This is a genomic window from Klebsiella sp. HMSC16C06, from assembly GCF_001808325.1.
Lineage (GTDB): Bacteria > Pseudomonadota > Gammaproteobacteria > Enterobacterales > Enterobacteriaceae > Klebsiella > Klebsiella variicola.
Map to the genome: position 1 here is coordinate 249,348 of NZ_KV792988.1, position 80,908 is coordinate 330,255.

Sequence of the window (80,908 nt, forward strand, 5' to 3'; positions counted from 1 at the left end):
CGGGCGCCGAACAACGTCGGCGCCCGTTTCATGTGACGGGGTTACTCTTTCGGTTTAAAGCGCAGCAGGCGGTTGGCGTTACTCACCACGGTGATCGACGACAGCGCCATCGCCGCACCGGCGACCACCGGGTTGAGCAGGGTGCCGGTCAGCGGCCAGAGGATCCCGGCGGCAATCGGGATACCCAGCGAGTTGTAGACAAACGCGCCCAGCAGGTTCTGCTTCATATTGCGTAAGGTCGCCTTCGAAATCGCCAGCGCATCGGCCACGCCATGAAGACTATGGCGCATCAGGGTGATCGCCGCGGTTTCAATAGCGACATCGCTGCCTCCGCCCATGGCGATCCCGACATCCGCCTGGGCCAGCGCCGGAGCGTCGTTAATGCCGTCTCCAACCATCGCCACTTTGTGCCCCTGGCTCTGCAGCCGTTTAATGGCATCGGCTTTACCGTCCGGCAGCACGCCGGCGATCACTTCATCAATGCCGGCTTCTTTGGCGATGGCCTTCGCGGTGGTGGGGTTATCCCCGGTAAGCATCACCAGCCGGTAGCCCTGCCGATGCAGGCGGGCCAGGGCGTCGACGCTGTCTTCGCGCAGCGGGTCACGGATGGCGAACAGCGCGGCCGCCTGACCATCCACCGCCAGCAGCACCGGCGTGGCGCCGCGCGAGGCCTGCGCCGTCATCTCGCTTTCTATGTCGGCGGTATTGATATGCTGCTCGTTGAGCAGCGCCTGGTTGCCGAGCAGCAGGCGATGACCTTCCGCTTCGCCGCTGACGCCAAGGCCGCGCAGGGTGCGGAAGCCGCTCACTTCCGGCAACGAACTGTCGGCGGCTTTATCGAGGATCGCTCGCGCCAGCGGATGACTTGAGCCCTGCTCCAGCGCGGCGGCAAGACGCAGCGCGGTATGCTCATCAACGCCAGCGAAAGTTTTCACCGCCACCACCTGCGGCTTGCCTTCGGTCAGGGTGCCGGTTTTATCGAACACCAGGGTATCGAGTTCACTGGCGCGCTGCAGCGCATCGGCATCGCGCACCAGCACACCGTACTCCGCCGCCCGGCCAACGCCGGAGATAATCGACATCGGCGTCGCCAGGCCTAACGCGCACGGACAGGCGATAATCAGTACCGTGGTGGCAATGACCAGGGTATAGACGATCTGCGGCGCCGGGCCGAAGACGTACCAGATCGCGGCGCTGATCAGCGCAATGGCGACTACCGCCGGAACAAATACGGCGGAGATTTTATCCGCCAGCTGGCCGATCTCCGGCTTGCTGCTCTGCGCCTGGCGCACCATACGGATAATTCTTGCCAGCGTGGTCTGGCTGCCGACGGCGCTGGCGGTGAACAGCACGCTGCCGTCCTGCACCACGGTGCCGGCGTGAATGGCATCGCCATCGCCTTTTTGCTGTGGCACCGGTTCGCCGGTGAGCATCGCTTCATCAAACCAGGCTTCGCCCTGGCTTATCACGCCGTCGACCGGGACGCGGTCGCCGGTGGTCAGGCGCAGCGTCATACCCGTCTGAACTTCCGCGAGCGGCAGATCCTTTTCCCCCTCAGGGGTCACCACGCGGGCTGAAGGTGGCGTCAGATCGAGCAGTTTCTCCAGCGCTTTCGAGGAGCGCTGGCGGGCGCGGGCCTCCAGCATATGGCCGAGGTTAATCAGGCCGATAATCATCGCGCTGGCTTCGTAATACAGATGCCGGGCTTCCATCGGAAACCACTGCGGCCACAGGTTGACGCTCATCGAGTACAGCCAGGCGACGCCGGTGCCGAGCGCCACGAGCGTATCCATGGTGGCGGTGCCATTTTTCAGGCTTTTCCACGCGCTGCGGTAGAAGTGGCCGCCGGCAAAGACCATGACAGCGAGGGTGACAAGGCCGATAACCAGCCACAGCGAACGGTTGTCATCGCTGACCATCATGTTATCGCCGATCATCCCCCAGAGCATCACCGGCACGCCGACCAGCAGGGCGACAATCGCCTGCCAGCGAAAACGCTTCATCGTAGCAATAGCGGTTTCCTGCTGGCGTTCGCGGCGTTGCAGATCGTCTTCGATCGCCTCCGCGCCATAGCCGGCTTTCTCCACCGCCTGCACTAATTCTGCGGCGGACGCACTGCCCATCACCAGCGCCGTGCGTTCCGCCAGGTTAACCCGCGCCTGTGAGACGCCCGGCACCGCGGCAAGCGCGTTTTGTACCCGGGAGACGCAGCTGGCGCAGCTCATGCCGTTGATCAGCAGCTGTTGACTGTCATCTTCGTCATGGGCTGCCGGAAGCTCAGGAGTGGCCGCTGTCAGTGCTTCCGACGGGATTGATGATTCTGCCAGCGGTTTAGCCTTTGGGTGGCTGAGCTCCGCGCCGTATCCGGCTTGTTTCACGGTATCAATCAGCGCTTGCGCGCTGGCGCTGCCCGTGACATGGGCTTCAGTGAGGGTCACCTCGGCTTGCTCAACGTCAGGACGCTGCTCCAGACTCTCTTTCACGCGTTTGACGCAGTGGCCGCAGGAGAGGCCATCCAGCGTCAGGTCGATAGTGTTAGACATAAATAACTCCTGAATAATTTTCCGGTCAACGATTGACCAGACCCACTCTTTCATCGAGTATTAAGAAGGTTAAACCTTCCAGCAAGGGGAAGGTCAAGGAGAAAAAATGAATATCAGCGATGTGGCGAAAAAAACCGGTTTAACCAGCAAAGCGATTCGTTTTTACGAAGAGAAGGGGCTGGTGACGCCGCCGTTGCGGAGCGAAAACGGCTACCGCACTTACAGTCAGCAGCATCTCGATGAGCTGACGCTGCTGCGCCAGGCGCGGCAGGTGGGGTTTAACCTGGAAGAGTGCCGCGAGCTGGTGGCCTTGTTCAACGACCCGTCGCGGCACAGCGCCGATGTGAAAAAACGCACGCTGGAGAAAGTGGCGGATATCGAGAACCATATCCGCGAGCTGCAAAATATGCGCGCGCACCTGCTGGCGCTGGCCGAATCCTGCCCCGGCGACGACAGCGCGGAGTGCCCGATTATCGATAATCTTTCCGGCTGCTGCCATCGCAAGGCGCAGGCTTAACGGACGGCGGGTCTGATTCGTAGCGTAATCCCTTCTACGGCAATCACTACAACCTTGCTGCCCGCCGCGAGGTCTTCATCGGCAATCACTGGCCAGGAGCTGTCGCCCACGCGTACGTGGCCGCGGCCGTTTACCAGCGGGGCATCCAGCGTCAGGCGGCGGCCCACCAGTTGCTGACCGCGCTGGTTGAGCTGAGCATCGGCCGGGCGCTGCGTTTTGACCCGCTTGCGCAGCCATTTCGACCACAGCCACGCCGCCAGCAGGGTGAGAACGGCAAACAGCGTCCCTTGCCATTCCCAGTTCAGCGGCAGGAGCCAGGTCAGGGCGCCGGTCACCACGCCAGCGACGCCGCTCCACAGCAGATAGCCGCTGCCGCCAAGCATCTCGGCCGCCAGCAGCAGCCCGCCCAGGCTTAACCAGAACAGATGCGGATGGGCGAAGATCATGTCGATCATGATTTTTTCCGATCGCCAGCGCCTTCTTTGATCAGCTCGCTGATCCCGGCGATCGATCCCATCAGGCTGCTGGCATCCAGCGGCATCAGCACCACTTTGCTGTTGTTAGCGGCGCCAATCTGCTGCAGCGCATCGGTGTACTTCTGCGCCACGAAGTAGTTGATCGCCTGAATATCGCCCGAGGCGATTGCCGAGGAGACCATCTGAGTGGCGCGGGCTTCCGCTTCGGCGGAACGTTCGCGAGCTTCGGCCTGCAGGAAAGCGGACTGCCGTTCCCCCTCGGCTTTGAGGATCTGCGACTGCTTTTCCCCTTCCGCTTTCAGAATTTCCGCCTGTCGCACCCCTTCGGCCTCAAGGATATAGGCGCGTTTGGTACGTTCGGCTTTCATCTGGGCGTTCATTGAGGCAATAAGCTCCGCCGGCGGGCGAACGTCGCGAATTTCGACGCGGGTGATTTTTACTCCCCACGGATTAGTGGCGTCGTCAACGATATGCAGCAGACGGGTGTTAATGCTGTCGCGTTGGGAGAGCATTTCGTCCAGCTCCATCGAGCCGAGCACGGTACGGATATTGGTCATCGTCAGGTTGACGATCGCTTGCTCAAGATTGCTGACCTCGTAGGCGGCCTTTGGCGCGTCAATCACCTGAATAAAGCAGACCGCGTCGATGGTGACATTGGCGTTATCCCGGGAGATAACCTCCTGCGAGGGGATGTCGAGCACCTGCTCCATCATGTTCACTTTGCGGCCGATTCGGTCCATAAACGGCACGACTAAGCTTAATCCCGGCTGCAGCGTCTGGGTAAAGCGCCCAAAACGTTCTACCGTCCACTGATAGCCTTGCGGGACAATTTTCACCGCCGCGGCCACAATGACCAGCGCGACGAAAATAAGGATAGGAATAAAAATCAGCATCAAAAACCTCCTGTCTTGTTGCCTGGTGGGGCGCTACAAGGAAATAGCGCATGTTTAAACTGAGTATATCTTTCTCCTCATCCTGGAGAAAGGAAAGTGGGGTAAACTAGCGGTGTTTCAGAAAATAATCAGGAAGACTCATGAAGGAAAATAACGCGCTTTTGCGTCTCGAGGGTGTGGGGTTTAAGACCGACGACGCAGTTATTTTACACAATATCACTCTTCAGCTCAGACCCGGAGAATTTAAGCTGATTACCGGGCCTTCCGGCTGCGGGAAAAGCACCTTGCTGAAGATTATCGCCTCGCTGCTCAGCCCAACCTCCGGACGCCTTTTTTTTGACGATGTGGATATCGCGACGCTGTCGCCGGAAACCTATCGTCAGCAGGTGTCTTACTGCGCGCAGACGCCGGCGCTGTTCGGTGATTCAGTCTACGATAACCTGATTTTTCCGTGGCAGATCCGCAACAAACAACCCGATCCGCAGGCGCTGGTGGCTGACCTGCAGCGCTTTGGCCTTGGCGAAAATATGCTGGAAAAGTCTATTAACGAACTGTCCGGCGGGGAAAAGCAGCGCGTATCGCTGATCCGCAATTTACAATTTCTACCGCGCGTGCTGCTGCTGGACGAAATTACCAGCGCGCTGGATGAAAGTAATAAACAGAATGTGAATGACATTATTCATGGCTACGCGACGGAAAAACAGGTCGCTGTTCTGTGGGTCACCCACGATCGCAACGAAATTTCGCATGCCGATGAAGTGATTACGCTGCAACCTGCCGGCGGAAACCTGCAGGAGGTACAGCATGAACGGGCATAACATTACGAACGAATCGCTGGCGCTGTCGATGGTGCTGGTGCTGATCGCTATTCTGGTCAGTTATCGGGAAAAACTGGCACTGGAAAAAGATATTATCTGGAGTATTTGCCGGGCGATCGTGCAGCTGATTATCGTCGGCTATGTGCTGAAATATATCTTTAACGTCAATCATGCGGTTCTGACGCTGTTGATGGTGCTGTTTATCTGCTTTAACGCGGCGTGGAATGCGAAGAAGCGCAGTAAATATATCGATAAAGCTTTTGTCTCGTCGTTTATCGCTATTACCACTGGCGCCGGACTAACGTTGGCGGTACTGGTCTTTTCGGGGTCGATCGCCTTCGTGCCGATGCAGGTGATCCCGATTGCCGGGATGGTGGCCGGGAACGCCATGGTGGCGGTGGGGCTGTGCTACAACAATATGGGCCAGCGCTTCAGCAGCGAGCAGCAGCAGATTCAGGAGAAGCTGAGCCTCGGCGCGACGCCGAAGATGGCTGCGGCGCGGCTGATTCGCGAGAGCATTCGCGCGTCATTGATTCCCACCGTCGATTCAGCGAAAACGGTCGGGCTGGTGAGCTTGCCTGGGATGATGTCGGGGCTAATTTTTGCCGGTATTGACCCGGTGAAGGCGATTAAGTACCAGATCATGGTGACCTTTATGCTGCTGTCGACCGCCAGCCTGTCGACGATTATCGCCGGCTATCTGACCTACCGGAAGTTCTTCAATGCCCGTCATCAGCTGGTGGTAACGCAGCTGAAAAAGCACCCATGAACGATCCCGGGTTGCGGCGTTCACGCCTTACCCGGGCTACCACGGCGTAATCTGTAGCCCGGATAAGCGTAGCGCTATCCGGGTCAGCGCCTCTGATTAGTACAGCAGCGAATACAGCTGGCGGCGGTATTTGGCGGCCAGCGCATCGCCGGTACCGAGGGCGGCGAGGATCTCCTGCAGCATCTTGCGCGCCTGGCCATCGCCGGCGCCTAAATCCTTCTGCAGATGGCTGAACAGCAGCGCCAGCGCTTCTTCATTACGCCCGACCTGATGCAGCTGCAGCGCCAGCTGGGAGGCCAGCTGCGCATCGTCCGGATTCTGTTCCACCTGCTGCTGCAGTTGCTGGATTTCCGGGGTGTCGGCGGCCTGTTTGAGCAGCTCAATCTGCGCCACCAGACCCTGATAGTGGGTGTCCTGATCCTGCAGCGGGATGGTTTTCAGCACGCTTTCCGCTTCATCGGAACGGTGCAGGGCAATCAGCGTTTCCGCCAGCAGCAGACCAATCTGGCTGTCCTGATTCGACAGCTGCCAGGCTTCCTTCAGCAGCGGTAATGCCTCGGCGTATTTTTCTTCCTGCATCAGGGCCAGCGCCTGCTGGGCTTTCAGCTCCTCTTCACGCGGCAGGACTTTATCCAGCAGGGCGCGAATCGCTTCCTCCGGCTGCGGGCCTTCAAAACCGTCCACCGGCTGGCCGTTCTGGAACAGATAAACTGTAGGGATGGCGCGCAGACCAAACTGTGAAGCGAGCATTTGCTCGGCGTCGCAATCAACCTTCGCCAGCGTGAACTGGCCGTTATACTGGGCGGCCAGGCGCTCGAGGACTGGGGTCAGTTGTTCGCAGTGCTGGCTGCGGGCAGACCAGAAATAAAACAGCACCGGGACGTTCATGGACTGCTGTAGCGTCTGCTGCAGGTTCGCTTCGCTAATATTGACAATATTCTGTTCGGACATGGGCGTTTCTCGTTAGTCGATTTCTGTTTTACATGGGGGCGGCATGCCGCGCTTCAACTCAGCCGTGGATAATTTTGTCCATCGCGCGGGCAGGCAGCAGGCGTTTGAGCAGCGCCACCGCGTGAGTCACCAGAGTGACCGGGTAGCGCAGCTTTGGCTTATCGCTGGTAAAAGCGTGGCGCACTTTTTCCACCACCGCCTCCGGCCCGAGGGTAAAGCGAGCGGCGATGCCCGGATTTTCTACGGGTTTATCGCTTTGCGTCTGGTTGACGTTATCGGTAAAGCGGGTGCGGATCGGGCCCGGTTCAATCAGGCTGACCTGAATACCACTGTGGCGCAATTCCATGCGTAGCGCATCGGACCACGCCTCGAGGGCGTATTTACTGGCGGCATAGGCCCCGCGACCGGGACTGGCGATGAGCCCCATCACCGAGGAGGTCATCACGATGCGCCCTTCGCCGTGCGGCGTCATCGCCGGCAGCAGCAGCATGGTCAGCTGATGCGCGCCGAAAAAGTTGGCGGAAAACTGCTGTTCCATCTGCTGGCGGCTGATGGTGTTCAGCGGGCCATAGACGCCATAACCGGCGTTATTGAACAGGCCATAGAGACGATTATCGGTCAGCGCAATCACCTCCGCCGCCGCGCGCTCCACGCTCTGTGGGTCATCCAGATCGAGCAAAATACCGGTTAGCCCCAGCTCCTGCATCCGCGCGACGTCCTCCGCTTTGCGGCAGGCCGCCAGCACGCGAAAGCCCTGGCGGGTTAAATCCAGCGCGCTTTCCAGACCAATTCCGCTGGAACAGCCTGTCACTAAAACCGTTTTTTGCATAACTTTACCTGTCAGCGACCCCTGGCGTTCAGGAGTCATGATTAACTAAGGGAGCCAGCCGGTTCGCCATCCAGTCGGCGATAAACGGCTGCGCGTCGCGATTTGGGTGAATGCCGTCGTCCTGCATCCATTGCGGTTTGAGATAGACCTCCTCCATAAAAAAAGGCAGGAGAGGAATATCGAACTCTTTGGCCAGGGCCGGGTAAATCGCGCCGAAGGCTTCATTATAGCGGCGGCCATAGTTCGCCGGCAGGTGAATTTGCATCAGCAGCGGCTCGGCGTTGGCCGCTTTGATATCTTTAATAATGGTGCGCAGTGTTTGCTCGGTCTGCTGTGGCGGAAAACCGCGCAGCCCGTCATTGCCGCCGAGCTCAACCAGCACCCAGCGCGGCTGATGCTGCTTAAGCAGCGCTGGCAGGCGGGCCAGCCCCTGCTGCGAGGTATCGCCGCTGATGCTGGCGTTCACCACCGGTGTTTTCGCCTGCCACTTCTCATTGAGCAGCGCAGGCCAGGCGGCGTTGGCCGCCATTCGATAGCCAGCGCTCAGGCTGTCGCCGAGGATCAGCAGCGTGTCCGCCGCCATTGCGCGGCAGGTAAACAGGAACAAAAACAGGAAAGGCACATGCCAGCGGAAAACATACTTGAAGTTCATCATCTTAAGAAGTCCGTCGGTCAGGGAGAGCATCAGCTCTCCATCCTTACCGGAGTTGAGCTGGTTGTCAAACCGCGGCAGACCATCGCCCTGATCGGCGAGTCAGGTTCCGGTAAATCGACCCTGCTGGCGATCCTCGCTGGCCTGGACGATGGCAGCAGCGGAGAAGTCTCGATGCTGGGCAAGCCGCTGCATCGGATGGATGAGGAGGCGCGGGCGGCGCTACGGGCGCAGCACGTTGGCTTTGTTTTTCAGTCGTTTATGCTGATCCCGACGCTCAACGCCCTGGAGAACGTCGAGCTGCCGGCGCTGCTGCGCGGCGCCAGCGACAGTGAGAGCCAGGGCGATGCCCGCGCGCTGCTTGAGCAGTTGGGGCTTGGCAAACGCCTGCACCACCTGCCGGCGCAGCTCTCCGGCGGCGAACAGCAGCGGGTGGCGCTGGCCCGGGCCTTCAACGGGCGCCCGGCCCTCCTGTTCGCCGATGAGCCCACCGGCAACCTCGATCGCCAGACCGGGGACAAAATTGCCGATCTGCTGTTCTCGCTTAATCGCGAACACGGCACCACCCTGATCCTCGTCACTCACGATCCGCTGCTGGCGGCGCGCTGCGACCGCCGTCTGCGCCTGGTGGATGGCCAACTGCGGGAGGAAGCATGATCGCCCGCTGGTTCTGGCGCGAATGGCGCTCGCCGTCGCTGCTGATCGTTTGGCTGGCGTTAAGCCTCGCCGTGGCCTGCGTGCTGGCCCTGGGGTCGATAAGCGATCGGATGGAGAAAGGCCTTAGCCAGCAAAGCCGTGAGTTTATGGCCGGCGACCGTACGCTGCGCAGTTCGCGCGAGGTACCCGCCGAGTGGATCGCGCAAGCGCGGAAGTCAGGGCTGACCGTCGGCGAGCAGCTGAGCTTCGCCACCATGACGTTCGCCGGTGATACGCCGCAGCTGGCGGACGTTAAGGCGGTGGATGACCGCTATCCGCTGTATGGCACCCTCGAGACGCAGCCGCCGGGGCTGAAGCCGCAGGCGGGGAGCGTGCTGCTGGCGCCAAGGCTGATGGCGCTCCTGAACCTGAAAACCGGCGATACGATTGACGTTGGCGATGCCACGCTGCGCATTGCCGGGGAAGTGATTCAGGAGCCGGATGCAGGGTTTAACCCCTTCCAGATGGCGCCGCGACTGATGATGAATATGGCTGACGTGGCAAAAACCGGGGCCGTGCAGCCCGGCAGTCGCGTCGCATGGCGCTATAAGTTCGCCGGTAACGTGCAACAGCTGGCGGATTATGAACAATGGCTGCTGCCGAAGCTCGGCGCGGAACATCGCTGGACTGGCCTTGAACAGGACGACAGCGCGCTGGGCAAATCCCTTGAGCGCTCGCAGCAATTCCTGCTGTTATCCGCGCTGTTGACGCTGCTGCTGGCCGTTGCCGCGATCGCCGTGGCGATGAGCCACTACTGCCGCAGTCGCTACGATCTGGTCGCAATTTTGAAGACGCTGGGCGCGGGGCGGGCGCAGCTGCGCAAGCTCATCGTCGGCCAGTGGCTGCTGCTGCTGACGCTGTCGGTGATAAGCGGCGGGGTTGTGGGCCTGGCGCTGGAGCGCCTGCTGTTGTTGATGCTCAAACCGGTGCTGCCCGCCGCACTACCCGCTGCCAGCGGTTGGCCGTGGCTGTGGGCTATCGGGGCGACAGGCGTCATTTCCCTGCTGGTGGGCCTGCGGCCGTATCGACTGCTGCTGGCGACCCTGCCGCTGCGAGTGCTGCGTCAGGATGTGGTGGCTAACGTCTGGCCGCTGAAACACTATATTCCTGTGGTCTGCGCGGTGGTGGTCGGCGGGCTGGCCTGGCTGATGGGTGGCAGCCCGCTGCTGTGGTCGGTGCTGGCCGGGGCGGTGGTGCTGGCGCTGCTGTGCGGCCTGGTGGGCTGGGGATTGCTGTGGCTGCTCAAACGCCTGACGCTCAAAGCCTTGCCGCTGCGTCTGGCGGTGAACCGCCTGCTGCGCCAGCCGTGGTCGACCCTCAGCCAGCTGGCGGCGTTTTCCCTGTCGTTTATGCTGTTGGCGTTGCTGCTGGTGCTGCGCGGCGATCTGCTTGACCGCTGGCAGCAGCAGTTGCCCCCGCAGAGCCCGAACTACTTTCTGATCAATATTGCCCCTGAGCAGATAATGCCGGTGAAGACTTTCCTCGCCGAACACCAGACCCGGGCGGCGGAATTTTATCCGATCGTCCGGGCTCGTCTGACGCAGATCAACGGTCACTCCACGGACGGGAACAAAGACGAAGCGCTGAATCGCGAGCTTAATCTCACCTGGAGCGAACAGCGTCCGGATCATAATCCGCTGGTGGCCGGTAGCTGGCCGCCGAAGCCGGGCGAGGTATCGATTGAAGAGGGACTGGCGCAGCGGCTGGGGGTGAAGATCGGCGATACGGTGACCTTTACCGGCGATACTCAGGACTTCAGCGCGAAGGTCAGCAGCGTGCGCAAAGTTGACTGGGAGAGCCTGCGGCCCAACTTCTTCTTTATTTTCCCCTCCGGGGCGCTGGACGGGCAGCCGCAGAGCTGGCTCACCAGCTTCCGCTGGGATAACGGTCCCGCGATGTTGACCCAGTTGAACCGCGAGTTTCCCACCGTTAGCTTGTTGGATATCGGCGCCATCCTGCGTCAGGTCGGCCAGGTGCTCTCCCAGGTCAGCCGGGCGCTGGAGGTGATGGTGGGCCTGGTCACGGCCTGCGGCGTGCTGCTGTTGCTGGCGCAGGTCCAGGTCGGTATGCGCCAGCGGCATCAGGAGCTGGTGGTCTGGCGCACGCTGGGGGCCGGGAAATCGCTGCTGCGCGCCACGCTGTGGGCGGAGTTTGCCCTGCTGGGGCTGGTTTCCGGACTGGTGGCGGCGATAGGCGCGGAAGTGGCGCTGGCGATGCTGCAGACGAAAGTATTTGATTTCCCCTGGACGCCGGACTGGCGCTTGTGGGTGATGCTGCCGCTGACGGGAGCGGTGTTGTTATCTCTGTGCGGCGGCGGGCTGGGGCTGCGTTTGTTAAAAGGGAAAGCGTTGTTCCGCCAGTTTAGCCAGTAAGATTATTGCATTTTGATGATGCGCCGCCGTTTTTGGCGGCGCTTTTATTTTAAGCGCACAAATTGATAACTCGTTGATTTTTAAGCGCACAAAACATTAAAAAACCGACAACACGCTGTACTGATTCGCGGTTAATATTCAGCTGGTAAATATAAGGTTGCTTATTAATCAAGGAAAAACTATGGCACATAAAATAAAAGCGCTGGCGGTCTCGATCGGCGCAACACTGGTGTTCGCTTCATTTGCTTCCCACGCGGAGATCACGCTGCTGAAACAAGATCCGCAGGCGGGCGATCCGTTAAGCCGGCTTAACTTTACCGTCGGCGGGAGTATTCGTCCGCAGTTCAACATGATGAGCGGTGATGGCGATAAAGGATCCTATAAGCGTAACGGTTTCGACGGTGGCACCCGTTTCCGCTTCGCGGCGGATTACTACCTGTTCGATGATATTAGCTGGATCAGCTACTACGAACTGGGGGTGAACATTCCGGCGCTGTTTGACTGGGATAACCACTACGCGGAAGGCGCAAACAATACCACCCGCCGCATGCTGTATACCGGCCTGAAAAGCGATACCTGGGGCACATTAACCTACGGGCAGCAGAACAGCATTTACTATGATGTGGTGGGGGTGAAAACCGATATCTGGGACTACGACATGATCGGCCAGGCCCCGGGAAACGGTATTAACGGCGATTACGATGGCTCCTATCGTTCACGTAATATGCTGAAATATAAGAAAACCGTGGGTGATGTCGATCTATACGGCTCTTATCTGTTCGAAGATAGTGAGTATCTGCCTGGCAACGGCCTGCGCTACAAGCGTAAAGGCGGCGGTTCTGTTGGTGCGGACTACCACATCATGAAGGACCTGACCTGGGGTACCGCGTGGAACTATACCCGCGCCGAAATGCGCGACCCGTCAAGCGCCGACAGCAAAACCTATGACCAGAACATCGTCGGTACCGCGCTGAGCTGGACCCCGGATAACTGGACCTTCTCCTTCGGCGGCGGCTGGTATCAGAACTTCCTCACCACCAAAAAAACCGATGTGCATAACTACTTCGCCGGCGACGCCTGGGGGATTGAATATTTTGCGGGCTATAAATTCCCGATCAATCAATACGCTGTTAAATCTATTCAGCCGTACTTTATGGGCGACCGCCTGCAGTACGTGAATGGCCGCAACTACCAGCGTATCGATAACGGTCTGGGGATCAGCTTCCAGCTGGATTACGGTTTCCGCGTTGACTACGAACACGTGTTTACCTCCAGCACCGACAACCTGGGGGATATGAACCTGGTGCGTCTGCGCTACGACTTCTAAGCGGTCACAACCCCCGGTCGCGCTGCGCTACCGGGGCTACAAATCGCGCCGAGCGGTAGCCCGGCTAAGGCGTTTACGCCGCAAGCCGGGACAATAGCGCATGCGATTACTTCGCCAGCCAGGCGGCGACCTCCTGCCAGTTGCCGCGAAACAGGATCTTCCCGGCTTTTTTCCCCAACTGATAGCGATACATCGGGTCGTAGTATTCTTCCAGCAGCGGCACCAGCCAGGCGAAGTGCGCCTCGGTGCTGGCGGTGCGCTGCTGCTGCGCCAGCGCCGCGTCGAGCCGTTCAGTCAGCTGAGCAAAACGCTGCAGCCCCAGGCGACGGCGGATGGCAAACAGACCATGATGGAGGTACTCGCCGTATGCCAGCCAGCCTTTCTCTTCGCCATACGCGGCGATGAAGTCGCGATACATGCGATCGAAGTACTCTTCGCGCAGCCGTTCGAGGCGAACGTCAAATGGATCTTCCACCACCGCCAGCGGCGATTGCGCCATGCGGAGGCGCAGGCACTCCGGCAGATGGTTGGCACCGATCATATGGCCTTCATCTTCCAGCACCCAGCGGGTCTGCTGTTCGGCTTTTTTAAGCAGGCTGACCGCCAGATGGTTTTCAAAGGTGGCCTGCGGGTGCTGATCCTGCAGGGTTCGACCGAATGAAGAACCGCGGTGATGGGCAAGCCCTTCCAGATCGATACCGTCCGGTCGCGAGCAGACCAGCTGAGTTTTGCCATTGCCGGTGCAGCCGCCAATCAGCACAATCGGGCGCTGCACCAGTTCGTCGGTGGCCTGGATCGCCGCCTGGCGTAGCGCTTTATAGCCGCCGACGATCAGGGGGTACTCCACGCCAGCGTCTTTCAGCCACTGCTGGACGATATGCGATCGCTGGCCGCCGCGGGCGCAGCACAGGTAACCGTGCGGGTAACGGGCGCACGCTTCCAGCCACGCCTGGATCCGGCTGGCGCGCAGGTCGCCATCAACCAGCTTATGGCCGAGCGCCAGCGCCGCCTCTGGTCCCTGACGCTTGTAGCAGGTGCCGACCGCGGCGCGTTCTTCATCATTCATCAGCGGCAGGTTGATCGCCGCCGGCATCGCGCTTTGGCTAAACTCCACCGGGGCGCGTACGTCAATCAGTGGCGTATCGCTGGCGAGAATGGCGCGATAATCCGTCCCATTGGTCATGGGGTATCCTCTGAAGTCAAAACAGAAATGGGCTTTACAGCAAGGGGGGGATTGTACGCGCCTCAAGGTGTGCCGGGGAAGGGGATAGATCAAATCCCCGGCACGCAGGGCTTAGCTGAGCTGCGATTGCGCCCAGAACAGGCCGCTGGTGTACTCCGGCGGCAGCAGCGGCTTGATCGCTTCCAGCGTCGCGCTCAGGCGATCGGTATCGCTGTCGGTGAGGTTCAGGTGCCCGACTTTGCGACCCGGACGCACCTCTTTATCGTACCAGTGCAGGTGCACCAGCGGCAGCTTCAGCCAGTCGTAGTTGAGATCGGTGCCGATCAGGTTGATCATTACCGACGGGCTGTTGACCACCGGCGGCGGCAGCGGCAGGTCGGTAATCGCTCGCAGATGCAGTTCAAACTGGCTGATGGAGGCGCCATTTTGCGTCCAGTGGCCGCTGTTGTGCACGCGCGGCGCCAGCTCGTTGATCAGCAGCCCCTCGGCGGTGACGAAGCACTCCATCGCCATCACGCCGACGTAGTTCAGCTCGTTCATGATCGCCGTCAGCATGCTTTCCGCTTGTTCCTGCTGGCGGGCATTGGCCTGCGGGAAGGCCACGCTGGCGCGCAGAATACCGTCCTGATGCAGGTTGCGGGTCAGCGGGTAGAAGACGGTGCTACCGTCATGAGCGCGGGCGCCCACCAGCGACACTTCGCCGGAGAAGTTAATCCCCTGCTCGACGATGCACTCGCCGTAGTTATCCTCCGGGAGTTGCGCGGTTTCGTCAGCGCGCAGGCGCCACTGGCCGCGGCCGTCGTAGCCGCCGACGCGACGCTTAACGATCGCCAGCTCGCCGAGACGAGCAAACACCGTCGGCCATTCGCTTTTATCCGCCAGCAGCTGCCACGGGGCAGTGGCGAGGCCAAGCTTGTCGAATAGCTGCTTTTGCGTCAGGCGGTCGGCGATAATCGGGAAGACATCGCGGTTGACGAACGCCGGATGGCGGGCCAGCTCGCGGGTGAGGGCGGTTTCCGGCCAGCGTTCAATTTCTGCCGTGATGACGCTCTGCTGGAACGGCACCGCTTCCGGGTCGGCTTCCAGCCCCACCGGCCAGACGGCGATGCCCAGCGGCTCACCGGCCTGGCGCAGCATGCGACCTAACTGACCGTTACCGAGCACGCATACCTGTTTCATGCCGCACCCCGCGGATCCGGGTTATCCAGCACTTCATCGGTTTGTGCCTGACGCCAGGCGCTCAGGCGCTGGTGCAGTTCGGCATCATGCTGGGCAAGGATCTGCGCGGCGAGCAGGCCAGCATTCACTGCGCCAGCTTTGCCGATAGCCAGCGTACCGACCGGAATGCCGCGCGGCATTTGCACAATGGAGTAGAGGCTGTCGACACCGCTTAAGGCCGCGCTCTGAACCGGTACGCCGAGCACCGGCACCAGGGTTTTCGCCGCAATCATGCCCGGCAGATGCGCCGCGCCGCCTGCCCCTGCAATAATCACCTGATAACCGTGGCTCTCGGCGCTTTCAGCAAAGCTGAACAGCTTATCGGGCGTGCGGTGGGCGGAGACCACTTCGACATGGTACGGAACGTTCAGGGCATCAAGGATTTCTGCGGTAAATTGCATGGTAGCCCAGTCGCTTTTGGACCCCATCACGATGGCGATACGCGCCGAATTATTGCGGGAAGACATGCGTCTTAAAACTCCTGTGGGTGTGTTTCACACTGCTTTAGAGGCCACAGAGAATAGCATGAACTGCCAGCAAGGAAAACGGTTGCGTGCGCATGGTTAGCCGTCTTTTGTCTCGTTCAGTGATGACGTCGATCGCGGCTTAGTGGCCTTTATCTCATTCATGATACAGGTGATGAGCAGCACTAACCCCCAAGGGAGCATCAGGGTGCCCATCACCAGTAAATAGATTTGTACCAGCCGACTATCGTGAGGGCGGGTACAGAGCAAATAAATGGCATAGAAATAGATGGCCCACGCCAGCATTGCACACCAGACAAACGTCAGCGTGTTGCCAATAGCGACGCCGACTAAGGCGATATAACTTACCCCTAACGGATTGAGGATCGCGATGATCGTTCCCCACATCAGCGGCTGACTCCACTTTTTTCTGTTCATGCTTGTTCCTTGAGAGTGATGTCGTGGGAGACTAGCATGCAGGACGCGGGGAAGCGCGCACCTTTACCCGGGCAAAAGGCGCTTTCGGAATTGTGCTCGCGCAGGAACTAGAACGGAAAGTGGATCAGTTCGACGTCGTCCGGTGTCACCTTGACCATCGAACCTTCGCTGTGCCAGGCGCCAAGTACCACGCGCCATGCAGGTTGGCCGTTGGCCTGCAGTTCATGGACCGCCGGGCGATGGGTATGGCCGTGGATCAGCCACTGCACATGTTGTCTTTCCATGACGTCAACTACCGCCTGTGGATTCACATCCATAATGTCCATTGATTTACTGCTGTTGGCGGCTTTGCTGTCGGCGCGCATGCGGGCGGCGATGCGGCGGCGGATAAACAGCGGCAGGGCCAGGAACAGACGCTGGATCCACGGGGTGTGGACTTTGGCGCGAAACGCCAGATAGCCTGGGTCATCGGTGCACAGCGTGTCGCCATGCATAATCAATACTTCACGGCCATAGAGGTCCAGTCGCTCTTCTTCGGCGAGCAGGAGCATCCCGCTCTGGCGGGCAAAGCGCTGGCCGACGAGAAAATCGCGGTTGCCGTGGATGAAGTAGCAGGGCACGCCGGCGTCGACGACGGCTTTGATTGCCGTAGCAATTTGCTGATGCAACGGGTTCGGATCGTCATCGCCGATCCACGCCTCAAACAGATCGCCAAGGATATACAGAGCGTCCGCATGGCGGGCTTCGCCCTGTAAAAAACGCAGAAAACCGGCGGTGATCGCCGGTTCTTCTGTTTGCAGGTGCAAATCTGCAATAAAAAGTGTCGCCACGAATTACTCGCTGACGGTGACGCTTTTGATGATCACATCATCTTTCGGCACATCCTGGTGCATGCCGCTGCGGCCGGTGGCAACCGCTTTGATTTTGTCTACCACGTCCATGCCTTCAACCACTTCGGCGAAAACGCAGTAGCCCCAACCCTGCAGGCTTTCGCCAGAGAAGTTCAGGAAGTCGTTATCGGCCACGTTGATGAAGAACTGGGCGGTGGCAGAGTGCGGCGCCTGAGTACGGGCCATTGCCAGCGTACCACGGGTGTTTTTCAGGCCGTTGTTCGCTTCGTTCTGAATCGGAGATTTGGTCTCTTTTTGTTTCATGCCCGGTTCGAAACCGCCGCCCTGAATCATAAAGCCGTTGATAACACGGTGGAAAATGGTGTTGTCGTAGAAACCTTCGCGGCAGTAGTCCAGGAAGTTTTTAACTGTTTCCGGCGCTTTGTCGTCAAACGTTTTGATTACGATATCGCCATGATTGGTGTGGAAAGTAACCATTTTTGCATCCTGTTCCGATGAGTGTGGTGCCAGCACCCGATGTCGGGTGAGATATAGGGGGGTGTTATAGCATAACCGCGGGGGTCGATGCACCTTGCAATGTGTGCTGCGTCCGGTCTGAATTATGGGTATTATAGAGACTTCATTACCCACACACGTCTACACGGAATCTTCGATGTTAAAAATTTTTAATACACTGACGCGCCAGAAAGAGGAATTTAAACCTATCCATGCCGGGGAAGTCGGCATGTACGTGTGTGGTATTACCGTTTACGATCTCTGTCATATCGGCCATGGCCGTACCTTCGTCTCCTTTGACGTCGTGGCGCGCTATCTGCGTTTTCTTGGCTATAAGCTGAAGTACGTGCGCAATATCACCGATATCGACGACAAAATCATTAAGCGCGCTAATGAAAACGGCGAAAGCTTTGTCGCGCTGGTCGATCGCATGATTGCCGAAATGCACAAAGATTTTGACGCGCTGAATATTCTGCGTCCCGACAGCGAACCGCGCGCAACGCACCATATCGCGGAGATCATTGAGATCACCGAGCAGCTGATCGCTAAAGGCCATGCTTACGTCGCTGATAACGGCGACGTGATGTTTGACGTGCCGACGGACCCGAATTACGGTCTGCTGTCGCGTCAGGATCTCGATCAGCTGCAGGCGGGGGCGCGCGTCGACGTGGTTGACGTCAAGCGGAATCCGATGGACTTCGTCCTGTGGAAGATGTCGAAAGAGGGCGAGCCAAGCTGGCCGTCGCCGTGGGGCGCGGGTCGTCCGGGCTGGCATATCGAGTGCTCGGCGATGAACTGCAAGCAGCTCGGCAACCACTTCGATATTCACGGCGGCGGTTCGGATCTGATGTTCCCGCATCATGAAAACGAAATCGCCCAGTCCACCTGCGCCCATGACGGCGAGTACGTTAACTACTGGATGCACTCCGGCATGGTGATGGTTGACCGCGAGAAGATGTCGAAATCGCTGGGTAACTTCTTTACCGTCCGCGACGTGCTGAAGTATTACGATGCGGAGACGATTCGCTACTTCCTGATGTCCGGCCACTATCGCAGCCAGCTGAACTACAGCGAAGAGAACCTCAAGCAGGCGCGTTCGGCGCTGGAGCGTCTGTACACCGCGCTGCGCGGGACGGACAAATCCGTCGACGCGGCGGGTGGCGAAGCCTTCGAAGCACGCTTTATCGAGGCGATGGACGACGACTTCAACACCCCGGAAGCCTATTCGGTGCTGTTCGATATGGCGCGTGAAGTAAACCGCCTGAAAACCGAGGACGCGGCCGCGGCGAACGCCATGGCGGCCCACCTGCGTAAGCTTGCTGCGGTGCTGGGTCTGCTGGAGCAGGAGCCGGAGGCGTTCCTGCAGAGCGGCGCGCAGGTTGACGACGCGGAAGTGGCGGAGATCGAATCGCTGATCCAGCAGCGTCTGGACGCGCGTAAAGCGAAAGACTGGGCGGCGGCGGATGCGGCGCGCGACCGTCTTAACGAGATGGGCATTGTGCTGGAAGATGGCCCGCAGGGCACCACCTGGCGCCGGAAGTAAGCCATAAAAAAACGCCCGCAAAAGCGGGCGTTTTTCTTTTCGTTGTCAGGCCGTGACGGTGACGCTCTGGCCTTCAAAGCTCACCGTCTGACCGGCGACGATCTTGCAGCGTTTGCGGGTTTCCACCGCGCCGTCAACTTTCACCAGCCCGTCAGCGATAGCGATTTTCGCCTGGGCGCCGCTTTCGCTCCAGCCTTCCAGCTTCAGCAGATCGCACAGCTCAACGTGCGGGTGCTTACCTAAGGAAAATGTCGCCATCTCAGGCCTCCTCAACGTCGTGATACTCTTCGCACGCCTGCAGCGTGTTCTGAATCAGGGTGGCGACGGTCATCGGGCCAACGCCGCCGGGAACCGGGGTGATGTAGGACGCGCGTTCGGCGGCATCTTCATACACCACGTCGCCGACCACTTTGCCGCTTTCCAGACGGTTAATGCCGACATCGACCACAATCGCCCCTTCTTTAATCCACTCGCCAGGAATAAAGCCCGGTTTACCTACTGCAACGATCAGCAGGTCGGCGTTTTCGACGTGATGGCGCAGGTTTTTGGTAAAGCGGTGGGTCACGGTGGTGGTGCAGCCGGCCAGCAGCAGCTCCATGCTCATCGGGCGACCGACGATATTGGACGCGCCAATGACCACCGCATTGAGGCCGTAGGTGTCGATATTGTAGCGTTCCAGCAAGGTCACGATACCGCGCGGAGTGCACGGACGCAGGCGCGGCGCGCGCTGGCACAGGCGGCCAACGTTATAGGGATGGAAGCCGTCGACGTCTTTATCCGGCGCGATGCGCTCGAGCACTTTGACGTTGTCGATCCCTGCCGGCAGGGGCAGCTGAACCAGAATACCGTCGATGGTCTTATCGGCATTCAGGGTGTCGATAAGCTCCAGCAGCTCGGCTTCGCTGGTGGTTTCCGGGAGATCGTAAGAGCGGGAGACGAAGCCCACTTCTTCACATGCTTTGCGCTTGCTGCCGACATAAATCTGCGAGGCCGGGTTGCTACCGACCAGCACGACGGCCAGCCCAGGGGCGCGTTTTCCGGCCGCAACGCGAGCCTTCACTTTTTCCGCAACCTCAGAGCGTACCTGCTGCGCAATCGTTTTACCGTCAATAATTTTTGCTGCCATCAGAGAGAGGATTCCATCTGTATCTTTACGAAAGGGGGATGAGGATATTTTGTCAGAAGCGGGCCTCGCTGTCAGTCCTCGTTTGCTGTTTTATCCTGTCTGCGGTGAATTTAGCCTTTTTTGACCCTGTTAAGCCCAGGGTCATTGGTGTGTTGCGCCTGGCCACTAAGTGAATTTTCGCGCGCATGAGCCCCGGTGGTATGCTTCTTGTACAGTTGCTGAGGGATATTTCGCCAGCATCGTATAAGCCCCGCAGTTTCCTGGCAAAATGGATTGACTCAACGGACGTGGACCGTATAATTCCAGGCGTTTCACTCCGCGAAGCACTCGCTTCTCAGGGCGCCCTTAGCTCAGCTGGATAGAGCAACGGCCTTCTAAGCCGTAGGTCACAGGTTCGAATCCTGTAGGGCGTGCCATTAAGAAACAATAACTTACGCCAGTTTTAAGCCAGCCTGATTTCCCCCTTGTGTCGTATTTGTGTCGCTAGCGCCAAAAATGGCGTCAATTTTCCGTGCGTGTTCGGTCAGGTGGTTCGGTGCCAGGTGAGCATAACGACGTACCATCTCGATGCTCTCCCATCCTCCCATTTCCTGCAAAACAGAAAGCGGTACGCCGGACTGAATAAGCCAGCTCGCCCAGGTGTGCCGGAGGTCGTGAAAACGGAAATCCTCGATCCCCGCTTTTTTCAACCCGGCGCGCCATGCGTTATTGTCATCTACCCGCATTTTTCTAACCGCGGGCGTCAGCGTTCCATCAGGGCGATGTTTTGCCGTGGTGTGAACGAACACCCACCGGGAATGCTTCCCTATCTGATCCCTTAATACCCTGCATGCGGTATCATTCAGAGCCACGCCAATCGCCTTGCCCGCTTTTGCGTTCTCCGGATTTACCCATGCAACCTTTCTCTGCATATCGACCTGCTGCCACTCAAGCCCGATGATGTTTGAGCGGCGCAGGCCGGTTGCCAGTGCAAATATCACCACTGGTTTAATGCTCTCCGGCATGCACTCGATCAGCCGCTCAGCTTCTTCTCTGGTCAGCCACCGTATCCGCTTACTGATCGGCTTGCGGGTTTTGATAACAGGGGCTGTTTTTATCCAGCCCCAGTCATTCGCCGCGGCCCTGAGAAGGGAACGAATGAAGGAAAGGTGTTGCGCCTTCGTCGCCTGCGAAACCTGCCGTGGTTTGTACTCCGGAAACGGCTTTCCCTTCCTCATCGCGGCATCACGCTTACTCTCCCACACCTGCAGGTGCTTACGGTTGATCATCCCGTTAACGGCTTCGTGAACTTCCTCCGCCGTTATCTTCGAGACATCACGGCCGGAAAAATGCTGCAGCCAAAACTCAATTTTGGTTTTGTCATCATCCAGCGATCGCTTATGGTCTTTTTCCCGCAGCCACCGGATGCAGCACTCTTCGAAGGTTCTGACGGGCAGATCACCGATCTGGTCAACCCGCCACGCTTCCGCCTTCAGCTTGTCGTGGAGCTCCTGAGCCTGCTTTTTGTCCCCCGTGCCAAGAGATCGCCTAACTCTTTTTCCTGACGGCGTAAAGAAATGACAGTGCCACACGCCGCCCCTGAGGGTGATTGACATAAAACTTCTCCTTTATGTTCACCCGCGTTCGCGATGACAGGATCGCGCGGGGTTTTCAAATATGCAATACACGCAGCCTCGGTCGTTCTGTACTTGTTGCCGACCTTGCGGCCGGCGAGTTCTCCAGAATCAATTAGGCGGTAGATCACCCGCGCAGACACGATGAGCAAATCGGCGGCCTGCTGTGCTGTTATCGGTTTGTCAGACGTCATATCACCTCCGATGCTTACCGCGTAATTCCTCTTCTTCCTGACAATCAGCGCATCGCTGACAGCCCGCCACCAGTTCCCGGCGCCGCTCGGGTATCTCTTCCCCGCAGTCGCGGCAGTGAATAGCTGAAACCGCGTTGTGATTGATGCGCATGTTTTGGATGGTCATTTCAAGCCGGCGCTCTGCCAGCTCGTTGGCCTGATCGATGAGTTCTGCGCTCATGCTGCACGCTCCTGTTTCTGCTGTGCCGCCGGGTTAAGCCATAAGCACTCTGTACGAACTTTTGTACCTCGCCCTGCGCTGATGCGTGAGGTTTTCTCAGTCTTGGCCCAGCCTGATAGCATGTCGTTGTAGACTTCAGTGTCGTAACCGCTAATCATCACCATGCCTGTCATCGTTCTGGCCACGGCGAGCAATTGCTCATGCCCTTCAACGGTCATTTCATGCGCGTAGTAACGATTTCCCTGAACGCGGGTTTCCGGCACATACGGCGGATCGATGTAATGCAGGGTCGTTTCTGCGTCGTGGGCGCGCATAACTGACAAGGCGTCTTTGTTCTCAATGATGACGCCCTGAAGGCGCTGACATAAAGCTGCGAGATTCTCCGGGTAACGCTCCCAAAGGTGCGCCGCAGTGGCATATTTGCGCTTGCTGTCGCTGCGAAAGCCTGAGTTACCACCGATGCCTGCTGCCGAGCCGAACCCCATGCAGGCGCGAACTACCATGCGGCGGGCGCGTTCGATAGAACCTGTCGCTGGTTCCTGAGCGTGGCAGAACTCATCTCGTGAATACGGGGTCAGGAAACATGCATCCTGCAGGCGTTGGTTTGATTCAGGGTCGCGCAGTACACGAAACAGGTTCACGACCTCGCCGTCGAGGTCGTTGTACACTTCTGAATAGCTTCGCGGCTTCTGGAGTAATACACCAGCAGCGCCGCCGAACGGCTCCACATAGCAGACGTGTTCCGGCATCTGTTCGATAATCCACGGCGCAAGGCGGAATTTTCCGCCGTGGTAGCGGATCGCCGGATGCTTAATTTTTACGTCAATATTCATGCTGCACCGCCTTCAACGCGCTTAAACGAAAGGACCCAAACCCAGGGGTTATGCTTGAAACTCTGCTCTGGATAGATGCCATCCCACAACTGACGGAACCAGAGCCATTTATCCATGTGACCGCCATACGGCGACGGAACGGCTGGGTATCCCTCTCTACCCGCATCCTCTTCGCTAATGCTGTTCAGCCGCTCAACCCGCACGTCGGTGATTTCCAGCAGAATGCGGCTGGCCCAGCGCGGCATATGGATAGATGGTCGCCAGCAGCAATGCAGTTCATCATCTGCATCGTAAAACTCTGGCGCAGGCACTCCATCAGCCTTGTAAACGCAAAATTCGGGCTTCTCAAACGGAGTGGGGTCTTTGCAATAGCTATCCATTAAGTCGTAGTCGAAAAGTGGACCCTGAAACGTCTCGCGCACCCAGATGCGGTCGCCGACGGCGCCGAACGGGCATGAATACCCTTCATTTTCATTGGAGACGCCAAAAACCTTTTTACTGGCTGGCTGCAAATAACCGTCCTTATCGACAACGCCTGGTGTGTACCAGCGCGCTTTATAATCGGTTTCAAGCGCCATATTCATGGGCGTGAAGTCTTCGGATGGCTGCACCTTCATAATCCGCCGCGTTTGTGTCTTCCGGCCGTCGAGAATTGCTCGCGTCATTTCCCCGTTAAAAATCATTCCTCGCTCAGTCATTCCAGGCCTCCAGCTCGTTCTCTATTTCGTCGTCTATTTCGTCGTTGGTAGCGTCTTCGTCCAGGTAGTCACGCGCTTCTTTCAGGTACTGTTCATGGCGCTCCCGATACCATGCCGAAAATTCTGGCGTCCATCCGTTCGGCTCACCGTCATAGTCAACTTTGGCGTTACGTTCAGCCATACTCTCGACTATGCTGTAGGCGGTGGTAAGAGCCGCTTCGCGGATATACCCGCGCAGGTCACGCTTGCGCCAGTAAGGGTTAACTTTTGAATCGCAGAAAGGCTTGAATTCCACTTCCCAGCGACGAATGCAACGCGCGTTTAATGACTTGCTCATGATTCCACTCCATAGCGGCCGCTGAGCCGCCCAATAACACTGACAAATTTCACCAGGCTGACACCCATCGGCTTTACCTTCTCGTAGTGCTTGCGAAGGATGGGGGGCATACAGCGTTCCACTTCGGTTTAGGCTTTACGCTCATCGCTTTGGTTATCTCTTCTGCGCAGCGACGAGCCTGGGCGCGGAGAGCGTTTTCTTTTTCTTCTGGCGTCATGCTGCCTCCCGCTTGGCTATCAAACGGGCACCGAAATTCATCAGCGCATCACGCTCTACCGTCGAGAAATGGCAGTGCGTACGAGGGTAGGGATGCCAGATAATCAGCATTGATCCTTTGTTATTGCCGCTGACAGGCTTGCCGGTTACCGGATTGATAAATGCCAGTCGCCCCGCGGTAATAAAGCGAACCTCGCTAGCGGTCTGGATTGCCTCCTTGAACCAGCCAACTGAAGTGTCAGCAGGTACCAGCATCACCGTGCCGATCTGATTGGCGCTCTCGGTGGCGGCCTTCTTCACGAATGGCGTGATGTCGCTGTATGGCGGGTTCAGCCAGACGTAGCCCGGAATGCTCAGGTAATCAGCCCACGACGTCTCCAGCGTATTCTGCTCGGCTGTGATGAACTTCTTGCACAGCGCGTTATGCTGCGCTGCGGCTGCATCAAGCTGGAAGCAGAACTCAGCATTCAGGCATGCGAAGAGGGCGGGCGGAGTGCGCCAGAGGTCTCTCTGATCCGCAGGAGTTTTGCTTCCGCCATAATCACTCGCAGATTTTTTAGCTGGCAACGCGGCCGCAATACGCTCGCCGATCCAGCGCATAACCGGCACTGCCATGCTGTTGCCGATAGCGCGATAGCGAGGGCCGTCCGGGCATTCGGTCGCTTCTTTCCCGCGCCATGAAATCAGTGTGTGGTTATCAGGAAATCCCTGCAGTCGCTCGCACTCGACTGGCATAAGGCGGCGAACTTGATAGCCAAACTGAACGACATCTGCAGACGAGCGAGAATCCATTGTAAAGGCAACATCTTCCTGCCAGCCTTTTCCTTGTGGACCAGCGTTATCGTGTCGACCTATGCTCGCATGTTGAATGCATATGGCTGGTATACCTTGTCCTGGCTTCCCGCCCCCAGTAGACAGTGCCCCAGTAATGCTCCCGTCACCATTTTGATATCTGATCTCGCCACGACTGTTTTCGGCAAACGAAACAGCAAAAGTCTCTACGTCGAAATCAATGCGTTGTCCTTTCGCTGTCAGGCAGGCGGCAACGTCAATGTTTCCTCTTGTGTTTCCACCACCGAAAGCAAGGAGGTGTCCTGCTTGGGCCTGATTGTCATCTGCGCCACACGTTCCAACGCCTCTCGCAGTAAGGGCGGCAACTGCCGTTTGCGGTTCTCTGCTCGGCGGAGTATCCCGACGCACGCCTTCGGACTCAAAAAGTACTTGGCCGGGATCGAATCCTTTTCGAGCACTTGCGACAACGAACACACGCTTGCGTCGTTGGGCCACTCCGAAATATTGGGCGTCTTTGACGATCCAAGCGATTGTCCTTTGGGGTCCATACACACAACCAGAGTGCGTCCATTTTCCCCCTGCTGGCTCAAGTTCACAGCTTTCTCCGGCAAGTCCTGCCAGAAAACAACCAAAGGCGTTGTCGTGGCTTGTGAGGACGCCGGGGTCGTTTTCCCATACGAAGATTGATTCTTCTTCTCCGCGCTCGATGCGCTTGTCGTCGATTGCATTGGCTAATTCCACATATGAAAGGGTTAACTGACCGCGGGCATCTGCAAGCCCATAACGCAGACCTGCAATGCTGAACGCCTGGCAAGGTGTGCCGCCGACCATCACATCCGGAGCCTGCACCTTTCCAGCGCGAACCGCAGCAGCGATTTTTGTCATGTCGCCGAGGTTGACGACTTCGGGCCAGCGTTCAGCCAGTACCGCAGACGGGAACGCTTCAATTTCAGAGAACCATGCCGCCTTCCATCCGAGAGGCTCCCAGGCGACGGTCGCGGCTTCAATGCCGCTGCAAATAGATCCGTAAATTAGGGGGGTATTTCCGCTCATGCCACCACCTTCTTACTGTTCATCAGCTCGGCCAGCCGCTGAGCCTTTAATGGGTTTTTGATAACGTCGCCGCTTGGGGCGATCCATCCCCGACGATTGATGGAATAGGGAAGAGTGATACTTCCTACGGTGATTCCGTCGTGGTGATGTTTCATTTTTCCTCCCGAGGGATTCGATAAATTTCCCCACCAATTAGCCCGTCACCCCATTTCTCTACAGAGAGGTAGGGGATTACCTGCTCAAGTTCAGGCGCTGAAATGAATACCTCGCGCATTTCAAGAGCTGGAGCCCATCCTTTGTAATAAGGATCGTGATAGTTGAGAGTTATTCCGGCTGTATGACCAAGAGCACCCTTTGCTGTCTGCCAGCGGTGAAACGCTGTGATGTTGTTACGCGCGTCCTTGCGCAGGATGGACAGTATTGACTCAGCTGTTACTTTCATGGCTGCCACCTGCACTTTCAGAGCTTCCTAACGCCTGTTTTATCTCCCTGCGCCGGATGCCAGTTACCTCATGGCATTTGCTTTGATGTTCGGAAAATCCGTCCAGAGCGAACCATGCTTCGCTGTATTTTTGAGTTATGACTTCTGGATTGTTTTCACTCTCAATTTCCCGGCAGAACTCCGTGAGAATATCGTCAGCTTCCTCCATGGTTATCGACGGCTTTACTGGCTGAAACTGTTCGCTGTTTGTTTCTGCCGCTGGCTTACACTGGTCATTGCTTGAAACCGCCGATGGAAGAGCCCATGCAGGCAGGGCAGGCGGCTTCCAGTAAAAAGCGCCTAACTCTTTAGTGCGTGCGTAAGTAAAACCTTCTGCTTTTTCGCCTGATATAGTTGCGAAGCCTACGTCCAGATCGTAGAGATACCGGCCTATTCCCCACTGAACAGCAGCGCGCTTCATAGCGCTTGAGCGTCCGCCTTTTACAGCTTCAACCTGCGTGTTTTCGGATGCGTCCCACTTGGTGATCCACTCCCCATCGACCTTTATGGAAATTCCGCATTCGACGCCGCCATTGTTTGGGATATCTCGGTACTCATTACGCCAGCCGGCCTTTCCGCAAACCTCATCAAGGCGCTTCATGATTGCCCGGTTTGTGACATAGGCCAAGACCTTTGCCCAAATTGACGATCCGCTTTTCCCTGCCTGCTGAATACGCCACTCGATATCCTTATGGGGAAATGGGGCGTCAAGTAGCTCAAGATTCATTGGAAATTCCCCGCGAATTCATCCCAGCTGATCGCCGGGTTCTGCCGTTCCGCAGAAAGGTTTACTGGTTCGTCATCGTCGAAATCACGTTCACCGATCGCATCGCTCATCAGCTGAATGAATTCGTCGTCATTCCATTTTTCCGCCGCGCTCATGCTGCCTTCTCCCGGTGAGAAATGACGTAGCCATGCTCCGCCAGACATTCGATCACCACGTCCCAATCCAGTTGCATGAGGACTTCACGACTGTTAACCGTCCCCGACAACACCACGTCTTCCAGCTCGACGGTTAACGTGTTATGCGGGCCTACAGATGTGCGCATGTCTGTGCATTCACATTTGATGTTCATAAGCACCTCAGTAACTGATACCGGTATGAGGAATGCGGCCGTCTTTAACCGCGGTGAGCACCTCGATAGCCTGATCCCGGGTAAGGCTGGTATTGGCCACCAGGGCTTTGACGATGTCAGTGCCGACAGTTTTGCGATGCTTCACGTCGGCTTCGCGGCTCGCCTGCTCATCGGCTTTGCGCTTCTCCTCAGCCAGGCGGGCCTGTTCGCGCTGCTCTGCCTCACGGCGGATGCGATCGGCTTCTTCCTGTGCCTTGCGGCGCTCCGCTTCTACAGCAGCCTGCTTTTCGCGCTCTGCGCGTTGAATGCCTTCAATACGCTCCCGTTCAGCACGCTCCTTTGCTGCTCTTTCCTCGGCCTCACGTCGGGCTGCTGCTTCCAGTTCAGCGCGGTGTCTTTCTTCCGCTTCACGCTTCGCTTTCTCTTCCGCCAGGCGCTTAATCTCTTCTTCGCGGGCAATGAGCTGGCGTTCGGCTTCTGCCTTCTTCTCGGCCTGAACACGGTCGAAAGCGTCATTCATCAGAAGGGCGATTTCGTGGTCAGACTCAATCCGAGCAGCCAGTTGCCGATCGAACTCTTCATTCATGGCCAGTGCTTCGGCATGCAGTGCGTTCATGGCTTCTTCGGCCTTAATGCGTTCCTGCTCTTCCTCCCACTCAGTCAGCGGGCGACGCACTTCATCTTTCAGCGCATCGAGACGCTCACGGACAACACGGCGGCTTTCGTCGATCTGCTTTGGCAAAGCCTTCAGCTCAGCGACCAGGTCTTTACCTGCGTTGTCGATGTAGGTTTTAGAGCGCGCGACCTTGTGGGCCATGGATGCGATGGCATCGCGGCCTTTTTTGGTGGTCACGTCAGGTACCAGGCTGCGAGCCTCTTTTTCGATCGCTTCAATAAGTGGGTCGAGCTGGTCGTTATTGGTGAAAACCGCCATCGCGTTCTTTTTCTCGATGACGACTAAATCCATTATTTCGCTCATGGTTTCCCCTGAAATTTGGTTGTAAGAATCCCCGGCGCGATAAAAGCCGCCTGATAGCTCAGTTAAATTCGTGCGCTGATATGCGCGGTTAATGTGTCCCGGCTGGTACCAGGTTCGGCAGCAGGTCGCGTGCCTCAAATGCTTTGCGAATGTGGCGCAGGTTGCCCTGCGGCTCGAACCAGAAGGTTTCTTTCAGGTAGTCACGAGAAACCTTCCAGGTGGCGCCAGTTTTAGCGTTGCGCATCATCACGGCGCGTCCGCTGTTAGGAATTGAGTTAGCCATTGAACACCCCCGCAGCGTGCAGAATTTTGATAGTTACAGCCGACCAGATAACGCCGCAGATCAGCAGGCAGTAAATCAGTGAACGAATGCCTTGTTTGCTCATTTTCCACCCCAGCATGCGAAGCTAAAAAAAAGGACAGCAACCAAAAACGGAACGACCTTTAACCAAAAATTACGCCATGCAGGCTTGTCTTCTTCGCGGATCATCTCTTCACCCCTTTTTTAAAAGCCAAATTCATTAAGCGCATCAGGATGCATGGGCTTTCTGGGGACATCGGAATACTGAAATTTTTTTAACCAATGCTGATATAACCTGACAGCTATGCTTGCCCTTTCAGGGCTATAGAACGTGCCAATGTTCTGCGTCATTCCATTAGCTCTGGCTGTAGCCCTATATCCAAAGTGAGTTTTTACAACGTACTTCATGAGATGGCCTCCACAATCTTTAAGGGAAAATTGGTCATACTTCCGCATTCAGCTCGTCGCGAATATCACCTGCAGCCATCATCAAATCCCAGTCGTTATCGCTTAATGAATCCTGCGCGATGCGGTAGGAAACTTGATAACGGCTCATCAGGTACTGAATCATTTCTGCTTTAGTCATAGTGACCACCTCGTTTAGTTGACCCTTATCGCCGGGTAGCGGAGCGTTGTTGCTAATGACCGGCGTTGCCGGTGTTGTTTGGATGAGATGATAATGTACTAATGGTTCATCATTGTAAAGTACCAAAAGTACATTTTTGATTTATAGATAGTTCAGATTAAGGTAACTTAATGAACTTTAAGTATATTTATTTTATGGTCTGTTTGGTTAAGAGAATGGAAATGGAGCTGGCACTTGACGTGCTGATGCTGCGGGAAGAGTAGGGGTAATAAAAAACCCGGCGCGGTGCCGGGGTGTAAAGGTGGTCAATGTGGCTTAGGAAGTTCTGGTTTCTTAACTGCCTCAACAATTCTTAATGCATCCACTGCTGAAATCGCTCCATCGGCGGACTTCTTAGATAAATAATCTCCAAGACGATTAGGAATGTATTCATTTTGCATCCACCGTCTAAACAACCCTAATGCGTCATCCGGGTAGATCCAGGCGTCAACAGGTCCTGCACGATGTTGAGGAAACCAGTCTGGATAAACATGTGGCGACTTTGTGCGCTGGCCATACTTTTCTTCACAACCATTCGCGACCCAGTATTTTGACCACATGGTGCCAACACTTATATCTGGAATTGCCGAGGGACCAAAGTCAAAATTACCTTTAACCATTTTTAATGAAAGATCTGCCATTTCTCTAAATACAGAAAAATATCCAAATGGAACCTGATCATTCATTAATAGTCTTTCATGGAAGCACTCAAGAGCGCCCCTCTGCGGGTTCTCTGGGTCAATCCCTACACTTAAGTATATGAATCTACGCAGTTGAGAACCCGCTAACTTACGAAAGTTAGATAAAGCTACTTCACGACTACCCTGAGTAGCTTCAAATGCGTAATACTCAAGAAAGGCCATGCAGACAACATCAGGGAATGCGTTTGTCTCTGTGCCTTGAATTACTGTCTTATGAAATAATCGGTTGAGATTTAATCCTTGCTCTCTAAGCTTTTGGTCTATGAATTGGCCTCTGGGTTTCGTCCTTTCATCGTCCCAGTTTGAGGCGAGCCGAAGGAGAGCTGCATGGTCCACGCCACATAATCTAGCCAAACCTCGCTGAGTTAAAAATGGAGACCCATCATTCATAACGCCCATTTGAATGCCATCAACATCGGCTTCTTTTATCGGGTATAGTTCCATTTGTAGCTGGTGACCAGATAATGCCAAAGGTAAGTTATCCATTTGAATTCCTTAATTATTGTGATGATGACCACTTTGTTGTGTCAAATCGCCAAGGAACCTAATCAGGCCACTTGCTTGCTACCCATGCTTCCTGTACGTCTGCGGCATGCTGCCGATCACCTTGCCGAACACGAACACCCGGTTCATCTCGTCTTTCTCGATCGGGTCCCAGGCTGCATAGCTCTTGTTATCTGAGATAACCAGCAGCTTGTCCTTCATCTTCTGCAGGCGCTTGACGTGAGCAGTGTCGTCGTACAGGAAGGCGTATATCCCGTCGCCGTCGAAGCTCTTAACGCTGATGTCGACGAACAGCAGATCACCCGGCTCAATCGTCCCAGACATGCTGTCGCCCCGGACGTTGATGATCCGGATGTTCTCCGCTTTACGCCCATCGAACATGTGATTCGCATCGGCTGGCGCATACTCAACAGAGCGGAGGATTTCAACGAACTCCTGGTTTACCACTCCAGGTCCTGCGCTGACGGCGATATCCAAGAGGTCAACCCTAAAGACGTCTTTCCGATTAGTTGCCGCCCCAGGCTCAATACCGTCCTCATCCGCATCGCCAAGTAGGTACGATGCAGACGTGCCTATGTGGGAAGCTAAAGCCTGGAGTGTCCCCCGCCTTGGTATTGACTCCCCGTTAAACCATTTGCTCACGGCCTTCGGTGTCAACTTCATCCTCTTGGCGATCTCAGCCTGGCGACCATGTGGCATCAATCCAGCTTTATCGCAGGCCAGCGCTAGCCTCAGAGAAAATTCTTTTCGCGCTCTTTCTTCGTGAACCATGTGTTCAATCATAATATCACTTGCGTGAACTATCAGTTCCGACTTAATATGTACTTACAGTTCATTATTGAGGGTTAAACATGGCACCTAACAGTCTTGGCGAAATCATCAAAAAGATTCGCGTTCCTGTTGTAGCTAAAGCCTGTGGTTGCTCTCCGCGCGCAATTTACAAGTGGATTGCCAACGGAAGTCTGCCGAGAACGGACTACACCGACGAGACCAATTACGCAGAAAAAATCGCTCTCGCTTCTGGCGGCCAGTTTACTGCTGCGCAGATCCGGGAAGTCAGCAAGCCTAAAGCCGCCTGACTGGCGGCCTTTCAATCAACACCAGAGGAAGTATCACAAATGGAGAACGCAATTAAACGCAATAAGGACAACGCACGTCGCATCGAGACATGGCTGCTGAATCGCATCTCTCTCATGGGAGGGAAAAAAGTGGCCATGGCTGTAGGCGTCAATGAGTCGCAGATTACGCGCTGGAAATCATCATGGGTACCGAAAATGGCGATGTTACTGGCTGTTCTTGAGTGGGGCGTTGTCGATGATGACATGGCCCGCCTTGCAAAGGAGGTCGCTTTAATTTTGCAGAGCGACAAGGGAAAAGAAACGTATCAGCTGGAGGCGTAATGACCCGGGTAAGTTCAGAAAAGGCGAAAGCCGCGGTGCGGTAACACCAACGGCTTTCAGGTGCAAAAACGAAGAGGTAATTGCGAGGTAATTATGCCTGGTAAATCTGTAAGAGTAAACAATACGGAGGTAGCACGTGAGCATGTCACTTATGGCGAAAGCAATGGGGGTCAAAGTGGGAAACTCACTGCGTAAGCTCGTTCTTATCAAGCTGGCCGACAACGCCAATGACAAGGGCGAATGCTGGCCTTCGTATCAACACATTGCCGATCAGTGCGAATGCAGCAAATCCGCTGTTCGCAACCATATTGATGCGCTTGAGGATATGGGGCTGCTCAAGCGTGAAAATCGCGTTGGGGTCAACAACGGGAAGGGTAATACATCCAACGTGTATTATCTGAACCTTGATGCCACCCCTATGCCACCAAAAAGCACAGGGGTATGCCATGAAATAGCACCCCCTATGCCATCTGATGGCACACCCCCTATGCCACCAGATGGCACCAGAACCAGTCACTCTTTTGAACCAGTCACTGAACCAGACTCTCTCTCTGCGCGAGGGCAGTTTATCAGCGAGGCTGCAAAGCGACGGATCGGGATTTCACCCAACGGGGAGATACCTTTCCCTCCTGCCTTCAAGCCATCGGCAGATCACATTGCGATTGCCTCGGAGAAAGGGATCAACATTGAAACCGAGTTGCTGAACTTTCGTGATTATCACCAGGCCCGCGGCACAAAGCTGATCGACTGGAACTCGGCATTCCGGGTGTGGCTAAGGAACGCGAGAGTTAATCCGCTTTCCGGGCGCCAGAGAAGCGAACCTGATTCCCCACACTGGAACAGCCCTGAAGGCTGGAAGGACTTCATATGACCGCTCAGCTTATGACCGCGATCAGCAATCGCGATGGTGATGCGCTGGCCAGAATGGCTGCAGGGAGTACGGAGCCGCAGAGGCTTCTCGATTTCGAAGCTGAAAGGCTGGTTGATTCTCTGTTCCGACAGCTGAAGCAGATCTTCCCGGCGTCTACCCAGACTAACCTGCGGACCGACGCCGAAGAGAAGACAGCGAAGCGCCAGTGGATTGCCGCTTTTGCCGAAAACGGCATCCGCACCCGCGAACAGCTATCCGCCGGTGTGCGCCACGCGAGAGCCAGTGAATCGCCGTTCTGGCCATCGCCTGGCCAGTTCATCAAGTGGTGCAAGGACAGCGGCACTGTGCTCGGCGTGACTCTTGTCGACGTGATGAACGAGTTCCACCGCTACAGCCGTGAGAAGGGGCTGCATACCGGCGGTGCTGAGCGCTTCCCGTGGTCTCACCCTGTTATGTACTGGGTTGTTACCGATACCCGGCGAGCAATGTATCAGCGCCAGCTCAGCGAGGCAGAAACCGAGAAATATGCTGCTAAAAAGCTGGAAGACTGGGCGCTGAAAGTCGCTGCAGGAGAACAAATACCGTCGCCGGTACTGGCTCTGGAGAACAACCAGGAAGCCATTCCGACAAACCATGCCAGCCGTCAGCAGGGGTTTCACCCTGAAGGGAAAAGCTTCGGATGCATGCCAAACGCGGCATCGCTCGGTGCGTTAACTCCGGCTCAGTGGCTGCGGGATGAATACCTGCGCGGGAAAGAGAGAGGGCTTATCTGATGAAAAAGAACTCTGGCAAACAAGCCGTTATTAACTTCATCGGCCAGCATCCTGGCTGCAGCTTTCAGGATATCCGCCGCGGTACCGGGTTTGACTCTTCAGTGGTCAATTCCTCCCTGTGGCAGATGCACCGTGACGGCCAGGTTAAGCGTGAAGGTGAGTGCAGGAGCTACCGGTACACACTGATCGACACGACAGCCGTAACCGAAAGCGATCCGTCTGTTCAGTATCGCCAGCGTCCTGGCGGCGTAAACCCAATGACTAACCTGTTTAACCAGTGCCTGGCGGGAGTAAGAAAATGACTATCACATTACAGGCAGTAAACGAGCTCATTCAGTCGCTGGAGTCGGCGGGCGAGCTGTCGATCAGAGAGCAGAAGTTCCTGAAGCTGGCGAAAGAGTTTCGCATTTGCAGCGCTTCACTGGATGCCGCCATAAAAACCGGGAATGTGCTGGCAGACCAAAATTCTCAGCTGGCTGCGGAGAATGTGGCGCTGAAGAATGTTTTTATCCAGAAGGAAATCCCATCCGAAGCAGTCGATGCATTCATGGAAACCGCAGTAATGGATCATGACTGGAATGAAACCTCCGAGTGGTCATGGGTTGAAAACGAAACAGAGGTTATCCACGCCGTTCTTGACGCACTTAAGCCTGAAACCCCCGCCACCGATCGCATCGTAGCCGGGATTAAGGCTGATGGCCGCGCAGAGGGTATCAACTTTGCAGCGAGCCGCCTTGCTGCTGCCTTCAATCACGGATTCGTAGATAAGCCAATGGCTGAGGTTGGCGACGTGGTACGCATGATTCTTGACGCTAAAGCAGATTTAGCCAATAGCCAAATACCAGCAGAAGATGGCCTGTCAGGGGAGTACGCAGAAAAATCACTGGCTGAATGGGAAGCCGCGCTGCGCGAGGGGGCCGACAAATGAGCAAGCTAAACACGAAACAACTCGAGATTCTTTCAGTAATAGCTTCCGGTGAGCGTCCTTACGCAACCTGGCGGCAATCACTCAAGGCGCTACAGAGAAGGGGGCTGATTACCCTAACTAGCTGTGGATACTCAATTACGACAGCAGGTTTGTCAGCGCTAAAGCAGGAGCATGCAGCATGACTGATATCACCGAACTGGCGCAGAGAGAAAAATTCGAAGCATGGGTTATGACTCAAATCTGCATTTCCAAGTCAACGCTGGAAGGTCTGCGCACTTCTGATGGATACCGTAACAGCACGTTATCTGGCAGTGATTACAACCTCATGTGGAATTTATGGAAAGCGGCTGGCGCTGAGCTGGTAGAGGCACTGGAATCAGAGAAACGTATTTGCGCAACGTGGAGAAAAACAGCTAAGTCGACCGGTGAAAAGCTGGAGAAGGCGCAGCAGCGCATTATTGAACTTGTTGCTCGGAAGGAGAAACGACTGCCCGTGCCTTACGCCTATTTGCGAGAGAGCGACGGACAAATCCAAATCTCTATAGGTGCTGAGCGCCCTAGCGACCGCTCAGGGGGCTATGCCACCCCATGGTTTCCCATCTATACCGCCGCTGGCATCAAGGTGGAGGCTGAGTGATGGCTGACATTAGCAATGGTCCTGTATCAACTCTGCGTGGTCATTTTTGTAGTTTACCGACTGATTCTAAATGCGATGAGCACCCGGAACGTGTAGCCGTTCGCCGCGTGCAAGGGGAAACAGATTCGTTTGGGTGTGAATATCATGATATGTGCCAGGAATGCCTTGATGAATATGTTAAGTCATCTCAGGAAGCTGACCATTCAGGGGAATGCGACTGGTGCGGTAAGTGCGTTGACCGTTTAATCCCTCATCGAGATATCGAAGAAGGAAGCTGCGGAAGGGTCTATGAGGTGTGTAAGCCCTGTATCGATGCAGAGCGGAAGCGCTGGGAGGAAGAAAATGAATATCGTTGGTAAAACCATGACCAAATCAACCATAACCAGAGAACGCATCGAACAGTACGCTAACGATCCGCGCATGTGCAATATCAACGACGAGATTCGCGAACTGGCCCGCATGGCGCTGGCCGCAATGGACAGCGAGCCGGTGGCGTGGACTTGGCAACATCTCAAGCAATGGCACGTCACTAATGACGAGGAACGCGCAAGGGATTTGGCGTGGGATGGCGTCAAGGTTGAGCCGCTCTATCGCCACGCGCAGCCAGCGCCGGCAGTGCCGGATGATGTGCTGGACGCATTGCAGAAGGTTGCTCGTATACGCCTCGACCTGAATGAATTCGACGGCGACCGTCGCGGCATCGCTGATTGCCTGGGTGATGCCGAAGAGGCGCTCATCGAGGTGGTAAATCGCCGCGCCGCCATGCTCGCAGCCGCCCCGCAGGAGGTGAAGTGATGGGTCGTTCAAGTTTTGATGCTCGACTTGATAAGCGCGTTAATATCGAGAGGCTTGAGGAGCAAGGTCTTATCGCTGACAGCATGGATGTGCGTAAGAACCTTGTTGAGCGCGTTTTGAGGGGTGAAATAACACCTGAGCAGTCCAGGGAAGAGTTGAGGCGCATTCAGCGTAATGCTAAGCGGAATGGACTGAAAACACGCAATCAGGCATGGAGGGAGGGTTGATGCCTAAATCCCCCGCAGAACGCAAAGCCTCCAGTTGAAATCAAACCCCTTTCCGGAGGGGTTTTCTCGTATATGCTCATTTTGCTTTTATCCCCGGGAAGGGCGATAATTACCTCGTCAGCCTGAGCAACTGACACTAATGACCGGCGCCAAGTGGGGACACATGGCGCACAAGACCTTAAAGCAATCCCTGTCACCGATGGCGAAAGCCACCGGCGATTTCCTGCATTCAGCGTTTAGCCTCTCCGGAGGTGAAGCGTGAAGCAACAATTCTGCCTTATCAACGAACACGTTAAGCATAACGTCGTCAGATTCATCCAGTCTCTGCCCGTCGACCACCGATCGCCGCTGATTATCGAGGCGCGCGAAGAAAGCCGCACCGACAAACAGAATCGTCTCATGTGGCCACTTTTGAAAGACCTGAGCGATCAGGTGATCTGGCACGGTGAAAAGCTGGAGCCAGCGGAGTGGAAAGACCTCATCACCGTACTGGTCAGCCAGATGCAAAACCCGGAGCGTGAGCAGAAATCCGCCCCGGGCATCAACGGCGGCCGCGTCTACTTCGGCGTTCGTACCTCTCAATCCAGCAAACGCTACATGGTCGAGGTAATCGAGGCGATCTACTGGTTCGGCACCGAGCACAATGTGAAGTTCAGCGAGAAGTCCAGCAGTCGGATTGCATGGGCCCAGGAATGGAGGGCTTCGCATGCACAGTCTGCTCGCTAAGGTCATGGAGCGCGGTATTTTCCGCGTGCCGGCGCGCCGCAAGCGCAAGGTCGAAGTTAAGCCTTCCGATATCCCCACCTTTCACTATACGGCTCACCTGGCAGATGTCCGCTGGCTGCGCCGCGCTGCCAGAAGGAAAATTGCATGAGCCTCTATCGAAGCATTAATGGTGCTATCTGGCGCAACATCTGGGTTGTTGGTGATCTGCATGGTTGCCATACGCTGCTAATGAACGAGCTGGAAAGGGTCCGTTTCGACCCGTTGTGTGACCTACTGATCTCTGTAGGTGACCTTATCGATCGCGGTGCGGAAAACGTCGAATGCCTTGAGCTAATCGCAATGCCCTGGTTTATGGCTGTAAGAGGGAACCATGAGCAGATGATGCTCGACGGACTATCCTCTTCCGGGAACGTGAATCACTGGCTCGCTAACGGTGGCGGATGGTTCTTTAACCTTGACTACGACAAAGCACGCCGGACTATCGCGTTGGCCCATTTGGTTGCAGGTTTGCCACTCATCATCGAGGTAATGACCGAGGGTAAGAGGGTGGTGGTCTGCCATGCTGACTACCCTCATAACGAATATGCGTATGACAAGCCCGTCGATGCAGAACAGGTGATCTGGAATCGTGAGCGAGTGAGCGCGGCTCAGGATGGGATTGTGAATGAAATATCCGGTGCAGACCTGTTTATTTTTGGTCACACCCCGGCACATCAGCCAAGCCAGTACGCCAATCAGATGTATATCGATACCGGGGCTGTATTCTGCGGACGCCTGACCTTGGTGCAGATCCAGGGTGGTGAGCATGCGTAAACCTTCACGTCGTAAATGCGCCCACTGCCGCGAATGGTTCCATCCCGCCCGGGAAGGGCAGGTGGTATGCAGTTTTGAATGCGCCAGCGCGATCGGCAAAAAACAGACAGCAAAAGCCCGGGAAGATGCTAAGCAGAAGGAAGCACAGCGTCAGCGTACCGAAGAGAAGGCGGGGCGCCAGCGCCGTAAAGCAAGATTGGCTGAGCTCAGACCTAACAGTTACTACAAATCCCAGGCTCAGCAGGCATTCAACGCCTACATCCGCGCGCGTGATGCTGGTTTGCCATGCATCAGTTGCGGCGAGACCAACCCGCCTGATCTGCATGGCGGACAGTGGGACTGCGGCCACTTCAAAACGGTTGGCGCTTACCCTGAGTTGCGTTTTGAAGAGCGCAACGCTCATAAGCAGTGCAAATCGTGCAATGCCGGGGCCGGTAAGTACACCGCCAAAGAGTCGACGGTTGCTCAGCAATACGAAGCTGGCCTGATCGCTCGTTACGGACAGGAGTATGTCGACTGGCTTAACGGACCCCACGAAATGACCAACTACCGCCGGGAAGACTTTATTCGTATTCGCGATGAGTACCGCGCCAAGCTCAAAGCACTGAAACAACGGGAGGCAGCATGAGCCGTGACGTTATCGAACGCATCCGCGACCGTTGGCAAAAGCTACGCCTCTGCCGGCACCGCGGCACCGTACTGGTTGACTACCGCATACTGAGAAATTTCGTTCGCATCTATCAGACCCTGGGAGAGACAGCATGACAGCTCAATACTTGGAATTTGTTCGCCAGGAGCTGATAGTGGCCACCGCCGATCTGAGCGGTGCGACGAAAGGGCAACTGGTAGCTTTTGCAGAGAACGCACAATTCACCGCTACGGCGCGCAGCCGGGGAAGGAAGAAGGTATATAGCGAGGTAAAGCAAAAAATGGTTAACCCGGACGGGCCGCCGATGAGCGGCAGCCAGTCCCGCGCTAAGGGTTCATCAATCGCTCTCGTGCTGCCTGTTGAGTATTCGACGGCAAGCTGGCGCCGGGCTCTGCTTTCGCTGGAAGAGCATCAGAAAGCGTGGCTGCTGTGGAACTACAGCGACAATATCCGCTGGGAGCACCAAGAGACGATAACCCGGTGGGCATGGGAGCAATTCAGCGAGAAGTTGGCTGGCGTACGCATTGCGAAGAAGACTGTCGATCGCCTTCGTCAACTTATCTGGCTGGCCGCTCAGGATGTCAAAGCCGAGCTGGCAGGGAGGGAGACGTATGAATATCAGGCGCTGGCGGAGCTGGTTGGTGTAGCAAAGTCCACATGGACAGAAACCTACCTCCCTCATTGGCTGGCGCTGCGCAGCAGTTTTGTGAAGCTTGATAGCGACGCTCTCATATCGGTAACGCGATCACGTTCACAACAAAAGGCGACAAATTTAGATGTAAGTCTTGCAAAACCGAACTGAAAGGCATATATTTCATGTAAATCTGATATCGTCGCCATAGCTTCGATTGTCGACACACAAAGAATTCAAGCCCGAGGTTAACGCCTTGGGCTTTTTCATTTCAGGGTCAGAAGCACAGCGGTTGTGCGTTCGGCTGTTAACCGAATGGTCGAAGGTTCGAATCCTTCCTGTCCCGCCAAATTAGCGCCATTAGCTCAACCGGAGAGAGCAATAGCCTTCTAAGCTATCGGTTTCAGGTTCGATTCCTGAATGGTGCACCAGATAATGGCCTGACCTGATGACGGGCTCATAACCCAACTTATCAGGGGCGCTGCTGCAACAGCGTCGCAGGCCGCCAGATATGGAGCACGGGCATTATCGCCTAAAATAAGTCCTCCCCCGGTGCCAGATTGATCGCCTGGCCGTTGCTCCACGAAACGGAGCCCATAACAGGTAAGAGCATGTCAGGTACCATGCTGACTTATAGCAGGCGTCTAAGATATGCTCTTACCGTTGTGGTGAATGCGCAGGCTGATGCGCTGGCCAGCCGGGTAGTGCCCGGACAGCACCAGAAGGTGCCGAAGATATGATGTAACCCCCTTCGAGTCGATGCCAGATGTAATCTGTTCATCAAAGCTGGATATCAGCACCAGCCATCACAGCCATATCCCCTGCCTTGGGACCATTACGGCTACCGCGCCGTCGCTTTTACCCTTGGTATTTCTTCCCGCCTTGAGCGGGTTTTTTATTTTCAGGGTCGCGGGAATCACCCTCGACGCTTTGTTGGTAAATCAGCCCGACGGCCCTGAACCTTTTACTGACTACAGATAGCACCCCGAACATTATCGGAGGTGAGAGATGCAACGTATGAACCCAGCCGATGGTCACAATCTGCCTTACTGGTGGTCAGCCTTGCTTGGTATCTTTTCAGTCCTGAGTCTGCAGGATTATGTCTTCATCATTGGCGCCCTGATCTCTGCCTTCTTCACAATCAAGACGTATTACGCAAAGCGTAAAGAAGAGCGAGAGCGACTGGATGAAGAGAAAAAACGCACGCAGCTGTTGGCCAGTTATCTGGCTGATGTCTCCGCTAAGCCAGGAAGTGACCGCCCGGCTTCAGCCGAAGTGGTAACCGAGGCCTTGAAGCGGATCGCAAGTGATACACAGGGGTGAGCATGACGCCATCAATGAGGAATAAACTGATTGGCGTGATCGCCGGCGGCGGTGGTGCCATAGCCATTGCATCTGCGCTCATCACTGGCCCAACCGGGAACGATGGTCTTGAAGGTGTGCGATACAACCCTTATCAGGATGTGGTAGGCGTCTGGACTGTCTGCTATGGCCACACTGGCAAAGACATCATGCTCGGCAAGAAGTACACCGAGGCTGAGTGCCGTGCGCTGCTCAGCAAAGACCTGAACACCGTTGCTCGCCAGACTGACCCATACATCCAAAAGCCGATCCCCGAGACAATGCGCGGGGCTCTGTACTCGTTCGCCTATAACGTCGGCGCTGGCAATTTCCAGACCTCCACACTGCTGCGCAAAATCAACCAGGGCGACCAGAAAGGTGCATGTGATCAGTTGCGCCGCTGGACTTACGCCAAGGGTAAGCAGTGGAAAGGCCTGGTAACTCGCCGCGAGATTGAGCGCGAAGTTTGTTTGTGGGGGCAGAAATGAGATACGTACCGTCGGCGATATGCATGGCTGCGGCAGGATTCATTGCCGCTAGTGGGCATGATGGGTGGGGGTGGTTTCTTTTCGTTGGGGTAATTCTGCTATGAGCCGATTAACCGCCATTATCAGCGCCATTGTGATCTGCCTGATAGTCAGCCTCGGCTGGCTGGTCAGTCACTACTACGACAACGCGACCGAGTTCAAAAGGCAGCGTGACAAAGCAACTGAGCAACTCAGCCTGGCAAATGACACGATCGCGGACATGCAGACCCGCCAGCGTGATGTAGCAGCACTCGATGCCAAATACACGAAGGAATTAGCCGATGAAAAAGCTAAAAATGATGCTCTGCAGCGCAAGCTTGATAATGGTGGTCGGGTGCTCGTCAAAGGCAAGTGTCCAGTGTCAGCCTCAAGCCAAACCGCCAGCGCCCCCAGCATGGGCGATGATGCCACCGTCGAACTCTCTGCAGTTGCTGGACGAAACGTTCTCGGTATCCGGTCCGGAATCCTCAGCGACCAAACAGCCCTGAGGGCGCTGCAGGAATACATCACCACGCAGTGCCTGAGGTAACGATGCTGATACTCTTCATTCTCCTGTCGATCTGGCTCTGTCGACTGTCGGAGAAGCCTGGCTGGTTTAAGGTCAGCCATATTATCTCAATGCTGGCGCTCGAAGATGAGCATCCGGCACGCGGTAAGGGGCTGCGTTGAGATAAGAGCCCACATTACAGAAGTCCTTCATTGAGGGGTTTCGATAATGTCACAACGAGGTAAGCCATATGCGCACTACAGGAATCCTAGTGGCGGAAATTACGCTTCGCCCATACATGAAGCCGCTGCTCATCCTTTCAGTGCTTTTGCGCTGGGGGGTGGCTCACTAAGAAGTGTATCCGGATTGGCCCTGTGATTGAGAAGAAGGCGTAATTATAAAGTTCTGCAAATGGTGTCCGAAAAGCGCCATTGACAGAGTTTTATGTAACTTTCTAGGGTAATGGTTGTCGCTATTCCCCGGTGATATATTTCCGAATCCAGCAGGAAATTCTGATATGGCTAAAGGGTTGATTAATCATTACATCGTGAATATCTATCTGGTGTCAGATGGCTCACATTCCCTCTGTGTATCCATTACTACCCCCCGTTAAGCCGATAATTGAACATGGGTTCATTCATTGTCACTTTGACGACGATGGAGTGGATAAGCGAGAGGGATTCAGCCTCAAAGAAATCTCTCGTTACACCATCATTACGGTAATGAAGGAATAGATAAATGGCAAATCTCACCGACAAACAAGAGTCAGTTGACTGGTCAAAAGTTCATGTCTGGATGAGAGAGTGGCAGGAAGATCTTGATAAAAATATGACCAACGAAAAATTCATTGATTTGTATATTGGGAGATTCTCTCCTCAACCCACAATGAAACAGGATGAGCACTTAAGAAAGTAATTTTGGGTAGGCCAACCAGCTAAGAGGATTGCTCTGCATGAATGAAAATGACAATCGCAGACCATACCCTCCCGTCAACTTCACTGGCGAAAACTGGCTGCCGTATACCCGGCTTATCCCTGCTGCCGAAATCGGCGAATGGGTAAATCAGAACATCCTCACCGAAGACGGCCGAATCCATAACCCTGACCATGCGCACTTGGTCGATGCTGATGTCGCGTTTATGTGGGCCTCTGGCTCATTCGCCAAAAGCGGGCGCATTGTGCTGGGTCAGTGTGAGCAGGTAATGATGCGTGCCGGAGGCTGGCAGAAGTCCCGCATGGAGCAGCAGATGCATGAATGGTTCGGTCGCATACCGAAGTTCATCATCACCCTGGCTGCTGACTACTGCGAGCAATGTAACGCTCTGGAGTTCTGCGCACTGGTAGAGCATGAGCTTTATCACATCGCCCAGGCTACCGACGACTATGGCGCGCCGAAGTTCAACAAAGAGACCGGTATGCCGGTGCTCAAACTTCGCGGCCATGACGTCGAGGAATTCGTCGGAGTGGTCCGGCGTTACGGCGCCAGCAAAGACGTGCAGGAAATGGTGGATGCGGCGAACAGGCCGGCGGAGGTTGCTCATATCGATGTTGCCAGAGCATGCGGGACGTGCATGCTGAAACTGGCGTGATTTTATACTGCTTTATACGGACGGTGGGTTATGGCTGCACTAAAACCAGAAGTGAGAGCCTTTATCGTTCAAGAGCTCGCTTGCTTTGATACGCCATCCCAAATCGTCGAGTCCGTACAAAAAGAATTCAAGGTTCAGGTTACGCGCCAGCAGGTGGCATCGCATGACCCGACAAAGGTGGCTGGGAAAGGTCTGGCTCAAAAATGGGTCGACCTTTTCAACCGCACCCGTGACCGATTCCTCAACGAAATCTCCGACATCCCGATCGCCAACAAAGCCTATCGCCTACGCGTCCTGCAGCGAATGTCTACGACTGCCGAAGGTATGAAAAACCTCGGCATGACAGCTCAGCTACTGGAGCAGGCGGCAAAAGAGGTTGGCGATGCCTACAGCAACAAGCAAAAGGTCGAGCTGACCGGTAAAGACGGCGGCCCGCTGAATCAGGTGACGTACACCGCAGAAGACTATGCGAAGGCCCAGCAGAAGCTGGAGGGAAGGTTAGAAGGGCTGGACTGATATGAGCGGAATTATCGAATGGGATGACCTGTCATTCCCGGAGCGCGTGATCATCCGTTCAAAGTCTACGAAGTCATTCCTGAACTTCACCCGGATATGGTTCGAGCTGATTCAGGGCGATCGGCTGCTGGTTAACTGGCATCACCGCCTGATGGCTTCGAAAATTGATGATCTGCTTGCCGGGCGCCTTGTCCCGCGAAACCTGATTATCAACATCCCGCCCGGCGGTACAAAAACAGAGTTCTTCTCCATTCACTTCCCGGCGTATGTCAACGCCCTGGTGCAGGAGAAGCGGCTTAAACGCTTTCGCAACCTGAATATCTCTTTTGCTGACACGCTGGTAAAGCGTAACAGCCGGCGCACCCGCGACATTATCGCCAGCCGCGAATATCAGGAGTTCTGGCCCTGCTCGTTTGGTGTCAACCAGGCGGAAGAGTGGGAGATAAAGGACGAGCGAGGGCGCTCTATAGGCCAGACGGTATCGCGCTCAAGCAACGGGCAGATCACCGGTGGTCGTGGCGGTTACTACGGACCAGAGTTTTCCGGCATGGTGATGCTGGACGACTACAACAAGCCGGTGGACATGCTCAGCGAGTCCCGACGCAAAAGCGCGAATACGCTGCTGGTAAACACCATCCGCTCACGTCGCGGCGATAAGTCGAAAGAGCACCCGACTCCGTTTGTGAGCATTCAGCAGCGCCTGCACACCGACGATGCAACAGGCTTCATGCTTGCCGGCGGAATGGGCGTACCGTTTCACCATGTCGCCATACCCGCCATGATCGACGAGAAGTACATCCAGTCGCTCGATGAGCCATGGCGTTCGCTTTGCTGGGAAACGGTCAAAGATACCGATTCTGTGGTCGTTGGCGGCGTTCGCTACTGGTCCTACTGGCCGCAGATGGAAGACGTTAACGACCTCCTGCAACTGTGGGAAAAGGATCGCTATACCTTCCTGTCGCAATACCAGCAAAACCCGATGGCGCTGACTGGCGGGATCATCGACACCAGCTGGTTCAGAACGTACACCACCCTGCCGAAGCTTACGCACCGCGCCGTGTACGTCGATACGAACAGCGGGAAGGTAGAGGACTGGCTGGATTACACCGTATTTACGCTGGCTGGCATGGGCGTGGACGGGAATCTGTACATCATCGATGTCGTTCGCGGACGGTGGGACCCGGAAGACCTCCTGAAGAAAGCGGAAGAGGTTTGGGAAAAGTGGCGCCTGTCTGGCTCCATGCGGGTCATGCCGCTGCGTCATATGGCCATTGAAGAGAAGCAGGCCGGACAGGGCCTCATCACCACTCTGAAAAAACGTAGCCAGACCCCCGGACAACTCGCCATCCCGGTGAGGGAAATTCCGCGCGGTACCGGGCAGAACAAGCTCGTTCGCTGCCTAAACGTCATCCCCCAAATCAAAACCGGGAAAGTGTTCGTCCCTGCGACGCACACCGACGACGGACAGAAGCTTTCCAGCATCTTCTACGAGGACGGCACGATCGCAGGCTCAACGGAGTGGGTGCTGACGGCGATGACGGAATGCGCTGCTTTCTCCGCTGATGACAGTCACGACAACGACGACATCCTCGATACCTGGATGGACGCAATCGACGACAACCTGATTTCCGGCCCGCAGCCGATGGTTATCGACCCGAATCAACTCAGGAGAATTTAAGTGTGGTGGTTTAAAAAGAAAGAAGTCGCCGCGCCTGAGCCGGCAAAAGAACCTGAAGCACCGAAGGTCGGGATCAGGCCCGAGGCCGTGGCCGAAGTCCGCGCATTACCGAAAAGAGAGTTTCAGCGCTACGAGCCGCCGAAAGGGGTGATCCCCGAGGCTATCAAAAGCGCCATTCTGGCAATGGACTCCACGCCTTACGACGATCTCAATGCTGCGTATGGCGGTTACGGATACGGCGACTTTGATAGTTTTCCCGGCTACCCGTACCTGGCCACGCTGGCGCAGAAGCCTGAATATCGCAAGATGGTCGGCACCATCGCGGAAGAAATGACCCGCAAATGGATAAAGCTCAAAACTGTCGGCAATGAAGACAAGGCGGATCGGGTAAAACAGCTCGAAGAGGCCATGAAGCGGTTTAAGGTGCGCGAGCGCTTTAAAGAAGCCGCAGAACACGACGGCTACTTTGGCGGTGGCCAGATTTACATCGACGTTCGTTCGCCGCGGGGAATCTCCGCATGGATGGACGACAACGAGCTGCAATCGAAGCTCTTCATGAGCGACAAGAAAATCACGAAAGGCAGCCTGCAGGGGCTCAGGGTCATTGAGCCCATCTGGACCTACCCGGGAATTTATAACTCCGACAACCCGCTGAGCCCGGATTTCTACAAGCCGACTCAGTGGTTTGTCATGGGCCGGACCGTACATGCAAGCCGGATGATTGATTTCGTCTCTCGGAAGGTGCCTGATCTACTGAAAGCATCGTATAACTTCCGCGGCCTGTCTCTCTCGCAGATTGCCGAGCCATACGTCAATAACTGGCTTCGTACCCGCGACAGCGTCAGCGACATGATCCACTCCTACTCGATACCGGTTTTCGGTACGGATATGAGCCAGATCCTGACAGGTGGCGCAGCGGATACGCTGATTGCCCGCCTGCAGGTTATGAATCAGTGTCGTGATAACCGCGGGGCGTTCGCTGTCAATAATGATAAGGAAAAGCCGGAGACCGTGGAGTTCGTCAGCGCCCCTATCGCCGGCCTTGATGCCCTGCAGGCCCAATCGCAGGAGCACATGTCAGCAGTATCAAGCATCCCGCTCGTCAAGCTGCTGGGCATTACTCCAAATGGCCTTAACGCAACGTCTGACGGCGAAATCCGCGTTTTCTACGACTACATTCACGCCCTGCAGCAGTCTGTTTTTAAAGACAACCTGAAGCGCTTGATGGACATCATTCAGCTCTCTGAGTTCGGCGACATTGACGATGGCATAACCTTCGACTTTGAGCCGCTGTACGAAATGAGCTCTAAAGAGCGGGCGGAAATTCGCAAAGTAGACGCGGACACAGACGCTGTCTATGTGGCCGCCAGCGTGCTCTCTGGCAATGAAGTCCGCGAAAAAATTGCCGGTGACCCGGACTCGCCCTATCACTCTCTGGACCTGAATGATGACCTCGAAATCGAAGACGACTACGACGAAGAGGAAGAAACAGACCCTGACGATAAGGGCAGTTCATCCTAACGCTGGCGTCGAAGCATGGTACCGCCGACAGCTTGATAAGCAGGTGCAGGAAATGCAGGCATCTGTTGTTTACTGGCTGTCGGCAAACTATCGGGCCAGCGGCGCGGCTGTCGCCATGGATGCATCACCTGCAGTGATGATGCGGAATGCCATGCATAAACTGGCTAAGCGCTGGACGCGGCGGTTTGATGACATGGCGCAAAAGCTGGCCGACAGGTTCGCTAACGACGCCATGAAAAACGCGGATGCTTCACTGGCCACAGCCTTCAAAGATGCGGGGTTTACTGTCGAGTTCAAAATTACCTCGCAGATGAATAACGCTCTTCAGGCGACCATCGCCGAGAATGTCGGCCTTATCCGATCCATCCCCGAGAAGTATTTCACCGAAGTGGAAGGGCTGGTTATGAGGTCGGTAGCGCGTGGGCGCGACCTGTCCTATCTCACCGATGAACTCCAGAAGCGATACGGGATTACCCGGCGCCGTGCGGCGTTCATTGCCCGAGATCAGAACAACAAGGCCACCTCAGTCGTTCAGTCTGCGCGACAGCAGGCGCTCGGCATTACCCAGGGAATATGGAAGCACTCCCATGCAGGTAAAAAGCCTCGCCAGTCCCATGTGAAAGCCAATGGCAAGCTTTTCGACCTCTCAGAAGGGATGCTCATCGATGGCGAGCACATCATGCCAGGCGAATTACCAAATTGTCGTTGCACCTGGGAGGCTGTAATTCCAGGTCTTTCAAAACAGGATTGAGCAATGAACCCCACAGAGTGCTTAGCTTTCGATCGCGCCTCTGTGCGCACCATCGACGCAAATGGCCGCCTTCAGATTTCACGAACGAATATCAGCAAGGCAAACGTCAACGCCTACTACGGACGCGAGATACCAAGAAGCGAAGAGCTTGGGCTCGAACCCAACAAACTTTACCGGCTTTGGCGCCACCCGGACGAGCTCCGGAAAGCAGCCAAAACCTTCAATAACATCCCCGTGCTCAGCAAGCACATCCCCGATTTTCCCACCGACCCGCCCAATGAATTTCGTGTTGGCGTGACGCACTCCAATGCGGAGTTTGACGGAACGTATCTCACGGTTGGTATGTCGATCTGGGATAACAGCGCGATTGCTGGAATTGAGAGCGGAGAGCAGCGAGAGCTATCTGCATCGTACAAGTACGTCGCAGACATGACCCCGGGTGTCACTCCTGACGGCGAGCCTTATGACGGCGTTATGCGTGACATTTTCGGAAACCACGAAGCGCTGGTCCCTGACGGCCGCGCAGGGCCAGATGTACTGGTCGCAGATTCATTACCACCGGAGCTTAACCACATGCGTAAACATAAGGCAGAGGCGATCCGCGCCACCCTTAAGCCACTTCTGGCGCAGGATGCTGATCTGGAGGCAGAAGTCCGCAAAGCTCTTCTGGCTCTTGATGAGGCCGAAAAGAAAGACGAAGAAGAAAACAAAACCGCCGACGACGAAGACGACGACGAGGATAAGAAAAAAACGGCGGACGATGAGGACGACGAAGAAGGCAAAGGCAAGAAGAAAACCGCCGAAGATGAAGACGATGAAGAAGACGACAAAGTCTCCATAACGGCGATGGACTCTGCGATCCGCCTGGCAGCCGACAGTGCGACTAAAAAGGCTGCGGAAAACTTCCGGAAAATCCGTGAAGCCGAGCAGGTTGTCCGCCCGCTGATCGGCGACGTCGTTGCCATGGACTCAGCCGAAGATGTCTATCGCACCGCGCTTGAACAGAGCGGCGTGGATATCTCCGACGTTCACCCGTCCGCTTATCCGGCGATGGTCAAAATGGCGATCAGCCAGAAAGAAAATTCACGCCCTGTCATTGCGCAGGATTCCGCTTCCGTCAGTGAGTTCGAAAAAGCATTCCCGACCGCTGGCAAACTGAAACGAGGTTAACATGGCAGGTTTTCAGACACGAATTAACCAGTATCCGGCCCCCGGCGTCGAAGGGGCCTTTGCTGGCACCAACCCTCACGCGACCTATCAGGCTGGCGAGGGCGCTCTGGTTGCTGGCGAGGATGGCCTGACTGTCGGCCGCTTCGCCTGGGATGTTGACGGTGTGGCTTCCAATGCCGGTAGCGGTGTTCCTTCTGGCTTTGTCCATCGTGACGGTCAGGCGTCTATCACCGTTTGGTTGGGTCAGGCGTCCATGCTCATCCAGCCCGGTCGTGAAGTGACCCTGAAGGTAGCCGGTGATTACTGGGCCAAAACGTCAACCGCTGCCACCCGCGGGCAGAAGGTTTTTGCATCCCTGACCACCGGTGAGGTGCAAGTCGCCGCAGCCGGCGCAACCGTGGCCGGTTTTATCGAGACCGCATTCTATGCCGCAAGCGATTGTGACGCTGGCGAGCTGGTCAAAATCAGCACCTGGAGCAAGTAATGAACGAATTTCAGCGACACTACGCCGCAGCCAGCGGGAAATATGGCATTGTGCTGCCCGGCGCGAAGGACTACCTGAAGCCGGAGTTTGCGGAGAATTTCGCGCTGGCGATGGATGCCCAGCCGCAAATGGTTACTGCGAATAACGCCGGCATCCCGGCCTACTTCACTAACTACGTCGATCCGGAACTTATCCGCGTTCTCGTAACGCCGATGAAGGCCGCAGAGATTATCGGTGAAGTGAAAAAAGGCGACTGGACGACGCTGACCTCGCAGTTCCCGATCGTCGAGTCGACTGGTGAAACCAGCGCTTACGGCGACTTCAACAACAACGGCATGACGTCCGCCAACGTCAACTGGGTACCGCGCCAGTCGTTCCATTATCAGACTCACACCCGCTGGGGTGAGCGCGAGCTGGACATGTATGGCGCCGGGCGTATCGGCTATGCCGCCGAACTCAATGTGGCCTCTGCACTTGTGCTGAACAAGTTCCAGAACAAGTCCTACTTCTACGGCATCGCCGGGCTGGAAAACTTCGGCCTGCTCAACGATCCGTCTCTGAGCGCTCCGGTGACGCCGGCGGCGACTGGTTCCGGAGGTAGCGTTACCTGGGCAACTAAAGACGGGCAAGCCGTATATGACGACATCTCCGGTCGTCTCTATAAGCAGCTGGTCTCTCAGACCAAAGGCCTCGTAGAGCGTACCGATCGCATGGTGCTGGGTATGTCTCCGGAAATGGAAGTCAACCTGACCAAGACGAACCAGTACAACGTGAACGTCACCGATCAGCTGAAGAAAAACTTCCCGAACATGCGTATCGAAACCGCTGTTGAATACAGCACCGACGCGGGCGAGCTTGTGCAGCTGATTGTTGAGCGTCTGGGTGAGCAGGACACCGCTTACGCAGCATTCACCGAGAAGATGCGCGCTCACGCTGTCGTGGTGGAAGAGTCTTCCTGGCGGCAGAAAAAATCCGGTGGCACCTGGGGTGCAATCATTCGTCAACCGCTGGGCATTGCCAGCATGATCGGGGTGTAACATGGCCGAAACAGTAACTGTAGGATGCAAACTGCCGAACGGCCTGATCCTGGAGCAGGGCGGGTACAAAGTGGAGCTTAACGGCTCCAACTCCTCTATCGTTGTCGGGGGATACGGCCTGACCGAAAACGTGGACAAGGAAGCGTTTGAAGCATGGCTGGCCGTACATGCTGAACAGCCCTATGTTCGCAAAGAGCTGGTGTTTGCCCAGGCGAAAACCAGCAGCGCCCAGGCGAAAGCGAATGAAAACGCTTCGGAGAAAACTGGTCTGGAAGGTCTGGATCAGAACAACCCGGCCCCGGGGATTGAGAAGGCGGACAAAAAATAATGGCGATCGTTGTCTTTGATGTTGCCGCATTTCGTGAGCGTTATCCGGAGTTCGATGCCGTAAGTGAAACGCTGCTTAATGCGTACTTCACGGAGGCAACGATTTACCTGAATAACACGGACAGCAGCCCGGTAAAAGATATCTCTATCCGGGCTCTTTTCCTGAATATGCTGGTTGCGCACATTGCGGCGCTAAATTCAGGCGTAAACGGCGAAAAGGCTTCTGGTCTGGTTGGCCGTGTGGCAAGCGCATCTGAGGGGTCAGTGTCAGTATCAGCTGACGCAGGGCCCTCAAGCGAAAGCTCCTGGTGGTATAAGCAGACTACTTACGGGTCAGCTTACTGGGAGGCCACAAAGCCTTACAGGACAGGTTTTTATGTCCCTGGCTCATCCCCTTCAATGTACCCGGGCCATTATAACCGTCGTTCATTCATCCGGAGGTAGCTATGGATGGAATGTCAGGCGGCGATAAGCTGATGGAGCACCTGCAGTCTATAGCTAAGGGGCTGTCCTCTGGCGATGATTTAAAGGTTGGCTTCCTTGAGGGGGCTAAGTACCCCGACGGGACGCCGGTAGCACTTGTGGCAGCCACCAACGAATTTGGCGGCACTGTAAAAATCCCGGCGCATACCCGGGATTTGAACTTTTACGTTCGCCGTGACGGCGTTTCTCGCTTCGCTAAGCCATCAAAGGCCAATTTCGCGCAGTCAGTAATGATACCCGAGCATATCGTTACGATCCCATCCCGGCCGTACTTCAGGAAGACCATTTCTGAACACGGTCCGGAGTGGGGCGGAGAGCTCGGGAAGCTCATGAAGGCAAACGATTTTGACGCCAGCAAAAGCCTGGCGCTGATGGGGGAGCGGATAAAGGGGCAGATTCAGTCGTCAATCATTGCCTTTTCTGAGCCGCCGAACGCAAAAAGCACGGTCGACAAAAAAGGGTTTAATGACCCGTTAATCGACTCGGCCCACATGCTGAACTCGGTCGACTACGAGGTGAAAGAGTGAATCTCCATTCCATAGTGCGAAGCGCCATTAGCGCGGTTAATCCTCGCGTCGAGGCGCAGATTTACCGCTCGATCGGCCCAATCAAAAACCCGGATTATTCGACCTCTCCGGGCTTTGCACCGCCGGTAACGATGATGGTGCAAAAGCAGGCGCTGAGTCAGGCTGATATCAGGCATATGGATAATATGAACATCCAGGGTGTGCTGGTCAGTATCTGGACGGATGGCAACTGGTGTGGGATTAACAGGGAACGGCAGCAGGGCGGCGATAAGTTCATTATAGGCAATGAAACATGGCTGGTTGTGGATGTTCCTGAAATCTGGCCGGACTGGACGAGGGTTATCGCATGTCAGCAATTGACGTAGGCCTGCAGGTCACTGAAAGCGATCTGTTTAAGGCGACTGGCGATTTCCTTTCTGTCCTCTTCCCGGACGCAGAGATCACGCAGACTCAGCAAAATCAGACCCCCATGCCGAAAGGCGGCTTCATTACTATGACGCCGCTTTTTCTGACGGACCTCTCAACCAGTGCTGTCAACTACGAGTATGACGGCGTTAGCGATTACGGGCGGGCAGAACTTCGCCGCGTTGATGAATGGCAATGTCAGCTCGATTTCTACGGAGATCAGGCGCAAAACAATGCCAGCATCTTTTCGCGTATTGCCCGTTCCGAATTCGCATGCACCTGGTTCAGGGAAAACGCGAATGTCCTGGTACCGCTTTATTCCGGCCCCCCACGGCAAACCTCGATGATCAACGGCGAGAAACAGTGGGAATCCCGCTGGACGCTTGAATTCCATGCAAACCCGCTGATTGTCGTCAGCGTTCCTCAGCAGTTTATGACAGGCGCAGATGTGATATCGCAGCCGGTCGACGTGAGATTTCCTCCGGAGAAATAATAAATGGCAATTTCGCTATCAAAAATCGCCCAGATGCTTCCCGGCGTACTGAAGGCGACAGGGACGGCTATTGATCTCAATGGCCTGTTCCTGACCGACAGCGCATACGCGCCGGTTGGTGCAGTACCCTCATTTTCCAGTGCGGATGAGGTAAAGGCGTACTTCGGCAGCGCGTCGATTGAGTACACCGCCGCGGTGCTGTATTTCGCCGCATTCACCGGTAAAACACAGATGCCTGGCAAGCTGTATTTTAGCCGATTCAATACCGCAGCAGTGGCGGCATTCCTTCGTTCCGGATCGCACGCCGCGACCACGCTGGCACAGCTCAAGTTGCTTTCGGGTACGCTGACTCTGACCGTTGACGGTACGGAGGAGACTTCTGCGGCTATCAACCTCAGCGGCGCCACCAGTTTTGATAACGCGGCAGAGCTGATTGAAACCGGAATTGGCTCCTCGGTTGTGGTGACCTGGGATAGCGTGCTGAAGAAATTTATCATTACCTCTGCAACCACAGGCGTGGATAGCACCATTACATTTGCCGATGAAGGTACGCTGGCTACAGGACTGAAACTGACCGAAGCGACCGGCGCAGTGATCTCCAAGGGTGCGGCACCGGCAGTGGTTGACGATATCTTTACCGCCATTCTGGCCAAAGAGCAGGACTGGGTAACATTCTCCACGACGTTCGCTGTCACCAAAGACCAGGCTAATGCGTTTGCGCTCTGGACAAACAGCCAGAACCACCGCTTTGCCTATGTCCCCTGGGACGCATCAGGAACGGCAATCGTGGCGGGCAGCTCGAATGCACTGGTGTACGACATCATCAACACCTACGTCTATAACGACACCTGTCCGGTGTATGGTTACCCGAACCACGCAGCAAATGCTATGGGGTTTGTGGCAGCGCTGAACTTCACGCAGGCCAATGGGCGCTGTTCTCTGAATGGTCGTCAGGTGTCCGGGCTGCTGCCGATGATCAGTAACGATACTGATTACGAGGCGGCCAAGGCCAACGGCTATAACTTCTACGGCAACTATGCCTCGAATGCGGTCGACACCAACCAGTGGGCACCCGGCTCTATTACCGGTGATTACGCCTGGCTTGACGCATGGGCTGGTCAGGTATGGGTAAATGCTCAGCTTCAGGCGGCTCTCGTTGCACTGTTCCAGCAGGCGAGCAATCTGCCCTACGCAGCAGCCGGAAAAGCTCGCATTGAGTCGTGCATGAAGCCGACCATTGAGCAATTCAGGGCGTGGGGTGGCATGACGGCGGGCACCGATCTTGACCAGTCGCAGATCGACCAGATTAACGCCATCGCTGGCGTCGATGTTACGGATTCGCTTCTGGCTGAAGGGTATTACGTCTACATCGGCCCGTTCACCCCGGCAATGCGCGCCGCGCGTACCAAGCCAACGGTTTACTTCTGGTACACCGACGGCGGGATCATCCAGGGTATCACCGTTAACAGCACGGAGGTGCAGTAATGGCCGGTCAAAATATTACGTCGGCAGACGCCATCATTGAGCTGGTAATCGCTGAGCTCTACCCGTCAGGGTTTAACCTGGAGCAGTTCGAAGCGCAAAACATCTTCGAAATGGGTGATACCGATACGGCAGAGTACCAGCGTACTGCTGACGGTAAACTGCTGGGCGGTTTTGTTTATGGTGATCTGCCGTGGACATTCCATCTGGCTGCATCCTCACCGTCAATTAAGTACATCGACAACTGGCAAACCACGCAGATGACCACGAGGTCTGTGCTGCGTGTCAATGGTACGGTGATCCTGCCATCGCTGGGTAAAAAGTACATCATGACCAACGGCATCCTGCAGCGCGCGCGCCGTATGCCGTCTGCCGGCCGTGTGCTTCAGCCGGTAACTGGGCTTATCCAGTGGGAAACTGTCACCCCGGCAGACTACTCAGCGTAAACAATCAGCCCGGCTTAGTCCGGGCTTTTTTATTCCTGCAACAAATCGCGCATTCGCGTGCGCTTCTTCCAGCAAGAGCTTTCCGTAGTGTGAGTCTGAGGCTGGGCGGTGGATTTCATCGTTCCGCTCTTGGCTGCCCATGTCTACGCGAACAGGCTCGCACCACAGAAAGGTAAATACGATGAAGCATCCAACCGTTTCAGTAAACGGCGTTTCCGTTCGTGTCGACGAAGAGGGACGCTATAGCCTTAATGATCTCCATGCGGCCGCCGTGGCAAATGGGGAGGCTACAGAGTCCCAGCGCCCGAGCGTATTCCTCAGAAGCGCCCAAATAAAACGCTTCATTAAGGCGCTTCAATCCAAAGCACTAAAAAGTGCTTCGGAACAAAATCAACAGCTTAAGGTGATAAAAGGCGGTTCTGAATCAGGAGCGTGGGGCGTCGAGCTACTTGCTATTCGATACGCCGCCTGGATTAAACCGGAGTTCGAAATTGAAGTGTATGAGGTATTTCGAACCGTTGTCCGTTTGGGGATCGGCGCCATGTCCAGGCTGAATAAAATAGACCATATCATCAACACTGAAACCAAAGCGATTAGTCAATGCGCAAGCCAGATGGCCAGGTGGGGCGTAGGTGGCCGCAAGAAATTGCTCCACGCAGCACGCGATCGGGTAGCTGATGAGGTGCAGATGTATTTGCCCGGTATCGCATGAATGCAAGCGGCCCGCCACGGTGGGCTTTTTTATTGCCAGATCACTCATTCAGGAAACAAAAATGGCTCGTAAAAGCATCGTATTCACGGTTGAAGCAAATAACCGTGACAAGGGTAAGCAGTTCAAAATCACCGAAATGCCGGCGAGAAAGGCCGAGGAGTGGGCGATCCGCCTGGCGTGCGCTGTGATTGGCGCCGGCGTTACCGTCCCCGACAATATGATGATGGCCATCGGTGCTGCGGTGGCGCCGGCCCCAGCCGAGGATAACTCAGAAGCTCGCGAGCTGTACGAAAGCGTGATGGCCAGCGGTATGGCCGGACTCGCTCAGTGGGGTATCACTTCACTGGCTAAAGTTCCGTTCGCACAGTCAAAGCCCCTGCTTGATGAGTTGCTTGGCTGCGTGAAATTCCTCGGCGGTAACGGTATCGAAACAGCGCTTGTTGACGAAGGGCAGATCGAAGAAATCAGCACCTGGTCGCGCCTGAAAATTGAAGCCTTCAAACTCCATATCGCTTTTGTAGCAGCCACCGCAAGTTAGAAATACCCTTATCCGTCCCGGAAGATTCAGATCGCGGCTTCATACAGTATGCGAATGTACCGCGCACCATTGCCGCGGTGATCTCCGGGAAAATGGCGACACTCCACGAACTGGACGCGGTATACAGCGTCCAGGATATGTGGTGGCTGATTGAAATAATGACCGTGGATAACACCAACAGAGCCATAGCGGAGAGTGATCATGGCAGCAACGGTAATTGACGCCCTCCTGATTACGCTGGGCCTTGATACGTCTGACTTTCGTAAGGGGCAGAAAGACGTTAGCGACGACCTCAAGAAGCAGCGTGAGGATGCGAAAAAAACTGCCAAGGAAATGGCAGAGCAGGGGAAAAAGGCAGCAGCATTCTTCGGCAGCATAAAGACGGAATTGCTGGCACTGACTGGCGTTACCGTCACTGCCGGCGGCCTGATGAGCTTTGTGAAAAGCACTACTTCCGGCCTGATGGACCTTTCAATTCAGTCAAAGGCTCTTGGCATGACAGCCAGAGAACTTGATGGTTTCGGAAAAGCTGCCGAGTCAGCCGGAAGCTCTTTTGAGAGGATTACGGCCGCCTTGCAGGGTTTTCAGGCTGCAAAGCAAGGCTCTCTATTTGGGGATACCAGTAGCCCGATATTTAGCGGCATGCGGATGCTTACGGCGTTAACTGGTGATACTTTTGACGTCTATTCAAAGGATGCTAAGTCACTTGCAAGATCTTACCTAGAGTCACTCAGGAAAGTCAAAGACCCAAACATTAGGCGCCAGATTGGTGCTATGGGAGGGTTCGATGATGCGACCATTCAGCGAAACCAGGAGGGAAGATTTCTTCCGGACGTTGACCGCTTAACAAAAAGCTCGGGGATAACTGACGCCTCTGTTAAGGGGGGGAAAGAGTTTACAGAAGCATGGGTGCTTCTCAATCAGAACCTCGAAACCACTAAAAACCAATTTTACACGTTCCTTATTCCGTATGTGCGTGAGTTTAATGGCGTTCTTCTTCAGTTATCAAACTGGATGAAATCACATCCAGATGAGATGAGACAAAAAGTCGAGTCCTTCTTTGGTGCTATTGAGAGCGGAGCTAAGGCGGCAGATAACGCAGCGAGATCTGTTGGTGGTTGGGAAAACGCGATCAAGCTACTTATCGGCTTAAAGGTTGCTACATGGGTGATGGGGATTACAAAGGCTTTTACTGGATTGTTCGCCCTTACACCTCCTGCGTGGTTTATCGCTGCCAGTGCTGTGGGTGTGGGGGCTTATCAGAATATATCCAATGCTGCCACTAAAGCCGATCATACTGATTCTCTTTGGGAGTCGATAAAACAGCGCTGGGATGCAGGTGGTTGGTATAACAACCAGCAAAATATGCAGGCGCTGTCACCAGAGCAGAGAAAGAAAGATCAGGATGAGCGCTCATTTTGGGAATCAACTAAAAATCTTCTTTCACAGGCAGTGAATGCATTAATTTCTCCAGCTGGGGCGGCCTCCATGCAGCCAAATATTGTTGGCGGCTACCAGCCAAACGTTCCGCTTAACGCGCAAGCCGCTCGTCTTGGCGCTAAAGGAAAGGCTTTTCTTCAGGCAATGGCTGGCGAATTCGGGGCGCTGGAAGGTAAATATGGACTTCCGGCCGGGCTGCTATCTTCGGTAGCTGCTACTGAATCAGGTGGCGACCCGTTCGCGGAGTCGAAAGCTGGAGCCAAAGGCTTGTTCCAGTTCATGCCAGGCACGGCAAAGGACATGGGGCTTAAAGGTCGTGATGTTTTCGATCCCCACAAATCTGCAGATGCCGCTGGAAGATACCTGCGCTTTCTGCTGGATGCCACCGGCGGCGATCTGGAAAAAACTCTTGCTTCCTATAACTGGGGTCTCGGAAACGTCCAGAAGAAAGGCATGGATAACCTGCCGTCGGAAACTCGCAATTACGTACCTAAAGTCATGGCGGGAATGCGTCCCGGCGCCGGTATGGCCGTAGACCGCGCGATGCCAGGGCAGGCTGGCGGTGTTTATAACTTTTATGGCACCAAAATCACTACCCAGGCCCAGAACGTGCAACAGCTTACCAGCGACATCAAAAAGCACGGTGACAACCGCGTCATGCTAATGGCTGGCTACTCAGGACAATAACTCATGTCGTTTTCTCTGAATGTCTCGACAGTGCTATCCGCCATTCAGGGAGGAAGCCTGTTATCCGTCCTTAACAGCGCCCTGTCGCCAACTTACCGGATCACCTACAACACGGTGGATAAGTCAATTTCAACCGCAATAGCCGGGCAGGAGGTTTTCTCTCCGTCCGGCTGGGTTAGTGTTGATCGCTACGGTGATGCTAACGTGACGAAGGGGCCGGTTGAAAATGGGCAGTATACTTCGTACAACAAGGTCCGGCAGCCATCGGAGTTAAGGGTGATCCTGGCGCTTGAAGGATGGACCGCATATACAGGAGCGCTTCCAAATCTGACAAACTTCTCTCTTCTTAGCCGAAGTAATTTCATCAAAAAGCTTGATGAGATGAAAAACACGGCTAGCACCTACAACATCGAGACACCTGATACGGTGTATTACAGCTACGATCTGACCCACTTTGATTACTTTGTGGGGTCGTATCGTGGGCAGACGTTGTTGATGGCGAACTGCACTTTCGAGGAGATCATGGATAGCGGTGAAGTAATTATCGCTAATGGGGTTTCCGGTAAGGCACCGACAAATAACGACAAAACAAACAACAAGGGCGCTGCAAAAACAGAGGTGATCACTGCTTCAACTAAAGAAGTAACACTTACTGACGCAAAAAACGCATGGACAAGCGGAAATTCATCGCTATCAAGCGCTATTGATCTTACCGGCAGTGCCATAGTTTCAGGTGTCAATTCGGCGGCCAAATCGGTATCGCAAGTATGGGATAACTCATCAACAGCGGTCGCAAAACAGATCAAAAGCACGGTGGCTGATTTTCTTGAAAATAAGGTGATGTGACATGCAGGAAATTAGCTTATCGCCGTCACTATCCCAAAAGGTTTATGTCACGCTTGGTGGCCAGAACTGCGCTATCAAGTTGCATCAGCGCTCAACTGGATTCTACATAGACCTGTATGTTGATGACGCTGCAATTATGCAGGGAGTCCTCTGCCTTAACTGTATATATCTCGTCAGATATAAGTATCTTGGATTTAAGGGAGATCTAATTTTTGTAGACACAAAAGGGGATGCCGATCCGGTTTATGACGAAATAGGGACGCGCTTTAAGCTGTATTATGCGTCGAGTGATGAGGTGGGCCGATGAGCTATAAGGAAAGAGAGTTAACGGTTGAGTTTACTCTGGCCAATGGCACCTTTGACGGCAAAAAAGGTAACACGCTCATAGCCGAAGGGTTCAAGTGTGAGCTTTCTGTTTCGGCTTATGGGGGAGCTACCGGGACGATGATGGAGCTTAGCCTATGGGGCTTATCCCTTGATAATATGGCTAAATTGACCACCAACTCCGAAAAATTCTTCGGTGAGCAGCAAAACGCCATACGGGTTTTTACTGGAGATGTTTGCGTGTTTATGGGCACGATAATATCTGCCAGGGTTAATCTGAATCAAATGCCTGATGCTCCGATTGAAATAACAGCCTCGGCTATTGGAAAGGAAAAGCTTGTCGTATGCGAGCCAACATCAATTGAAGGTGAAGCGTCTGTCGCCGATATGATAAACGCACTGGCCTCTAAGGTGGATTTGAAGTTCGTAAATGTTGATGTTAAATCAGTGCACAGCAACCCTTATTATGAGGGAAATGCCATTGAGCAAATTCAGAAAATTGCAGCCGACCATAATATCATCGCAGATATAGACTTTGGGACGGTTACAATCTACACCGGGGAAAGCCCTGTTGACTCTGTAGTTCCATTTATATCTCCAGAGCATGGATTAATTGGCTACCCTATTTTTTATGATATTGGTATAAATTTCCGCTGCATTTATTCACCATCAATAAAGCTGGCACGAAAAATAAAACTGGAAACCTCTCTCCCTCACGCAAGTGGAGATTGGATAGTCCAGTATGGAACCACTCATTATTTGTCATGCAAGGTCCCCGGCGGACTATGGGAAACATTCGTTGTAGCTTATCCAGGATTTGTATTTGGAGTGTGAGATGCTTACCAAGCAAAAGCCTAGTGACATGTCGTGTCAGGGGAATGCTGTTCTTTCGCTTATAGCCGGAGCCATAAAAGGCTGTGTGTTTGCTGATATCGTCATAGTCAAAAAAGTGAATGGCAAGACCCTTACCGTTTTTCCTCTGGTTACTGGAACAAACGCTTCGGGCGGTTCCATAGCAAACCAGGATGTTTACAATGTTCCATTCATTCAGTATCAGGCTGGAAATAGCTCGGTAAAAATGACGCCCAGAGTAGGCGATATTGGCTTGGTGATTGCCTGCGATAAAGACATCACAAATGTGAAAAAAACTAAAGGCGGCGGCCCTCCACCAACTCAGCGCAGGCACTCATACTCAGATGCCGTTTACATCACGGCTATCGCTAGCCTGAACGGAGAGCCTACTGAGTACGCGGAGTTTACCGGCAGCGGCATAAACATCAAAAGCCCCGGCGTGGTTAACATCAACGGACTGAAGATACTCGCGAACGGAACTCTTCAGTTGGTAGACGGCTCGGTTGTCGATAAACACACTCATGGTGGCGTTGAATTTGGTGGAAGTAACACTGCCCCACTGGGTGGCTAACATTAACCTAAAGAGGGTTCAGCGTTATGTGTCAGATCATGAGTAATTCAGATTGGGGCATCTACCTCAATTTTTACCCCATCGTGGGGATAAAAACATTCGTCCAAAATATCGAATATTTTCGTCGGATAGCTCATTCGCCCGCAATGCATTCCACTTCTCAAGAGCGGCAGCATAATGCCGTTTTCTTAGAGGAATGCCGAGGAGACCGGCCTCCGGAAAGTCTGGATGTTTCGCCACCAATGCCTTGAGGTCCTCTTCAGCGCGGTTCATCTCCAAGTTGATATCTCTAAGCCTGTAGTCAATGGATGCCCGGGCGCATAGCACAGCACCAATGCCTGACAAGCCACTCTGGAGAAGGTATTTTTCAATGGATTCAGGGAAGTTGTCAGGGGCATTTAAGTTGGGGTTTTGCCCACAATAAGCGAGAACCAAGAGTAACTCATCGGTTCTTATCGTATCTGGCAGTTCTGTCAAGAATTGCAATACCACTTTTCGTGCGTCCAGACTTTCCATGTTGACTCCTTAGGGGGGCAAAGCATCAACATAAAGTGAATCGGAATTACTTGAAATCCTGACATTTGATCAGTGTAGATTTTCACAGTGCTGGCCAGATAGACGCAGGTGCTGGCGGCGCGGTATCATCCCGAGGAAGCCGCACAAATCCTCTGGAGCCGTAATAATGATTAAAAAGCCCTTGCTATTAACAATTCTGCTAATAACAACAACTCTTTCACATGCAGAGACGCTCGAAGAATTTTTCAATAAAAATAAAGAGCTTAACGGTGACATTGAAATTAGGTTAGCTATAAAAGAGAAAGCCTCTCAACTTGCCTTATCAGAAGCATATGATGAGGGGGCAAGTGATCTCTCTGGTAGGAGTGGCAGGCTGATGCGGGATGATGGCGGTAGTTATGCTAGATATGCGGTGAAAACTCTTATTGATGCTTGCAATAATATTGGTCCTTATCAAAGCATGCTTGACGATCAGGCGTGCAAAAGGCTAGAAGGCAAGGTTAGAGACATAAAATAATGAAAGCCCACCATTGGGTGGGCTTCTTCTTAGCCGAATCTGTCTTTAAAGCCGATGTCACTTTTTCTTTTTTTCATTTTGCTATTGCAGTTCGGGCAAAGGTGTTGCTTTTTACCGTCGATCTTCCAGGTGTAGTAGTTCCGTTTAAACCCTGTGCCGCATACATCGCAACGACTCGGTTTAAACAGTTTAGCCAGAAATACCAGCACGATAATCCCTATGATCCATTCCATCTATGACTCCTTGCTGTAGATGTCTTTAAGCGTATCAAACACAACCTTTTTAAACTGCTCTGCCTGCTGGTCTGCAAGGCGCTCTGCGTCGTCGCGGTATCCTGATACTGACGATGGCTCAGATAATGCTACTTGCACTATTTGGACCAGTTCGGCGTTGATGGAACGACCGTTCATCTTGGCCCTCTGATCAAGTTTTGCTTTCAAATCAGCAGGAAGTCGCAACTTGAATTGCGGATCATCTCTGGACATTAATTCACCATGTTTTTTCTTGACAGCATATAACGGTGATAGTACATTCTCAAGTGAACCACGGTGGTTCACTTGGTTGGAGGGTGAATGAAAGGCGCAAGAAAATTACCGCAGTTTAACCTACGGTGGCCGGCAGAAACTTTAGTTCTTGCTAAACAGGTTGCAGCGGAAAATGGCAGGTCTTTGAACGAAGAGCTTTATCGAATGTTCATGGACAAGATGAAAGAAGAAGGGCGATGCGTCGCTTAAAAGTTGAAGCCCCAACTGCGGTAACAGTCAGGGCTTCGGTATCAACAAACCACCTAGGAATGATGACATGACAAGTATAGCAATTCTTGAAGCAGTTAACACCTCTTACGTGCCGTTCAACGGTCAGCAAGTGATAACTGCAGTTGCTGCTGGTGTGACTTACGTGGCAATGCGTCAGATTGTAGAGAATATCGGAATGGACTGGACTGGTCAGTCGGTAAAGCTGCGCAAAATGAAGGACAGATTCAACTGTAGAGATATCTCTATGGTTGCCGCCGACGGCAAGCTGCGCAAGCTTTTGTGCCTTCCATTGAAAAAACTCAATGGATGGCTGTTCAGTATCAACCCAGAAAAAGTGCGTGCTGATATCCGCGACAAACTGATCAAGTACCAAGAGGAATGTTTTACCGTTCTGCATGACTACTGGACTAAAGGTGAGGTCAAGAACCCACGCAAAAAGACCACGGTCGATGAAAGAACGCCACTTCGGGATGCCGTTAACATGCTGGTAAGCAAAAGGCACATGATGTATCCGGAAGCTTACGCAATGATCCATCAGCGCTTTAATGTTGACAGTATTGAAGACCTAGATGCTTCACAAATTCCTACCGCCATTGAGTACGTTCACCGCGTAGCGCTGGAGGGGGAGTTCTTGGGCAAGCAGGAAACACTGCCAGCACCTAAGTTTGACGTAAACATTCCGCTTCAATGGTGGATCGATAACAACCCGTTGGTTCGCAGTGGCAACCTGTCATTTGGAAAGTCTCTAACAGCCCCGTCATTTGACGTGACGATGGAGATGCTTTGTGGCGACAACTCTACATCTGCGGCAATTCGGCTGATTAACGTTCTGGAAGAGGCCGGCTTTGATGTTTCGGCTCCGAAGGCTGAAATTGTGGCGATGCGCAAACATCTGGGTAATGTCGAGTACGGCATGAAGGCTATCGCAGACGCTTGCCGCCGGGCGGGGAATAAAACCATCTCGTTCCGTGGCGGAAAGGCTGAATATGTAATTGGTTAGGGACCTACACAAAAAGTGTAGGTCAAACGGGTTACAAAAATCTTGTAACCCATGACACAAACCTCGCTTCGGCGGGGTTTTTTTATGGGAGTAAATCATGCTCATTACCCTGTCAATCGACACCTCACGCATAGACGACAAGATTCACGTCCTGACCGGAGAGCTTAAATCACGATTTCCCGATGGAATTTCTGAGCGAGTCGATAGCGAACTGTCTCGCCTGACTAACGACATCATCTTTACTGATTTCTCTTCCACAGTCGGCGCAGATGGAACCCGCGAGGTCGTCCAGCGTGTTGACTTCGGCGGGAGCTTTGATGCGTTCACTTCCGCACTCCGGGCAGGTGATTTTGATGTCCATGGTGATCCCCTCAAAGTTGTTTAAAGCAACATACCCAGGACGCCTGATTTATTAAATCCTGACATTTAACCAATGGATATTCATCCATGAAAACAATATCTCTCAAACTCGATACCGATACCTGGGATCTTGTCCTTGATGAGCTGGGTAATATCGCCACGGTTGAAAATCCCTACGCCTGCGCTCAGGACGTAGCGACGGCATGCCTGGCCATACGCGGCGAGTGCATTTACGAAAAAGACACCGGCGTTAATTACAAAGAGCTTCTGAACGTTAAGGCCAGCACCGGCGCCATGGCGGCCGCGCTTCAGGTTGAAGCGTTGCGGATGAGCTATATCGCGCGCGCTGAGCCGACGCTGATTAACAACCGCGATACGCGCCGCACTACCGGCGTTATTGCGATCGTGGATACCAACGGCCTGGATTCCAGCATCACCCTGTGAGGAAAAAATGACGAAAATCTCTACGGCGGTACCGGCCGTGACCTTTTCCACCACTGGTCTTGATGTTCCAGATGAGGGAGACATTCTTGCCGGGCGTATAGCTGATATTGGTTCTGCATTCGGGACGGCTATGAGCACGAACCTCAAGACGCCGCAGGGGCAACTGGCTGTCACTGATACTGCAATCATCGCAGACAAGAACGATCAGCTTCTGGCTATCGTCAACAACATGAACCCGGACTTTTCCTCTGGCAGATTTCAGGATGGCATCGGCAGGATTTACTTCCTCGATCGCATTGCTGCTGCGGGTACGGTTGTAACGGCCACATGCTCCGGCGTACCGGGGACGGTGATCCCGGCACAGTCTTATGCAACCGACGATAACGGTTATATGTACGTGTCACTGGCAGCCGGAACGATAGGCGCAGACGGGACGGTAAAGATCGAGTTCCAGAACCTGACTACCGGGCCGATAGCTTGTCCCATCGGTACCCTGACAAACATCTATGTCGCGGTAAGTGGCTGGTCGAGTATCACCAACGAGACCGCGGGTGTGCCGGGCTCGAATGTTGAAGGGCGATCTGCATTTGAGTATCGCCGGCGCCAGTCAGTGGCACGTAACGCCTTCAACACGGCAGCGGCTGTGCGGGCTGCTGTCCTGGAAGTCGATGGGGTGCTTGATGTTTATGTGATCGACAACAAAGAGCCGACTTCCGTCGAAAAAGGTTCCACGAATTACACGATGCTTGCCAGCTCGATTTATATCGGGGTTTATGGCGGGGCAGTGGCAGACATTGCAGCGGCCATCAATAAAAAACTCCCCCCGGGCACCGTTATGAACGGTGACACCACCGGAACCGTGCAGGATACCGAAAATTATGACGCCCCTTATCCGGAGTACACCTACAGGTGGAAAACGCTGGATGCGGTGAGCGTTCATATCAAGGTGGAATACGAAGAGAATGATGGCCTTCCGTCAGATATCAACGCGCAGATCAGAGCGGTCGTCCTGAATTCCTTCACCGGCGCAGATGGTGGCACCCGGGCGCGTGCCGGCGCGCGAATTTATGGCAGCCGGTATATCGGCCCTATCCAGGCGCTAGATGCACAGAACATGAACGTTCTTTCTGTCCAGATCTCTCTGGATGGAACAACCTGGTCTAGTGCGCTGACCATGGGCATTGATCAGGAACCGACTCTCGATGCGACAAACATCATAACGGAGGCGGTAAGTGAATAATGTCGACTGGACGATCTACGCGCAGTACGTGAACTCAACCAGCCTGCGGTCACTGATTGACTCCTTTAACGCTTCTGTAGCGCCAGAGGACTGGATAGACACGTTCTATGACCTCGTATTTAACATCGAGACCTGTGGTGATTACGGGCTGATGTGCTGGGGTAAAATCGTTGATGTAGAGCGTTTGCTGACTGTGACGCCATCCCAGCAGTTTCTGGGGTTTGGCGAAGCGACCAGCACCCCGGCAGAACTCACCGACCCGCAACCCTTTAACCAGGCACCTTTCTATACCGGCGTACAGGACACGAATACTGTCGTCCTGACCAATGATGCATACCGCAAGCTGATCATGTGCAAAGCGATGGCGAACATCAGCGACTGCACCGTGCCGGTCATGAATCGCATGCTGATGTACATGTTCGGAAGTAGCGGGCGGGCTTATGTCCGTGACAACGGCAATCATGTCATGAGCTACGTCTTTGAATTCGTCCTGTCAGATGTAGAGTTAGCCATAGTACAGAGTTCCGGGGCGCTTCCTTCCCCTCCCGGAGTAAAAGTAAACATCATTCAGGAGGTCTGAATTGAATAATTCAGCCATGCCACTGCGTCTGACGGTGGTCTTTGCCGCGTCTGGCGATCGTAACAGCATTCCTACCGACGCCACCACCGAAACGCTGAATGGGGGAAAGGCATCATTCGATGTTGGCTTCCCCCCAATCACCAGAATCGCTCTCTCATCAGGCGGGAAACCACCTCAAGGTCAGGATTTTAACGGTATATTCTATGAGTCTTTTTTGAGGCACCAGTGGAATCAGGCTGGGGGTGGATATCCATTTGATTCGGCTTATGCAGCCGCTATTGGCGGTTACCCAAAAGGGGCTGTTGTTCCATTTAGTACTCTCGACGGGCTTTGGCTGAACACCCTCAATAGCAACAATGGGACACCTGAAAACACAGGTGGTGTCGCATCAGGGTGGGTCCCTGTGTCAAGTTATGGTATTTCGTCAATAACTGCATCGGGATCTGCGAATATCACGCTGACTGCCTTGCAGGCTTCGCGTCCAGAAATAGTTATCAGCGGAGTGCTAACTGGGAATATCTATTTATTTTTCCCTCCGTGGATTAAAGAATGGAAGGTAACAAATAATACCTCGGGTGGATTTAATGTCGTTTGCAAAACAATTAGCGGGAGCAATACAGCAACATTATATCCTGCAGGGCGGGGAAAAATTCGCTGCGATGGAACGAATGTCTATTTCGTAGATGCTACTAGTGGCCCCGGGCAGTCCGGAGGGTTCCTTTTTGGAAATGGTGCTCGTCTTGCCTGGGGTTATACGGATGCCAATTGCACCATTGCCGGGATTGATGGTGAATACGAAACGGATAACATTTTTGTTGCTCCATCTTTTACAACCAGTGATGGAGTGTTTGGGTTTAATACCATCTGTTCAGTAAAAGTTATTCCAGTTGATGTTGGTGGCGCCGGACAGAATGAACGCTCATGGCTTATGGACTCGACGTTTTCAGGAAGTGGTTTTTCATTTCGTTCTGCATGCAAGACGCAGAACGCAACCATTAGAACTCGCTGGGAAGTAATAGGATTCTGATATGGCAACTACAGACACCCAACAGGCCGCGCAATTTTCTGCTGAGGCAGCAGTTAGTGCTGCCGAAGCAAAACAATATTTAATTGAAGCTCAGCAGGGTTATCAGGATACCAGCGCAGCGGCGCAAGAAGCTAAAGATGCTGCCGCGGCAGCAGCAACATCAGAGCAAAATGCCACATATTCAGAGGCTAACGCAGCTCAGTCAGCAGCGGCAGCAGTGGATGCAAAAGATGATGCGGAGGCGGCCGCTAGTAGTGCTTCAGACTACGCAAAGAACAAATTCACATTCTATAAGACTGCCAGCGATCCTGATGGCACCATTGCCGGGTTGGCAGCTACTACTGACGGCCAGTCTTTCTGGGTAGCCCAGGGCCCAGATGCGCTTTCCGCTGCATGGCAGTATCAAAACAAAGCAGGCGTGGCCGTATTGCAGGCGAAGCAGCCGGGTACAGCGGCCATAACAGGGACAATCCGTGAGTTTCCGACGCTGGCTGCGGCGCAGGCAGACGCAGATGCTGGCAACATACCGGTAGGATCAACTGCGTATTACCGTAGCCCTGACGATAGCTCGCTGGCAATTGAGGTAGTTAATAGCGGCGGGACTCTGCAACCAACCGGGCGAAAAATGCCCTCACAAAAATACATCAACTCGATGATTATCACAGATGATGGCTCCCCCATCATGACTGTAAATGACGACGTCGGCTTTAGGCTTGCCGCGCTAGGGAGAGATCTACTTCAAAACAGAGCGATACATGCTGAATATGACGATACTCTTGAGGGATTCATTTTTAGAGATAGTGTCGGATTTATAATTCAGCAAATAGGGGTCCCTCTTCTTAGCAATGTTGATGATATACAGCCAATAGTTGAACAGGAGCAGTTAGTTACAAAAGCATTGCATGCGGAGGCAACTGATGATGTAACAGGGGTGTTGTTTCGAGATAGTGTTGGCTTCATCTTATTAAATGTGGATGGAGAGCAGCAATCAATATCCGACAGCGATAGTGCAGATATAGCGAAACGCAATTCTGACAATATCGCTGCTGCAGACGCCATGCGGGCAGAAATAAATTACTCTTTTCAGAGGCCTGTTTTTGATATAAATATAATTGTTACTTATGGTCAGTCATATAGTAACGGAACGCAAGGGTTTCCATGCCTTACCAGGGAAATAAAAGACTCTCTTAATTTAAAGATGCTGGGGATGTCAGTCAGGCCCCTTAATGTGCATAGTGGGTCTACATTTAACCCAGTTGGCAGCGCAGCGCTTAACAATTTGGTTGCTGTAAATCAAAGTGATGATGATGGTCATATCATGACTGATGCTGAAGTTATTGCGGCCAGCCCATGGTCTAATAATTATGGCGAATCGGTCGACATCGCATCTTTGCAGATGTGGAGAACAATGCAGTTCCAGCAAAAAGTTATTTCATCAGATTCCCGTCAGTATATTGCAGTAAACTGTGGTGTTGGCGGTCAAATTATCGAAAACCTTGAAAAAGGTTCATCAACCGGATTTTATAACAGGATTATTTCAGCGGTGACGCAGGTTAAGGGCATAGCTGATGCAGCCGGCAAAACCTGCGGCGTGGTTGGGTTATTGTATCTAGGGAACGAGTACAATTATGACAGTACGAAAGGCGGAACCACCGATAGAGTGGCCTACAGAAACAAACTACGTGGATTAATTGATGATTTCATCAGCGATACAATCGCAATCACTGGACAGGAGTCCGTGCCGCTAACTTTACTGTATCAGACTGGAGGAAGTTATACTCGCGATGTAACTAAAATGTCCATTGGAGAAGCCCAGCTTGACATATGTGCTGCTGACCAGAATGTTATGATGGCCTCACCAAATTATATGGTTACAGGAAAAGGCGGCCATCCTGACGCAAATGGATATCGCTGGCTGGCCTCTCAGTTTGGTAAGGTTTTGCACAGAGTTCAGGATCGGTCTCAGCAATGGAAGCCATTGCAGCCCAGGAACATTACAATAAAAGGGACCCTCATCAGAATAGATTTTTTGGTATGGTCTCCGCCACTTAAGTTTATGTCTTCTTACGCGATTGGCACGGTAGCCCAGGATTACTCTGCCAGAGGATTTAGGGTTACAGATGATCTTGGTGATGTTCCGATATCATCTGTACAAATTGTCGCGGCGACAGTGGTTGATTTAGAATTATCCAGGGAGACATCAGGTAGTGTATTTGTCTGGTACGGCAGCGAAACTGCATCTGGAGGTTGCGGGAATCTGTTTGATAGCGATGGAACAATATCGATATCAAACTACGAATATCGCCCTGACCTTGGAGAGCGATCCTCTGCAAATATCACCGCCCTTGTAAATAAACCATATCCACTAAACAATCCATGCGTAGCTTTTTATAGACAGGCCACTTCACTTTAAAGGACAGATAAATGGGAACTCGAATCATTACTAATGACTTTGTAGGAGATAGTGGGTTAGGTTTTGATCCGCTAGTCAGGAGAGGGTTGCAGTATTTAAACTTTTTTGGCGGTACCGCTGATAAAACCGGTCGAAACCTGGCCCCGGGTGGCGCAGCTGCAACGGTACTGGGTTCGCCTGTTGTGCAGGAAAATGGCGTCCAGTTTACGCCTGCAGGCACATTGCTTGATACGGGTATTCTTCAGTCTCTGGACTTTACTTTTTTCACAATCTTTAACTGTCCGACCCTTTCACAGATTCTGCTGCTCAGCAATTTTAACGGGCCACGGCAGTCTGGCTCAGGAACTACGCAAGGGGTGACTTTAAGAACCCAGGCTGGCTCTACAAATATGACGCTTAACTTTGCTGTTAATACTATTAACGGCAGTACATCTACCCAGCAGTCGGTCGCATTAAGCGGATTGCTCGCTAATACGAATTATCTGGTATGTGCCAGATTCAAATCCGGCCAAAAAATGGATTTTAAAATAATAAATAAAGCTCTTTCAGCGGAGAAAACCTCAGGAATGAGCGACCCTGCCGATTTGGGGGCCAAGTTACGCATAGGTGGTAGTTACCAAACTGACCTGACAAACGCAGGGATTCACAGAATGTCGGCACTACACAACGTTGCGCTAACTGATGATGAAATCACGAAAGCCGGTGCGCAATGGACTGCGTGGGCTAATGCTTTGGGTGTTCCGCTCTAGGATTTCTGCGGTTACGTTGTGCTGGATATCTCCCTGAAGCCATCACAAGGCAGTCAGGTTCTGATCCAGCACGGAGGCGGGACAGAGCTTGCCACGCTGAGAGGAAGGTCGCTGATTACCGAAGATGGCGAAGCGATCGAGGGCGAAGCCCTGGACGATGTCACTGTCATCGGGGTCGTGACGTTTACTATCTGCGATGTTCGCCAGGACAACGCGGTTGTTTAGTTTCTGTCAGCTCGAGGCTGCTGTGTCGTAGTTGTGGCGTGACAGGAATGCACGATAAAGACAGGGATGTATTCAAACGACACGAAACGACACAAAACCGGATGCGAACGCGGAAAAAATGTGTGATTACAGTGTGTTATTTAACGCTCTACTTTCTTCTAAGCCGTAGGTCACAGGTTCGAATCCTGTAGGGCGTGCCATTCAATATCAGCTTCTTATCCTCTTGCTGCTTTTTCGTACCGGACACCATTTTCCCTATCCTGTAACCTGGCTGTGCTATTGCGGTTGAAAAACATATTTCAAATACGTGTTAATACATTCGTTATTTTTCCTCTGCCGTCTATTTTTCTGCGCAAAAGTCATTATCCTAAAAACGATCCTCATTCATTATTTCATGTTCACATACCGTAAGTTTCATGCTTAAATCCGCGCAACATATAATGGAATATGTTTTTGCACTGCATGTTAAGTAATAACGAGAACACGGATGAAATCTCTGTATTTGGCTCTGGGACTAATGACGCTGAGTCTGACCACCTACGCCGCTTTTTTATCGCCAGCCGATCGCGACAGCGTTGAGCAACAGCAGCAACAATTACTGCGTCAGAACCAGCAGCAACGTGAATCGCTGGAGCGCGCCACGCCAAGCCTTCACGCGGCGATGCCTGCGCAGGCTGAAGCCTCTGATGGTCCCTGTTTTTCTATCCATCGCATCGCGTTAGATGGCGCGACGCTTATTGATCCGCGTCAGCAGCAAAAAATAGTCCAGCCCTGGCTTGGGCAGTGCATGGATATTGCGCGTATTACTAAACTCGTAAATATTATTTCCGACTGGTATATCAGTCGGGGATATATTACCAGCCGCGCTTTTCTGACCGAGCAGGATTTACGTTCCGGGGTATTACATCTGACTATTCTTGAAGGAAAGCTCGAAAAAATCACCATGGAAGGGGCGGCTAAACGTGAGTTAACAATGGCGTTTCCAGGGCTGGAAGGCCATATTCTTAACCTGCGTGATATCGAACAGGGGATGGAGCAGATTAACCGCACGCGCGCGACGCCTGTGCAAATTGAAATCCAGCCGGGCGAAAAACCTGGCGGCTCCATCGTTAACCTGACGGCGACAGCGGAGCGCCCACTTTTGTTGTCGATGAGCGTCGACAACAGCGGCCAGAAGAGTACAGGTAGCGGACAAATCAACACGGGTTTAACAGGCAACAATCTTTTAGGGCTGGCCGATCGCTGGTTTGTCAGCGGCGGGCGCAGCAGCGGGTTTTCGAATGCCAAAGACGCGCAGAATATTGCCGCAGGGGTCAGCATTCCTTACGGTTATACGCTGTTTGACTACAGCTACAGCTGGAATAATTACCTGAGTACACTCGATAACCACGGCTGGATCTGGCGTTCCAGCGGTGACACCGAAACCCACCGGCTAAACTTCTCACAGGTTCTCTTTCGCAATGGCGACCTGAAAACGGGTCTCTCCGCCGGACTGAGTTATCGGACCAACCACAATTATCTCGACGATGTTTTGCTGCAAAGCAGTAGCCGTAAGTTGACGACACTGCTGTTTGGCCTCAACCACACGCAAAAAATGTTTGCCGGGATTGCCACCTTCAACCCCACGTTTTCCCGCGGAATGCCGTGGTTTGGTGCCGAAAATGACGGTAATAAACCGGGCGATTTGCCAAAAGCGGAATTCAGAAAATGGAGTCTGAGCGCCAGCTTTCAGCGCCCGTTGCTCAACGATCTCTGGTGGCTTAGCAGCCTTTACGGCCAGTGGTCTCCGGACCGCTTATATGGCAGCGAGCGCCTGACCTTAGGCGGGGAAAGCTCAGTACGTGGTTTTAAAGAACAGTACATTTCAGGGGACAATGGCGGTTACTGGCGTAATGAACTGAACTACGCGCTTTTTACGCTCCCCGCCATTGGGCAGGTCGGCGCTCTGGCCGCACTGGATGGCGGCTGGTTGCATGCTGACCGACTCGATCCCCGGGCCGCCGGAACCTTGTGGGGCGCAGCGGTAGGGTTCACCACGACGAATCGCTGGTTATCCACCTCTTTTACCGTGGCTGGTCCGCTGGCGTATCCGGACTGGCTTGGTCCCGATCGCCTCAATATCTACTACCGCGTTGCCGTGGCATTTTAAAGGATTATCGTCATGCATCAGCCTCCCATTCGCCTGTCATCGCGTCTGCTAAGTTACGTGATTAGCCTCCTGCTGGCCGGGCAGCCACTCCTGCCCGCCATTGGCGCAGCGATCAATCCCGAGGGCGCCACCGGTGTGGATAGTGCCGCAAATGGTGTGCCGGTCGTTAATATTGCCACCCCGAACGGCAGCGGGATCTCGCATAACCAGTTTAAGGATTACCACGTTGGCCAGGAGGGTTTAATCCTCAACAATGCGACCGGAAAGCTGAATCAGACCCAGCTCGGTGGGTTTATCCAGAACAACCCGAATCTGCAGGCCGGCAGGGAAGCGAAGGGCATCATTAACGAAGTGACCGGTGGTCATCGATCGCAGTTGAACGGGTACACCGAAGTCGCAGGCAAGGCGGCGAACGTGATGGTCGCCAACCCCTATGGCATCACCTGTAACGGCTGCGGCTTTATTAACACTCCCCAGGCAACCTTGACCACTGGCAAACCCGTGTTTGATGAGGCGGGGAATTTGCAGGCGCTGGAGGTCGCGAAGGGAACCATCTCCATTGAAGGCAAAGGCATTGACGCCAGCGGCAGCGATGCGTTGTCGATTATCTCCCGAGCGACGGAAGTGAATGCGGCGGTTCATGCCAGGGACTTATCGGTGATTGCCGGGGCTAACCGGGTGGATAGCCATGGCACTGTCACCCCGATGAGCGGAGAAGGTCAGCCCCCGACGCTGGCGGTGGATACCGGGGCGCTGGGCGGTATGTACGCCAATCGTATTCGTCTGGTGTCGAGCGAAAACGGCGTGGGGGTGAACCTCGGCGACCTGAACGCGCGTCAGGGCGATATCACCCTTGAAGCGAATGGCAGGCTTGCTTTGCGTCACTCACTGGCCAGCGGCGCGATCGCCGTTCGCGGCCAGCATATTGCGCTTACCGGCGATCACAAGGCCGGGGGCGCAATCACATTGCATAGTCAGAGCGATCTGGTATTGAACAATGGGTCCCTGACCAGCGATACCGATCTGCGGCTGACTGCGGGCGGTTCAATCACGCAAAGCCGTGAAAAACTGACCGCCGGACGGGATGTCTCATTGACGGCCAGCGCCATCCGCCAGGATAGCGACAGTCAAATCGATGCGGGTCGCCAGATCGCGCTGCGGGCTGGCGACAGCGTGACGAATGAAGGAAGAATGACGGCCACTGACGATCTTTCGGTGACCGCGAAGACGCTGGCCCATCATGGCGCTCTGATCGCTGGCAACGCTATCTCCCTTGATGCCGCCCGCCAGACGTTGAATGGCGCGATAAACGCTACCGGCGATATCGCGGTATCGGGTGAGACGATCGCCACCAGCGCGGCATCGCAAATCCAGGGAAAACACCTGCATATTGCGGCGAAACAGGTTGATTTAAAAGGGACTCAGGCGGCGAAATCCGCTCTCACCGTGCGCGCCAGCGAAAAACTGACCCACAGTGGTAAAAGCAGTGCTGATACCCTGTCATTGCAAGCCCCGCAACTCAGCAATAGCGGTGTGGCCATCGCCTCCAGGCTGACCACGCAATCGCAGTCTCTCACCAACAATGGCTTGCTACAGGGCGAGGCTCAACTTTCTGTTACCAGCCAAACGTTGAATAACCAGCAGGACGGTACGCTCTATAGCGCGGCAAATCTGACGCTCGCTATCCCGGGTATCCGCAATAGCGGGCTTATCACCAGCGACCGCGCGCTCACCCTGGCCAGCACGACCCTGATCAATCCGGGTGCCATCATCGCCGATACGTTAACGGTTAAAACCGTCACTTTATCCGATGACGGTCTGCTTCAGGGTAATCAGGCACTCACGCTCACCGGCGATTCGCTGGCTCAGGGGGCCACAGGACGTTGGCTGACCGCAGGGGATATGTCGCTCACCGCGACGACGCTAAACGCCGCAGGCGCTATACAAGGGCAGCAACTGCGTATTAATGCGCAGGACTGGCGGCAAAGCGGTTCTCTCCTGGCGACAGGCAATCTGGATGCCACCGTCAGCGGCGCATTGCTCAATGATGGCGACATCATGAGCCAGCGAGATTTTGTCCTGCGAACCTCCTCCCTGACAAACAGCGGCAAGCTCCTTGCCGCCGGCGATATGTCGTTAACGGGTGCCCTGTTCAACAACAATGGTTCGCTGCAGGCAAACCGGATCGCACTGGCGCAAGACAGGATCGGCAATCAAGGGACCGTTATCGGGCTTGACGCGCTCACGCTTAGCAGCAACGGAACCGTGGATAACCGCGGCGATCTGCTAAGCCAGGGCGACCTGACACTCTCCGCTGGCGATATCGCTAACCACGGACGGGTGCAGGGGAAAACCATCGTTATTGAGGGCGCGGACCTCAGTAATAGCGGCGCGATCCAGAGCGCGGTCGATCTGGCGTTAACGCTCAGCGGCGATCTGCAGGCGATTAACGGCAGTAAAATGACTGCCCTGAGGGATGTCCATATCAGCGGCCACGCGCTCAGTAATCAGGGGCTGGTGAGCGCCAGCACGCTGACGATGAAAGGCGACTCGCTGATCAACAGCGGAGAGATTAGCGGGGTAAGCCATCTCGACGTATTGCTGAATGGCGATCTGCAGCAGCAGGGCAAATTGCTGACCGGGGGATCGCTTGTCCTCCATGCGCAAGACCTGAACAACAGCGGTCAGTTGCAGGGGGCGAATACGCAGATTAGCGTGGCTTCGCTCAGCAACAGCGGACGCCTGCAGGGGGACCGCAATCTGACGCTGAACTTGCTAAAAGCGCTCAACAACCAGGCCAACGGGGCCATCCTCAGTCAGGGGGAGCTGACGCTGACGGCGTCTGCGCTCAGCAATCACGGCACGATCCAAAGCCATGGCGCAACCAGCCTCAACAGTACCTTATATGCCCGCAACGCCGGCAACATTGTCTCTGGGGGAGACCTGACGCTTTCCACCCCAGACTACAGCGGCAGCGGCTGGCTGCAGGCAACCCATCTCCTTCTGGACGCGGCGAAGATCGCCAACGCAGGCACGATGCTGGCGGCAAATCAGGCCACGCTGACGGGGAGCACGCTATTAAACAGCGGCACCGTTCAGGCCGCACAGTTAAGTGTCGACACCCGGACACTGGCCAACAGCGGCACCTTGTTCGGCAAGCAGAACCTGTTGCTTTACAGCGACAGCGTAAACAACGACGCGGGCAAACTCTTCAGCGGCGGCGATCTTCTGGCGAACGTCGCCTCCCTCAGCGGCGCGGGTCAGATAGTCGCCCTGGGTAATCTGACGCTGGCGCTGGTCAACAGCTGGATCGCTCAGGGAACTGTGGCCGCAAACAAACAGCTTGCCATCAGCAGCCAGAGCGATATCACCAACGCTGGCGCCTTACAGGGCAATGGCGTAACGCTGACCGCCGCCGGGCAGCTCATCAATAACGGTCAACTGGTAGCTGGCAACGGCAAGACGGCATTGACCGGGCAACAGATTGCGATGAATGGGGAAGGTTCTCTGCAGGCGGGTGGGGACGTGAGCCTGACCAGCCTTGGCCATATCACGCTTGATGGCTTTACCGGTACGGCAGGAAACCTGGTGTTAACGGCCACCGGAACGATCCTCAACACCGCCTTGCTGTATGCGGGCCATAATCTCTCGCTGTTTGCCAACCGCATTCATAACCTGCACGGCGACATACTGGCGGGTAATGACCTGGTGATGCAAAAAAACGCCAGCGGTGATGCCAACACTGAAGTGATTAACACCTCTGGAACGATTGAAACCACGCAGGGTGACATGACCATCAGCACCGGGTACTTGCTCAATCAGCGTGATGGGCTGGAGGTGAAGATCTCGCAGACTAGCGGCGAGCAGGCCATTCCGGGTCTCGGAGAGGCGATAATCGATGTCGATATCAGCCAGCTGGCTGACGGGACGTACGGCCTGAGCAGCTATTTGGCGTCAAGCGAGTCAGGGGCATGTAACGGTCATGGCGCCTGCAGCTATCACAACTGGAACCAGCTCTATTATGCAATGTACGCCGAATCAGCACAGCAGAAGTTTATCGGCAGCCAGACGCGGACGGAGGTCACCAGCCGGGGCGGGGCAGCACGCCTTGCCGCGGGGAAAAATCTACATATTAGCGCCAGCACGCTGGAGAACGTTGCCAGCCATATTCTGGCAAATAGCGATATCGCGTTAACGGGAAATACGCTCAACAATCAGAGCTGGCAGGCCGGTACCGTCACTGACTGGTATATCTATCAGTACGACCCGCACCGCTATGGCTACAACATTGGCTTTGGCAAGGGCGCCGGCTACGCCGTTGCGCCGGGGGCGCCTTATCCCACGGATGACAATAACTATGAGGATGCGCAGCCCGAACGCTCTACCATTGGTTTTACCCTGGCCGGGCATGAATCCACGGCCGAACAGGGAGAAATTTACCGTTCGGTGATCCAGGCTGGCGGCAACGTCAGCGCCAGTTTCGCCAGCGACATCAGCAACACCAACAGCATCGCTAATGCAGATAAAATAAGCAACACGCTTGTCGCGCCTGACCTGAACACACCTTCAGCGCAACTCACTGACGACAGTGAGAGTCTGCAGTCCCTCGCCGGGGCAGATACCACCGCCATCACCCGTCCGGACTGGAACGACACAACCGGTAGCGGCAGCCAGACCATCGGCAACGGTACGGCGCTCGTTCAGGAACCGCTGGGCGATAACTATCCACTGCCGTCCGGCATCAACGGCTATTTTGTCACGTCCGACGATCCGGACAGCCCATATCTGATCACGGTCAATCCGAAGCTCAATGGCCTGGGCCAGCTCGATCCGTCGCTGTTTGGCGATCTGTATAAGCTGGCTGGCATGAATCCAGGCAGCGCGCCACGCGAGACGGGCAGCCAGTACACCGATGGCGACTCGTTCCTTGGCTCGTCATATATGCTGGATCGCCTGGGGCTTAACCCTGACAGCGATTATCGTTTTCTGGGCGATGCGGCGTTTGATACTCGGTATGTCAGCAACGTGGTGCTGAACCAGACCGGGTCACGCTATCTTGATGGCCTCGGCTCTGATCTCGATCAGATGCGTTATCTGATGGACAACGCGGCCGACGTGCAGACCTCGCTTGGCCTGACGTTTGGCGTGGCGCTCACCGCCGCACAGGTGGCGGCGCTCAATCGCAGCATTCTGTGGTGGGAGCCCGCAACGCTTAATGGTCGGACCGTGATGGTGCCGAAAGTTTACCTGTCGCCGAAGGACGTTAGCGTCCGGAACGGTAGCGTAATCAGCGGCAATACCGTGCAACTGGCAGGGGGCAATATCAGCAACAGCGGCAGTACGTTGCTGGCGCGAGACGGCCTTGCCATTGACAGCAGTAATAGCTTCAGCAACCTTAACGCCGGACTTATCCGCGCGGATGGCCGTCTTGACCTGAGCGCGTCGGGCGATATCAATAACATTGGTTCGACGATATCGGCGAAAACGCTGCAGCTGGTAAGCACCGGCGGTAGCATCAATAACGTCACCCGCACTGAGCAATGGCGTGTTGGCGATGAAAGCCGCTGGGGCAATATCCAGTTCAGCGGTACCGATAGCGAGCAAACGGCTGCCATTACTGCCAGCGACGGCCTGTATATGGCCGCGGCGAACACGATCAATATAACCGGAGCGACGGTGAGCGCCGGCGGCGATCTGGCGATGGACGCCGGGAGCAACATCAATATTGCCGCCAGTCAGTTCACCGAGAGTCGCAGCCAGTCTGGCTTCTGGGGCCAGAAACACAGTCGTTCCTCATCCACAACGTATCAGAGCAGCAGCATTACGGCGGGCGGTAACGCGATAATGCGGGCGGGCAACGATCTGAACGTGACGGCCAGTGCCATCAATGCGGGTCACACCGCGCAGTTGGTGGCGGCCAATGACCTGAACCTGAACGCGGCGGGTAACGAACAGAGCAGCCGCACGGGCGGCAGCGAAAGCCATCAGAGCGGCGCAGAGCGTAGCACGGTGACCGCAGGCGACAAGGTAACGCTGGTGGCCGGGCGGGATGTGACCAGCCAGGCGGCGGGCATCGCAGCGGAAGGGAATGTTGGTATTCAGGCCGGACGCGATGTGAATCTGCGGGCGGAAGCCACCACCGCAGGCAGTAGCAGTCATAGCGGTAAGAAAACCGTTATCGATGAATCCGTGCGCCAGCAGGGTACCGACATTGCCAGCGGCGGCAGTACTACGATTATTGCTGGACGCGACGTCAACGCCGAAGCGGCGCAGGTGACTGCCAGCGGGAATATCGGCCTGGCGGCGGGCCGCGATGTGAACCTGACCACGGCGACGGAAAGTGATTACCACTACAAGGAAGAGACGAAGACCAAAAAGGGGTTCCTGAGTAAGAAAACCACGCATACCATCGAAGAGGAGAGCGCCACCCGTGAAGCCGGTACGCTGTTAAGCGGAGATCAGGTTCAGGTGTTGGCAGAGAATAATCTTCTGCTGCAGGGCTCGGCGGTGGTGGCTGAGGGTGATGTTCAGCTCCACGCAGGTAATAATGTCGAGATCACGGCGGCGACCAATACCGATACCGCCTGGCGATTTAAAGAAGAGAAAAAATCCGGCCTGACGGGAACCGGGGGGATCGGATTCTCTATCGGCAGCAGTAAAACCACGCACGAGCTGCGTGAAGCGGGCACCACCCAGAGCCAGAGTGCTTCCACGACGGGAAGTACGGGCGGTAGCGTGGTGATTTCTGCCGGTAAGCAGGCGCATATCGGTGGTTCAGATGTGGTTGCGGGCCGGGATATCCGCATCACCGGCGACAGCGTGGTGATTGACCCCGGGCACGACACCCGGACAGTCGACGAGAAGTTTGAGCAGAAATCCAGCGGGCTGACGGTGGCCCTGTCAGGCAGCGCAGGCGGTGCGGTGAACAATACGGTTTCCGCCGCGCAGAAGGCGAAAGAGGTCAGTGATGGCCGCCTGAGTGCGCTTCAGGGAACAAAAGCGGCGCTTTCCGGTATCCAGGCCGCCCAGGCCGTCGCGCTGGATGGGGCCAGAGGCGGCAGCGATAAGGACAATAACAATACGATTGGTATCAGCGCGTCGCTGGGTTCGCAGTCCTCTTCCTCCCGGTCACATTCGGAGCAGGTGACGACCAGCGGCAGCACCCTGAATGCCGGAAATAACCTCACTGTTACGGCAACGGGCGGCGACATCACGGTCGCGGGCGGCCAGGTGAAAGCCGGTAAGGATGTCACGCTGGAGGCGTTCAGGGATGTGAACCTGACAGCGTCACAGGACACACAGCAGACTACCGGCAGCAACAAAAGCAGCGGCGGCAGTATTGGCGTCGGCGTGGGGGTGGGCTCCGGCGGAGCCGGTATCAGCATCTCGGCAAACGCCAGCAGCAGCAAAGGGCATGAGAGCGGCAACGGCACCTGGCAGAATGCAACCACGGTGGATGCCGGTCATCAGGTCATCATCAGCAGCGGACGGGATACCACGCTGGCCGGCGCACAGGTCAGCGGTCACCAGGTGACCGCTGATGTCGGCCGTGACCTGACGATAACCAGCCTGCGGGACAGCGACCATTACGACAGCACGCAGAGCAGCCTCAGCGGTGGCCTGGGTTACACCTTCGGCGCCGGGTCGTGGTCGGGAAGCCTGAATGCCAGTCGCGACAAAATGACCAGTGACTGGTCTTCGGTGCAGGAGCAGAGCGGGATATTTGCCGGTCAGGGCGGCTTTGATGTCACTGTGGGCAGCCACACGCAGCTGAATGGCGGGGTGATTGCTGCCACAGGAAGCGCAGATAAAAACGGCCTCGATACCGGCACGCTGGGTTTCAGCGATATCCACAACCAGGCGGATTATAAGACGCAGCATCAGGGCGGCGGTATCAGCACCGGGGGCAGCATTGGCTCTCAGTTCGCCGGGAACATGACCAGCGCCCTGCTGGCGGGGGGCGGCAGCAAAGGCCATGCGGAAGGTACGACGCAGTCGGCGGTATCCGAGGGCACTATCATCATCCGTGACCAGGCCAGCCAGAAGCAGGACGTGGCTGACCTGAGTCGCGATGCGGAGCATGCCAGCGGCAGTATCGGGCCGATATTTGACAAGGAGAAGGAGCAGCGGCGTCTGCAGGAAGTGCAGCTGACAGGGGAGATTGGCAGCCAGGTGGCGGATATTGCGCGCACGCAGGGCGAGATAGCAAAACAGAAGGCGATAAAAGACCCTGCAGCCCTGACGGCGGCGGAAGCGAAGCTGAAGGCAGAGGGTAACAGCAGTCCGACGGCAGAACAGATTGCGGACCAGGCGGGTCGTACCGCGATGGCTGCATACGGAACCGGCAGTGACCTGCAGCGGGGTATCCAGGCAGCCACGGCAGCGCTGCAGGGACTGGCGGGCGGTGATATCGCCGGGGCGCTGGCAGGGGCATCGGCGCCGGAGCTGGCGAATCTTATCGGTCAC

97 protein-coding genes, 3 tRNA genes and 5 pseudogenes are annotated in these 80,908 nt (G+C 54.8%); 66 read left to right on the forward strand and 39 right to left on the reverse strand.

All coding sequences use genetic code 11. The annotated features are described in order from the left end of the window. Window positions 1-41: 41 nt before the first annotated feature. Complete coding sequence (copA, locus tag HMPREF3142_RS05885; protein WP_070611867.1) at window positions 42-2,543, reverse strand: copper-exporting P-type ATPase CopA; 2,502 nt, start codon at window positions 2,541-2,543, stop codon at window positions 42-44. 106 nt (window positions 2,544-2,649) lie between these two features. On the opposite strand from copA, the gene cueR reads away from it, so the two are divergent. Beyond that, window positions 2,650-3,060: a Cu(I)-responsive transcriptional regulator gene (cueR, locus tag HMPREF3142_RS05890; protein ID WP_002892208.1), complete on the forward strand. Its 411-nt coding sequence runs from the start codon at window positions 2,650-2,652 to the stop codon at window positions 3,058-3,060. Here the strand turns inward: cueR and HMPREF3142_RS05895 are convergent. After that, the gene (locus HMPREF3142_RS05895; RefSeq protein WP_070611753.1) at window positions 3,057-3,515 is read right to left on the reverse strand and encodes an NfeD family protein; all 459 of its coding nucleotides are present in this window, start codon (window positions 3,513-3,515) and stop codon (window positions 3,057-3,059) included. The two genes, cueR and HMPREF3142_RS05895, sit on opposite strands and share 4 nt — an antisense overlap. Then, window positions 3,512-4,429 carry an SPFH domain-containing protein gene (locus HMPREF3142_RS05900; RefSeq protein ID WP_002892258.1) on the reverse strand — a complete coding sequence of 306 codons (918 nt, stop codon included), beginning with the start codon at window positions 4,427-4,429 and terminating at the stop codon, window positions 3,512-3,514. Before HMPREF3142_RS05900 ends, HMPREF3142_RS05895 begins: the two co-directional genes overlap by 4 nt. 140 nt (window positions 4,430-4,569) lie before the next feature. Here HMPREF3142_RS05900 and fetA point away from each other — a divergent pair, with 140 nt between their 5' ends. Continuing rightward, on the forward strand, window positions 4,570-5,247 hold the full coding sequence (gene fetA, locus HMPREF3142_RS05905; RefSeq protein ID WP_012968804.1) for an iron efflux ABC transporter ATP-binding subunit FetA: 678 nt from the start codon (window positions 4,570-4,572) through the stop codon (window positions 5,245-5,247). After that, the gene (fetB, locus tag HMPREF3142_RS05910) at window positions 5,234-6,016 is read left to right on the forward strand and encodes an iron efflux ABC transporter permease subunit FetB (RefSeq protein ID WP_008805460.1); all 783 of its coding nucleotides are present in this window, start codon (window positions 5,234-5,236) and stop codon (window positions 6,014-6,016) included. The genes fetA and fetB overlap by 14 nt, the downstream gene beginning before the upstream one ends. Before the next feature lie 96 nt (window positions 6,017-6,112). Here the strand turns inward: fetB and HMPREF3142_RS05915 are convergent, their stop codons facing one another. The 3 genes from HMPREF3142_RS05915 to tesA are packed head-to-tail and all read right to left on the reverse strand — an operon-like array spanning window position 6,113 to window position 8,448. Further along, window positions 6,113-6,967, reverse strand: a complete 855-nt coding sequence (locus tag HMPREF3142_RS05915; RefSeq protein WP_008805461.1) for a co-chaperone YbbN — start codon at window positions 6,965-6,967, stop codon at window positions 6,113-6,115. A 58-nt stretch (window positions 6,968-7,025) separates the two neighbouring features. Further along, window positions 7,026-7,835: an SDR family oxidoreductase gene (locus HMPREF3142_RS05920; RefSeq protein WP_009484702.1), complete on the reverse strand. Its 810-nt coding sequence runs from the start codon at window positions 7,833-7,835 to the stop codon at window positions 7,026-7,028. Then, entirely contained in the window at window positions 7,825-8,448 is a 624-nt protein-coding gene (gene tesA, locus HMPREF3142_RS05925) for a multifunctional acyl-CoA thioesterase I/protease I/lysophospholipase L1 (RefSeq protein ID WP_012542655.1), read from the reverse strand. Before tesA ends, HMPREF3142_RS05920 begins: the two co-directional genes overlap by 11 nt. Between tesA and ybbA the strand changes: the two genes are divergently transcribed. After that, window positions 8,419-9,105, forward strand: a complete 687-nt coding sequence (gene ybbA / locus HMPREF3142_RS05930) for a putative ABC transporter ATP-binding protein YbbA (protein WP_008805463.1) — start codon at window positions 8,419-8,421, stop codon at window positions 9,103-9,105. The genes tesA and ybbA overlap by 30 nt on opposite strands. Further along, window positions 9,102-11,516, forward strand: a complete 2,415-nt coding sequence (gene ybbP / locus HMPREF3142_RS05935; RefSeq protein ID WP_039102916.1) for a putative ABC transporter permease subunit YbbP — start codon at window positions 9,102-9,104, stop codon at window positions 11,514-11,516. The genes ybbA and ybbP overlap by 4 nt, the downstream gene beginning before the upstream one ends. Here the strand turns inward: ybbP and HMPREF3142_RS29295 are convergent. Next, complete coding sequence (locus HMPREF3142_RS29295) at window positions 11,478-11,606, reverse strand: hypothetical protein (RefSeq protein ID WP_162535923.1); 129 nt, start codon at window positions 11,604-11,606, stop codon at window positions 11,478-11,480. The two genes, ybbP and HMPREF3142_RS29295, sit on opposite strands and share 39 nt — an antisense overlap. Before the next feature lie 91 nt (window positions 11,607-11,697). Here HMPREF3142_RS29295 and HMPREF3142_RS05940 point away from each other — a divergent pair, with 91 nt between their 5' ends. After that, a complete protein-coding gene (locus HMPREF3142_RS05940; RefSeq protein WP_016160408.1) occupies window positions 11,698-12,843 on the forward strand; it encodes a porin in 1,146 nt (381 codons plus the stop codon). 106 nt (window positions 12,844-12,949) lie between these two features. Here HMPREF3142_RS05940 and mnmH read toward each other — a convergent pair whose 3' ends face one another. The 6 genes from mnmH to ppiB all read right to left on the reverse strand — a co-directional run bounded on the left by mnmH (window position 12,950) and on the right by ppiB (window position 17,474). Next, window positions 12,950-14,026: a tRNA 2-selenouridine(34) synthase MnmH gene (gene mnmH / locus HMPREF3142_RS05945; RefSeq protein WP_012542651.1), complete on the reverse strand. Its 1,077-nt coding sequence runs from the start codon at window positions 14,024-14,026 to the stop codon at window positions 12,950-12,952. 111 nt (window positions 14,027-14,137) lie between these two features. Next, window positions 14,138-15,205, reverse strand: a complete 1,068-nt coding sequence (purK, locus tag HMPREF3142_RS05950; RefSeq protein ID WP_032729471.1) for a 5-(carboxyamino)imidazole ribonucleotide synthase — start codon at window positions 15,203-15,205, stop codon at window positions 14,138-14,140. Then, a complete protein-coding gene (gene purE, locus HMPREF3142_RS05955; RefSeq protein ID WP_070611754.1) occupies window positions 15,202-15,711 on the reverse strand; it encodes a 5-(carboxyamino)imidazole ribonucleotide mutase in 510 nt (169 codons plus the stop codon). Before purE ends, purK begins: the two co-directional genes overlap by 4 nt. Window positions 15,712-15,807: 96 nt before the next feature. Next, a complete protein-coding gene (locus tag HMPREF3142_RS05960; protein WP_012968796.1) occupies window positions 15,808-16,146 on the reverse strand; it encodes a hypothetical protein in 339 nt (112 codons plus the stop codon). A 107-nt stretch (window positions 16,147-16,253) separates the two neighbouring features. Beyond that, entirely contained in the window at window positions 16,254-16,976 is a 723-nt protein-coding gene (lpxH, locus tag HMPREF3142_RS05965) for a UDP-2,3-diacylglucosamine diphosphatase (protein WP_070611756.1), read from the reverse strand. 3 nt (window positions 16,977-16,979) lie between these two features. After that, window positions 16,980-17,474, reverse strand: a complete 495-nt coding sequence (gene ppiB / locus HMPREF3142_RS05970; RefSeq protein WP_008805471.1) for a peptidylprolyl isomerase B — start codon at window positions 17,472-17,474, stop codon at window positions 16,980-16,982. 175 nt (window positions 17,475-17,649) lie between these two features. Between ppiB and cysS the strand changes: the two genes are divergently transcribed. Further along, window positions 17,650-19,035, forward strand: coding sequence for a cysteine--tRNA ligase (gene cysS / locus HMPREF3142_RS05975; protein ID WP_004143010.1), 1,386 nt, complete (start codon window positions 17,650-17,652; stop codon window positions 19,033-19,035). Window positions 19,036-19,080: 45 nt separating this feature from the next. Here the strand turns inward: cysS and ybcJ are convergent, their stop codons facing one another. Both ybcJ and folD read right to left on the reverse strand, forming a co-directional pair. Further along, window positions 19,081-19,293, reverse strand: a complete 213-nt coding sequence (gene ybcJ, locus HMPREF3142_RS05980; protein ID WP_004143016.1) for a ribosome-associated protein YbcJ — start codon at window positions 19,291-19,293, stop codon at window positions 19,081-19,083. A gap of 1 nt (window position 19,294) precedes the next feature. Then, window positions 19,295-20,161, reverse strand: a complete 867-nt coding sequence (folD, locus tag HMPREF3142_RS05985) for a bifunctional methylenetetrahydrofolate dehydrogenase/methenyltetrahydrofolate cyclohydrolase FolD (RefSeq protein WP_004143017.1) — start codon at window positions 20,159-20,161, stop codon at window positions 19,295-19,297. A 339-nt stretch (window positions 20,162-20,500) separates the two neighbouring features. Between folD and HMPREF3142_RS05990 the strand changes: the two genes are divergently transcribed. Then, a tRNA-Arg gene (locus HMPREF3142_RS05990) sits at window positions 20,501-20,577 on the forward strand. Between the two features lie 15 nt (window positions 20,578-20,592). Here the strand turns inward: HMPREF3142_RS05990 and HMPREF3142_RS29790 are convergent. The 20 genes and pseudogenes from HMPREF3142_RS29790 to HMPREF3142_RS30180 all read right to left on the reverse strand — a co-directional run bounded on the left by HMPREF3142_RS29790 (window position 20,593) and on the right by HMPREF3142_RS30180 (window position 31,567). After that, the gene (locus HMPREF3142_RS29790; protein ID WP_228706471.1) at window positions 20,593-21,750 is read right to left on the reverse strand and encodes a tyrosine-type recombinase/integrase; all 1,158 of its coding nucleotides are present in this window, start codon (window positions 21,748-21,750) and stop codon (window positions 20,593-20,595) included. Beyond that, window positions 21,633-21,968 (reverse strand): helix-turn-helix domain-containing protein, encoded by a 336-nt coding sequence (locus tag HMPREF3142_RS27450; RefSeq protein WP_072032585.1) that lies wholly within the window; start codon window positions 21,966-21,968, stop codon window positions 21,633-21,635. Before HMPREF3142_RS27450 ends, HMPREF3142_RS29790 begins: the two co-directional genes overlap by 118 nt. Before the next feature lies 1 nt (window position 21,969). Further along, entirely contained in the window at window positions 21,970-22,188 is a 219-nt protein-coding gene (locus HMPREF3142_RS06000) for a TraR/DksA family transcriptional regulator (protein ID WP_070611760.1), read from the reverse strand. Then, a complete protein-coding gene (locus HMPREF3142_RS06005; protein WP_070611762.1) occupies window positions 22,185-23,021 on the reverse strand; it encodes a DNA adenine methylase in 837 nt (278 codons plus the stop codon). Before HMPREF3142_RS06005 ends, HMPREF3142_RS06000 begins: the two co-directional genes overlap by 4 nt. Beyond that, window positions 23,018-23,719, reverse strand: coding sequence for a hypothetical protein (locus tag HMPREF3142_RS06010; RefSeq protein WP_070611764.1), 702 nt, complete (start codon window positions 23,717-23,719; stop codon window positions 23,018-23,020). The genes HMPREF3142_RS06005 and HMPREF3142_RS06010 overlap by 4 nt, the downstream gene beginning before the upstream one ends. Continuing rightward, window positions 23,712-24,056, reverse strand: coding sequence for a hypothetical protein (locus HMPREF3142_RS06015; protein ID WP_070611767.1), 345 nt, complete (start codon window positions 24,054-24,056; stop codon window positions 23,712-23,714). The genes HMPREF3142_RS06010 and HMPREF3142_RS06015 overlap by 8 nt, the downstream gene beginning before the upstream one ends. Further along, window positions 24,053-24,273 (reverse strand): annotated as a pseudogene (locus HMPREF3142_RS29795) (hypothetical protein). The gene HMPREF3142_RS06015 and the pseudogene HMPREF3142_RS29795 overlap by 4 nt, the downstream one beginning before the upstream one ends. After that, window positions 24,270-24,872 carry a phage N-6-adenine-methyltransferase gene (locus tag HMPREF3142_RS29800; RefSeq protein ID WP_228706472.1) on the reverse strand — a complete coding sequence of 201 codons (603 nt, stop codon included), beginning with the start codon at window positions 24,870-24,872 and terminating at the stop codon, window positions 24,270-24,272. Before HMPREF3142_RS29800 ends, HMPREF3142_RS29795 begins: the two are co-directional and overlap by 4 nt. Further along, window positions 24,861-26,117: pseudogene (dcm, locus tag HMPREF3142_RS06025) on the reverse strand (DNA (cytosine-5-)-methyltransferase); the annotation flags it as partial. The pseudogene dcm and the gene HMPREF3142_RS29800, both read right to left, overlap by 12 nt. After that, window positions 26,114-26,272 carry a DUF1317 family protein gene (locus tag HMPREF3142_RS06030; RefSeq protein WP_070611771.1) on the reverse strand — a complete coding sequence of 53 codons (159 nt, stop codon included), beginning with the start codon at window positions 26,270-26,272 and terminating at the stop codon, window positions 26,114-26,116. The pseudogene dcm and the gene HMPREF3142_RS06030, both read right to left, overlap by 4 nt. Continuing rightward, window positions 26,269-26,559: a hypothetical protein gene (locus HMPREF3142_RS06035; protein WP_070611773.1), complete on the reverse strand. Its 291-nt coding sequence runs from the start codon at window positions 26,557-26,559 to the stop codon at window positions 26,269-26,271. Before HMPREF3142_RS06035 ends, HMPREF3142_RS06030 begins: the two co-directional genes overlap by 4 nt. Continuing rightward, window positions 26,543-27,325, reverse strand: a complete 783-nt coding sequence (locus HMPREF3142_RS06040) for a Rad52/Rad22 family DNA repair protein (protein ID WP_070611776.1) — start codon at window positions 27,323-27,325, stop codon at window positions 26,543-26,545. The genes HMPREF3142_RS06035 and HMPREF3142_RS06040 overlap by 17 nt, the downstream gene beginning before the upstream one ends. Next, window positions 27,322-27,480, reverse strand: coding sequence for a hypothetical protein (locus tag HMPREF3142_RS29300; protein WP_158236750.1), 159 nt, complete (start codon window positions 27,478-27,480; stop codon window positions 27,322-27,324). Before HMPREF3142_RS29300 ends, HMPREF3142_RS06040 begins: the two co-directional genes overlap by 4 nt. Further along, on the reverse strand, window positions 27,477-27,647 hold the full coding sequence (locus tag HMPREF3142_RS06045) for a thioredoxin reductase (RefSeq protein WP_228706468.1): 171 nt from the start codon (window positions 27,645-27,647) through the stop codon (window positions 27,477-27,479). The genes HMPREF3142_RS29300 and HMPREF3142_RS06045 overlap by 4 nt, the downstream gene beginning before the upstream one ends. Before the next feature lie 34 nt (window positions 27,648-27,681). Further along, entirely contained in the window at window positions 27,682-28,653 is a 972-nt protein-coding gene (locus tag HMPREF3142_RS06050; protein WP_070611779.1) for a coiled-coil domain-containing protein, read from the reverse strand. Window positions 28,654-28,741: 88 nt separating this feature from the next. Further along, complete coding sequence (locus HMPREF3142_RS06055; protein ID WP_019704100.1) at window positions 28,742-28,936, reverse strand: hypothetical protein; 195 nt, start codon at window positions 28,934-28,936, stop codon at window positions 28,742-28,744. After that, complete coding sequence (locus HMPREF3142_RS29305; protein ID WP_167875748.1) at window positions 28,929-29,054, reverse strand: hypothetical protein; 126 nt, start codon at window positions 29,052-29,054, stop codon at window positions 28,929-28,931. The genes HMPREF3142_RS06055 and HMPREF3142_RS29305 overlap by 8 nt, the downstream gene beginning before the upstream one ends. A gap of 342 nt (window positions 29,055-29,396) precedes the next feature. Further along, complete coding sequence (locus HMPREF3142_RS29310; RefSeq protein ID WP_176747607.1) at window positions 29,397-29,540, reverse strand: hypothetical protein; 144 nt, start codon at window positions 29,538-29,540, stop codon at window positions 29,397-29,399. Between the two features lie 305 nt (window positions 29,541-29,845). Then, window positions 29,846-30,766, reverse strand: coding sequence for a hypothetical protein (locus HMPREF3142_RS06060; protein ID WP_070611780.1), 921 nt, complete (start codon window positions 30,764-30,766; stop codon window positions 29,846-29,848). A 78-nt stretch (window positions 30,767-30,844) separates the two neighbouring features. Further along, window positions 30,845-31,567: an XRE family transcriptional regulator gene (locus HMPREF3142_RS30180; RefSeq protein WP_070611783.1), complete on the reverse strand. Its 723-nt coding sequence runs from the start codon at window positions 31,565-31,567 to the stop codon at window positions 30,845-30,847. A gap of 68 nt (window positions 31,568-31,635) precedes the next feature. On the opposite strand from HMPREF3142_RS30180, the gene HMPREF3142_RS06070 reads away from it, so the two are divergent. The 46 genes and pseudogenes from HMPREF3142_RS06070 (at window position 31,636) to HMPREF3142_RS06265 (ending at window position 60,467) form a co-directional block, all read left to right on the forward strand. Next, entirely contained in the window at window positions 31,636-31,863 is a 228-nt protein-coding gene (locus tag HMPREF3142_RS06070; RefSeq protein ID WP_032431544.1) for a Cro/Cl family transcriptional regulator, read from the forward strand. A gap of 39 nt (window positions 31,864-31,902) precedes the next feature. Then, window positions 31,903-32,184, forward strand: a complete 282-nt coding sequence (locus tag HMPREF3142_RS06075) for a CII family transcriptional regulator (protein ID WP_070611785.1) — start codon at window positions 31,903-31,905, stop codon at window positions 32,182-32,184. Between the two features lie 142 nt (window positions 32,185-32,326). Continuing rightward, entirely contained in the window at window positions 32,327-33,055 is a 729-nt protein-coding gene (locus tag HMPREF3142_RS06080; RefSeq protein WP_032453659.1) for a helix-turn-helix domain-containing protein, read from the forward strand. Continuing rightward, complete coding sequence (locus tag HMPREF3142_RS06085; protein WP_070611786.1) at window positions 33,052-33,828, forward strand: replication protein P; 777 nt, start codon at window positions 33,052-33,054, stop codon at window positions 33,826-33,828. The genes HMPREF3142_RS06080 and HMPREF3142_RS06085 overlap by 4 nt, the downstream gene beginning before the upstream one ends. Then, window positions 33,828-34,130: a MarR family transcriptional regulator gene (locus tag HMPREF3142_RS06090; protein WP_070611788.1), complete on the forward strand. Its 303-nt coding sequence runs from the start codon at window positions 33,828-33,830 to the stop codon at window positions 34,128-34,130. Before HMPREF3142_RS06085 ends, HMPREF3142_RS06090 begins: the two co-directional genes overlap by 1 nt. Further along, the gene (locus HMPREF3142_RS06095; protein WP_228706469.1) at window positions 34,127-34,756 is read left to right on the forward strand and encodes a dynein light chain family protein; all 630 of its coding nucleotides are present in this window, start codon (window positions 34,127-34,129) and stop codon (window positions 34,754-34,756) included. Before HMPREF3142_RS06090 ends, HMPREF3142_RS06095 begins: the two co-directional genes overlap by 4 nt. Before the next feature lie 355 nt (window positions 34,757-35,111). Beyond that, a pseudogene (locus HMPREF3142_RS28950) lies at window positions 35,112-35,204 on the forward strand (ead/Ea22-like family protein); the annotation flags it as partial. 188 nt (window positions 35,205-35,392) lie between these two features. Continuing rightward, window positions 35,393-35,752: a hypothetical protein gene (locus tag HMPREF3142_RS27460; protein WP_133060742.1), complete on the forward strand. Its 360-nt coding sequence runs from the start codon at window positions 35,393-35,395 to the stop codon at window positions 35,750-35,752. Beyond that, window positions 35,736-36,188 (forward strand): hypothetical protein, encoded by a 453-nt coding sequence (locus HMPREF3142_RS06105; protein ID WP_070611791.1) that lies wholly within the window; start codon window positions 35,736-35,738, stop codon window positions 36,186-36,188. The genes HMPREF3142_RS27460 and HMPREF3142_RS06105 overlap by 17 nt, the downstream gene beginning before the upstream one ends. Continuing rightward, on the forward strand, window positions 36,185-36,415 hold the full coding sequence (locus HMPREF3142_RS06110) for a PI-PLC domain-containing protein (RefSeq protein WP_198046903.1): 231 nt from the start codon (window positions 36,185-36,187) through the stop codon (window positions 36,413-36,415). The genes HMPREF3142_RS06105 and HMPREF3142_RS06110 overlap by 4 nt, the downstream gene beginning before the upstream one ends. Before the next feature lie 258 nt (window positions 36,416-36,673). After that, window positions 36,674-37,141 (forward strand): recombination protein NinB, encoded by a 468-nt coding sequence (locus HMPREF3142_RS06115; RefSeq protein ID WP_070611794.1) that lies wholly within the window; start codon window positions 36,674-36,676, stop codon window positions 37,139-37,141. Next, entirely contained in the window at window positions 37,122-37,289 is a 168-nt protein-coding gene (locus HMPREF3142_RS27465) for a NinE family protein (protein WP_004243010.1), read from the forward strand. Before HMPREF3142_RS06115 ends, HMPREF3142_RS27465 begins: the two co-directional genes overlap by 20 nt. Beyond that, the gene (locus tag HMPREF3142_RS06120; RefSeq protein ID WP_070611796.1) at window positions 37,286-37,954 is read left to right on the forward strand and encodes a metallophosphoesterase; all 669 of its coding nucleotides are present in this window, start codon (window positions 37,286-37,288) and stop codon (window positions 37,952-37,954) included. Before HMPREF3142_RS27465 ends, HMPREF3142_RS06120 begins: the two co-directional genes overlap by 4 nt. Then, complete coding sequence (locus tag HMPREF3142_RS06125) at window positions 37,947-38,582, forward strand: recombination protein NinG (RefSeq protein ID WP_070611798.1); 636 nt, start codon at window positions 37,947-37,949, stop codon at window positions 38,580-38,582. The genes HMPREF3142_RS06120 and HMPREF3142_RS06125 overlap by 8 nt, the downstream gene beginning before the upstream one ends. Next, window positions 38,579-38,719: a YlcG family protein gene (locus HMPREF3142_RS27470; protein ID WP_004884232.1), complete on the forward strand. Its 141-nt coding sequence runs from the start codon at window positions 38,579-38,581 to the stop codon at window positions 38,717-38,719. The genes HMPREF3142_RS06125 and HMPREF3142_RS27470 overlap by 4 nt, the downstream gene beginning before the upstream one ends. Then, window positions 38,716-39,405, forward strand: a complete 690-nt coding sequence (locus HMPREF3142_RS06130; RefSeq protein ID WP_070611800.1) for a bacteriophage antitermination protein Q — start codon at window positions 38,716-38,718, stop codon at window positions 39,403-39,405. The genes HMPREF3142_RS27470 and HMPREF3142_RS06130 overlap by 4 nt, the downstream gene beginning before the upstream one ends. Before the next feature lie 103 nt (window positions 39,406-39,508). Further along, a tRNA-Asn gene (locus HMPREF3142_RS06135) sits at window positions 39,509-39,583 on the forward strand. Window positions 39,584-39,588: 5 nt separating this feature from the next. Continuing rightward, window positions 39,589-39,665, forward strand: a tRNA-Arg gene (locus HMPREF3142_RS06140). 577 nt (window positions 39,666-40,242) lie between these two features. Further along, on the forward strand, window positions 40,243-40,557 hold the full coding sequence (locus HMPREF3142_RS06145; protein ID WP_070611802.1) for a phage holin family protein: 315 nt from the start codon (window positions 40,243-40,245) through the stop codon (window positions 40,555-40,557). A gap of 2 nt (window positions 40,558-40,559) precedes the next feature. Further along, window positions 40,560-41,063, forward strand: a complete 504-nt coding sequence (locus HMPREF3142_RS06150) for a lysozyme (RefSeq protein ID WP_070611804.1) — start codon at window positions 40,560-40,562, stop codon at window positions 41,061-41,063. 100 nt (window positions 41,064-41,163) lie between these two features. After that, entirely contained in the window at window positions 41,164-41,631 is a 468-nt protein-coding gene (locus HMPREF3142_RS06155; RefSeq protein WP_070611806.1) for a lysis protein, read from the forward strand. Window positions 41,632-41,633: 2 nt separating this feature from the next. Then, window positions 41,634-41,771 (forward strand): hypothetical protein, encoded by a 138-nt coding sequence (locus tag HMPREF3142_RS29315; RefSeq protein ID WP_087749278.1) that lies wholly within the window; start codon window positions 41,634-41,636, stop codon window positions 41,769-41,771. A 556-nt stretch (window positions 41,772-42,327) separates the two neighbouring features. Continuing rightward, window positions 42,328-42,504 carry a hypothetical protein gene (locus tag HMPREF3142_RS29320; protein WP_176747608.1) on the forward strand — a complete coding sequence of 59 codons (177 nt, stop codon included), beginning with the start codon at window positions 42,328-42,330 and terminating at the stop codon, window positions 42,502-42,504. A 37-nt stretch (window positions 42,505-42,541) separates the two neighbouring features. Further along, the gene (locus tag HMPREF3142_RS06160; protein WP_070611809.1) at window positions 42,542-43,177 is read left to right on the forward strand and encodes a putative metallopeptidase; all 636 of its coding nucleotides are present in this window, start codon (window positions 42,542-42,544) and stop codon (window positions 43,175-43,177) included. 30 nt (window positions 43,178-43,207) lie between these two features. Beyond that, complete coding sequence (locus HMPREF3142_RS06165) at window positions 43,208-43,693, forward strand: DUF2280 domain-containing protein (protein WP_012542603.1); 486 nt, start codon at window positions 43,208-43,210, stop codon at window positions 43,691-43,693. Window position 43,694: 1 nt separating this feature from the next. Next, the gene (gene terL / locus HMPREF3142_RS06170; protein WP_004196799.1) at window positions 43,695-45,371 is read left to right on the forward strand and encodes a phage terminase large subunit; all 1,677 of its coding nucleotides are present in this window, start codon (window positions 43,695-43,697) and stop codon (window positions 45,369-45,371) included. Then, on the forward strand, window positions 45,372-46,892 hold the full coding sequence (locus tag HMPREF3142_RS06175) for a DUF1073 domain-containing protein (protein WP_070611811.1): 1,521 nt from the start codon (window positions 45,372-45,374) through the stop codon (window positions 46,890-46,892). A 52-nt stretch (window positions 46,893-46,944) separates the two neighbouring features. Then, window positions 46,945-47,643, forward strand: a complete 699-nt coding sequence (locus HMPREF3142_RS06180; RefSeq protein WP_070611813.1) for a phage head morphogenesis protein — start codon at window positions 46,945-46,947, stop codon at window positions 47,641-47,643. Between the two features lie 3 nt (window positions 47,644-47,646). Beyond that, a pseudogene (locus HMPREF3142_RS29815) lies at window positions 47,647-48,183 on the forward strand (DUF2213 domain-containing protein); the annotation flags it as partial. Between the two features lie 306 nt (window positions 48,184-48,489). Continuing rightward, window positions 48,490-48,813, forward strand: coding sequence for a hypothetical protein (locus HMPREF3142_RS29820; RefSeq protein WP_228706474.1), 324 nt, complete (start codon window positions 48,490-48,492; stop codon window positions 48,811-48,813). A gap of 1 nt (window position 48,814) precedes the next feature. Beyond that, window positions 48,815-49,297, forward strand: a complete 483-nt coding sequence (locus HMPREF3142_RS06190; protein WP_032419581.1) for a structural cement protein Gp24 — start codon at window positions 48,815-48,817, stop codon at window positions 49,295-49,297. Next, window positions 49,297-50,334: a DUF2184 domain-containing protein gene (locus tag HMPREF3142_RS06195; protein ID WP_070611816.1), complete on the forward strand. Its 1,038-nt coding sequence runs from the start codon at window positions 49,297-49,299 to the stop codon at window positions 50,332-50,334. Before HMPREF3142_RS06190 ends, HMPREF3142_RS06195 begins: the two co-directional genes overlap by 1 nt. 1 nt (window position 50,335) lies before the next feature. Further along, complete coding sequence (locus HMPREF3142_RS06200) at window positions 50,336-50,662, forward strand: hypothetical protein (RefSeq protein ID WP_070611818.1); 327 nt, start codon at window positions 50,336-50,338, stop codon at window positions 50,660-50,662. Further along, the gene (locus HMPREF3142_RS06205) at window positions 50,662-51,105 is read left to right on the forward strand and encodes a DUF4054 domain-containing protein (RefSeq protein WP_012542596.1); all 444 of its coding nucleotides are present in this window, start codon (window positions 50,662-50,664) and stop codon (window positions 51,103-51,105) included. Before HMPREF3142_RS06200 ends, HMPREF3142_RS06205 begins: the two co-directional genes overlap by 1 nt. Window positions 51,106-51,107: 2 nt before the next feature. Then, window positions 51,108-51,671 carry a hypothetical protein gene (locus tag HMPREF3142_RS06210; protein WP_014342915.1) on the forward strand — a complete coding sequence of 188 codons (564 nt, stop codon included), beginning with the start codon at window positions 51,108-51,110 and terminating at the stop codon, window positions 51,669-51,671. Next, window positions 51,668-52,036 (forward strand): hypothetical protein, encoded by a 369-nt coding sequence (locus tag HMPREF3142_RS06215; RefSeq protein ID WP_070611820.1) that lies wholly within the window; start codon window positions 51,668-51,670, stop codon window positions 52,034-52,036. The genes HMPREF3142_RS06210 and HMPREF3142_RS06215 overlap by 4 nt, the downstream gene beginning before the upstream one ends. Continuing rightward, on the forward strand, window positions 52,018-52,569 hold the full coding sequence (locus HMPREF3142_RS06220; RefSeq protein WP_070611822.1) for a phage neck terminator protein: 552 nt from the start codon (window positions 52,018-52,020) through the stop codon (window positions 52,567-52,569). Before HMPREF3142_RS06215 ends, HMPREF3142_RS06220 begins: the two co-directional genes overlap by 19 nt. A 3-nt stretch (window positions 52,570-52,572) precedes the next feature. After that, a complete protein-coding gene (locus HMPREF3142_RS06225) occupies window positions 52,573-54,054 on the forward strand; it encodes a DUF3383 domain-containing protein (protein WP_070611824.1) in 1,482 nt (493 codons plus the stop codon). Next, window positions 54,054-54,497, forward strand: a complete 444-nt coding sequence (locus HMPREF3142_RS06230; RefSeq protein ID WP_043875684.1) for a phage tail fiber protein — start codon at window positions 54,054-54,056, stop codon at window positions 54,495-54,497. The genes HMPREF3142_RS06225 and HMPREF3142_RS06230 overlap by 1 nt, the downstream gene beginning before the upstream one ends. Window positions 54,498-54,678: 181 nt before the next feature. Beyond that, a complete protein-coding gene (locus HMPREF3142_RS06235) occupies window positions 54,679-55,209 on the forward strand; it encodes a KilA-N domain-containing protein (RefSeq protein WP_048257907.1) in 531 nt (176 codons plus the stop codon). A gap of 61 nt (window positions 55,210-55,270) precedes the next feature. Continuing rightward, entirely contained in the window at window positions 55,271-55,747 is a 477-nt protein-coding gene (locus HMPREF3142_RS06240) for a hypothetical protein (protein WP_070611826.1), read from the forward strand. 201 nt (window positions 55,748-55,948) lie between these two features. Then, complete coding sequence (locus HMPREF3142_RS06245; RefSeq protein ID WP_070611828.1) at window positions 55,949-57,874, forward strand: lytic transglycosylase domain-containing protein; 1,926 nt, start codon at window positions 55,949-55,951, stop codon at window positions 57,872-57,874. A gap of 3 nt (window positions 57,875-57,877) precedes the next feature. Beyond that, window positions 57,878-58,720: a phage baseplate protein gene (locus HMPREF3142_RS06250; protein ID WP_064165478.1), complete on the forward strand. Its 843-nt coding sequence runs from the start codon at window positions 57,878-57,880 to the stop codon at window positions 58,718-58,720. A 1-nt stretch (window position 58,721) separates the two neighbouring features. After that, the gene (locus HMPREF3142_RS06255) at window positions 58,722-59,027 is read left to right on the forward strand and encodes a phage baseplate plug family protein (RefSeq protein WP_070611830.1); all 306 of its coding nucleotides are present in this window, start codon (window positions 58,722-58,724) and stop codon (window positions 59,025-59,027) included. After that, entirely contained in the window at window positions 59,024-59,878 is an 855-nt protein-coding gene (locus tag HMPREF3142_RS06260; protein WP_009308058.1) for a baseplate hub protein, read from the forward strand. Before HMPREF3142_RS06255 ends, HMPREF3142_RS06260 begins: the two co-directional genes overlap by 4 nt. 1 nt (window position 59,879) lies before the next feature. Then, on the forward strand, window positions 59,880-60,467 hold the full coding sequence (locus HMPREF3142_RS06265; RefSeq protein WP_070611832.1) for a Gp138 family membrane-puncturing spike protein: 588 nt from the start codon (window positions 59,880-59,882) through the stop codon (window positions 60,465-60,467). A 66-nt stretch (window positions 60,468-60,533) separates the two neighbouring features. Here HMPREF3142_RS06265 and HMPREF3142_RS06270 read toward each other — a convergent pair whose 3' ends face one another. After that, complete coding sequence (locus HMPREF3142_RS06270) at window positions 60,534-60,983, reverse strand: hypothetical protein (protein WP_070611834.1); 450 nt, start codon at window positions 60,981-60,983, stop codon at window positions 60,534-60,536. Window positions 60,984-61,149: 166 nt separating this feature from the next. Between HMPREF3142_RS06270 and HMPREF3142_RS06275 the strand changes: the two genes are divergently transcribed. Beyond that, window positions 61,150-61,500, forward strand: coding sequence for a hypothetical protein (locus HMPREF3142_RS06275; protein ID WP_012542585.1), 351 nt, complete (start codon window positions 61,150-61,152; stop codon window positions 61,498-61,500). Between the two features lie 29 nt (window positions 61,501-61,529). On the opposite strand, the gene HMPREF3142_RS06280 is transcribed toward HMPREF3142_RS06275, so the two are convergent. After that, complete coding sequence (locus HMPREF3142_RS06280) at window positions 61,530-61,733, reverse strand: hypothetical protein (RefSeq protein WP_012542584.1); 204 nt, start codon at window positions 61,731-61,733, stop codon at window positions 61,530-61,532. Continuing rightward, window positions 61,734-61,985: an Arc family DNA-binding protein gene (locus tag HMPREF3142_RS06285; protein ID WP_070611836.1), complete on the reverse strand. Its 252-nt coding sequence runs from the start codon at window positions 61,983-61,985 to the stop codon at window positions 61,734-61,736. Window positions 61,986-62,072: 87 nt separating this feature from the next. Between HMPREF3142_RS06285 and HMPREF3142_RS27480 the strand changes: the two genes are divergently transcribed. Continuing rightward, window positions 62,073-62,234 (forward strand): Arc family DNA-binding protein, encoded by a 162-nt coding sequence (locus HMPREF3142_RS27480; RefSeq protein ID WP_077270020.1) that lies wholly within the window; start codon window positions 62,073-62,075, stop codon window positions 62,232-62,234. 67 nt (window positions 62,235-62,301) lie between these two features. Then, window positions 62,302-63,255, forward strand: coding sequence for a phage antirepressor N-terminal domain-containing protein (locus tag HMPREF3142_RS06290; protein WP_070611838.1), 954 nt, complete (start codon window positions 62,302-62,304; stop codon window positions 63,253-63,255). Window positions 63,256-63,424: 169 nt separating this feature from the next. On the opposite strand, the gene HMPREF3142_RS30185 is transcribed toward HMPREF3142_RS06290, so the two are convergent. Beyond that, a complete protein-coding gene (locus HMPREF3142_RS30185; protein WP_004196867.1) occupies window positions 63,425-63,616 on the reverse strand; it encodes an ECs_2282 family putative zinc-binding protein in 192 nt (63 codons plus the stop codon). An 86-nt stretch (window positions 63,617-63,702) separates the two neighbouring features. On the opposite strand from HMPREF3142_RS30185, the gene HMPREF3142_RS06300 reads away from it, so the two are divergent. The 9 genes and pseudogenes from HMPREF3142_RS06300 to HMPREF3142_RS06335 all read left to right on the forward strand — a co-directional run. Continuing rightward, entirely contained in the window at window positions 63,703-64,059 is a 357-nt protein-coding gene (locus HMPREF3142_RS06300; protein WP_070611842.1) for a hypothetical protein, read from the forward strand. A gap of 7 nt (window positions 64,060-64,066) precedes the next feature. Beyond that, complete coding sequence (locus HMPREF3142_RS06305) at window positions 64,067-65,299, forward strand: baseplate J/gp47 family protein (RefSeq protein WP_070611844.1); 1,233 nt, start codon at window positions 64,067-64,069, stop codon at window positions 65,297-65,299. Next, the gene (locus HMPREF3142_RS06310; protein WP_070611845.1) at window positions 65,292-65,879 is read left to right on the forward strand and encodes a DUF2612 domain-containing protein; all 588 of its coding nucleotides are present in this window, start codon (window positions 65,292-65,294) and stop codon (window positions 65,877-65,879) included. The genes HMPREF3142_RS06305 and HMPREF3142_RS06310 overlap by 8 nt, the downstream gene beginning before the upstream one ends. A 1-nt stretch (window position 65,880) precedes the next feature. Continuing rightward, on the forward strand, window positions 65,881-66,906 hold the full coding sequence (locus tag HMPREF3142_RS27485; RefSeq protein ID WP_077270021.1) for a hypothetical protein: 1,026 nt from the start codon (window positions 65,881-65,883) through the stop codon (window positions 66,904-66,906). A gap of 1 nt (window position 66,907) precedes the next feature. Then, window positions 66,908-69,319: a hypothetical protein gene (locus HMPREF3142_RS06315; protein WP_070611847.1), complete on the forward strand. Its 2,412-nt coding sequence runs from the start codon at window positions 66,908-66,910 to the stop codon at window positions 69,317-69,319. Window positions 69,320-69,330: 11 nt separating this feature from the next. Beyond that, window positions 69,331-70,068 (forward strand): hypothetical protein, encoded by a 738-nt coding sequence (locus HMPREF3142_RS06320; RefSeq protein ID WP_070611849.1) that lies wholly within the window; start codon window positions 69,331-69,333, stop codon window positions 70,066-70,068. A 9-nt stretch (window positions 70,069-70,077) separates the two neighbouring features. After that, a pseudogene (locus HMPREF3142_RS06325) lies at window positions 70,078-70,293 on the forward strand (hypothetical protein); the annotation flags it as partial. Window positions 70,294-70,780: 487 nt separating this feature from the next. Then, complete coding sequence (locus HMPREF3142_RS06330; RefSeq protein ID WP_070611850.1) at window positions 70,781-72,442, forward strand: ShlB/FhaC/HecB family hemolysin secretion/activation protein; 1,662 nt, start codon at window positions 70,781-70,783, stop codon at window positions 72,440-72,442. A gap of 12 nt (window positions 72,443-72,454) precedes the next feature. Next, the coding region (locus tag HMPREF3142_RS06335) for a hemagglutinin repeat-containing protein (RefSeq protein WP_077270023.1) at window positions 72,455-80,908 on the forward strand (8,454 nt) is incomplete at its 3' end.

Coding starts and splice junctions, on each gene's coding strand:
- HMPREF3142_RS06305 (WP_070611844.1), top strand. CDS start 64,067: ATGACGAAAATCTCTACGGCGGTACCGGCCGTGACCTTTTCCACCACT.
- HMPREF3142_RS30180 (WP_070611783.1), bottom strand. CDS start 31,567: ATGATTGAACACATGGTTCACGAAGAAAGAGCGCGAAAAGAATTTTCT.
- HMPREF3142_RS29320 (WP_176747608.1), top strand. CDS start 42,328: ATGGCAAATCTCACCGACAAACAAGAGTCAGTTGACTGGTCAAAAGTT.
- HMPREF3142_RS06035 (WP_070611773.1), bottom strand. CDS start 26,559: ATGAAAGTAACAGCTGAGTCAATACTGTCCATCCTGCGCAAGGACGCG.
- HMPREF3142_RS06190 (WP_032419581.1), top strand. CDS start 48,815: ATGGCAGGTTTTCAGACACGAATTAACCAGTATCCGGCCCCCGGCGTC.
- HMPREF3142_RS27480 (WP_077270020.1), top strand. CDS start 62,073: ATGAAAGGCGCAAGAAAATTACCGCAGTTTAACCTACGGTGGCCGGCA.
- cysS (WP_004143010.1), top strand. CDS start 17,650: ATGTTAAAAATTTTTAATACACTGACGCGCCAGAAAGAGGAATTTAAA.
- HMPREF3142_RS06290 (WP_070611838.1), top strand. CDS start 62,302: ATGACAAGTATAGCAATTCTTGAAGCAGTTAACACCTCTTACGTGCCG.
- HMPREF3142_RS06075 (WP_070611785.1), top strand. CDS start 31,903: ATGGAGAACGCAATTAAACGCAATAAGGACAACGCACGTCGCATCGAG.
- HMPREF3142_RS29300 (WP_158236750.1), bottom strand. CDS start 27,480: ATGAGCGCGGCGGAAAAATGGAATGACGACGAATTCATTCAGCTGATG.
- HMPREF3142_RS06235 (WP_048257907.1), top strand. CDS start 54,679: ATGAAGCATCCAACCGTTTCAGTAAACGGCGTTTCCGTTCGTGTCGAC.
- HMPREF3142_RS06090 (WP_070611788.1), top strand. CDS start 33,828: ATGAAAAAGAACTCTGGCAAACAAGCCGTTATTAACTTCATCGGCCAG.
- HMPREF3142_RS05915 (WP_008805461.1), bottom strand. CDS start 6,967: ATGTCCGAACAGAATATTGTCAATATTAGCGAAGCGAACCTGCAGCAG.
- HMPREF3142_RS06245 (WP_070611828.1), top strand. CDS start 55,949: ATGGCAGCAACGGTAATTGACGCCCTCCTGATTACGCTGGGCCTTGAT.
- mnmH (WP_012542651.1), bottom strand. CDS start 14,026: ATGACCAATGGGACGGATTATCGCGCCATTCTCGCCAGCGATACGCCA.
- HMPREF3142_RS06230 (WP_043875684.1), top strand. CDS start 54,054: ATGGCCGGTCAAAATATTACGTCGGCAGACGCCATCATTGAGCTGGTA.
- copA (WP_070611867.1), bottom strand. CDS start 2,543: ATGTCTAACACTATCGACCTGACGCTGGATGGCCTCTCCTGCGGCCAC.
- HMPREF3142_RS06225 (WP_070611824.1), top strand. CDS start 52,573: ATGGCAATTTCGCTATCAAAAATCGCCCAGATGCTTCCCGGCGTACTG.
- HMPREF3142_RS06320 (WP_070611849.1), top strand. CDS start 69,331: ATGGGAACTCGAATCATTACTAATGACTTTGTAGGAGATAGTGGGTTA.
- HMPREF3142_RS29820 (WP_228706474.1), top strand. CDS start 48,490: ATGGACTCTGCGATCCGCCTGGCAGCCGACAGTGCGACTAAAAAGGCT.
- fetA (WP_012968804.1), top strand. CDS start 4,570: ATGAAGGAAAATAACGCGCTTTTGCGTCTCGAGGGTGTGGGGTTTAAG.
- HMPREF3142_RS06155 (WP_070611806.1), top strand. CDS start 41,164: ATGAGCCGATTAACCGCCATTATCAGCGCCATTGTGATCTGCCTGATA.
- HMPREF3142_RS06005 (WP_070611762.1), bottom strand. CDS start 23,021: ATGAATATTGACGTAAAAATTAAGCATCCGGCGATCCGCTACCACGGC.
- HMPREF3142_RS06280 (WP_012542584.1), bottom strand. CDS start 61,733: ATGGAATGGATCATAGGGATTATCGTGCTGGTATTTCTGGCTAAACTG.
- HMPREF3142_RS06150 (WP_070611804.1), top strand. CDS start 40,560: ATGACGCCATCAATGAGGAATAAACTGATTGGCGTGATCGCCGGCGGC.
- HMPREF3142_RS27465 (WP_004243010.1), top strand. CDS start 37,122: ATGCACAGTCTGCTCGCTAAGGTCATGGAGCGCGGTATTTTCCGCGTG.
- HMPREF3142_RS29305 (WP_167875748.1), bottom strand. CDS start 29,054: ATGCTGGGGTGGAAAATGAGCAAACAAGGCATTCGTTCACTGATTTAC.
- HMPREF3142_RS06275 (WP_012542585.1), top strand. CDS start 61,150: ATGATTAAAAAGCCCTTGCTATTAACAATTCTGCTAATAACAACAACT.
- HMPREF3142_RS05895 (WP_070611753.1), bottom strand. CDS start 3,515: ATGATCGACATGATCTTCGCCCATCCGCATCTGTTCTGGTTAAGCCTG.
- HMPREF3142_RS06265 (WP_070611832.1), top strand. CDS start 59,880: ATGCTTACCAAGCAAAAGCCTAGTGACATGTCGTGTCAGGGGAATGCT.
- HMPREF3142_RS06045 (WP_228706468.1), bottom strand. CDS start 27,647: ATGCGCACATCTGTAGGCCCGCATAACACGTTAACCGTCGAGCTGGAA.
- cueR (WP_002892208.1), top strand. CDS start 2,650: ATGAATATCAGCGATGTGGCGAAAAAAACCGGTTTAACCAGCAAAGCG.
- HMPREF3142_RS06030 (WP_070611771.1), bottom strand. CDS start 26,272: ATGAAACATCACCACGACGGAATCACCGTAGGAAGTATCACTCTTCCC.
- HMPREF3142_RS06195 (WP_070611816.1), top strand. CDS start 49,297: ATGAACGAATTTCAGCGACACTACGCCGCAGCCAGCGGGAAATATGGC.
- terL (WP_004196799.1), top strand. CDS start 43,695: ATGAGCGGAATTATCGAATGGGATGACCTGTCATTCCCGGAGCGCGTG.
- HMPREF3142_RS05960 (WP_012968796.1), bottom strand. CDS start 16,146: ATGAACAGAAAAAAGTGGAGTCAGCCGCTGATGTGGGGAACGATCATC.
- ybcJ (WP_004143016.1), bottom strand. CDS start 19,293: ATGGCGACATTTTCCTTAGGTAAGCACCCGCACGTTGAGCTGTGCGAT.
- HMPREF3142_RS06300 (WP_070611842.1), top strand. CDS start 63,703: ATGAAAACAATATCTCTCAAACTCGATACCGATACCTGGGATCTTGTC.
- HMPREF3142_RS06200 (WP_070611818.1), top strand. CDS start 50,336: ATGGCCGAAACAGTAACTGTAGGATGCAAACTGCCGAACGGCCTGATC.
- ybbP (WP_039102916.1), top strand. CDS start 9,102: ATGATCGCCCGCTGGTTCTGGCGCGAATGGCGCTCGCCGTCGCTGCTG.
- HMPREF3142_RS27450 (WP_072032585.1), bottom strand. CDS start 21,968: ATGACGTCTGACAAACCGATAACAGCACAGCAGGCCGCCGATTTGCTC.
- HMPREF3142_RS06015 (WP_070611767.1), bottom strand. CDS start 24,056: ATGAGCAAGTCATTAAACGCGCGTTGCATTCGTCGCTGGGAAGTGGAA.
- HMPREF3142_RS06165 (WP_012542603.1), top strand. CDS start 43,208: ATGGCTGCACTAAAACCAGAAGTGAGAGCCTTTATCGTTCAAGAGCTC.
- HMPREF3142_RS29800 (WP_228706472.1), bottom strand. CDS start 24,872: ATGCGCTGGATCGGCGAGCGTATTGCGGCCGCGTTGCCAGCTAAAAAA.
- HMPREF3142_RS06160 (WP_070611809.1), top strand. CDS start 42,542: ATGAATGAAAATGACAATCGCAGACCATACCCTCCCGTCAACTTCACT.
- HMPREF3142_RS06095 (WP_228706469.1), top strand. CDS start 34,127: ATGACTATCACATTACAGGCAGTAAACGAGCTCATTCAGTCGCTGGAG.
- HMPREF3142_RS30185 (WP_004196867.1), bottom strand. CDS start 63,616: ATGGACATCAAAATCACCTGCCCGGAGTGCGGAAGTGAACGCATCAAA.
- purE (WP_070611754.1), bottom strand. CDS start 15,711: ATGTCTTCCCGCAATAATTCGGCGCGTATCGCCATCGTGATGGGGTCC.
- HMPREF3142_RS27460 (WP_133060742.1), top strand. CDS start 35,393: ATGGCTGACATTAGCAATGGTCCTGTATCAACTCTGCGTGGTCATTTT.
- HMPREF3142_RS29315 (WP_087749278.1), top strand. CDS start 41,634: ATGCTGATACTCTTCATTCTCCTGTCGATCTGGCTCTGTCGACTGTCG.
- HMPREF3142_RS06050 (WP_070611779.1), bottom strand. CDS start 28,653: ATGAGCGAAATAATGGATTTAGTCGTCATCGAGAAAAAGAACGCGATG.
- HMPREF3142_RS27470 (WP_004884232.1), top strand. CDS start 38,579: ATGAGCCGTGACGTTATCGAACGCATCCGCGACCGTTGGCAAAAGCTA.
- HMPREF3142_RS06285 (WP_070611836.1), bottom strand. CDS start 61,985: ATGTCCAGAGATGATCCGCAATTCAAGTTGCGACTTCCTGCTGATTTG.
- HMPREF3142_RS06145 (WP_070611802.1), top strand. CDS start 40,243: ATGCAACGTATGAACCCAGCCGATGGTCACAATCTGCCTTACTGGTGG.
- HMPREF3142_RS06205 (WP_012542596.1), top strand. CDS start 50,662: ATGGCGATCGTTGTCTTTGATGTTGCCGCATTTCGTGAGCGTTATCCG.
- HMPREF3142_RS29310 (WP_176747607.1), bottom strand. CDS start 29,540: ATGACTAAAGCAGAAATGATTCAGTACCTGATGAGCCGTTATCAAGTT.
- HMPREF3142_RS06040 (WP_070611776.1), bottom strand. CDS start 27,325: ATGAATCTTGAGCTACTTGACGCCCCATTTCCCCATAAGGATATCGAG.
- HMPREF3142_RS06010 (WP_070611764.1), bottom strand. CDS start 23,719: ATGACTGAGCGAGGAATGATTTTTAACGGGGAAATGACGCGAGCAATT.
- HMPREF3142_RS06180 (WP_070611813.1), top strand. CDS start 46,945: ATGCAGGCATCTGTTGTTTACTGGCTGTCGGCAAACTATCGGGCCAGC.
- HMPREF3142_RS06055 (WP_019704100.1), bottom strand. CDS start 28,936: ATGGCTAACTCAATTCCTAACAGCGGACGCGCCGTGATGATGCGCAAC.
- HMPREF3142_RS06260 (WP_009308058.1), top strand. CDS start 59,024: ATGAGCTATAAGGAAAGAGAGTTAACGGTTGAGTTTACTCTGGCCAAT.
- purK (WP_032729471.1), bottom strand. CDS start 15,205: ATGAAACAGGTATGCGTGCTCGGTAACGGTCAGTTAGGTCGCATGCTG.
- HMPREF3142_RS05900 (WP_002892258.1), bottom strand. CDS start 4,429: ATGCTGATTTTTATTCCTATCCTTATTTTCGTCGCGCTGGTCATTGTG.
- HMPREF3142_RS06105 (WP_070611791.1), top strand. CDS start 35,736: ATGAATATCGTTGGTAAAACCATGACCAAATCAACCATAACCAGAGAA.
- tesA (WP_012542655.1), bottom strand. CDS start 8,448: ATGAACTTCAAGTATGTTTTCCGCTGGCATGTGCCTTTCCTGTTTTTG.
- folD (WP_004143017.1), bottom strand. CDS start 20,161: ATGGCAGCAAAAATTATTGACGGTAAAACGATTGCGCAGCAGGTACGC.
- HMPREF3142_RS06330 (WP_070611850.1), top strand. CDS start 70,781: ATGAAATCTCTGTATTTGGCTCTGGGACTAATGACGCTGAGTCTGACC.
- HMPREF3142_RS06240 (WP_070611826.1), top strand. CDS start 55,271: ATGGCTCGTAAAAGCATCGTATTCACGGTTGAAGCAAATAACCGTGAC.
- HMPREF3142_RS05920 (WP_009484702.1), bottom strand. CDS start 7,835: ATGACTCCTGAACGCCAGGGGTCGCTGACAGGTAAAGTTATGCAAAAA.
- ppiB (WP_008805471.1), bottom strand. CDS start 17,474: ATGGTTACTTTCCACACCAATCATGGCGATATCGTAATCAAAACGTTT.
- HMPREF3142_RS06220 (WP_070611822.1), top strand. CDS start 52,018: ATGTCAGCAATTGACGTAGGCCTGCAGGTCACTGAAAGCGATCTGTTT.
- HMPREF3142_RS06120 (WP_070611796.1), top strand. CDS start 37,286: ATGAGCCTCTATCGAAGCATTAATGGTGCTATCTGGCGCAACATCTGG.
- HMPREF3142_RS06210 (WP_014342915.1), top strand. CDS start 51,108: ATGGATGGAATGTCAGGCGGCGATAAGCTGATGGAGCACCTGCAGTCT.
- HMPREF3142_RS06000 (WP_070611760.1), bottom strand. CDS start 22,188: ATGAGCGCAGAACTCATCGATCAGGCCAACGAGCTGGCAGAGCGCCGG.
- HMPREF3142_RS06080 (WP_032453659.1), top strand. CDS start 32,327: ATGTCACTTATGGCGAAAGCAATGGGGGTCAAAGTGGGAAACTCACTG.
- ybbA (WP_008805463.1), top strand. CDS start 8,419: ATGCCAGCGGAAAACATACTTGAAGTTCATCATCTTAAGAAGTCCGTC.
- HMPREF3142_RS05940 (WP_016160408.1), top strand. CDS start 11,698: ATGGCACATAAAATAAAAGCGCTGGCGGTCTCGATCGGCGCAACACTG.
- HMPREF3142_RS06070 (WP_032431544.1), top strand. CDS start 31,636: ATGGCACCTAACAGTCTTGGCGAAATCATCAAAAAGATTCGCGTTCCT.
- HMPREF3142_RS06125 (WP_070611798.1), top strand. CDS start 37,947: ATGCGTAAACCTTCACGTCGTAAATGCGCCCACTGCCGCGAATGGTTC.
- HMPREF3142_RS06060 (WP_070611780.1), bottom strand. CDS start 30,766: ATGGATAACTTACCTTTGGCATTATCTGGTCACCAGCTACAAATGGAA.
- HMPREF3142_RS06250 (WP_064165478.1), top strand. CDS start 57,878: ATGTCGTTTTCTCTGAATGTCTCGACAGTGCTATCCGCCATTCAGGGA.
- HMPREF3142_RS06315 (WP_070611847.1), top strand. CDS start 66,908: ATGGCAACTACAGACACCCAACAGGCCGCGCAATTTTCTGCTGAGGCA.
- HMPREF3142_RS06270 (WP_070611834.1), bottom strand. CDS start 60,983: ATGGAAAGTCTGGACGCACGAAAAGTGGTATTGCAATTCTTGACAGAA.
- fetB (WP_008805460.1), top strand. CDS start 5,234: ATGAACGGGCATAACATTACGAACGAATCGCTGGCGCTGTCGATGGTG.
- HMPREF3142_RS06130 (WP_070611800.1), top strand. CDS start 38,716: ATGACAGCTCAATACTTGGAATTTGTTCGCCAGGAGCTGATAGTGGCC.
- HMPREF3142_RS06085 (WP_070611786.1), top strand. CDS start 33,052: ATGACCGCTCAGCTTATGACCGCGATCAGCAATCGCGATGGTGATGCG.
- HMPREF3142_RS06255 (WP_070611830.1), top strand. CDS start 58,722: ATGCAGGAAATTAGCTTATCGCCGTCACTATCCCAAAAGGTTTATGTC.